General features: G+C 63.6%; 99 protein-coding genes, 1 tRNA gene and 7 pseudogenes (1 of these 107 running past the window's edge). 46 read left to right on the forward strand and 61 right to left on the reverse strand.

Features of this window, described 5'->3' with window-relative positions:
- The first annotated feature begins 361 nt into the window (after window positions 1-361).
- The 4 genes from QE452_RS02725 to QE452_RS02740 all read left to right on the forward strand — a co-directional run bounded on the left by QE452_RS02725 (window position 362) and on the right by QE452_RS02740 (window position 4,948).
- Window positions 362-438 (forward strand) — tRNA-Pro (locus QE452_RS02725).
- A gap of 112 nt (window positions 439-550) precedes the next feature.
- The gene (locus QE452_RS02730; protein ID WP_309729559.1) at window positions 551-2,536 is read left to right on the forward strand and encodes a hypothetical protein; all 1,986 of its coding nucleotides are present in this window, start codon (window positions 551-553) and stop codon (window positions 2,534-2,536) included.
- A 361-nt stretch (window positions 2,537-2,897) separates the two neighbouring features.
- A complete protein-coding gene (locus QE452_RS02735; RefSeq protein ID WP_309658557.1) occupies window positions 2,898-3,899 on the forward strand; it encodes an alpha/beta hydrolase in 1,002 nt (333 codons plus the stop codon).
- 116 nt (window positions 3,900-4,015) lie between these two features.
- Window positions 4,016-4,948, forward strand: coding sequence for a serine hydrolase (locus QE452_RS02740; protein WP_309658558.1), 933 nt, complete (start codon window positions 4,016-4,018; stop codon window positions 4,946-4,948).
- A gap of 13 nt (window positions 4,949-4,961) precedes the next feature.
- Here QE452_RS02740 and QE452_RS02745 read toward each other — a convergent pair whose 3' ends face one another.
- From QE452_RS02745 to QE452_RS02770, 6 genes are all read right to left on the reverse strand, one after another.
- Window positions 4,962-6,134, reverse strand: a complete 1,173-nt coding sequence (locus QE452_RS02745) for a DNA glycosylase AlkZ-like family protein (RefSeq protein WP_309658559.1) — start codon at window positions 6,132-6,134, stop codon at window positions 4,962-4,964.
- A gap of 64 nt (window positions 6,135-6,198) precedes the next feature.
- Window positions 6,199-6,693, reverse strand: coding sequence for a hypothetical protein (locus QE452_RS02750; protein WP_309658560.1), 495 nt, complete (start codon window positions 6,691-6,693; stop codon window positions 6,199-6,201).
- 35 nt (window positions 6,694-6,728) lie between these two features.
- Entirely contained in the window at window positions 6,729-7,082 is a 354-nt protein-coding gene (locus QE452_RS02755) for a hypothetical protein (protein ID WP_309729561.1), read from the reverse strand.
- The gene (locus QE452_RS02760) at window positions 7,079-7,636 is read right to left on the reverse strand and encodes a hypothetical protein (RefSeq protein WP_309658562.1); all 558 of its coding nucleotides are present in this window, start codon (window positions 7,634-7,636) and stop codon (window positions 7,079-7,081) included. The genes QE452_RS02755 and QE452_RS02760 overlap by 4 nt, the downstream gene beginning before the upstream one ends.
- A 46-nt stretch (window positions 7,637-7,682) precedes the next feature.
- Complete coding sequence (locus tag QE452_RS02765) at window positions 7,683-8,342, reverse strand: hypothetical protein (RefSeq protein WP_309658563.1); 660 nt, start codon at window positions 8,340-8,342, stop codon at window positions 7,683-7,685.
- Entirely contained in the window at window positions 8,342-8,863 is a 522-nt protein-coding gene (locus QE452_RS02770) for a hypothetical protein (protein WP_309658564.1), read from the reverse strand. The genes QE452_RS02765 and QE452_RS02770 overlap by 1 nt, the downstream gene beginning before the upstream one ends.
- Window positions 8,864-9,609: 746 nt before the next feature.
- Between QE452_RS02770 and QE452_RS02775 the strand changes: the two genes are divergently transcribed.
- Window positions 9,610-10,470: a hypothetical protein gene (locus tag QE452_RS02775; RefSeq protein WP_309658565.1), complete on the forward strand. Its 861-nt coding sequence runs from the start codon at window positions 9,610-9,612 to the stop codon at window positions 10,468-10,470.
- 277 nt (window positions 10,471-10,747) lie between these two features.
- Here QE452_RS02775 and QE452_RS02780 read toward each other — a convergent pair whose 3' ends face one another.
- From QE452_RS02780 to QE452_RS02790, 3 genes are all read right to left on the reverse strand, one after another.
- On the reverse strand, window positions 10,748-11,422 hold the full coding sequence (locus QE452_RS02780; protein WP_309658566.1) for a hypothetical protein: 675 nt from the start codon (window positions 11,420-11,422) through the stop codon (window positions 10,748-10,750).
- Window positions 11,423-11,505: 83 nt separating this feature from the next.
- Window positions 11,506-12,153, reverse strand: coding sequence for a hypothetical protein (locus QE452_RS02785; protein ID WP_309658567.1), 648 nt, complete (start codon window positions 12,151-12,153; stop codon window positions 11,506-11,508).
- A gap of 31 nt (window positions 12,154-12,184) precedes the next feature.
- Window positions 12,185-14,260, reverse strand: coding sequence for a S8 family serine peptidase (locus QE452_RS02790; RefSeq protein WP_309658568.1), 2,076 nt, complete (start codon window positions 14,258-14,260; stop codon window positions 12,185-12,187).
- A gap of 769 nt (window positions 14,261-15,029) precedes the next feature.
- Between QE452_RS02790 and QE452_RS02795 the strand changes: the two genes are divergently transcribed.
- From QE452_RS02795 to QE452_RS02805, 3 genes are all read left to right on the forward strand, one after another.
- A complete protein-coding gene (locus QE452_RS02795; protein WP_309658569.1) occupies window positions 15,030-15,638 on the forward strand; it encodes a hypothetical protein in 609 nt (202 codons plus the stop codon).
- Window positions 15,635-15,844: a hypothetical protein gene (locus QE452_RS02800; RefSeq protein WP_294239856.1), complete on the forward strand. Its 210-nt coding sequence runs from the start codon at window positions 15,635-15,637 to the stop codon at window positions 15,842-15,844. The genes QE452_RS02795 and QE452_RS02800 overlap by 4 nt, the downstream gene beginning before the upstream one ends.
- A 106-nt stretch (window positions 15,845-15,950) precedes the next feature.
- A complete protein-coding gene (locus tag QE452_RS02805; protein WP_309658570.1) occupies window positions 15,951-16,691 on the forward strand; it encodes a metallophosphoesterase family protein in 741 nt (246 codons plus the stop codon).
- 68 nt (window positions 16,692-16,759) lie between these two features.
- Here QE452_RS02805 and QE452_RS02810 read toward each other — a convergent pair whose 3' ends face one another.
- Complete coding sequence (locus QE452_RS02810; RefSeq protein ID WP_294239850.1) at window positions 16,760-17,776, reverse strand: aldo/keto reductase; 1,017 nt, start codon at window positions 17,774-17,776, stop codon at window positions 16,760-16,762.
- A 149-nt stretch (window positions 17,777-17,925) separates the two neighbouring features.
- On the opposite strand from QE452_RS02810, the gene QE452_RS02815 reads away from it, so the two are divergent.
- The 3 genes from QE452_RS02815 to QE452_RS02825 are packed head-to-tail and all read left to right on the forward strand — an operon-like array spanning window position 17,926 to window position 20,313.
- Window positions 17,926-18,822 (forward strand): AraC family transcriptional regulator, encoded by an 897-nt coding sequence (locus tag QE452_RS02815; RefSeq protein WP_309658571.1) that lies wholly within the window; start codon window positions 17,926-17,928, stop codon window positions 18,820-18,822.
- A 40-nt stretch (window positions 18,823-18,862) separates the two neighbouring features.
- Window positions 18,863-19,780, forward strand: a complete 918-nt coding sequence (locus QE452_RS02820; protein ID WP_309658572.1) for a GNAT family N-acetyltransferase — start codon at window positions 18,863-18,865, stop codon at window positions 19,778-19,780.
- Entirely contained in the window at window positions 19,777-20,313 is a 537-nt protein-coding gene (locus QE452_RS02825; RefSeq protein ID WP_309658573.1) for a GNAT family N-acetyltransferase, read from the forward strand. Before QE452_RS02820 ends, QE452_RS02825 begins: the two co-directional genes overlap by 4 nt.
- Window positions 20,314-20,336: 23 nt before the next feature.
- Here QE452_RS02825 and QE452_RS02830 read toward each other — a convergent pair whose 3' ends face one another.
- Window positions 20,337-21,500: an MFS transporter gene (locus QE452_RS02830; RefSeq protein ID WP_309658574.1), complete on the reverse strand. Its 1,164-nt coding sequence runs from the start codon at window positions 21,498-21,500 to the stop codon at window positions 20,337-20,339.
- A gap of 13 nt (window positions 21,501-21,513) precedes the next feature.
- Complete coding sequence (locus tag QE452_RS02835; protein ID WP_309658575.1) at window positions 21,514-22,548, reverse strand: aldo/keto reductase; 1,035 nt, start codon at window positions 22,546-22,548, stop codon at window positions 21,514-21,516.
- A gap of 91 nt (window positions 22,549-22,639) precedes the next feature.
- Here QE452_RS02835 and QE452_RS02840 point away from each other — a divergent pair, with 91 nt between their 5' ends.
- A complete protein-coding gene (locus tag QE452_RS02840; protein ID WP_309658576.1) occupies window positions 22,640-23,557 on the forward strand; it encodes a LysR family transcriptional regulator in 918 nt (305 codons plus the stop codon).
- Here the strand turns inward: QE452_RS02840 and QE452_RS02845 are convergent.
- A complete protein-coding gene (locus QE452_RS02845) occupies window positions 23,537-24,949 on the reverse strand; it encodes a PLP-dependent aminotransferase family protein (RefSeq protein ID WP_309658577.1) in 1,413 nt (470 codons plus the stop codon). The genes QE452_RS02840 and QE452_RS02845 overlap by 21 nt on opposite strands.
- 106 nt (window positions 24,950-25,055) lie before the next feature.
- On the opposite strand from QE452_RS02845, the gene QE452_RS02850 reads away from it, so the two are divergent.
- On the forward strand, window positions 25,056-25,898 hold the full coding sequence (locus QE452_RS02850) for a PhzF family phenazine biosynthesis protein (protein WP_309658578.1): 843 nt from the start codon (window positions 25,056-25,058) through the stop codon (window positions 25,896-25,898).
- Window positions 25,898-26,503 (forward strand): DJ-1/PfpI family protein, encoded by a 606-nt coding sequence (locus tag QE452_RS02855; protein ID WP_309658579.1) that lies wholly within the window; start codon window positions 25,898-25,900, stop codon window positions 26,501-26,503. The genes QE452_RS02850 and QE452_RS02855 overlap by 1 nt, the downstream gene beginning before the upstream one ends.
- Window positions 26,504-26,543: 40 nt before the next feature.
- On the opposite strand, the gene QE452_RS02860 is transcribed toward QE452_RS02855, so the two are convergent.
- Window positions 26,544-27,575, reverse strand: a complete 1,032-nt coding sequence (locus QE452_RS02860) for a zinc-binding alcohol dehydrogenase family protein (protein WP_309658580.1) — start codon at window positions 27,573-27,575, stop codon at window positions 26,544-26,546.
- A 100-nt stretch (window positions 27,576-27,675) separates the two neighbouring features.
- Between QE452_RS02860 and QE452_RS02865 the strand changes: the two genes are divergently transcribed.
- From QE452_RS02865 to QE452_RS02875, 3 genes are all read left to right on the forward strand, one after another.
- The gene (locus QE452_RS02865) at window positions 27,676-28,023 is read left to right on the forward strand and encodes a helix-turn-helix domain-containing protein (protein ID WP_294200023.1); all 348 of its coding nucleotides are present in this window, start codon (window positions 27,676-27,678) and stop codon (window positions 28,021-28,023) included.
- A 155-nt stretch (window positions 28,024-28,178) separates the two neighbouring features.
- Window positions 28,179-29,261 carry a DNA polymerase IV gene (dinB, locus tag QE452_RS02870; protein WP_309658581.1) on the forward strand — a complete coding sequence of 361 codons (1,083 nt, stop codon included), beginning with the start codon at window positions 28,179-28,181 and terminating at the stop codon, window positions 29,259-29,261.
- Complete coding sequence (locus QE452_RS02875) at window positions 29,261-29,821, forward strand: alpha-ketoglutarate-dependent dioxygenase AlkB (RefSeq protein ID WP_309658582.1); 561 nt, start codon at window positions 29,261-29,263, stop codon at window positions 29,819-29,821. The genes dinB and QE452_RS02875 overlap by 1 nt, the downstream gene beginning before the upstream one ends.
- 352 nt (window positions 29,822-30,173) lie before the next feature.
- Here the strand turns inward: QE452_RS02875 and QE452_RS02880 are convergent, their stop codons facing one another.
- The 8 genes from QE452_RS02880 to glf form a co-directional block, all read right to left on the reverse strand.
- Complete coding sequence (locus tag QE452_RS02880) at window positions 30,174-31,061, reverse strand: NAD(P)H-hydrate dehydratase (RefSeq protein WP_309729564.1); 888 nt, start codon at window positions 31,059-31,061, stop codon at window positions 30,174-30,176.
- Window positions 31,058-31,828, reverse strand: a complete 771-nt coding sequence (locus tag QE452_RS02885) for a histidine phosphatase family protein (RefSeq protein WP_309658584.1) — start codon at window positions 31,826-31,828, stop codon at window positions 31,058-31,060. The genes QE452_RS02880 and QE452_RS02885 overlap by 4 nt, the downstream gene beginning before the upstream one ends.
- Entirely contained in the window at window positions 31,825-32,349 is a 525-nt protein-coding gene (locus QE452_RS02890; protein WP_309658585.1) for a ferritin-like domain-containing protein, read from the reverse strand. The genes QE452_RS02885 and QE452_RS02890 overlap by 4 nt, the downstream gene beginning before the upstream one ends.
- Window positions 32,350-32,375: 26 nt before the next feature.
- Window positions 32,376-33,218, reverse strand: a complete 843-nt coding sequence (locus tag QE452_RS02895; protein ID WP_309729567.1) for an MBL fold metallo-hydrolase — start codon at window positions 33,216-33,218, stop codon at window positions 32,376-32,378.
- A 58-nt stretch (window positions 33,219-33,276) separates the two neighbouring features.
- Window positions 33,277-33,804, reverse strand: coding sequence for a DUF4142 domain-containing protein (locus QE452_RS02900; protein ID WP_309658587.1), 528 nt, complete (start codon window positions 33,802-33,804; stop codon window positions 33,277-33,279).
- 66 nt (window positions 33,805-33,870) lie between these two features.
- A complete protein-coding gene (locus QE452_RS02905) occupies window positions 33,871-34,737 on the reverse strand; it encodes a manganese catalase family protein (protein ID WP_309658588.1) in 867 nt (288 codons plus the stop codon).
- 69 nt (window positions 34,738-34,806) lie between these two features.
- A complete protein-coding gene (locus QE452_RS02910) occupies window positions 34,807-35,178 on the reverse strand; it encodes a hypothetical protein (protein WP_309658589.1) in 372 nt (123 codons plus the stop codon).
- Complete coding sequence (glf, locus tag QE452_RS02915) at window positions 35,175-37,406, reverse strand: UDP-galactopyranose mutase (RefSeq protein ID WP_309658590.1); 2,232 nt, start codon at window positions 37,404-37,406, stop codon at window positions 35,175-35,177. The genes QE452_RS02910 and glf overlap by 4 nt, the downstream gene beginning before the upstream one ends.
- A 272-nt stretch (window positions 37,407-37,678) precedes the next feature.
- Between glf and QE452_RS02920 the strand changes: the two genes are divergently transcribed.
- The 3 genes from QE452_RS02920 to QE452_RS02930 all read left to right on the forward strand — a co-directional run bounded on the left by QE452_RS02920 (window position 37,679) and on the right by QE452_RS02930 (window position 42,411).
- Window positions 37,679-39,844: a family 1 glycosylhydrolase gene (locus QE452_RS02920; protein WP_309658591.1), complete on the forward strand. Its 2,166-nt coding sequence runs from the start codon at window positions 37,679-37,681 to the stop codon at window positions 39,842-39,844.
- A gap of 40 nt (window positions 39,845-39,884) precedes the next feature.
- Window positions 39,885-40,910 carry a patatin-like phospholipase family protein gene (locus tag QE452_RS02925; protein WP_309658592.1) on the forward strand — a complete coding sequence of 342 codons (1,026 nt, stop codon included), beginning with the start codon at window positions 39,885-39,887 and terminating at the stop codon, window positions 40,908-40,910.
- A gap of 946 nt (window positions 40,911-41,856) precedes the next feature.
- The gene (locus QE452_RS02930; protein ID WP_309729570.1) at window positions 41,857-42,411 is read left to right on the forward strand and encodes a hypothetical protein; all 555 of its coding nucleotides are present in this window, start codon (window positions 41,857-41,859) and stop codon (window positions 42,409-42,411) included.
- Between the two features lie 350 nt (window positions 42,412-42,761).
- On the opposite strand, the gene QE452_RS02935 is transcribed toward QE452_RS02930, so the two are convergent.
- Window positions 42,762-43,283 (reverse strand): PEPxxWA-CTERM sorting domain-containing protein, encoded by a 522-nt coding sequence (locus tag QE452_RS02935; RefSeq protein ID WP_309658594.1) that lies wholly within the window; start codon window positions 43,281-43,283, stop codon window positions 42,762-42,764.
- Window positions 43,284-43,424: 141 nt separating this feature from the next.
- Here QE452_RS02935 and QE452_RS02940 point away from each other — a divergent pair, with 141 nt between their 5' ends.
- Window positions 43,425-44,054, forward strand: coding sequence for an energy transducer TonB (locus tag QE452_RS02940; RefSeq protein ID WP_309729572.1), 630 nt, complete (start codon window positions 43,425-43,427; stop codon window positions 44,052-44,054).
- 124 nt (window positions 44,055-44,178) lie between these two features.
- Here the strand turns inward: QE452_RS02940 and QE452_RS02945 are convergent.
- Window positions 44,179-44,947: pseudogene (locus QE452_RS02945) on the reverse strand (DDE-type integrase/transposase/recombinase); the annotation flags it as partial.
- A gap of 140 nt (window positions 44,948-45,087) precedes the next feature.
- Between QE452_RS02945 and QE452_RS02950 the strand changes: the two are divergent.
- The 4 genes from QE452_RS02950 to QE452_RS02965 all read left to right on the forward strand — a co-directional run bounded on the left by QE452_RS02950 (window position 45,088) and on the right by QE452_RS02965 (window position 48,589).
- Window positions 45,088-46,566: a S41 family peptidase gene (locus QE452_RS02950; RefSeq protein WP_309658596.1), complete on the forward strand. Its 1,479-nt coding sequence runs from the start codon at window positions 45,088-45,090 to the stop codon at window positions 46,564-46,566.
- Between the two features lie 703 nt (window positions 46,567-47,269).
- Window positions 47,270-47,500, forward strand: coding sequence for a hypothetical protein (locus QE452_RS02955; protein ID WP_309729575.1), 231 nt, complete (start codon window positions 47,270-47,272; stop codon window positions 47,498-47,500).
- 239 nt (window positions 47,501-47,739) lie between these two features.
- Window positions 47,740-47,961, forward strand: coding sequence for a hypothetical protein (locus QE452_RS02960; RefSeq protein ID WP_309729578.1), 222 nt, complete (start codon window positions 47,740-47,742; stop codon window positions 47,959-47,961).
- 229 nt (window positions 47,962-48,190) lie between these two features.
- Window positions 48,191-48,589, forward strand: coding sequence for a hypothetical protein (locus tag QE452_RS02965; RefSeq protein ID WP_309658598.1), 399 nt, complete (start codon window positions 48,191-48,193; stop codon window positions 48,587-48,589).
- A gap of 1,857 nt (window positions 48,590-50,446) precedes the next feature.
- Here QE452_RS02965 and QE452_RS02970 read toward each other — a convergent pair.
- The 4 genes from QE452_RS02970 to QE452_RS02985 all read right to left on the reverse strand — a co-directional run bounded on the left by QE452_RS02970 (window position 50,447) and on the right by QE452_RS02985 (window position 53,776).
- Complete coding sequence (locus tag QE452_RS02970; RefSeq protein ID WP_309729581.1) at window positions 50,447-51,343, reverse strand: DUF1963 domain-containing protein; 897 nt, start codon at window positions 51,341-51,343, stop codon at window positions 50,447-50,449.
- Window positions 51,344-51,453: 110 nt separating this feature from the next.
- The gene (gene tnpC, locus QE452_RS02975; RefSeq protein ID WP_309658601.1) at window positions 51,454-52,308 is read right to left on the reverse strand and encodes an IS66 family transposase; all 855 of its coding nucleotides are present in this window, start codon (window positions 52,306-52,308) and stop codon (window positions 51,454-51,456) included.
- 152 nt (window positions 52,309-52,460) lie between these two features.
- Window positions 52,461-52,808, reverse strand: coding sequence for a lysozyme inhibitor LprI family protein (locus QE452_RS02980; RefSeq protein WP_309658602.1), 348 nt, complete (start codon window positions 52,806-52,808; stop codon window positions 52,461-52,463).
- A gap of 128 nt (window positions 52,809-52,936) precedes the next feature.
- Window positions 52,937-53,776, reverse strand: a complete 840-nt coding sequence (locus QE452_RS02985; RefSeq protein WP_309658603.1) for a helix-turn-helix transcriptional regulator — start codon at window positions 53,774-53,776, stop codon at window positions 52,937-52,939.
- 95 nt (window positions 53,777-53,871) lie between these two features.
- Here QE452_RS02985 and QE452_RS02990 point away from each other — a divergent pair, with 95 nt between their 5' ends.
- Complete coding sequence (locus tag QE452_RS02990; protein ID WP_309658604.1) at window positions 53,872-54,774, forward strand: SDR family oxidoreductase; 903 nt, start codon at window positions 53,872-53,874, stop codon at window positions 54,772-54,774.
- On the opposite strand, the gene QE452_RS02995 is transcribed toward QE452_RS02990, so the two are convergent.
- Complete coding sequence (locus QE452_RS02995) at window positions 54,750-56,321, reverse strand: FAD-dependent monooxygenase (RefSeq protein ID WP_309658605.1); 1,572 nt, start codon at window positions 56,319-56,321, stop codon at window positions 54,750-54,752. The two genes, QE452_RS02990 and QE452_RS02995, sit on opposite strands and share 25 nt — an antisense overlap.
- Window positions 56,322-56,779: 458 nt before the next feature.
- Here QE452_RS02995 and QE452_RS03000 point away from each other — a divergent pair, with 458 nt between their 5' ends.
- Entirely contained in the window at window positions 56,780-57,145 is a 366-nt protein-coding gene (locus tag QE452_RS03000) for a hypothetical protein (RefSeq protein ID WP_309729583.1), read from the forward strand.
- Between the two features lie 287 nt (window positions 57,146-57,432).
- Window positions 57,433-57,891 carry a T6SS immunity protein Tdi1 domain-containing protein gene (locus QE452_RS03005; RefSeq protein ID WP_309660492.1) on the forward strand — a complete coding sequence of 153 codons (459 nt, stop codon included), beginning with the start codon at window positions 57,433-57,435 and terminating at the stop codon, window positions 57,889-57,891.
- Window positions 57,892-58,584: 693 nt separating this feature from the next.
- Here the strand turns inward: QE452_RS03005 and QE452_RS03010 are convergent.
- The 4 genes and pseudogenes from QE452_RS03010 to QE452_RS03025 all read right to left on the reverse strand — a co-directional run.
- A complete protein-coding gene (locus QE452_RS03010) occupies window positions 58,585-58,950 on the reverse strand; it encodes a hypothetical protein (protein ID WP_309660493.1) in 366 nt (121 codons plus the stop codon).
- Window positions 58,951-59,003: 53 nt separating this feature from the next.
- Window positions 59,004-59,435 (reverse strand): annotated as a pseudogene (locus QE452_RS03015) (IS5 family transposase); the annotation flags it as partial.
- 765 nt (window positions 59,436-60,200) lie between these two features.
- A pseudogene (locus tag QE452_RS03020) lies at window positions 60,201-61,182 on the reverse strand (IS110 family transposase).
- A gap of 247 nt (window positions 61,183-61,429) precedes the next feature.
- A pseudogene (locus QE452_RS03025) lies at window positions 61,430-61,759 on the reverse strand (transposase); the annotation flags it as partial.
- A 250-nt stretch (window positions 61,760-62,009) separates the two neighbouring features.
- Here QE452_RS03025 and QE452_RS19025 point away from each other — a divergent pair.
- Window positions 62,010-62,480: a nucleoside deaminase gene (locus QE452_RS19025; protein WP_405052721.1), complete on the forward strand. Its 471-nt coding sequence runs from the start codon at window positions 62,010-62,012 to the stop codon at window positions 62,478-62,480.
- A 129-nt stretch (window positions 62,481-62,609) separates the two neighbouring features.
- On the opposite strand, the gene QE452_RS03030 is transcribed toward QE452_RS19025, so the two are convergent.
- From QE452_RS03030 to QE452_RS03040, 3 genes are all read right to left on the reverse strand, one after another.
- Complete coding sequence (locus tag QE452_RS03030; protein WP_309660495.1) at window positions 62,610-62,909, reverse strand: hypothetical protein; 300 nt, start codon at window positions 62,907-62,909, stop codon at window positions 62,610-62,612.
- Between the two features lie 571 nt (window positions 62,910-63,480).
- Entirely contained in the window at window positions 63,481-64,647 is a 1,167-nt protein-coding gene (uvsE, locus tag QE452_RS03035; protein ID WP_309660496.1) for a UV DNA damage repair endonuclease UvsE, read from the reverse strand.
- A complete protein-coding gene (locus QE452_RS03040; protein ID WP_309729586.1) occupies window positions 64,644-65,660 on the reverse strand; it encodes a DHH family phosphoesterase in 1,017 nt (338 codons plus the stop codon). The genes uvsE and QE452_RS03040 overlap by 4 nt, the downstream gene beginning before the upstream one ends.
- 573 nt (window positions 65,661-66,233) lie before the next feature.
- Here QE452_RS03040 and QE452_RS03045 point away from each other — a divergent pair.
- Window positions 66,234-66,419 carry a hypothetical protein gene (locus QE452_RS03045; protein WP_309660498.1) on the forward strand — a complete coding sequence of 62 codons (186 nt, stop codon included), beginning with the start codon at window positions 66,234-66,236 and terminating at the stop codon, window positions 66,417-66,419.
- 251 nt (window positions 66,420-66,670) lie between these two features.
- On the opposite strand, the pseudogene QE452_RS03050 reads toward QE452_RS03045, so the two are convergent.
- Both QE452_RS03050 and QE452_RS03055 read right to left on the reverse strand, forming a co-directional pair.
- Window positions 66,671-67,429: pseudogene (locus QE452_RS03050) on the reverse strand (IS5 family transposase).
- A 60-nt stretch (window positions 67,430-67,489) separates the two neighbouring features.
- Window positions 67,490-68,194 (reverse strand): SDR family oxidoreductase, encoded by a 705-nt coding sequence (locus tag QE452_RS03055; protein ID WP_309660499.1) that lies wholly within the window; start codon window positions 68,192-68,194, stop codon window positions 67,490-67,492.
- A gap of 326 nt (window positions 68,195-68,520) precedes the next feature.
- On the opposite strand from QE452_RS03055, the gene QE452_RS03060 reads away from it, so the two are divergent.
- Entirely contained in the window at window positions 68,521-68,895 is a 375-nt protein-coding gene (locus QE452_RS03060; protein ID WP_309729588.1) for a hypothetical protein, read from the forward strand.
- Complete coding sequence (locus QE452_RS03065) at window positions 68,876-69,538, forward strand: family 43 glycosylhydrolase (protein ID WP_309729592.1); 663 nt, start codon at window positions 68,876-68,878, stop codon at window positions 69,536-69,538. Before QE452_RS03060 ends, QE452_RS03065 begins: the two co-directional genes overlap by 20 nt.
- A 210-nt stretch (window positions 69,539-69,748) precedes the next feature.
- On the opposite strand, the gene QE452_RS03070 is transcribed toward QE452_RS03065, so the two are convergent.
- A complete protein-coding gene (locus QE452_RS03070; RefSeq protein WP_309660501.1) occupies window positions 69,749-71,941 on the reverse strand; it encodes a penicillin acylase family protein in 2,193 nt (730 codons plus the stop codon).
- 28 nt (window positions 71,942-71,969) lie between these two features.
- Here QE452_RS03070 and QE452_RS03075 point away from each other — a divergent pair, with 28 nt between their 5' ends.
- The 4 genes from QE452_RS03075 to QE452_RS03090 all read left to right on the forward strand — a co-directional run bounded on the left by QE452_RS03075 (window position 71,970) and on the right by QE452_RS03090 (window position 76,050).
- Complete coding sequence (locus QE452_RS03075) at window positions 71,970-73,382, forward strand: amidohydrolase family protein (protein ID WP_309660502.1); 1,413 nt, start codon at window positions 71,970-71,972, stop codon at window positions 73,380-73,382.
- 120 nt (window positions 73,383-73,502) lie between these two features.
- Window positions 73,503-74,255 (forward strand): SIMPL domain-containing protein, encoded by a 753-nt coding sequence (locus QE452_RS03080; RefSeq protein ID WP_309660503.1) that lies wholly within the window; start codon window positions 73,503-73,505, stop codon window positions 74,253-74,255.
- A gap of 47 nt (window positions 74,256-74,302) precedes the next feature.
- Window positions 74,303-75,223, forward strand: coding sequence for a VOC family protein (locus QE452_RS03085; RefSeq protein ID WP_309660504.1), 921 nt, complete (start codon window positions 74,303-74,305; stop codon window positions 75,221-75,223).
- A 506-nt stretch (window positions 75,224-75,729) separates the two neighbouring features.
- Window positions 75,730-76,050 (forward strand): hypothetical protein, encoded by a 321-nt coding sequence (locus QE452_RS03090; protein WP_309660505.1) that lies wholly within the window; start codon window positions 75,730-75,732, stop codon window positions 76,048-76,050.
- Window positions 76,051-76,384: 334 nt separating this feature from the next.
- Here the strand turns inward: QE452_RS03090 and QE452_RS03095 are convergent, their stop codons facing one another.
- From QE452_RS03095 to QE452_RS03115, 5 genes are all read right to left on the reverse strand, one after another.
- Window positions 76,385-77,008, reverse strand: a complete 624-nt coding sequence (locus tag QE452_RS03095) for a methyltransferase domain-containing protein (protein ID WP_309660506.1) — start codon at window positions 77,006-77,008, stop codon at window positions 76,385-76,387.
- Window positions 77,005-77,985, reverse strand: coding sequence for an aldo/keto reductase (locus QE452_RS03100; RefSeq protein ID WP_309660507.1), 981 nt, complete (start codon window positions 77,983-77,985; stop codon window positions 77,005-77,007). Before QE452_RS03100 ends, QE452_RS03095 begins: the two co-directional genes overlap by 4 nt.
- Window positions 77,986-78,093: 108 nt before the next feature.
- Window positions 78,094-79,011: an NAD(P)-binding protein gene (locus QE452_RS03105; protein ID WP_309660508.1), complete on the reverse strand. Its 918-nt coding sequence runs from the start codon at window positions 79,009-79,011 to the stop codon at window positions 78,094-78,096.
- Window positions 79,012-79,183: 172 nt separating this feature from the next.
- The gene (locus QE452_RS03110) at window positions 79,184-80,722 is read right to left on the reverse strand and encodes a GMC family oxidoreductase (RefSeq protein WP_309660509.1); all 1,539 of its coding nucleotides are present in this window, start codon (window positions 80,720-80,722) and stop codon (window positions 79,184-79,186) included.
- Window positions 80,719-82,071, reverse strand: a complete 1,353-nt coding sequence (locus tag QE452_RS03115; protein ID WP_309660510.1) for an alpha/beta hydrolase — start codon at window positions 82,069-82,071, stop codon at window positions 80,719-80,721. The genes QE452_RS03110 and QE452_RS03115 overlap by 4 nt, the downstream gene beginning before the upstream one ends.
- Window positions 82,072-82,253: 182 nt before the next feature.
- Here QE452_RS03115 and QE452_RS03120 point away from each other — a divergent pair, with 182 nt between their 5' ends.
- Together QE452_RS03120 and QE452_RS03125 are read left to right on the forward strand one after the other, a co-directional pair.
- Entirely contained in the window at window positions 82,254-82,823 is a 570-nt protein-coding gene (locus tag QE452_RS03120; protein WP_309660511.1) for a DNA starvation/stationary phase protection protein, read from the forward strand.
- 29 nt (window positions 82,824-82,852) lie between these two features.
- A complete protein-coding gene (locus QE452_RS03125; protein ID WP_309660512.1) occupies window positions 82,853-84,355 on the forward strand; it encodes an FAD-dependent oxidoreductase in 1,503 nt (500 codons plus the stop codon).
- 143 nt (window positions 84,356-84,498) lie between these two features.
- Here QE452_RS03125 and QE452_RS03130 read toward each other — a convergent pair whose 3' ends face one another.
- A complete protein-coding gene (locus QE452_RS03130; RefSeq protein WP_309660513.1) occupies window positions 84,499-85,440 on the reverse strand; it encodes an SMP-30/gluconolactonase/LRE family protein in 942 nt (313 codons plus the stop codon).
- Window positions 85,437-85,922 carry a hypothetical protein gene (locus QE452_RS03135; protein WP_309660514.1) on the reverse strand — a complete coding sequence of 162 codons (486 nt, stop codon included), beginning with the start codon at window positions 85,920-85,922 and terminating at the stop codon, window positions 85,437-85,439. Before QE452_RS03135 ends, QE452_RS03130 begins: the two co-directional genes overlap by 4 nt.
- 173 nt (window positions 85,923-86,095) lie before the next feature.
- Between QE452_RS03135 and QE452_RS03140 the strand changes: the two genes are divergently transcribed.
- A complete protein-coding gene (locus tag QE452_RS03140) occupies window positions 86,096-87,025 on the forward strand; it encodes an alpha/beta hydrolase (RefSeq protein WP_309660515.1) in 930 nt (309 codons plus the stop codon).
- Window positions 87,026-87,113: 88 nt separating this feature from the next.
- Entirely contained in the window at window positions 87,114-88,163 is a 1,050-nt protein-coding gene (locus QE452_RS03145; protein ID WP_309660516.1) for a PQQ-binding-like beta-propeller repeat protein, read from the forward strand.
- A 592-nt stretch (window positions 88,164-88,755) separates the two neighbouring features.
- On the opposite strand, the gene QE452_RS03150 is transcribed toward QE452_RS03145, so the two are convergent.
- The 3 genes from QE452_RS03150 to QE452_RS03160 all read right to left on the reverse strand — a co-directional run bounded on the left by QE452_RS03150 (window position 88,756) and on the right by QE452_RS03160 (window position 92,673).
- Window positions 88,756-89,652: a DMT family transporter gene (locus QE452_RS03150; RefSeq protein WP_309660517.1), complete on the reverse strand. Its 897-nt coding sequence runs from the start codon at window positions 89,650-89,652 to the stop codon at window positions 88,756-88,758.
- Window positions 89,653-89,758: 106 nt separating this feature from the next.
- Window positions 89,759-90,043 carry a hypothetical protein gene (locus tag QE452_RS03155; protein WP_309660518.1) on the reverse strand — a complete coding sequence of 95 codons (285 nt, stop codon included), beginning with the start codon at window positions 90,041-90,043 and terminating at the stop codon, window positions 89,759-89,761.
- Between the two features lie 26 nt (window positions 90,044-90,069).
- Window positions 90,070-92,673, reverse strand: coding sequence for a prolyl oligopeptidase family serine peptidase (locus QE452_RS03160; protein ID WP_309660519.1), 2,604 nt, complete (start codon window positions 92,671-92,673; stop codon window positions 90,070-90,072).
- A gap of 944 nt (window positions 92,674-93,617) precedes the next feature.
- Between QE452_RS03160 and QE452_RS03165 the strand changes: the two genes are divergently transcribed.
- The 4 genes from QE452_RS03165 to QE452_RS03180 all read left to right on the forward strand — a co-directional run bounded on the left by QE452_RS03165 (window position 93,618) and on the right by QE452_RS03180 (window position 97,999).
- Window positions 93,618-95,438, forward strand: a complete 1,821-nt coding sequence (locus tag QE452_RS03165; protein ID WP_309660520.1) for an FAD-dependent oxidoreductase — start codon at window positions 93,618-93,620, stop codon at window positions 95,436-95,438.
- A 43-nt stretch (window positions 95,439-95,481) separates the two neighbouring features.
- On the forward strand, window positions 95,482-96,486 hold the full coding sequence (locus QE452_RS03170; RefSeq protein WP_309660521.1) for a heme-binding protein: 1,005 nt from the start codon (window positions 95,482-95,484) through the stop codon (window positions 96,484-96,486).
- 205 nt (window positions 96,487-96,691) lie between these two features.
- The gene (locus tag QE452_RS03175) at window positions 96,692-96,868 is read left to right on the forward strand and encodes a hypothetical protein (RefSeq protein ID WP_309660522.1); all 177 of its coding nucleotides are present in this window, start codon (window positions 96,692-96,694) and stop codon (window positions 96,866-96,868) included.
- Window positions 96,869-97,123: 255 nt separating this feature from the next.
- The gene (locus QE452_RS03180; RefSeq protein WP_309729595.1) at window positions 97,124-97,999 is read left to right on the forward strand and encodes a hypothetical protein; all 876 of its coding nucleotides are present in this window, start codon (window positions 97,124-97,126) and stop codon (window positions 97,997-97,999) included.
- Window positions 98,000-98,170: 171 nt separating this feature from the next.
- Here QE452_RS03180 and QE452_RS03185 read toward each other — a convergent pair.
- Window positions 98,171-99,378, reverse strand: a pseudogene (locus tag QE452_RS03185) (IS701 family transposase).
- A gap of 94 nt (window positions 99,379-99,472) precedes the next feature.
- On the opposite strand from QE452_RS03185, the gene QE452_RS03190 reads away from it, so the two are divergent.
- Window positions 99,473-99,802, forward strand: coding sequence for a hypothetical protein (locus tag QE452_RS03190; protein WP_309660375.1), 330 nt, complete (start codon window positions 99,473-99,475; stop codon window positions 99,800-99,802).
- Window positions 99,803-99,903: 101 nt separating this feature from the next.
- Window positions 99,904-102,540, forward strand: a complete 2,637-nt coding sequence (locus QE452_RS03195; RefSeq protein WP_309660376.1) for a M10 family metallopeptidase C-terminal domain-containing protein — start codon at window positions 99,904-99,906, stop codon at window positions 102,538-102,540.
- A gap of 556 nt (window positions 102,541-103,096) precedes the next feature.
- Here QE452_RS03195 and QE452_RS03200 read toward each other — a convergent pair.
- From QE452_RS03200 to QE452_RS03250, 11 genes and pseudogenes are all read right to left on the reverse strand, one after another.
- Entirely contained in the window at window positions 103,097-103,891 is a 795-nt protein-coding gene (locus QE452_RS03200) for a PhnD/SsuA/transferrin family substrate-binding protein (protein ID WP_309660377.1), read from the reverse strand.
- On the reverse strand, window positions 103,888-104,820 hold the full coding sequence (locus tag QE452_RS03205; RefSeq protein WP_309660378.1) for a fatty acid desaturase: 933 nt from the start codon (window positions 104,818-104,820) through the stop codon (window positions 103,888-103,890). The genes QE452_RS03200 and QE452_RS03205 overlap by 4 nt, the downstream gene beginning before the upstream one ends.
- A gap of 100 nt (window positions 104,821-104,920) precedes the next feature.
- A complete protein-coding gene (locus QE452_RS03210; protein WP_309660379.1) occupies window positions 104,921-106,162 on the reverse strand; it encodes a cation:dicarboxylate symporter family transporter in 1,242 nt (413 codons plus the stop codon).
- Window positions 106,159-107,199, reverse strand: a complete 1,041-nt coding sequence (locus QE452_RS03215; RefSeq protein ID WP_309660380.1) for an LLM class flavin-dependent oxidoreductase — start codon at window positions 107,197-107,199, stop codon at window positions 106,159-106,161. The genes QE452_RS03210 and QE452_RS03215 overlap by 4 nt, the downstream gene beginning before the upstream one ends.
- Window positions 107,199-108,107: an alpha-L-glutamate ligase gene (locus QE452_RS03220; protein WP_309660381.1), complete on the reverse strand. Its 909-nt coding sequence runs from the start codon at window positions 108,105-108,107 to the stop codon at window positions 107,199-107,201. Before QE452_RS03220 ends, QE452_RS03215 begins: the two co-directional genes overlap by 1 nt.
- 83 nt (window positions 108,108-108,190) lie before the next feature.
- Window positions 108,191-109,138: a formylglycine-generating enzyme family protein gene (locus tag QE452_RS03225; RefSeq protein ID WP_309660382.1), complete on the reverse strand. Its 948-nt coding sequence runs from the start codon at window positions 109,136-109,138 to the stop codon at window positions 108,191-108,193.
- Complete coding sequence (locus QE452_RS03230) at window positions 109,135-110,796, reverse strand: arylsulfatase (protein WP_405052786.1); 1,662 nt, start codon at window positions 110,794-110,796, stop codon at window positions 109,135-109,137. The genes QE452_RS03225 and QE452_RS03230 overlap by 4 nt, the downstream gene beginning before the upstream one ends.
- Before the next feature lie 106 nt (window positions 110,797-110,902).
- Window positions 110,903-111,838 (reverse strand): TauD/TfdA family dioxygenase, encoded by a 936-nt coding sequence (locus tag QE452_RS03235; RefSeq protein ID WP_309660384.1) that lies wholly within the window; start codon window positions 111,836-111,838, stop codon window positions 110,903-110,905.
- Window positions 111,839-111,851: 13 nt separating this feature from the next.
- Window positions 111,852-113,255, reverse strand: a complete 1,404-nt coding sequence (locus QE452_RS03240; RefSeq protein WP_309660385.1) for an MFS transporter — start codon at window positions 113,253-113,255, stop codon at window positions 111,852-111,854.
- 11 nt (window positions 113,256-113,266) lie between these two features.
- On the reverse strand, window positions 113,267-114,703 hold the full coding sequence (locus QE452_RS03245; protein WP_405052722.1) for a TonB-dependent receptor: 1,437 nt from the start codon (window positions 114,701-114,703) through the stop codon (window positions 113,267-113,269).
- Window positions 114,704-115,223: 520 nt separating this feature from the next.
- Window positions 115,224-115,343 (reverse strand): annotated as a pseudogene (locus tag QE452_RS03250) (TonB-dependent receptor plug domain-containing protein) (its annotated part continues 372 nt past the right edge of the window); the annotation flags it as partial.

A 115,343-nucleotide genomic window follows, 5' to 3' on the forward strand; every position in this document is an offset into this window, starting at 1 on the left:
ACACCCCCCGGCGTTGCCGCGACGGTCGATCGGTTCACCGATCCGACCGAATTCCCTCGCTGCTCCTCCCTGTCATAGCCTCATGGCCTTTCAAAGGCCTAAACAGACGATTTGAGCCGAAAGTAAGCGAAAAACCTCTGTGGTGGAGTAACTTGTGAGATGCTTTCCGGCAGGGGCGCGGTCGGGGGCGTTGTTCCGCATATGGAATTTCCGAGCGGCGGCATCCTGCGTTCATCCGGCGCAATGCTTGCGCAACCGATCGCATGTTCGTCGGGCGGCGATCCCCGTGTCCGGCAAAGCATGGCCCGCGCGATTGGCGCTTGCATCGGATGCCGGCCTGCGCCTAAGGGCACCGACGCGTCGGGGAGTGGCGCAGTCCGGTAGCGCGCCTGCTTTGGGAGCAGGATGTCGCAGGTTCGAATCCTGTCTCCCCGACCATCCGCATCTAAGTCGTTGATTTCGCGTCTTAACGACGGCGATCAGGGACGGTTGTACCCCCGACTGTACCCCTCGCTGTACCCCCTGGGGTGGCGGAATGGGCTTTTCGAACGTGGCACTGCGCGGCAGTCGCTACTGGTGGCGCAAGAAAATGACGGTCGCCGGCGTGCGGTTAACGCTGGCGTTACCCATCGGTGCGATGAGCTTTACGGACGCGCGGGTTATCGCTCTGCGCCTCGGTTCGGCGGCGGAAGCATTGCGCATGGGATATGGCGAACGATCCTCCGGGTTAAGACCCGACCAGCTCAAGAAGGTATTCAGCGACGCGCTACGCTGGCAGTTGCAGCGCATCCTTGAGGATCAGATCGCCAGCAGTACCCCCGCCGTCGATCACGCCAGCCTCAACTCTCGCTATGCCGAGGCATGGACCTTCCTGTCGAAGCGCGGCGTCGATGCAAAATGGTCGCTCGATGACCATGAGCGCCTGATCGACAACGGCTGGGACACGCGCGAGGCGAAGGCTGTCGCCGATACGGTCTTCGATCTCCAGAGCGGTAGCCCGGTCTCCGCACAACAGATCGACAGCTATGTCACCAACTTCGGGATCGCGCCGACGACCACGAACCTCGACAAGCTGCGCGTCACGATCTGCGCCGCTAAAGCGGCGGCGTGCCGCAAGGCGACGGCGAACCTGTCGGCGGACGGAGACGTGCCCGCCGACTGGATCGACGACGCACTGGCGGACGATGCACCATTTGCGTGGGAAGAGGCGTCGGTCGATCCCGAGGGGGCGGTCCCCTCACGACGATCGACTGATTTCACGCCTGAGGCACCAGCAGCGGCGCCAGTGCCAGAGAAGCCGAAGATGCGCCTGCGGGATGCAGCCGACAAATGTATCGACGCCCACAAGAAAGAGAAGGCATGGGATACGGACACCGTCAAACAGGTCCAAACCGCCATTCGCCTGTTCGACTTCGCATGTGGAGAAAATGTCTTCATTGAGGACATTAAGCAGGAACATGTGACCGCCTTCATCGAACTATGCCAAGCCCTTCCCAATCGCTGGGGCCGCACGACCGAGGAACGGGCGGGCGGGATTGCCGCCAGCCTCGAACGGGCCAAGACTATGAAACCGGACATGCTTGGCGTGTCGCAAATGACGATCAACAAACACATCACTTGGGTTACGGCTGTTCTCGATCATGCCGAGGGAGCGAACGCCAAGGTGGGGCATCGTCCCGCTGAGCCGATCACCTTCAGGAAGGCTCGAAAGGGCATCGGCAAAAAGGCACGTCAACAGCGTAAGCGTGACCGTGACAAGCGCGCCAACTGGTCAAAACAAGAACTTCGCCATTTATTGTCCGCGCCCATCTGGACCGGGTCAGCCGGAATTGACCACCGTCTGAAGCCGGGGACAGAGGTTTTGCACGATGCTTGGTATTGGCTACCTCTGATGCTGCCGTTGTATGGCGGTCGCAGCTCGGAGCTGGCCGGGTTGCCGCTCAGCGATGTGCACGAGGATGAGCCGATTCCGTATCTGCAGATTGACTATACCGAAGACCGTGGACTGAAGAACACTCAGTCCGTCCGCAAGCTGCCAATCCATCCTGAACTCATTCGGCTAGGCTTCCTCGACTATATCAGGGAAATCCGTGCGGCGGGTTGTACCATGCTTTTTCCGGAAATGGCCTCGCCAAAAAGCACCAGCTTTGCCAGCACCTTCTACAAAAGCATCTTCAATCCCTGGAGGAAATGGGCTTTCCCTAATGGAACGCCATGGCTGCACCAGGACGGCGGCGCATGGAAGGACAAGGACGTTCACAGCTTCCGGGGCCTTTCCACAACTATGTTGAAGGGTCGCGTGGAGGACAGCGTTCGTTGCGACATCTTCGGCCACGAAGGTGAAACCGAGACGGCGCGAACCTATGACGAGGAGGCGAATCTGTCGATCAAGCTGGAGGCGCTCAAACACCTTACGCCGCTGACCGAGCATATCCCGGCAACCCTGCCAATCCGGATCCGTCCCGCGAACCGGCTGAAGTTCGGGGTACGGACGCCCAGTCGTTTGGGACGGCCAAAGACCACCAAGCCAAAGTGACCCAGGATTTTCAAAGGGCTTCTGCCGTCATAGAGATCGTCGCGCGGACCGATCATTTGCTCCGCTGCCGCGTTTAAAATCGCAGTCACGAGCCAGTTTGACACCATGTTCGTCATCGGGCGCCGCGGGGGGCGATCAGACCATCCGTAGGGCCGGCAGAATTGACATCACCACGTAACCGGGTCTGACTGTCCCGTGCTGTGGAGACGCCGAGCGGTTAGGCGGACTGTTGATCTCCAAGCCATGAGCGGGCGTCGTAACGAAGCTACTCGCTATCTCGTGGGCTCCAGTCGCTACATCCTCGCCTCGATAGAAGAAGCGCTTACGGGGATACCGGCATCACGACCGGTGTTACCCTTTGATGCTTCATCCCTTTCTCGCCGCCGCTGCCTGTTCGGCCCTTCTTTCAACCGTTGCCTCGGCGCAAACCGCGCCGCTCGGTGCCAATCTGGAGCGGTTCGACTATCCTGCCCCCGTGCACTGGTTCGAGGCGACGTCACAGGCCCATCCGGTTCGCATGGCCTTTCTTGACTGGCCGGCAACCGCCACGCCCAACGGCACGACGGTCGTCCTGCTCCACGGCAAGAACTTTTGCGCCGCTACCTGGGGCGACACCGCACGCGGATTGGCGGCGGCGGGCTACCGCGTCATCGCGCCGGACCAGATCGGCTTTTGCAAATCGTCGAAGCCGAGTGGCTATCAGTACAGCTTCCATACCATGGCCGCGCTGACCGCAGCGCTGCTCGACCGGGCCGGAGCCGGCAAGGTCGTGCTGGTCGGCCATTCGACCGGCGGCATTCTCGCGACCCGCTTCGCGCTCCTCTACCCCGAGCGGGTCGCGAAGCTGGTGCTGGTCAACCCGCTCGGCCTCAACGACACGCTGAGCGAGGGCGTGCCCTATACCGACCTCGGCAAGCTGCGCGCCGAGGAGGCGAAGACGGACGCAGCGTCGATCAAGGCCTATCAGCTTCGCAACTATTATCATGGGGTCTGGCGGCCGGACTACGACCGGTGGGTCGGCATGCTGGCCGGGCAATATGCCAGCCCCGACGGCGACACGGTGCGCGACGCACAGGCGCGCCTGTCCGACATGATAGAGACCCAGCCGGTCGCCGCCGAACTGCCGCGCCTGACTGTCCCGACCACGCTCATCATCGGCCAGCGCGACCTGACCGCCTTTCGCGCGAGCAGCGCACCGGAGGATCGGCGGGCGCAAGTCCGCACCGTGCCGCAAGCCGCCGAGGACGCGGTGAAGCGCATCCCAGGCGCCCGCCTGATCCGCCTGGACGATCTCGGCCATTCGCCGCAGGTCGAAGCGCCCGCCGAGTTCCTGCAATCGCTTCGCTCTGCGATGACGCCGTGAAGCGATATGCCTGCGCGCTGGCGCTCCTCCTCGCCAGCGGTTGCGATGCTGCACCTGCGCCACGGCGAGCCGCCATGTCTCGCCCGGTCGAGACGCGCGGTTTGGACGGCGCCATCTTGGCCGACGCCGTTGCCCAAGCCAGCCGTCTTCCCCGGCTCCGCTCGCTGCTGGTCCTCCGCGACGGGCAGGTGCTGGCCGAGCAGCGCTTCAACGGCGGGCCGTCGCTCGACCGGCCGGTCAATATCAAGTCCGCGTCCAAATCGGTCCTGTCCGCGCTGGTCGGAATTGCGATCGCGAAAGGCGCGCTGACCGGCGTCGACCAGCCCGTGCTGGCGGTGCTTGGCAGCGATGCGCCGCCCAATCCCGACCCGCGCCTTGCCCGGTTGACCGTCGAGGACCTGCTGACGATGCGCGCGGGACTGGAGCGGACGTCGGGTGAGAATTACGGGCGCTGGGTGTCCAGTCGCAACTGGGTCCGCTTCGCCCTCGCGCGCCCGTTCGTCGATGAGCCGGGCGGCGCGATGCTCTACTCGACCGGCAACACGCATCTGCTGTCGGCGATGCTGACTCTCGCGTCGGGACGCGACACCCATGCCCTGATGCGCGACTGGCTGGCGGAGCCGCTCGGCATCACCATCCCGCCATGGTCGCGCGATCCGCAGGGCATCTATTTCGGCGGCAACGACATGATGATGTCGCCGCGCAGCCTGGCGCGGTTCGGCGAACTCTATCGCCTGGGTGGGGTGATCGACGGGCGGCGGATCGTCCCAACCCGCTGGATCGCAGACAGCTGGACCCCGCGCACCGTATCGCCGTGGAGCGGCGGACAATATGGCTATGGCTGGTTCGTCGGCGCCAGTCGTGGCCATCCGCTGCGCTTCGCCTGGGGCTATGGCGGGCAGATGCTGTTCATCGTGCCGGACCTGAAGCTGACGGTCGTCATGACCTCCGATTCCAGCGGCGCGCGCGACAATGGCCATATCGCCGCGCTCCATGCGCTGCTCGACGACGGCATCGTGCCCGCCGCCGAGCGGGGTGGAGCAACGTGACGGGCGAAGACGCTCAACCCCGATGCACGACCGCGCCGATACGGACGGCGTCCAAACCAAGCCAGGCCGCCATCCGGTCGAGCTCGGCCTCAAGCCGGGGCAGCGTATCGGCGGGCGCTCCCGGTTCCAGCGTGATGCGGTGCGCGAGCAGCATCCCCGCCTGCCGATCTGCTTTCAGATCTACCCGGGCAACCAGCGCCTCGTCCATCAGGAAGGGCAGCACATAGTAGCCATGCGTGCGCCTATCCTGCGGCACATAAATTTCGATGCGATAGTGGAAGCCGAACAGGCGTTCGGCGCGGGCCCGCTCCCAGATCAACGGATCGAACGGCGCGAGCAAGGCAGCGCTGCGCACCCGGCGTGGCGTGGTCGCGTCGCGATGCATCCATGCCTTCTGGCTCCAGCCCTCGACCCGCACCGGCACGAGCACGCCGTCTTCCGCCAGATCGGCGATGGCGTGATCGGCTTCGACGGGCTTCAACCGGGAATAGTCGCGCAGGTCGCTGGCGGTAGCGACGCCCAGCGCACGGGCGCTGCGTTCGATCAGCGCACGTTGCGCCGCCTCGACCGACGGCGTGGGTAGCACCAGCACCGCCGGCGGAATGGCCCGTTCGGTCAGGTCGTACAGGCGCGCAAAGCTGCCCCGCCGGGTTGCGGTGGTGATCTGGCCGGACCAGAACAGCCATTCAAGCGCGTGTTTGACGTGGCTCCATTCCCACCAGCCGCTGCGGCTGGACCCGTTCTCGAAGTCGGCCGCCGCCAGCGGGCCTTCGGCGGTAATCCGTTCGAGCACGGCGTCAGCCTCGGCCCGGCGCTCGACCGCGAAGCGGCGCAGCGCCTGATAACCGATCTCGCCTCGCTCTGCCCGTGCCATGCGCCAGCGGAGCAGCGGATGCAGGTCGAGCGGCAGCAACGACGCCTCGTGCGCCCAATATTCGAACATGCGTCGCTGCCGTTTCGGCCCCCACGCATCCCCCTCCAGCAAGGCACGGTCATAGCTGCCGAGACGTGAGAATGCGGGCAGATAGTGCGCCCGCGTCAGCACGTTGACGCTATCGATCTGGAAGAGGTTGAGCCGCTCGGCGATGCCGCGCAGGTGGCGAACTGATGGGTACTCTGGCCGAGATCGTCCGAAGCCTTGCGCTGCCAAAGCGATCCGACGCGCTTCGCCTGTTGATATGCTCATGACAGGCGAAGATCACGCCTTACCGCCAAGCGTCAATGCTGGGGGCCGGCGCGATATCCCCTTGTTATGCGGGGACGTGATCACGTAGCGCAACCTGTCCCGCGACGTCGACGCCATCGCGAACCAGCATCGCCAGCTTCGCGGTCGCGCGGTCGCATCCGGCCATCAGCGTCGCCGGCCGCCCCCGCACCTGCACGATCTCGCCCGGCAGCACCTTGAAGTGGGACTGAGCCCCGTCCTGCGGCACGATCACCGCGCGAGCCTTGCCGGGGACGAGCGACAGGCGGCATCCCGTTGAGACGTAGCAGACGGTGTCGCGCGGCAGCATGACGGTGATCCCGGTCATTACGGGGACGTCGTCTTCGCCGACGGCGAATTCGAGATAGACAAGATCAACCTGGGCTTCGACCGCTGTGCGACCGAACGCGATTCGCTGGTGGGGATCGAGCGGATCACCGGCCATGATCATCAGGCCGGGGTTCATGATCTTGTTGCCGAGCAGGAGCTTGGAAACAGCAGCGACATGGGCGCGGACATGGGCGGTCTGGTCGGGGTTCATGGTCTGTCTTCCTTGTTTCATCCCCACCACGGGGATCACATCGACTTGCCCATCCCCCTCATCTTCTCCCCTCCACCGTGATCGCGCCGTCGATCGGCGTGCGCGCTGGGCGGTTCAACCGGGACTGAGCACCTCGGTCCTATGTGAAGCTGCGCCGTGATCCGCCGCAGAACGGCACGGTCGAGCGCGAGCGCCCCATCAGCGACGCGCACCGCCCGGACCGGCTCGACGGCCGCCGGACAGATGACTGCGGCGAGCGCCATCACGCTATGCGTACCCGGCCCCGCTGCCGCGTGCTGCCAGCGCTGGCCGGCCAGCACGAGCAGCGGAAAGGCGATGACGAGCGCCCAACACGCCTGCCGCAGCAGGCGGAGCATCGGCACCGTCATGACCGATCATCCCCGTCCGCAGGGCCGGATGCCGTGCCGCGCTCGCCGTGGACCAGCATGCGGATGGCCCGGACCAACCCGTCGGCGCGTTCGTGGGCCGTTCGCCACGGCACCTCTTCGACACGAAGATGGCGCGCCGTCAGCCGGAAGCCCGAAGCAGCCGTGCCATCCCGCTTGTCCGGTGTCGGCACGAGCCACAGGCCAGCGTCGACACCAACCCAGAGCGTCAGCATCCAGTGCCAGATGACCCGCCCGCTGTGCCACAGGCCCAGTGCGAAGCCAGGCATCCCGTCCTCGGCTGCAGCCCTGACGATCAGCGCGTCCGACCGGGTCGCGAGCAGCGCGCTGTCCATCGCGGCGATGGACGCGGCGAGATTGCCGATTGTCGTCGTGACCAGCAGATGGTTCGCCTCGCTATACAGGCAGCCGGCGAGCGGCAGGCCGAGGTCGGCCGGCATGTCGGTCAGGCGCCACCGCGCCGCATGCGCCAGTGTCCGCACGACGTGCGAGTTCATCGCCTGGCCGATCCGTGGCCAGGGTTCGTTATCGTTCATGATGTTCCCAATGATGGTGTTGGTTCGCCAATGTGCGCCGGCGTGTTCAGGCTTGCCGCCAGTCGGCCTGGAACTGCCGAAAGGCGTTTCCGACCAGCGCATGCGCCTTGTCGGTGGCAAGCGGTGTCACCCATTCACCAAAGCCGAGCGGCGTCAGTCGCCTGGGGCCAGCAAGGAGAACGTGAACATGCGGCGGACTGGCACTTCCGGCTCGGTGGGGCGCATGCTGGACCAGCAGTGCGGCGACCTCGAACGGATCGACGATCAGCCTGCGGGTGAAGTCGCGGACCACTTCATATTGCTCATGCAATCGCGCCGTCGGGAAGGTGAAGGTCAGATAGGCGAGCAGCGCCTTGGCCTTGACCGGCAATTCGGCGTCGACCGTCTCCATCAGGATACGCGGGTCGGACAGCCGGTCGTCGGCCCCCGGCGGCAGCAACACCTCGGCCCGTGCGGCGGTCAACGTCCATGGCGGCGTGTCGGGTGGCGCACCGACAGTCAGTTTGGCGGCGGCAAAGGCCGCCGCGCTGTTCAGGTGTCCGCGAAAGCTGGGTCGCAGGCAGCCATACATGACACGGGTCGCATCACGATCGGCATCGTCGCCGGTCAGCATCAGCCAGCTATGCGGGTTCCCCGGATCCGGCAGGCAGCCCGGATTGACATCGACGCTGGGTGTTGACGCTGCCCGCTTGGCCTTGGTCCGCATCAGAACGCACCTTGCGGGTAGAGGCGTTCGGCCACGTCGGACGCGGCACGGTAGATGCCGTCGGCCCGTTCGGCGAGCGTTGCATAGGGCGGCACCAGATAGAGTTCGAGGCCGTGCGCCTCCAGCCGGATCGCCCCGCCGAACCCGAACGGCACCAGCCACAGGCCGCCATCATCGTGGCGGTAGAGCGCCAGGTCTTCCAGCTTGAAGGGCACGAGCCCGCCGCCCGCCAGCACGACATCGATCGACACCGGTAGCAGGTCGCCGCCGGTCAGGCAGCAGCGGACCAGCATCACGTCGATCGACTGATCCGCAGCGAGCCGTTCGATCTTGCTGCGGAACATGGGGCTGCCGACGCAGGTGAACGACAGGATCACCGACTGCGCGTCGAACAGCAGGGTATCGGCGGGCATACCGCCGCCCGACACCAGGGCAGGCACCTCGGGTCTGCCAAAGCCGGTGGCGAGATAGTGGAGAAGCACGTGCGGCAGCGAATGCACGGGGGTAGTCAGAAAATTCATAACATTACCGAAGCTTAAGGGTCGCGGACCGAGCGGTCCGGACAAGCTCCTCGGATCTTTTTCATCGATCTTCAGGGCTCAAAAGCCCAGCTTCCTAATGTCCTCATCACCACTCAGGCTGGCGGCGCACGCTTCTGGATGCAGCAGAAACACCGACCCAGGTGACACGGCGACCGCTGACTATCTGGCCGCCAGGCTTCAGCGCGTGCGGCCCCTTCCAACTGCGCCGCCACTTCCTTCGACAACTGCACGACGCTCACTTTCGCGCATTCACGCCTGACGTCGTTCGTACCGAACATCTTTGGTCTCGCGCCTTCCGGAACCGTGCTTACGCACGGTGGAGGACCCCGCAGGCCGATGGTCGAGGTATGTCAGATAGCCACTGCATAGCTGACACCACTCCGTCGCAGACGGAGCGCAACGCTCCTCTCCGGCCTTTAGGAAGCCGGGAGGGGCGGTAAAGTTGGGGTGCAGCAACTTTACGGTATTGCGCCCTCAAAATCTGGTGTGTCAAATCAGGGCTCCTGACATACCCAGATTTCTCGATTTCGTCGAAATCGCGTTCGTTCTGACATACCGGCCGCAGGCCGCCCGGGACGCGGCGACAGGTATGTCAGACTTCCTCAACGATGTGCAGGCTATGCTAGCGTCATGGCGGTGCGCGGCGAACGGTCTCGCGCCCCGCGAAGACGCGTCGGTCCCGTCGCTCCACGACGCGACCGTCAGAATGGGAAGGTTGAGCGGGGATGGCCGAGCCAATCGAAGATGGGGATGCGGTACGCTCGACCGGAGCTGTGGTAGAGCCGGAGATCACCGCCAGGGTCCTGGCTCTGGTCCGCAAACTGGCTTCGGATCCCGCAGGTGGTGGAAGCGCTGGCATGCGCGCGGTCGACAATCTGCAGGGCTATGCCGAGCGCGAAGCCTATCTGCGGGAAATGGTCATGAATTTCCGGCCGCCCCAGGCTGACCCGGAACTTTGGCTTCGGTGGCTGTCAGGCGGTCCCGAACCTTTTGCGCCGCGCGTGCCAGAGAAGCCGCACGTCTCACAGGTGAATACCAAGCGGGAGATCGAGCGCGCTTCGAAACGGGTCACCGCAGCGCGGGACCGGATTGCCAAAGCCGAACGTGAACTCTCGGCAGCGCAGTCGATGGCGGCATCAGCCCTCGAATTCGAGTCCTCACTCATCGCATGGGCGCTGATGGAGCAGATCACGTCCCTGGTGACGCCGGTTTTCGCCATGGGGCCGGCGTGGACGTTGATGCGCGTTGTCAGCCCCCATGTCCCAGCCGATGAAATGGAAAACGAGTTGATCCTTGAAGATCACGAACCTAGCCGCAAGGCGCTGGAACAAAAGGTCAGGGAGGAACGCGTCGAGCTGTCGAAGAAGCTGCATGCCGCACTCGATTTCTGGGCAGGTGACAGGGAGTTCGAGGTGGACTTGCGGAACGCGATCAAATCCGTCGTCGACAAACATCAGCCGCGTGAAGCCGCTGCCCGCGCCAAAGGCCGAAAGCTGCGCTCGCAAAACGAGGCCAAGAACTCCGTCAGGCCGGATAGCGCAGCCGCGCGTCACGAAATCCTCGGTCGGTCGGAACACCTGGAGTAATTGTAGATCGCCGTGGCGGCTTACCATCTTCCCAAGCCGATAGCGTCGACTGCAGACGCCTGCTTCTACCCGCAGCCCGCGATCACGAGCAGCCGGTTCCAGCGAATGCTGCCTTCACCACCATCCGCATGGGGCGTGGCGGCAGCATAGCTAGGCCCGTCTGCCGTGCGCGGTGCTACGCCCCTTGGCATGGCAGCTATAATCGGCGCGGTGATCGCCATCGGTAACGTCGCGACCGGAGCCGGCAGCAAGGACGCAAACGTCTTTACAGTCGATTTCAGAAAGCGCCGCGCGCGGCAGCCGGCGCTTCACGGGCCGCTACCGCCTTTACCGCCGCCTCATCGGCAAGACGCGCGTTTCGCCCGCGGGTGCCGAATATCTTGAGGGACCAGGCGTCGGACCTGACGGTGATGCGCGGATTGGGCTCCATCGTCAGATCGCCGCCGCATCGGGTGATGCACCACGATCCGTTCGACGGGATGCCCTCGGTCGGCCGCCCGAACTTGGCCTCGACTTGGGCCAGGAGCGTCGCCGGATCGACGCGGTTGGTCGACACCGTCAGGTCGATCCGGTCGACGATCTCTCCCGCCGGCGTCTGCGCCATGAACAGGCGAAGATGCTCGCCGGCGGGACCCTCGCACGTCAATTCACCAACGGCCGTGCCATCCGGGCCAAAGCCGTCGGGGATGCCTTTGCGCTTGCGGATCTCTCGCTCGACGAGTTGCCGGAACGAGGCCGACTGGTAGGTCGAGCAACGGTAGATCCCCGCCAGCGCTGCCTGCACCGCGGCCAGCGGCATCCCGAGGCGGACGCCGGCGACGTCCATCGCCAACGGTTTAGCGGAAGACGCGGGTTGTGCGGCCAATCGCGTCTTCTGCGCCATGGCGGGAGCGGTGGCGAGCGACAACGCCATCACGGCAACGATGGCAGCAGCCCTGGTCATTTTCTTCATGGTGTTCCTTGACGACCCGGCGCTCGGCGCCCGGGTCATGGTGTCGGTCGAAATGAATGGGATGGTGACAGTCACATCGATCGTCAGCGCGGCATCGGACGCCAGCCGTCACTCTGCAGCTCGAACGCCGTCGTCGCCTCCTTCTGCTCGGCCATCTGCGCCTGTTCTCCCGGCGGCATGACCGGGATCGGATCGACACCGCGATAGGTGTAGGTGACCTGGCTGACCCGATGACCGGCAAAGTCGGTCGGCTCGGTCCAGCGTACCACGTCGACAACCTCGCCTTTCGCGAGGCAGAGCGACGGCACCGAAACCATGGCGTTCGTCGCCTTGCGCTCGACCGCGTGAAGATACGGCGCGCCTTTTGGCGTCGGCGCGTAGGAGATCAGTGGCTGGCGGACGAACGGGTTGGTGGACCCGCTCCACCGCGCCGGCTTCTCGAACGTCGTGCGCGTGACGAGCCCGACATTAGCCACACCATCCAGCATCGCGACCGCCTTTCCATCGGAACCCGGTCCTGCCATCGGCGCCTTCGGTGAGGTGACGATCGGAAACCCCGATCCGGTAGCTTCGCCCTCGACCTCGTACCGCATCACATCGATCGGGTGGCAGAAGATGTCGCGGACGACGGGTTCGAGCGCGGCGGCGAACGCCTCCTTGCTCGGGGCTTTGGATTGGCCGCACCCGCTCAAGCCGGTGGCGGTTGCGAAGATCAGGACAGCGGCGGACATGGATGATCTGGACATGGGCGTTCCTTGCGATTCAGCGGACGACGAGGTTGAAGAAGGCGGCGACGTCTGACCCGCCGCGGACATGACCGGCGTCGAAGGCACGGGCGACGCCGAAACGCAGCGTTGAGGACGGTGCCAGCGCGGTCGACCAGCCGAGCTCGAGATCGAGCTCCCGCGCGGTCGGCGACAGATCGAAGGTCCGGCTTTCTTCAGCGAGTGCACCCGACATCAGATCATAGGCGACCGGCACCAGCAGCGACGCCCGCGCCCGCTCGACGCGCAGCGGCGACGACAGGCCGAGCGTGGCCAGTCCGCCGAACAGCGGACGCGCTCCCTCGACCGCGAAGGCGGTGCTGATGATGCGACCATCGAAACGGACGCCTGCGACCGCGTCGGCGGCGCTGCTGCTGCCGACGGTGGCCCGACCGGACAGCTGCATGCCCGCGAAGTTCCGGCGCAGCGTCGTGGTCGCCAGCAAGGTCCGGGCATCGGCCGCACCGGCCCCCGCATCGTCCCGCAACCCGAGCACCTGACCCCGCTCGACGAGTTCCGATACCTCCAAGCCGACACCGAACGGGGTGAAGATCGCCACTGTGCGCAGGCCGGCTTCGCGGCTCCGCGACCCGCGCCGGAATGACGAGGGCGACGCGGCGATGGAGGAACCTGAGGCGAACGAAGCCGACCAGCCGCCGATGGACCATTCGGAGGACATGCCGATCGGCTGCCCGATGGTGCCGCGCAGATACGAACCGGCGAGCGAGTAGCCGCCACCCGGACCCACGGCGACGTTCGCGCCCAGCGTGACCGTCTGACCTGCAGCCGGCGAGAACGTCACCATCGCTGGTCGGCCGGACGCAGCGGCCTGCCAGGGTCCTGTCGTCGTCGTCGTCGCGATGCCCAGTTTCGCGTCCGACCACGACGAGGACCGAAGGGGATAGGCAGATGCGGATGCGGCGAGCCCTCCCGCGAGCAGGCCGGAGGACCGCGCCCGGATGCTGCTGGGCGCCGTCATCAGGTAGTCCCGGCCGTAGCGGTCGAATACGGTCATGGTCGACGTACGAGAGCCGAGGTCAGCCGCTCCCGCCGCACCGCCGAACGGCGCGGACACGACCAACGATGAATAGCGCGTCAGCACCGTCCGTGCAGCGGCGAACGACATTGCCGGTGCCTGCGCCTGCATCGCCTTCTCGACGTTCAGCAGACCCACGCCGTAGACCTGATCGACCCCGGGCGCGCCGAGATCAGTCGCCGTGTCGAGCATGATGCGGCTGATCTCCTTGCCGCCGAGCTGCGGCCAGTACTGCTTCAGCAAGGCCGCGGCACCCGCTATCCCCGGCGCCGCGAAGCTGTTGCCCGTCACGACGACCTGCTGACCATTCTGGTCCACGGTGGCGACGTTGCTCGCTACGACCGACAGGGTGCGGTCCGCCAATGCGCCTGGCGTGCCGTTGCCGCTGGGCGGCTGCAGGTTCGCATCGACGCGGATGCCGAACAGGAACCAGTCCTTGTTCGACAGGTCCTTGCCGACGAGGTTCTCCGCGACCTTGCCCGAAAAGCTGTCTTCGCCGACGCTGTTCGTCACCGACTCGACGAACAACCGGTTGCCGCCGCGTACCAGATCCATCGCCGACTTCAGATCAGCGGCCATCTGCTCGCCGCCACCCGAGCCGTTGATGCTCATCGAGATCACGAAGGCCCCCTTGTCGACCGCATACCTGATCGCCGGCGCGATCAAGGCGACGTTCGGCGCATCCGATTCGGGTATCGGGCCGGTCGAACCCGCGGTGATGCCCTCGAGGTTCGGACCGCTGATCTTCAGTGCCAGGATGGTGGCGTCATAGGCCACGCCGTGCATGCCATTGCCATCGCGCGCACCGGCTGCGACCGCAGCGGTCTTGCTGCCGTGGCCGTCCTTGTCGTCGAGCTCGAACCGGATCGTCTCGCCCGGACAGGTCGCGCAGCGGGCGACCTTCTGATCGAACCCGGTGCTGTCGGCCGAGATGCGGCCGGCGAATTCCGGGCCATCGCGGTCGATGCCGGTGTCGACGATCGCGATCGTCACGCCCTTGCCCGTGATCCCCCGCGCGTAGGCATAGTCGGCCTTCATACCGACGGCAGCCGCGCTCTTCGCATCCTCGGCGGTCGGCGCAGGCGTAGGGGTGGGTGTCGGAGCCGGGGTCGGCGCAGGCGTCGGACTTGGTGTAGGGGTGACGACCGGCGTCGTTCCGGGGGAGTTGACGCTTCCGCCGCCACCGCAGGCGCCGAGCATCATGGCGGTCGCAACCGCCGCCGAGTTCCTGATGATGGCGAGTCGCCTGCTGCGGCAACCATGATATGCACCCACGCTCGAACCCCCGTTCGCGTCGGTGCCGGCAGGCTGATCCCAGCCGGCGGCACCGCCCCTGTTGAAACGAGGCGGTGCCGGCCCGTGAGCCGGAGATTGGAAACCTGCAGTAAGACAGGCGCGAGCGTCTTTAGGCCTCCGAAGAAGCCCTGGACATACACGCCCGCTCCCCGGCCGAAACTGGTTCGGGCCGGGCATACGGCTACTTACTGACGAGGTTTCCACGCCTCGGTCCGCCTGCTGGCGAACAATCCACCTCTACGCCGGGCGGGTTAACAATCTCAAGTGCTGAACTGCGGCTTTGGCGCTGCCGGGCGTAACATGCTGACGACATTGCGCATAATTCGGCGAGGCGGCATGGCGGGGCAATCTCCCGCTCATAAAAGATGAGAGCCGGCTGCTGAGGCTCTTCGGCGAACGAGCAGGAACAGCATCACTCAATCCATAAAGCGGATGACCAAGAAAATTCGGACAATCGCAGCGATTTTTTCATCCTCCCTGTCCGAATATGCCGGCAGGTCCGCTTTTATGATTGAGAGGCATCGCCATTTTGCCCAACCTTGCTTCAACTGCCGAGGATCGTGCCGCCGACAGCCACTATACGCCGGCCGAGATCGGCGTGATGCTGGGCGCACTCCCCAACTTTGACCGGCAGCGGCTTATCGCCTCCTCTCGCTATCTGGCACGCGACAGGCATATTCTCGCCGCCGACTTGCGTCAGGAAGCCTTCATCCGGGCGCTCGACGGACGGCGCAAATGCCAGCGCAGCTGGAACGTCACCGACTTCCTGGTCGGGATCATGCGCAGCCTGACCTCGGCTGACCGTGAAGCTGACATCGCGGGCCACCGCCCCGTTCTGATCGGTACATTCGGTGAAGGTGGCATCGATCTGGCGTCACCCGCGCCCTCGCCGGAGCAGGTCGGCCATGACGCCATATATTACCGCCGCACGATCACTGCCATCCGCGAGGCGATTGATCGCGACCCACGCCTTGTCGCGTTGATCGATGCGCTACTGGATGGTGCGAAGGGTGCCGATCTTCAGCGGCGGTTGGGGGTCGATGCAACCGAACTTGCGTCGCGCCGAAGGCAGCTTAAGCGCGTGTTGATGAACGCCACGAGAGACAGGAGCCTGCCGTGACGCAAATGGATGCGGATCTCGAGCAATTGCGGCTAATTGACGATTTCCTCGAAGAAGAAATCATCGATCTGTCCGACAGTGACGCGTTTAACGCCGAAATCAGGCAGGCAATCACAGCGGTCAAGGAGGCGGTGTCGCCGGATAGCGAATCCGTTCTTGATCATGCACGAGACTACGCATGGGTAGCATTATTTGACGGCCCCTGACTGCCGGTGGCCGACGGTAACGGCAATTGCTGGTGGGCGTCCGGCGTACATGGTGTTTGGAGGAAGTGCCCGCCATGCTGCTGCGTATCAACCAAAGGGGGAAGTTTTGAAGATCGGGGTCATTGCCGACGCACATGGAAATCTGGCCGCGCTGCAGGCTGTCCGCGACGCAATGACTGCCGCCGCGCCCGACCTGATCATCAATCTGGGTGACCTCGTATCCGGCCCCTTCGATCCTGCGGGAAGCGCCGAGCTTCAGATGCGCTCCCATTATCTGACCATCGCTGGAAACCACGAGCGCCAGTTGCAGGACGGCAGCGACGGCGCCTTCGACGTTCTGGCGCGGCCGCTCCTGACCCAAGAGCATTGGGCCTGGATCGAGGGTCTGCCCGCGACGCTCACCCTCTGCGACGGCGATGTCTTCGCCTGCCATGGCAGCCCGGCGGGCGGGGATCTGGAATATCTGCTCGAGGACGTGACGTCCGGCCGCGCGACACTGGATGCCGACCCTGCCATCCGGCCACGCCTGAAGGGGATCGGGTCGGCCAGTCTGGTGCTGTGCGGGCATACGCACACGCCGCGCATCGTGGCGGTCGATGGTGTGATGATCGTCAATTCCGGTAGCGTCGGGATGCCGTGCTACCGGGATTGGGGCGCGACCCCGCATGTCATGGAGGCGGGTAGCCCGCTGGCGCGCTATGCCATCGTCGAGCGTCGTAATGCCGGATGGGCGGCCCAACTGCACGGCGTACCCTATGACTATGAAATCGCCGCGCGTCAGGCGGAGTCTTTCGGCTTTCCGGCCTTTGCCCACGCCGCCCGGACGGGCCGTCTCCTGCCCGGCTGATCCGCCGCCTGTTCGAACGCTAGATCGGAGTGGCGGGACGAGAAAGCGTCCCGCCGAACCTGCGACCGTCAGGCGCGATAGCCGCCCTGGCGCTCGAGCATCCAGCCGGGATATTCCGCTGGCAGCTTGGTCACCGCATCGAGCGCAGCCAGATCGTCCGCGTCGAGCGACACCTGGGTCGCGGCGATATTGTCGGTGAGCTGATCGACCCGCTTGGCCCCGACGATCACGCTCGTCACCACCGGCTGATGGAGCAGCCAGGCGAGCGCGACCTGCGCGGCGGTGCAGCCCTTCGCTTCGGCAATACGGCGCATCTCGGGGATCACCACCGAACCACGGGTGCGATCGACCGGCGGAAAGTCGAAATTCGCGCGCCGCCCGTCCGCCGCCTGGCCCTCGCCATCATATTTGCCCGACAGATACCCGCCGGCCAGCGGGCTCCACACCATCAGCCCGATCTTCTCGGACCGCAGCATCGGCACGATCTCGCGTTCCAGGTCGCGGCCGACCAGCGTGTAATAGGCTTGGAGCGACAGGATCGGCGCGAGCCGCCGCGCCTCTGTGATGCCGACCGCTTTCACCACCTGCCACGCCGCCCAGTTGGACAGGCCGAGATAGCGAACGTGACCGTGACGGACGAGCGTGTCGAGCGCCTCCAGCGTCTCCTCGATCGGCGTCGCAGGATCAAAGCCATGGATCTGGTAGAGGTCGATATGGTCGAGGCCGAGCCGCTGGAGGCTCTGCTTGCACTGGCTGAGGATGTGGCCGCGCGAGGCGCCGCGCGCATTGGGTCCGTCGCCCATCGGCCCCAGCACCTTGGTCGCGATCACGACATTGTCGCGGGCGACGCCTAGGTTCTTGAGCGACTGGCCGAGGATACGCTCGCTCTCGCCGCCGGCATAGACATTGGCGGTGTCGATGAAGTTGATGCCGGCATCGAGCGCGGTCCGGACCAGCGCATCGGCTTCGTCCTGGCGAAGCTGGCCGATCTGGCCCCAGATGCCCTCGCTGCCGCCGAAGGTCATGGTGCCGAGGCAGAGTTCGGACACAAAAAGGCCGCTATGGCCGAGTTGGCGCATACGCATGGGATGATACTCCTATTGGAATGGACGAGCCGGAGATACGCAGCGAACGTACGGCCGACGACGCCAATCCGATCAATGTCCTGCCCGATCCTATCAAAGTGGAGCTTGCGCCGGTGCATTCGGTGGTCGGCGGAGCTAAGGTGCCTGCCATGACGACGCTGTCCGACCTTGCCCGGCTGATCGAACGCCATTGGTTCGTCCATGGTCGCGAAACGCCGATCCCGGGCCTGCTCATCACCCGTGCGGAGGAACCGACCGGCATCATCCGCACGGTCTATCGGCCGTCCTTCTGCCTCGTCGTGCAGGGCGCGAAGCTGTCGATGCTGGGGCCGACGCCCTATCATTATGCCGAGGGCCAATGCCTGCTCGCCTCGGTCGACCTGCCGGTCACGTCACGCATCGTGCGGGCGAGCGCCGACGCGCCCTATCTGGCGCTGTCGCTGGCGATCGAACCGGTGACCGTGGCCGAACTGGTGGCGGAGCAGGCCAGCGTGCCGGGCCAAGCTGCCGCCTTCAACGCGCTGGCGACCAGCGACCATGACCCGGCGCTGCGCGATCCTCTCAGGCGGCTGCTGGATTTACTCGACCATCCGGCCGATCAGGTGGTGCTCGCCCCGCTGATCCGGCGCGAGATCGTCTGGCGACTGCTCGGCGGCGCGCTCGGGCCGGCGCTGCGCCAGATGGGTCTGGTCGACACCCATGCCGCGCGGATCGGGTGCGCGACGGCGTTCATCCGCGATCATTATGCCGAGACGCTGCGCGTGGCGGACCTCGCCGCGCTGGCGAATATGAGCGTCCCCGGCTTCCACCGCCACTTCAAGGCGGTGACGACGATGACGCCGGTGCAGTTCCAGAAGCAGGTCCGCTTGCAGGAAGCACGTCGTCGCCTAGTCGCTGCCGAGGAGGTCGCGCGGGTTGGCTTCGCGATCGGTTACGAAAGTCTGTCGCAGTTCAGCCGCGACTATCGCCGCCTGTTCGGGGCACCGCCGGGGCGGGATGCGGCAGCGATGCGCGCGCAACTGGTGCCGGAGCCTGCGCTGCCCTGATACTTGACTCTGTCAAGTAAGTTGATCCAGCATGGCGGATATGGAAGATGCAGACGTCACCGCCATCCGCCGGTTCAACCGCTTCTACACCCAGACGATCGGCGCGCTCGACGCCCGGTTCCTGGGCACCGAGGCGAGCCTGCCCGAAGCCCGTTTGCTGTTCGAGATCGCCACGCGCGAGCCGGTCACCGCCAGCGTATTGCAGGACGCGCTGGGCATGGACGCGGGTTATCTCAGCCGCCTGGTCGCACGCTTCGAGAAGCGCGGCTGGATTGTGCGCGTGCGTCGCGACGACGATGCCCGCGCGCGCGACCTGCGGCTGACCGATGCGGGACGTGACGCCTTCGGCACGCTCGACCACCGCCAGAGCCATGCCGTTGGCGATCTGCTCGCGGCAGTCGACGGACAAGCGCGGCGCGATCTGGTCGAGGCCCTGACGCGCGCGCGGCTGCTGCTGGATCCCGCATCGGGAGGCCCGTTCGTGATCCGGCCCTTCCGTACCGGCGAGCCCGCGCTGATCGCCGCACGCCAGTCGCTCCTCTATGCCGAAAGCCATGGTTGGGGTCGCGAACTGGAGGTGATCGAAAGCGAGGTGACCGCGGCGTTCCTTCGCGACTTCGATCCGGCGCGCGAGCAATGCTGGGTCGCCGAGATCGACGGGGTCATGGCGGGTGCGGTGTTCGTCACCGACGAGGGCGACGGCATTGCCCGGCTAAGGCTGCTGCATGTCGAACCCTTCGCCCGCCGCCTGGGCATCGGCGACGCTCTGGTCGGCGCTTGCGTCACCTTCGCACGGGAGAAGGGCTATCGCGCGTTGACGCTGTGGACCCACACCGTGCTGGAGTCCGCGCGCCGCCTCTATGCCGCACATGGTTTCGCATGTGTCGAGACGGCGATGCATGAGCGGTTCGGCGTTCCACTTCAGGGCGAGACCTGGCGGCTGGAACTGGCGGCGTGAGCGGCGACCTGACGATCCGCCTTGCGACGGAAGCCGACCTCGGGACGCTCCGCGATCTGATGGCACTGTCGATCGATCGCGGCCAGTCGGCAGTGCTGACCCCGGCGCAGATCGTCGCCAGTCGCTCGGTGATGGGGCTCGACACGCAATTGGTGCGCGACGGCACGTACTTCGTCGTCGAGGACCATGGCGTGCCGGTCGGCTGCGGCGGATGGAGCCGGCGCGCGACGCTCTATGGCGGCGACCATAGCGCCGAATTGCGCGACCCGGCGCTGCTCGATCCGGCGAAGGACGCCGCCCGCATCCGCGCCATGTACACGCACCCGGATCACGTCCGGCGCGGGATCGGCCGGATGATACTTGACCACTGCGAACAGGCGGCACGGGCGGAAGGGTTCGTCGCCGGAGAACTGATGGGCACGGCCGGCGGCGTGCCGCTCTATGCGGCTTGCGGCTACGAGCCGGTTGAGCGCGCCGATACCCATGTCGATGGCGTCGTCGTACCGCTGACCCGGATGCGGAAGCGGCTGTGATCCAGGGTTGATGTCGCCGCCCGTCAGGCCGGGCAGGCCTTGGCGTTCGGCCGACGCCGGAACGCCAGCAGCATCGCCAGTGCCACCGCCGCCATCATTGCCCCCGCGAGCGACACGGCCGGCAGTCCGAACCCAACCCCGATCACACCCCCGCCCAGCGCTGCGCCAATCGCATTGCCGAGATTGAACGCACCGATGTTCATCGCGGAGGCGAGGTTCGGCGCGTCCGAGGCGGCGTCCATCACCCGCATCTGCAAGGGCGGCACGATCGCGAAGCTGGCGATGCCCCAGATTAGGATGGCGATCGCGGCGGTCACCGGCCATTGCATCAGCATCGTGAACGCTAGCAGCGTCAGCGCCATGATCGCCAGCATTGTCATCAGCGCCCGGTCGACCGAACGGTCGGCCAGCCGCCCGCCGAGGCCGTTGCCGATCGTCGCGCCAACGCCGAACAGCATCAGCATCGCGGTGACATAGCCGGTCGAACCGTGCGTAACATCGCGCAGGATCGGGACGATATAGGTGAACACGGTGAAGACACCGCCGAAGCCGATCGTGGTCAGGGCCAGCGCCATCACCACCGGCCCGCGCGTCAGCACGCGCAGCTCAGCGCGCATGTCGCCGCCCTCGGTCGCGGGGAGCGGCGGCAGCGCGAGACGCAGCGACAGCATCGCGATCGCGCCGACGCCTGCGATCCCGGCAAAGGCGGTGCGCCAACCGATCGCCTCGCTGACCCAGGTCGCCGCCGGCACGCCGCCGATCGTGGCGACGGTCAGCCCGGTGAACATCGCCGCCACCGCGCCCGCGCGCTTGTCCGGCGGCACGAGGCTGGCCGCGACCACCGACCCCACGCCGAAGAAGGCGCCATGGTTGAACGAGGTGACGACCCGCGCCGCCATCAGCATCCAATAGCCGCCCGCCACCGCCGACAGCGCGTTGCCGAGCGTGAAGATGCCCATCAATGCGATCAGCAGCGTCCGTCGGTCGATCCGGCCCGTGGTGAGTGTCATCAGCGGTGCGCCGATCAGCACGCCCATCGCATAGGCGCTGACCAGCAGCCCGGCGGCGGGGATCGACACGTGCAGGTCGGCCGCGATCACCGGCAACATGCCCATCGGCGCGAACTCGGACACGTCGATGCCGAAGGCGCCGACCGCCAGCGCGAGCAATCCGAGGTTGAACTTCATGAGCGTGGCTCCCTCAAATCATCGGCGGCGCGAGGCAGGCAAAACCCTCCTGCTGCCGATAGGGGGTGTGCGGATAGGGCGGCAGCACGTCGCTTGCCGCGTCGAGCGTCGCCACCTGCTCGGGCGTCAGCGCCCAGCCGACCGCGCCGAGATTGTCGCGCAACTGCGCCTCGTCGCGCGCGCCGATGATGACCGACGACACGGTCGGACGTCGCAGCAGCCAGTTGATCGCGACCTGCGGCACGGTCTTGCCCACTTCGGCCGCCACCGCTTCCAGCGCATCGACGACCCGGTAGAGATGCTCGTCCTCGACCGGCGGCGCGAATTGAGCGGTTTCGTGCAACCGGCTCCCGGCCGGGATCGGCCGTCCCCGCCCGATCTTGCCGGTCAGCCGACCCCAGCCGAGCGGGCTCCAGACCAGCCCGCCTACCCCCTGATCCGCTGCCAGCGGCATGAGGGCCCATTCGTACGCCCGGCCGATCAGCGAGTAATAGACCTGATGGGCGACCAGACGCGGCCAGCCATGACGATCGGCCAGCGCTTGCGCCTTCATGATCTGCCAGCCGGGATAGTTGGAGACGCCCGCATAGCGGACCTTGCCGTCCGCGATCAGCCGGTCGAGCGTGCCCATCACCTCCTCCGTTGGGGTCGAGGCGTCAAAGGCGTGAAGCTGGAGCAGGTCGATCCGGTCGGTGCCTAGCCGCCGCAATGCTGCTTCCACCGCGCCGATCAGCCGCGCCCGCGACGCGCCCCAGTCCTGCGGGCCGTCACCCATCGGCAGGCCGGTCTTGGTCGAGATCAGGACGGCGTCGCGACGCCCCTTGATCGCTTCGCCCAGCACCTGTTCCGACGCGCCGTCCGAATAGACGTCGGCGGTGTCGAACAGCGTCACGCCGGCGTCGAGGCAGATGTCGACCAGCCGCCGCGCCTCGCTGGCGTCGCTTGTGCCCCAGGCGCTGAACAGCGGTCCCTTGCCGCCGAAGGTCCCCGCGCCGAACGACAGCGCCGGAACGCGCAGGCCGGATGATCCCAATTGCCGATATTCCATGACACCTCCTTTGCGAATGTCATTGTCAGGCGCATAGATGGACGGTGAAGCAGCGTGGTGGAACCGCCCGCCGGTGCAAAGGATCTATGCCTTGGATGCAAAGATGAGCGGCAATGACGATCGCGCTCGCGCTCTCGCCCTGTTCGCCAGCGTGGTGGAGGAGGGCAGCTTCTCCGCCGCCGGCCGCACGCTCGGGCTGACGCCATCAGCCGTGGCGCGGGCGATCGACCGGATTGAGGCGCGGCTCGGCGTGCGGCTGCTGCTACGCTCCACTCGCGCGTTGACGCTGACCGCCGAGGGGCAAGCCTATCTGCTCGCAGCCCGCCGTATCCTCGCCGATCTCGACGATGCCGAGCAGCAGATCGCCGACCAGGGCGCGCCGCGCGGACGGTTGCGGATCAGTGCGGCGCTGGCGCATGGCCGTTTGTGTGTCGTGCCGCTGCTCGGCGACTTCGCGCGCGCCTATCCGCATATCCTGATCGATATCGCGCTGACGGACACGCTTGTCGATGTCGCGGCGGGTCAGGCCGATGTCGCGATCCGCTTCGGTCCGCTTGCCGACAGCGGACTCACCGCCCGCAGATTGTCCGAGGCGCGGCGGGTGATCGTGGCGTCGCCCGACTATCTGGCGCGAGCCGGCACGCCTATGGTTCCGGAAGACCTGCACGCCCATAACTGCCTCAACTTCAACTTTCGCCGCGCCGAGCCGATCTGGCCGTTCCGCCGCGACGGCCGGGATTTCGCATTGTCTGTGGACGGCGGCATCGTCGCCAACAATGGCGAGACGCTGGGTCATCTCGCCGCTGCCGGGGTTGGCATCACCCGGGTCGGCCGCTTTAGCGTCGCGGCTGAGATCGCGGACGGCCGACTCGTGCCGCTGCTCGAGGACTATAATCCGGGCGACGTCGAGCTGATCCACGCGGTCTTCGTCGGGGGCTCCACCACGCCCGCGCGGGTGCGGGTGTTCGTCGACTTTCTCGTCGAGCGCCTAGCCAGCCGGTTCGAGTAGCGGGTGCGACACGGCCTTTTTCAGGAAAGCGTACAGCCGGTCGTCATCGCTCATCGCGACGTTGAAGCGCATGTGATCGCGCCACCCGCCGCTGATGCTGAACACCGGCCCCGGTGCGAGCACAATGCCTTGGGCGATGGCGCGGCGGGCTAGATCGACGGCATCGACGCCGTCCGGCAGTCGCGCCCAGAGGAAGATGCCCGCCGCCGGGTCGGTCCACGGCTCGATACCAATGGCCCTGAGGCGTTTCGCCACACGCGCCATCGCTCGGGCCAGCCGGGTCCGGACACCGTCGACGTGACGCCGATAGCTGCCATCGGTCAGCACCGCGTGCAGCAGGTTGGCGGCGAGCGGACTGCCCGCCATCGAGGTCGCGATGCGCAGGTCGGCCAGCCCTTCGATCCAGTCGGGCCGTGCCGCGATATGGCCGCAACGCACCGCCGCCGACAGCGACTTGGAGAAGCTGCCGATGCGGATCGTCCGGTCGAGGCCGTCGAAGGCGGCCAATCGTGGCGACGGCGTATGCTCGAAGTCGGCGAAAATATCGTCCTCGACGACGACCATGTCATGCGCCTCCGCGATCTTGAGCAGCCGGTGCGCGGTGGCGGCGGCGAGCGACGCGCCGGTCGGATTATGAACGCCCGAGTTGGTCAGGTAGAAGCGCGGCCGATGCGTCGCGGCGGCCTCGGCGAAGACGGCGACGTCCGGACCGGTGGGTGTCATCGGCACGCCGACTACCTTGGCACGGTGTGCCCGCAGCAGCGCCAGGAAGTTGAAATAGCACGGGTCATCGACCAGCACGGTATCACCCGGCTGAAGCAGGAAGCGGCACACAAGATCGAGCGCATGGGTGCCACTGTCGGTCAGCAGGATCTGGTTGGGGCCGGCTTCGACCCCCTGATCCGCCATCCGCCTCGCCAACAATGCCCTGAGCGGGGGCGAACCCAACGGGGACGCATAACCCGCCAAGGTGCCGTTCTCGCCGGATCGCGCCGCCCCGCGCATTGCCTTGCGGAGTGCGTCGCCCGCCAGCCAATCATCGGGCAGCCAGCCGCATCCCGGCATCAATTCGTGCCGTCGCTCGCCCAGCGACTGGCGCAGCATCCAGAGCGGATCGACCTCGCGTTCTTTCGTGCTGGCCAGCCGATCCAGCGCCAGCGGGGCCAAGGGCGCGGCAACATAAAAGCCGGATCCCGGTCGCGACCGGATCACCCCCTCGGCAGCAAGGCGATCATAGGCCTCGACCACCGTCGAGCGCGCGACGCCGCTCGTCTCGGCCATCGCGCGGATCGACGGCAGCCGTGCGCCCGGCGTCAGCGCGCGGGCATCGATCCGGTCGCGGATCGCACGGACCACCATGCCGGTGCGGGTTTCGTCGGGGGCGCTCGTCATCGTACTGCCGTTCTCACCAATACAGTTCGGCATGATCGTACCAATGTGTATCTGTCAGCGCCAGTTGCCCCGCGATAGGACCAGCCATCATCAACAGGAGATGCCCGTGACCCGCCCGTTCCGCCTCGTTGACGTATTCGGCACCGATCCGCTGACCGGCAACCCGCTGGCCGTCATCGCCGATGCCGATGGCCTGACGACGGACGAGATGCAGGCGATCGCAAGCTGGTTGAACTTCTCGGAGACGACCTTCCTGCTGCCGCCGACCGATCCGGCCGCCGACTATCGCGTGCGCATCTTCACCATGGCGCACGAACTACCCTTCGCCGGTCACCCTACCTTGGGGAGTGCGCATGCGTGGGCGGAAGCGGGCGGACAGCCGAAGCAGGACGGCGTGATCGTGCAGGAATGCGGTGTCGGGCTGGTCACGATCCGGCGCGATGGCGATCGGCTTGCCTTTGCCGCCCCACCGCTGCTGCGCGGCGGCACGCCGACCGAGGCTGAGATCGCTCAGGTCGCCGAACTGCTGCGGATCGACCGCGCGGCAATCGTCGATGCCGCCTGGGCAGACAATGGCCCCGGCTGGATCGCGGTCATGCTGGAGTCGGCGGAGGCGGTGCTGGCGGTCGAGCCGGCGCGGCACCACCCCGAGCATATCGACATCGGCATCGTCGGACCACATGCGCCCGGCAGCGAGGTCGCGTTCGAACTGCGCGCGCTCTTCACCGACGCACACGGCGGGCTGATCGAGGACCCGGTGACCGGCAGCCTCAACGCCTCGGTCGGCCAGTGGCTGTTCGCCAGCGGTCGGGCAAGCGGCAGCTATGTCGCCACTCAGGGCACGCGCCTCGGGCGGAGCGGGCGTATCCATGTCTCGCAGGATGAAACCGGCCAGGTTTGGGTCGCCGGTGCGACGCGGACGCTGTTCTCCGGACGGACGCAAGGGTGATGCAGGTCGCGGTCCTGACCTTCGACGGCTTCAACGAACTGGATTCGTTCGTGGCTGCCGCGATCATCAACCGGCTTCGCCCGCATGGCTGGGCCGCGCACATCACCGCGCCGACCGAGACGGTGACGTCGATGAACGGCGTCGTGGTCCACCGCCAACGGCCGCTCGCATTTCTCGAGGAGGCGGATGCGGTGCTGATTGGCAGCGGAGTCCGCACGCGTGAGATTGCCGCCGATCCGGCAATGCTCGCCTGGCTTCGCCTCGATCCAACGCGGCAGTTGATCGCGGCGCAATGTTCGGGGACGCTGCTGCTGGCCAAGCTCGGCCTGATCGGTGATTTGCCAGCCTGCACCGACCTCGCCACCAAGCCATGGGTAGTGGAGGTCGGTGTCACGGTCATCGGCGCACCGTTCGCCGCTCATGGCAATGTCGCGACGGCGGGCGGTTGTCTTGCTGCGCCCTATCTCGCCGCATGGCTGATCGCCCGCGGAGGCGAGCCCGAACTGGCGCGCGCGGCGCTCCATTACGTCGCGCCGGTCGGCGAGAAGGCGCGCTTCGTCGATCATGCCATGGCGGTCGTCGCGGGCGAGTTGGCATTCGCCTGACCCGCTCGCGCGCTCAGTTCGTTAGGAACCTGCGTCGAGCTTACGCCTGCGGACTGTCCCAGCCTTCCAGGACGATCTTGCCCCGCGTGGTGGCGCTCTCGATCCGGCGGTGCGCCTCGATCAGGTTAGCGGCATTGATCGGCGAGAGCGTGTCGGTCGCCGTGGTGCGAATGCGTCCTTCGTCCACCAGTTCGGCCACCGCGTCCAGCAGTCGACCCTGCTCGCCGACGTCCGGTGTGTCGAAGAGCGATCGGGTGAACATCAATTCCCAATGGACCGACACCGCCTTGCGCTTGAAGGCGACGATGTCGAGGCTGGCGGGATCGTCGATCAGCGCGAAGCGCCCCTGCGGCGCGATCAGCTCGGCGATATCTGCCAGATGGCGGTCGGTGTGGGTGGTCGAGAAGACGAAGGCGGGCGCGCCGATCTCCAACGCGGCGATCTGCGGTGCCATCGGCCGGGAATGATCGATGACATGATGCGCGCCGAGGTCGCGCACCCAGCCTTGCGTCTCGGCGCGCGAGGCAGTGGCGATCACGGTCAGGTCGGTGCGGGCCCGCGCGATCTGGATCGCCGCGGAACCGACACCACCCGCGCCGCCGATGATCAGGATGGCACGGGCGCCGCCAGCCGGCTGGTCGTCGACCTTCAACCGGTCGAACAGGGTTTCCCAGGCCGTGATCGCGGTTAGCGGCAACGCCGCCGCCTCCGCGAAGGCGATGCTGCGGGGGCGATGGCCGACGATCCGCTCGTCGACCAGCTGATATTCCGCATTGCTGCCGTCGCGCATCAGGTCGCCCGCATAGAAGACCTCGTCACCCACCTTGAAGCGGGTGGCCTCCGGGCCGACCGCCTCGACGATGCCCGCCGCATCCCAGCCGAGGATGCGCTCGTCACGCCCGTCGAACGGCGCGGCGCCGGTGCGGACCTTCGCATCGACCGGGTTCACCGAGATAGCTCGGACTGCGACCAGGATGTCACGCCCGGTCGGAATGGGCCGTGGCAGTTCTACGTCGATCAGGGCATCGGCCCGGTCGATCGGGCCGGGCTGGCGATAGGCTATGGCGCGCATGGGTCTTGCTCCTTTTGCTGACGCACGCGAGATAGAGACGGTGTCAGCTTATGTCGTAGGCACAAAAAACGCTCATAGTGTCGAAAAGGATACCGCCCTGATGGCGAAAGCCCGCCACTCCCGCCTCGATTGTACCCCGGGCTGCGCCGTCGAGGCGGCGGTGAGCCTGATCGATGGGAAGTGGAAGGCGGTGATCCTCTACCATCTGCAGGACGGACGCACGCGCTTCAACGAACTGCGCCGCCGTGCCGGGGACGTGACGCCGCGCATGCTGACCAACCAGCTGCGCGAACTGGAGGCCGATGGCCTGATCGAGCGCGAGGTCTTCGCTCAGGTGCCGCCGCGCGTCGAATACAGCCTGTCGGATCGTGGCCGATCCCTGTCGCCGATCATCGCGGCGCTCAAGGATTGGGGCGACGCGAATATGGACCTCTTCGCGCGGCGGTGATCATCCGGCTGATGCGTCGGCGACGTTCACGGCATTGCTCGAACGGCGTCGTGCCCGGATGTAGGGCAAGAGATGGGCATGTGGGATAAGCGACGGGTTTCCGACGTTTCGCACAATATGTTCACATCCTGTTCCGCATGCGTTAAAAGGTGCGCATGGCGGTGCGTAAGATCATTCACGTGGACATGGACGCCTTCTTCGCGTCGGTGGAGCAGCGTGACGATCCGTTGCTGCGTGGCAAGCCGGTTGCGGTCGGTCATGCCGCCGCACGGGGCGTGGTGGCGGCGGCCAGCTATGAGGCGCGCACGTTCGGCGTTCGCTCTGCTTTGCCCTCAGTCACCGCGCTGCGCCGCTGTCCCGACCTGATCTTCGTGCCGCCCCGCTTCGAAGTGTATCGCGACGTCTCGCGCCAGATCCATGACGTGTTCGCGCGCTATACCGACGTGATCCAGCCCTTGTCGCTCGACGAGGCCTATCTCGACGTCACCGCGAACAAGCGCGGCCTGGAAACCGCATGGTTGACCGCCAAGGCGATCCGCGCCGACATTCTGGCGGAGACCGGCCTGACCGCGTCGGCGGGTATTTCGTACAACAAATTCTTGGCCAAGCTCGCCTCCGATCACCGCAAGCCGAATGGCCAGTTCGCGGTCACGCCGGACATGGGTGCCGCTTGGGTCGAGACGCTGCCCGTCAGCCGCTTCCACGGCGTCGGGCCGGTGACGACGGAGAAGATGAAGCGGCTGGGGATCGAGACCGGGGCTGATCTGCGCGCCCGATCGCTGGCGTTCCTGCAGCAGCATTTCGGCAGTTCCGCCGAATGGTATCACGCCATCGCGCGCGGGGAAGACGACCGTCCGGTCAATCCGAACCGCGTGCGCAAGTCGTCGGGGTCGGAAACGACGTTCAACCGCGACCTGACGGACCCCGGGGAGATCGAGGCCGGCGTTCTCAAGATGGCCGACGATGTCTGGGACTGGTGCGAGGGACGGCAAGCCTTCGGCCGCACCGTCACGGTGAAGGTCAAATACGCTGACTTCCATCAGATCACCCGGCGGCGCAGCCAGCCCTTGGCGGTCATCAGTCGCGAAGGCCTGCGCCGCGCAGCGCTCGACCTGATCCGGTCGGTTCTGCCGACCCCGAAGGGGATAAGGCTGGTCGGCGTAACGGTGTCGAATTTCGCCAAAGCCGAGACTCCGGCAGCGACCGAATTGCGGATGTTTGCTGAGGCGGCGGCGTGATGCTCGACCTGTTCGATGCGCCGCTACTGGCCGGACTTGCTACGTGGGCCAACCTGATCACGGCGGACGAGGAGCGCATGCTGATCGAGCGGATCGACGCGACCGACCTCGAGCCGTTCCGCTTTCAGGGCTGGACAGGCAAGCGGCTGACAACGTCTTTCGGATGGAGTTACGACTTCGAGGTCGGGCGCCCGAAGGATGCGCCACCGATGCCGGATTGGCTTCTCCCCATTCGCGACCGGGCGGCCAATTTCGCCGGCCTCGCGCCCGAGGCGCTGATCCAGGCGCTGCTCATCCGCTACGACCCAAGCGCCGGGATTGGCTGGCATCGGGACCGACCCATCTACGGCCATGTCCTCGGCATCTCCCTCGGCGAACCGGCGACGATGCGCTTCCGGCGGCGGCGCGGCGGCGGCTTCGACCGGGTGTCGTTGCCGCTCGAACCGCGGGGCGGCTATCACATGAGCGGACCCGCCCGACACGACTGGGAGCATAGCATCGCTCCAATGGAACGGCCGCGATGGTCAATTACGTTTCGCAGTCTCGTGAAACGGCGGTGACCACTAAGACAGATTGCACCCGAAGGGCGCCAGTTAATCATGTGGCATGCTGTTCGAAAGCAAACCGAATTCGATCATGAGCGTACAGGGTCTTTCCAAAGCCTAGATGATCTACACGGGTGGCGGCAGTTCTTGGTGGAAAGCCGCCGGTCCGCTTTCGACAAGCGACCTTGCTAAGCGGACATCCGTTCATGGTGGGAGAAGGGTCTGGACGTCCGGCGGTGGTCGTGAATACAGATTGTGCAACGGCTCAAAATGGGTCGTTCAAGTCAGGTAATCCTAAGATTAGCAAGTCCGCTTGTTAGATCACCATCGGGTATCCTATTCTAGTAGCTCCCAAACCTACGCGCGGTTACTGCGGCAAAAGTCGAGGAAATTCGTTAGCGATTTCTCGCGCCAGGAACCCGATCGGCCCCCGTGCCGTCGCCACGCGGCGAGCAGCCTGACCATGCAGCCAAACGCCCCACCCGGCGGCGACCAGCGGCGCCGTGCCGCGCGCGAGCAACCCGCCGATGGCGCCTGCTAGAACATCGCCGGATCCGCCTGTGGCAAGCCCGGTGCCGCCTCCTCCGTAATACAGCACCGTTCCATCTGGCGTACCGATCACGGTGTCGGACCCCTTCAGGACTACGACTGCACCGTATTGATCCGCGACATCGGCGACGACAGTCGCGGGGTCGTTGGCGATGTCCTTTTCGCTTCGGCCGGTCAGCACAGCCATTTCCCCATAATGGGGGGTCAGGACAATTCGATCTCGGAACTTAACTGCCTCCGCACTAAGATCGCGCAGACACCCGATAGTCATCGCATCGATGACCAGCAGTGTAGATTCCGCTGCAAGGTCAAGCACGAGCTTGAGGATTCGCCTTGCCCCGTCAGGGTTGCTTACGCCCGGACCCACGACTACCGTGTCGCAAGTATCCATGAGGCCGTCGAGCATGCCACCCGCTTCTTTCGCGTCGATCTCTCCAGCATCGTCCTCGGGGAGTGCTATGACGGCTGCCTCGGGGGTTAACAGTCCCAACGGTAGGGCAATCGATGCGGGCACTGCCATCTGCAGCTTGCCAGCACCGACCCGCAATGCGGCCTCACCGGTCAGACGCAACGCACCGGGCACTTGCCGAGAAGCGCCGATTGCCAACACGCGACCGCGGCTGTTTTTGGTTGTGCCCAGCCCATGCACGGGCAGCGGATTCGCAGCGATCCATTCGCTGTCCAATCGGATAGAGTCGACGCTCATCCCCGCACGCCTGCCGTGCGTTCGGATTCAACCGTTACCGCCGCCGTATCATGCTTGGCCAGATGGGGCACCGCATTGTAACGGACGAGCGCCATCGACCCGTGGCCGCCACCGGCGGGGTCAAACCTATATTCGGTCACGGAGGCATTGGCGACGTCGCCTTCAGCGTCGATCGCAAGTATCTCCGCTTCTGACAGGCGTTCGACGACATAGCGCAGGCACAGTACGACCACTTGATGCGCTACGATCATCACCCGCTGCCCGGCATGATGTAGCGCAATCGTGTCGAGCAGCGACCGTAGCCGAAAGATAACGTCGCACCAGCTCTCGCCGCCCGGCGGACGATGATAGAATTTGCCGACCAGCCGGCGGAATTCCGCCTGTTCGGGATGAATCGACGCTACGCCGCTTGTCGTCAGGCCATCCAGAATGCCGAACTCTTTCTCACGTAGCCGTTCGTCGATGCAAATCGGTTCGTCGCCATCGGCCCCGCCCGCCGCCCGGAACAGCCGCGCGGTTTCCTGTGCACGGAGGTAAGGTGAGGCGAACAGCACGTCGGGACGGTCTGTCACCAGTTGTTCGGCGAACCATTGGCCCAACGCTCGCGCCTGTTCCTCCCCTAGCGCGGACAGGGGAATGTCGACGTCACGGGAAGACAGGTCGATCCGGTCGACGCCAAGCGCATGCGCCCGATCGCGCGCGACATTACCGGCGCTTTCCCCGTGGCGCACGATCCACAGGCGTTCCGGCCAGCGTGCGGCGCTCAAACTTTCGCCTCGCTGCTGCCGGCTTCGGCATACAGGCTGGCATAGCGTCGGGTGACGTCGGGGAGCGACTGGTCGATCCATGCCGCCATCGCCTCTTCCTCCGCCAGCGACTGGCGAAGCGCCTTCGTCGCTTGGGCGAAGCCGGCGTCGTCCGCCAACGTCAGCAGCGATTTGTAGGCCGCGATCTCGAAATGCTCGAAGGCGTAGTTGGCGTAGCTGTTCTTGAGGATTTCGTCTCCGGCGACGCTGTGCACGATCGCTGCCATACCGCCTGACATGCTGAGTGCGGTGTCCTTCAGTGTCGAAGCGGACGTATCGAGGCCGACCAAGATTTCGTCCAATCGCGCAATCTGCCCATGGGTCTCTTCGATGTGCAGCCGCAGCCGGTCGGCGACCTCGGGATAGTTGATGATGCGTTCGACCTGCGGGGTCATGATCGACAGCGCCTGCTTCTCGACCGCATGCGCGTTGCGTAGGCCGGTAACGAATAGTTCGCGAAGGATCTCGGGGCGGGTGGTCATATGAATCTCCTGCAGGATTTTGCGGGTCAAAGGGGATGTCCGGCCTGACAGCGTTCAAGTTCGACCGGATCATGGGAACAAGTGACCGTGACGCTGTGGCGCCGTTCGATCGACAGGCGGCGCAACCGTTCCTGGTTCGTCATGCGACTGGTGGCGTCTACTTCCATCAGCCGTTGATAGGCGCGTAGGCCCGGGGTGCAGTGACGTCGCGCCCGCCGCATTTCGCCACGATAGAAATAGGCGTCGCCGGCATGCAGCAGCCAGCGACCATCATCGCCGCGTATCGCGACGCCGGTATGGCCCCAGGTATGGCCAGGCAGCGGCACGAGCAATATTTCCGGCGGCAGTCCATCGAGATCGCGGACCGCATCGAAACCGAACCACGGATCGCCGCCCGCGCCATAGCGTCGCCAGTCGGTTACGCCGTCCAGTTGGCGTTCCTGCCAGCGATTGCGTGCGACGAAGCCAGTGTGTGGAACGGTGGCGTCGTCATATTCCCGCTGCATGACGTGGACCGTTGCGTGCGGGAAATCTTCCAAACCACCGGCATGATCAAAGTCGAGATGGGTCAGCACGATATGGCGTACGTCCGAGGCGTTGAACCCGAGTGCCCGTATTTGATGGATTGCCGTTTCCTCTTTGCGGAGACGGATGTTCAGCATCAGGCGCCAAGGGAGGGGCAAGCGCGCGCAGGCGTCGGCGACGTCGCGCAGGCCGTAGCCGGTGTCGACCAACACCAGCCCATGGGCATTGGTTTCGATCAACAGGCAATGGCAGACGAGATGACCCAGCGGCCCATGGCTGCGTCCGTCGAACAGCGCGCCGCCCAACGGGCAGTCGGTGCCGCAGTTCAGATGATGGATGCGCATCGAATACCCTCACGGTTCGGGCCGGGGGCGTCCTCGGACGTCCCCGGCCGCGCCAGTCCTACATTGCGCGCATCATCGTCTGCGCCAGCGTCAGATGCTGCTGCACGATCGGCACCGCCTTGCGCGCGGTCGCTTGCAGCTGCGGCTTATCGCCACCAGTGCTATAGCTCTTGTGCAGGTCGAGCGCGGCTTGGTGCGCCGGGACCTGCTGGCCGAGATACAGGCGATCGAAATCCGCTGGGCTGGCCGATTGCAGTTCGGCGATCGACGCGGCGGCACCTGGATCGAGCATCGGCGCCGGCGGCGTCATGCCCGCCTTGCGCGCCGCGGCGACCGTAGCAGCGGTCGTCTTCTGATGATGCTTCACCAGCATGCCGGCGTAGCGACGAACGGCGGCGTTCTGGGACTTCTGCATCGCAATCTGGCTGGAGTTGATTTCGTACAGGTCGCTCTGGCCGGCGGCCATGACATAGGAGGCGGCTTGTACCCGCGCTTCGGCGGGCGGCGGCGGCGGCGGGGTCTGCGCCAGCGCGGGGGTAGTGATGCCGGCAAGCGCCAGCGCGACCATCAGGGTAGGACGGCTCATCGGGGTGTTCCTTGGATAAAGTCGTGGGGACAAAGGGCGGCCGCCATCGGACGACCGCCCGTCCGGTCAGCCGATCTGCTGGTCCTGCGCGCCGCTGTCGGGCCGTGCCGGGCCGAGGATCGGTTCCTGACCCAGCGGCTTGTTCTGGAACACGGTGAACTCGCCGCGTCCGTCGACCGAAGGTCCCTGCGTCCAGCGGCCTTCGGGATACGTGCCGTCGACCGAGGTGGCGTAGAAATTATAGTTGTTCGCCTGATCCTCCATCTCCTGCGGGAAGGAGTTGGGGACGGGAAGATTGGCCGATGCGCCGCCCAGTTCCTCGATCACCGCCAGCCACTGCTGCTGGTGCATGGTGTCGCGGGCGATCATGTAGTGCAGCATTTTCTTCATGCCGTCGTCGTCGGTGGCGTTGAACAGGCGGACCGCGAGCACACGTCCGGTACTTTCCGCCGCGACGTTGCAATACATGTCCGCCGCCACGTTACCGCTGGCATAGATGTGGCTCATGTTGAACGGCACGCCGTCGGAATCGATTGGCATCGCCGCCATTCCTCCCGACAGCAGGTTCTTGTGGATCATGCCCTCGATCGACGCCTTGGCGCTATGGCCGCCCATGACGGCACCGACAATCGAATCCGCAGCACCTTCTTCCTGCAACGACGCCGGTGCCGTTTCGAGGTTCAGCGCGACGGCGGTCGCCAGCATTTCGATGTGCCCGATTTCCTCGGTCGCGGTGTGCAGCAGCATGTCGCGATAGGTCGTCGTCGGCGCGCGATTGCCCCATGCCTGAAAGAAATACTGCATGCAAACGCGGATCTCGCCTTCGACGCCGCCGATTGCCTGTTGCAGCATCCGGGCGAACGCCGGATTGGGCTTGTCGACGGTGACGGGGAACTGCAGTCGCTTGTCGTGATAATACATGAAAGTCTCCATCGTAGATCCCGTGGCCGGAAAGGTCCGAGACGGTGATCGGTCGGTAGTCGGGGGGGCAGCCGGCCCGGATCAGTTGGCGATGACACGGGTGCTCAGCGCGACGCACACCCACTCAGCGACTTGAAAGGCGGCGAATGGGCGCGGCAGATGGGTGTCGAGGACGACCGGGCGGGGTTCGTCGCCAATCGTCAGACAGGGGATCGCCCGTCGGGCCAGTTCATCGGACAGTCGCTGCCGATCCGCCGGCGGGCCAGACCAGGCGACGACGGCAGCATCAGGCGGGACGTTGCCGATCGCCGCGAAACCGGCCCGGCTATCCGCGAACGGGCCGAGCACTTCGATGCCACGCGCCGTCAACACCCCGTGCACGTAGTCGCGTTCGAAACCCGCATCGTCGATCAGCAGGACGAGCGCGTGGGGCGGAGACGGAACATCGTTCACGCTGCGGTCCGTTTCGCCATGCCGGACAACACTGCGTCGGCGCCCGATGCGGCGGCCATCCGACGGTACGTCGCCAGCGCCTGTCCTACCACCTGGTCCATGTTGTAATAACGATAGGTGGCGAGGCGGCCGACGAAGGTGACGTCGGCTTCAGCGAGTGCCAGCGCCTCATAGCGTTTGTACAGCGCCTGGTTTTCCGGGCGCGGGATCGGGTAATAGGGATCGCCGACATCGCTGGGATATTCGATGGTCAAGCTGGTGCGCGGTGCGACCTGTCCGGTCAGATGCTTGTATTCGGTGATCCGGGTATGGGGGACCGCTTCGTCGGGATAGTTCACGACCGCCACCGACTGGTGCCATTCGGCGTCCTCGGTACGATGCTCGAACTTCAGCGAGCGATAGGGTAGCGCGCCGAAGCGATGGCCGAAATATTCGTCGATTGGCCCGGTGAAGACCAGATGATCGTGCGGATACAGGTCGCGGATCGCTGCATAGTCGACGCCGAGCAGCAAATCGATGTTCGGATGGTCAAGCATCCGTTCGAACATCGCAGTGTACCCGTCGCGCGGCATCGCCTGAAACCGGTCGGTGAAGTAGCGATCATCGGTATTGCTGCGGGTCGGCACCCGCGCCGTGACCGATTTGTCCAGCTCCGACGGGTCCATGCCCCATTGTTTGCGAGTGTAGCCGCGAAAGAACGTCTCGTAGAGTTCGCGACCGACCTTCGACACGACGACATCCGCCGAGGTCAGGATCGGGTCGACCGGTTCCGCACGGGACGCGAGGAAGGCGTCAACATCGGCGTCGCTCTGCAGTTCGAGGCCGTAGAGCGTGTTGAGTGTCGTGCGGTTAATCGGCATCGGCACCTGCTGCGCGCCGACCTGGGCCAGCACGCGATGCTCATAGGGACGCCATTCGGTGAAGCGCGACAGATAGTCGACGATCTCGTTCGAATTGGTGTGAAAGATGTGCGGGCCGTATTGATGGATCAGGATGCCGGCGGCATCGGGACGGTCATAGGCATTGCCGCCGACGTGCGGGCGGCGATCGACCAGCAACACGCGCTTTCCGCCGTCATTCGCCAACCGTTCGGCCATCACCGCGCCGGCAAAGCCCGCGCCGACGATCATCACGTCATAGCCGGCGGGCGCTTCGGGCCAGGCCGTGGGCGATACGATCGGTTCGTGGCGGTCGCGTGCCGTCGTCGCGGCATCGACCAGTGCCTGCATCGCCAGCGCGGTCGCGTTCCATGAACCGGTCGCCAGCTGCGCATCGGCGGCATCGCGCCAATCGTTGTCGTTCGCCCGCAATGCCATCGCGCGTTCGCACGCGGCGACGAAGCCGTCGGCGGTATCGGCAATACCGACCGCTTTGAGCTTTCCATATTGTCGCACGACGTCGACGATCGGCGTCGATACCACTGGGCATCCCGCCGCCAAATATTCCGGAGTCTTGGTCGGGCTGATGAAGCGGGTCGCTTCGTTCATCGCGAACGGCATCAGCGCCACGTCCCACCCGGCCATGTACGCGGGTAGTTCGGCGTAGCTCTTGCTGCCGAGATAATGGAGGTTCGCACGTCGGGGCAGGTCAACGGGGTCGATCTTCACGACGGGGCCGATGACGACAAACGACCAGTCGGGCCGGGCGTCGGCGATCGCCGCCAGTAGCGCGACGTCCATCCGTTCATCGATTACGCCTACGAAGCCGAGGCGTGGTCCAGGGATCGACAGCTGATCGGCCGGCATCGTCGTGAGGACACGCGCCTGCGCGAAATGCCGGGCGTCGATGCTGGATGGAAAGGCGTGGACGTTCGAATGACGCCCGCGCTTGGCCTCGTACAAGCTGGCCCCGCCGGTGAAGACGACATCGGCGCGTTCGATCAGCGCCTGTTCGCGCGCCAGCAGCTCGAGCGGCGCGTTCCGGAAGGCAGAGAGTTCGTCCATGCAGTCATAGACGACGCATTCGGCGGCGACATGGTCCGAAAAGGACAGCATCATTGGGGTGTAATACCAGCGGACGACCGGAGCATCCGCATCGCCCAGCACCGCGTCGAGCAACGTCGCCAGTACGGCGTCCTCGCGTCCACGATCGGCTTCCGACAGCTCGGGGGTCAGTACTTCCACCCCACCCTCGGCAACCTGCCGACGCAGGTGCGGCGCGGGGGTGCCGCCATGATATTCCGGCTCTTCCCAGAACAGCACGCGACGGGTCGCGGCGAAGCGCGTCATCAGATGCTGCGGCCGCTGAAAAACGAACGCCCAGCGCACATGACTAAAGCAGATCAACATTGGTTGATCTGCTTTAGTTCGTATATTGGATATGGGCGTGCTGTCCGAAGAAAGTGTTCCGGTCATGCGCATACCCTTTTCAATTATATTTATAATGAACAGGGCGTTCGATGTAATGTTCCTGAAAATTTACGGATACATAATGTGGATCATGACGATATTTGGAACGCCTTGTGCGTTGCCTCTGTTTATTTTTCAGAGGAGCATAGTGCATGGGAATTGAATTGTGGGCGGGGGCCGAGTGCACAGTGAACCGCGTGGGCAACCGCGTTTCCGACCAGATCCGACGCAGCGGGCATCACGACCGGGTCGACGATATCGATCGGTTTGCCGATCTGGGCATAACGGCGCTACGCTTCCCGGTGTTGTGGGAACGGGTGCGAGGCGACAGCAGCACCCCGGACTGGGCGTGGAGCGATCCCCGACTCAACCGGTTGCTTGCGCGGGGCGTGCGGCCGATCGTTGGCCTGATCCATCATGGCAGCGGTCCGGCCCATACCAATTTGCTTGACCCCGGTTTTGCCAACGGTCTTGCCGCCCATGCCAGTGCGGTTGCCGAACGCTATCCGTGGGTGACGGAATGGACGCCGGTCAACGAACCGCTGACTACCGCGCGGTTTTCGGCCCTGTACGGGCACTGGTATCCGCATCGTCGCGACGAAGCATCTTTCTGGCGGGCGCTGCTGACGCAGGTCGATGCGACGCGGGTGGCGATGCGCGCGGTGCGTGCAGTAAACCCTACCGCGCGGCTGATCCAGACCGACGATCTGGGCCGCACCTATGCCACGGTCAAATTGGCGGGACAGGCGTCGTTCGACAATCTGCGGCGATGGGCCGGGTGGGATCTGCTGTTCGGGCGGGTAACGCCGCACCATCCGTTATGGGCACGGCTTGACCAATTCGGGCTTTGCGACCGGTTGCGGGCGATCGCGGACGATCCGTGTCCGCCCGACGTGGTGGGGGTAAACCATTACCTGACCAGCGACCGGTTCCTCGACCACCGCATAGAACGCTATCCGGTAGAAACACATGGCAGCAACGGCCGCATCGCCTATGCTGATGTTGAGGCGGTCCGGGTGCTCGACCCGCCGCCCGCCGGGCTTTCGGGGGTGCTACGCGAGGCGTGGCAGCGTTATGGCACCATGATCGCGCTGACCGAGGTCCATAATGGCTGCACGCGGGAGGAGCAGCTGCGCTGGGTAGCGCAGGCATGGGACACCGCCGTCGATCTGCGCGGCGAGGGGGTTGACATTGCGGCGGTCACGGCATGGGCGTTGCTGGGCAGTCACGACTGGAACACGTTGCTGACAGCACCAGGACGCTATGAATCCGGGGTGTTCGACGTTGCCGCCGGGGTGCCGCGTCCGACGGCGCTGGCGACGTTATGGCGGGGATTGCCGGACGGCGACGCCCGGCATGCCGTGGTCGCGCAACCGGGGTGGTGGCAGCGTTCGGACCGACTGACCCATCGGGCAATTCTGCGCCCCGCGGGATTCCCAAGGACCCCGGTCCGATACGACGACACTTCGCCGCTGTTGATCTGTGGCGCGACCGGCACGCTGGGACGCGGCTTCGCACGGGCCTGCGCCGCGCGTGGCATCGCCTGCGTCGTGACCGACCGGGCAATGCTGGACATGGACCGATCCGAACGGATCGCGGCCGTGCTTGACGAAATACGCCCTTGGGGCGTCGTCAACGCCACGGGGTGGGTCCGCGTCGACGAGGCGGAGGTGAACGAGGCTGCATGCCACCGGATCAACGCGACCGATGCAATTGCCCTAGCGACTGCCAGCGCCGCGCGCGGTATCCGCTGCCTGTCCTTCTCTAGCGACATGGTGTTCGACGGCACCGCCACGCGACCCTATGTTGAATCCGACCCGGTTTTTCCCCTCAACGCCTATGGCCGCAGCAAGGCGGCGATGGAACGGGGTTGCGCGGCGCTACCCGGCGGAATGGTCGTGCGTACTGCCGCATTCTTTTCGCCGTTCGACTCGCACAACTTCGTCCGGGCGGTGCTTGACAGTCTTGTCGCCGGGCGCCGGTTCGCTGCTGCGCGCGATCATATTGTCACGCCGACCTATGTTCCCGCGCTCGTCGATGCCGCGCTCGACCTGTTTATCGATGCGGCGGAGGGGATTTGGCATTTGGCGGGCGATCATGCGCTGAGCTGGGCCGCATTCGCAAGGCGCATTGCCGAGTGCGCGGGTCATGACCCCGATATGGTCCTAGCGGTTTCCGGTGCCCTACCCGAATGGCAGGCGCGGCGCCCCGCCTATGCCGCGCTGGGCAGCGAACGAACCGGTGCGCTGGGCGAGATTGAACAGGATCTTGCGACGCTGGTCGATCGGCACCGCCATCACGCGTCGCGCGCAGCATGATCCCCGATCCGTCGGCAGCGGACATGAAGGAGAGAAGACAATGACCGCCGATCGTCGAGATTTCGACGTGGTCTTGGTGTTGAGTGGCGGCAATGCGCTCGGCGCGTTCGAGGCCGGCGTCTATGAGGCGCTGCACGACAACGGGCTGGAGCCCGACTGGGTGGTCGGTGCGTCCATCGGCGCGATCAACGCGGCACTGATCGCGGGATCCGCGCCGGAGCGCCGTATGGACAGGTTGCGCGCGTTCTGGCGACCGACCATCTCATCGGTCGCGGGCGCCGCGATGCCGTGGCTGGAAACCGGGCGACGCACCAATGCGGTGACATGGACGACGATGACGGGGCGTCCCGGTATCTTCGGTCCGTTGCTGTCGGCACTGTGGCCGTGGACCGACATCCGGCCATCGTTGTTCGAAACCAACCAGCTGGAAACCACACTTGCGGCGATGGTGGACTTCGATCTGCTGAACGACGGGCCGTGCCGCTTTACCGCGACCGCCGTCGACGTGCAGACGGGCGAGGATGTGGTGTTCGACAGTACCACGATGCGGATCGGACCTGCCCATATCCGTGCCAGCGCGGCGTTGCCGGTCGTGTTCCCGCCGGTCGAAGTCGACGGACGCTGGCTGGTCGATGGCGGTCTGTCGGCAAATCTGCCGCTCGACCCGGTTCTCGCCGCATCGCCGAGGCGACCGACACTATGTATCGCGGTCGACCTTCTGCCGCTGACCGGGGCAGTGCCGGCGACACTGGGCGAGGCGGCCGGGCGGATGCAGGACCTGATCTTCGCGGCCCAGTCGCGACGGACGATCGCACGGTGGCAGGCGGCGTATGCCGGCCGTGACGACGTGCAGGTGACACTGCTACGGTTGTCCTATTCGGACCAGCAGGATGAAGTGGCGGGGAAGGCGCTTGATTTCTCAGGCTCGACGGTCGCCCAGCGCTGGTTCTCCGGACATCATGCGGGCAATGCGGTGGCCGCCGGGCTGGCGACTGGATCGTTCGGGTTCGACGAAGCGGGACTGTCGATGCGGACGGTATCGCCGGATGCACCAGACGCCGGTTAGCACTGATACGCCATTTATTGCTGACAGACTTGGCTTGGAGGCTACTATGGACTTGGGAACGTGGGTGATTCATCCCTCGTCCGATGCGTGTCTGCCGCAAGCCGTACCCGTCTGATGTCGGTGACGAGGAATCATCGCTGATCACATCATACTTGTTACTCAAGCGCGAGGATGCGGGTCAGCGGGAACACGAGCCGCGCGATGCGTTCAACGGTCTTTATTCATTACCGAGCGGTCGCAATCCAATTCCAGGAAGAAGGTTCTCGATTGACCGTCTCCGTCAGAGAGGTCGACTAGGGCAGTGGAGCGGTTGATTAACCGGCACCGACTTCGGCCGCCCACATGAACGGGCGGCCGAAGTCGGGATGCCGAAAATAGGTCGGAATGTCGTCTTGTGGGTCTTCGCGGTGAAGGGAAGGGCGGCTGCTTCTACTCAATTCCAGCCATGATCAGTCGTTTTGTCATTGCTCATAAGAGATCGTACGATAGGATCTTTATAGTCACGACTGGTAGGTTGGATGGGGCTCCGAAAGAGCCGCTGGGAGCAGTTACATGAGGTCATTGATCGCGCAAGCATTATGCATATCTGCGCTGCTTTCTGAACTATCAGCTCAATCCGATGCTCACGCTGCCAATCGCCGCTCATCGAAAGTGCAGGTGGAACAGGTGTGCCAGGTTCCCATCGGGTGGGCTGACGTAGCATCTCGCGAGCCGCGATTTGTTGTTTTTGGCGAAATGCACGGAACGCAGCAGGCCCCTGCCTTCATCGGTGACATAGCTTGCGCACTTGCAGCAAGAGGTGAGCGCATCTTGGTTGCGATTGAACATTCGTCAACCGAAAATGACGCCTTTCAAAAAGCCTGGCACCTCTCGAACGCGGAATTCCCTGAGGCACTCAAACGGGGCGGGTTGGGCCGATCGTGATGATGGCGTTGGCAGTGAAGCGATGCTGGCCCTTCTTGTTCGTCTTCACAACTTAGCGCGACTTGGACAATCAATCGATATCGTGGCTTTCAATGGTGCAAAAGACGCGGAGCAGAGCCGTAGGTTCTCCGATCTACCAGGGCAGGGGCCACATGATGCTGCACAGGCGGAAAACATCCGCGTCGCAGCAGCGGCTCATGCTTATGACCACGTTCTTGTTCTTGTCGGCAATGTTCATGCTCGCAAACGCCCAGTCGAGCATTTCCGTGCGCAGTTCGAACCGATGGTGATGCGACTGGGCCCACCGTCGTCTATCATTACGCTGAATATGAAAACGGCAGGTGGAACAGCTTGGAATTGTGAATTGAAACCTGGCGTGACGCCTAAGCCGGGTAAACCAATCACCCAAGATGACATCGCGTGCGGAAGTTACCCAATCAGTGGCGACGCCGACCTGCCACACAGTCCTTTCATTGCGCTGGGAGCGTTACAGGGAATGGCGATTGATCCAGATTACGACGGTGTTTTCTGGCTTGGCAAGGTTAACGCCTCGTCGAAGGCAGTTGTATCACACTAACCAATTTCTCCTGCTGACCTCCAGCCACAGACAAGGCGATTCTGGACGAATAGTACGATCCTTTTTGCGTGCATACACGCCGCTTTCGCCATGTCTCTTTCTAGAAGCAGGTGATCCGCTTCCCTTTTACTGGCAGACACCCGGCCGGCCGGCTCAGCTGACCATGCTCCCCATTGCGAGATGAACGAATGGCAGAAGCTTGGAAGCGCGCGAGACGGACTGAATGACCGCTTCTGGGTCGCCGCGTCCTTAGTGCGGGTGACACCGACCTAGTAAGCCTACGTTTCAAGGATTCGGCTTTTTAAAGAAACGTGAGCAAGTAGGACCGGCTTTCGCTGACCCTGATTAGATCAGATGAACGTAATTAGCGGCAAACGATGACGATAACGGGTTGCACCTGCAACCATGCTAAAACCTAGCAACATCATCACCCATGTTGTAGGTTCAGGAATAGCGCCATCCACTTCAGAAACGATCATCGTACCTGGAAAGCTGGTGGGTTCAACGCTTGTGTAACTACCCACCATCGAGAGTGCACCGTCCTGCAAACGTCGGGTGAGCAATGTGCTGCCGAAACTCGTGTTGACGATTACTTCGACGGCGTCGCAGGCAACGCTGTTGCTGGAGCCGGGCACGATGGTGAAGCACGCGTCCATAAAGTGAACGCGGGCTACGCCAAGCGTGAAGCTCGATAGTGTACTGGCCTGGATAAACGTTTCCATAGGCAGTAGGGTCGCCGAGATCAGGCTGAAGGCGACCCGCCCGCCGGCAAATGGCTCCTGGGTTGAGAAATCGAACATCAGGGTAGCTGCCATACTCGGCGCAAGCATCAAGCCGGCAGATAGCGCTGCAACGGTGAACGACGGTTTCACGCGACCCCCATCCCCTTATTGTGGATTGGCATTCATCGTAGAGCTGATTTTCCGAACCTAAAGCCTCGCTTGCATTTAATCATGGCGCCCGTCACCGTCAGGAAGGCTTAAAGGTGGGGTAGGATTATGCTGGGATTGCTGATGGTTACAACGCTGCTTGCCGCTCAAGAACCGGCAGCACCTTCTATCAGCGGATCACCTCGTCTGCGTAACGCTGAGGCAATAATAACACCCGATGACTATCCCGTTAAGGCATTGCAGCGGCATGAATATGGCATCTCGAGCATAGTCATGCGGGTTTCTGCCGACGGCAAGGTGACTACCTGCGATGTTACAGAGAGTAGCGGTTCAGCCGCACTCGATCTGGCCACCTGCACCCTGTACAAGAGGCGCGCTAAATTCGATCCGGCTAAAAACGATGTTGGTGTACCGGTTGCTGGAGAATACCGGCTGGCAACGAATTGGGGCTTGGATGATCACCAGCCTCAAACGACAATTGAAAGCTTTCTACAGGTGCAGGTCATCCCGGCTGACTACCAATCTCCGGTAAAGGCGCGACTGCTCTTCGATGAAGCCGGTCGCGTTACAGCATGTGAGGTGATGGAAAGCAGTGGGAGCATAGCAGCGGACCATGCAGCATGCTCTTATACGAAGCAGCAGCTTGTCATTGCCGCCCCCCGAAAGGCGTCAAACACCATCCCGCTGGTGGCGATACGCTACCTGACGGCAACCTTGCTGACCCAAGGTACCCAGCAGTCTGCCAAGAGGTAGTCATGTTGTATGAGGCCCGCTCTCACGAGTCTTAAAATCTGAAAACCCGCTGATCAGCCTCGTCTCGGCACCTCCCTTGGCTGAACGACCGTCTGGTTTGCGAATGGACGAGGAGGGCCGTGAACGTCCACTTATGGGTCGTCTTAGCGGTACGGCGGCTTTTCGGCTTGGTGAGCCGATGCTCGATGTCGTTGGCCTCGCAGATCATGTCGAAGCGCATCTGGCGGGACCAGGCGGTGTCGCGGTTGCGTGGCTGCTCGGCGAACTGAATGCCGTTATCGGTCAGGATCGTGTGGATGCGGTAGGGTACGGCTTTCAGCAGGTGTTCGAGGAACTCTCACGCTGTCCGGCGATCGGCCTTGTCGACCAGTTGCGTGACGGCGAACTTGCTAGTGCGGTCAATGCCAACAAACAGATAGAGCTTGCCTTCGGAGGTCTGCTACCCAAGGCGATATCGATGTGGAAGAAACCAATCGGATAACGCTTGAAGCGTTGCCGCTTCGGTTTGTCGCCTTCGACGTCCGGCAGGCGGGAGATCCCATGCCGCTGCAGGCAACGATGCAACGCTGACCGCGTCAGGTGCGGGATCGATGGCTACAGCGCGTAGAGGCAGTCCCCCGCCTACGCGAGGGCAGGCTAGCGGCAACAGGGTGTGGCGTCGGAACGCCACAACCATCGCCTCCTCGGCCTCGGACAGAGTGGTGGAATGAGGGGCCTTTGGCCCGGTCTGCAGGTCTTCGACCGTTGCCCTCTTGGCCACGGTCTTGGGATTGATCCCGAACTCACGGCTCAGCGCCGAGAGCGAAGCTTGCGATCGCTGTATTGCTGCTCGGACGGCGTGCGTGGTCATGTCGAGTGATCGCATGCGATCACTCGTGACGTACCTGTCCCATACGGCCTCCTTCCATTCGAACGAAAGGATCGCACCGTCAAACCGTGGGATCAAACACTTAGCGACAGGTTGGTGAACGCGCCGGTAGCAAGATGACGCCATCCCATTGTCCCCGACGTATCGATTATCTACGATTGACCAATGCGCATCCTCGTCTTGGCCCTAACAATGCTGTTGGCCCAAGCTGACCAGGGCTCGCGTGATTGGACTGCTGCGCTGCGAACCGACGCCATCGCAATGCACGACACCATTGCCGCCAATCATCCCGGCCCGGTCAATCCAGCCGACCCTGGTTTCGAGGCGCGCAACGACGCCCAGCTCGCGCGTGCGCTACAGCGCGCTCCAAAGGCGAAGAGCTTCGCCGACTATTTCTATGCGATGCAGGAGTACACGGCATCCTTCGACGATGGCCATCTTGGTTATGGTGTGTCGGGTGCGTCACCCGATGAAGTGCGGCGCTGGCCTGGATTTCTGACGCGCTACGATGGCAACGGAGAGCAGAGCGTCTTCGTCACAGAGCCCGGGTCGGGCGTTCCCTTGGCTGCCCGCCTTCTCTCATGCGACGGGCGCAACGCGATCGCGCTCGGTCGGGAGCGCCTCGGCTCGCGCTTCGGGCGATGGAACCTTGCCTCGCAGCGCGAGCTCTTCGGGGCGATGATGTTCCTCGATGTTGGCGACACCTATGTAGCGCCCATCAGGCGATGCCGTTTTCGCGCCGGCGGCAGGACCTTGGACGTCAATTTACAATGGCGCCCTCCGACCGAAGACTTGTATGCGCGCTATGTCTTTCCCGTGTCCCGCAAGGCTGAGTTCGACGTGCGGCGACTGAGTGACGGCACGCAATGGTTCAGTATCCCCTCCTTCAACAGCAATCCCGACTCGCCGGCCGGGCAAAAGTTGAGGGAGTTGATCGCTTATTTGGACACCCATGCCGCTGAAGTGCGCGCCGCCCCGGCGATCGTTCTGGACCTGCGCGGCAACGGCGGAGGCTCCTCCGACTGGTCGCGCCAGATCGCCGAGTCTTTGTGGGGAGAGGGTTCGCTCGCCCGGCATCGCGAGGCCCCGATGACAGTCAGTTGGCGGGCATCGCGCGACAATCTCGCAGCTATCCGGGACAGCTCTGCGCAGCAGTCGCAAGGCAGCCATCTCTCGGCGGACATGACTTCCTGGTTTCGGAACACGATCAGCGGTCTGGAAAGAGCTATCGCGTCAGGCGACCCATTGTGGATCGTAAGGCCGGACCACGCTGCTCCGGACGGCAGGACTGCCCAGCTTCCCGCTTACCGCCCCGACGGCCCCGTATTTGTGGTGACCGATCCCGCCTGTATGTCGGCATGCCTCGACGCCGTGGACCTATGGACCCGGCTTGGCGCTATTACTGTCGGACAGGAGACGAGTGCCGACACGCTGTACATGGAAGTCCGCAACGTACCGCTGCCCGCCGGATTGGGCTCGTTCTCGCTGCCGATGAAGGTCTATTCGGGGCGCCTCCGCGGAAGCAATCAACCGCTCCTACCTTGTCACCGCTTCGGTGGAGACATAACCCACACATTGGCGCTCCAGAACTGGGTCCTTACACTTCCGCGGGCAGCGGCTTCCAACAAGCGTTGCGACAATTGAAACGGCGACGAAGGGGCGCTTTCTGTCGATCAAGCCGGCCCGGCCTGTTGATCAAGCCAGCCCGGCCGCCGCAAGGAAAACGAGCGGTTATCTCGCGGTCGCGCGATGCCTCCCGAGGCGGTTCGAAAACGACGAGAAAACCCGTTCTGAAAACCAGTGGCATCTTGCACCATGCTGATGGTCTTTTCTGGCGGGGTACGTGTCCGCAATCGTTCGCTGGTCGACCAACATCTCGCGTCCGTCGCACCCAATGTGATTTGCGTCTCAACGATCGTGCGCCCGCCGATCGCCAGCGTCCATAATGTGAGCCGGAACATGGCCTTTATTGCAGTTCCGAGCGGTCATCATTGCGAGCCGCTACATATAATTGGGGGATGAACGAATGGCCGAAGCTGGGAGTCGGGTCGGGCGTACAGAATGACTGTTTCTGGGGCCAGCATGCGCGAGGCCGTGCAGTGTAGTCGAAAGCACGAACTATCCCAGAGGAACGGCAGCTATCTGACGGCTGGCGCCAAAAGCGGTCCTTCCGGTGTCGCCCACTTGCAGACGTTCAACGCCAGCCTAGCTTCGCCATATTGCGGACGCTCGTCCATCCGGTAAGTTGATCTCGGCCCTGACGCTGTTGGAGCGGGCGTATCGAGCAATCAGAGCGTTTGGCGGGTTCGAGTCCCGCTCATGGGTCCTTCAATATGAAGGATGACGTTTGAGGCTGCCAATCCGAAACAAGAGCGATCAGCTGCTGACGATCTTTATCGAGCCGATCTGCCACCAATTCGAGGTTCCGGTTGGTGGAGAAGCAATCGTGACACTTGAAGATGGATATCCCCACTTGTTTGATTGGTTCGACGATGCTTGGTTATCGATTTGGAACGAGGGGCATCAACCCGCAGCCGTGGAAATCAGACCGACGCACGCCTCGATCAAAGGGGGTTGAACGGCGACTTTCGCCTAGGCGTGTCCGAAAGCTGCCGTTCCGCTTACCTCCCACATCACGACGTTCGAGGCCGCATGTCAGGTGGCAAAATCGGTCATAGCGCGGAGATGAACGAGCGGCCGAAGTTGGGGACCGGGGAAGGGGGCGTGAATGACTGTTTCTGGGTCTCCTCGGCGGCAGAGCAGGGCGGCTGGTCTCGCCCAGTTGCAGACAACCGTTTATCCGTGTAGTCTGAGCTGATGACGTTGAAGCGGCTTGATCTCGCCTTTGTGCTGAGTATCGTTGCCGCTTTCGCAGCTTTCTTCCCGATAAAGGCGGCCCTGACGCTCTGGTACATGCAGCATGCGCCGAATGACGGACAGTCGGCCTTGAAGGTGATCGCGGGCGCGCTGTACTTGACCATAGCTTGCGGTGCGCTGACTTTCGGCATCACCTTACAACGAAACCGAAGGCGACCGTAGCGGCGCGTCCGCTTCCGCCCGATTGTGTTGAAAAACTCCGCTGAGGATCGAACCACGCCGGTGGAGCGCAATTATGTTACATATATCTTCATCATTTAGCAGTTAAGGTACGTTTACAACTGTACCTATAACAGATAGTTTCGTGACGAGGGCTCACTATCGGGGTCGCGAGAGTTTTTCAACACAATCGCCCACTTGCAGACGTTCGCTTTGCCGATAATGTGTGGCAATGATTAGCACGCTATTGGCCGTTAGCGCGCTTGCCGCTTCTGGTGGCGGGACCCAAAAGCCGATCACAATGTGCGAGGTGGCAGCTAATCCTGGCACTTTCATGGGTCGCGAAATTGTCATCCGTACTGAGATTGCAACAGACGGCATGGAACGCAACGTTATCTTCGACCCGTCTTGCAAGGGCCGGCGGGGGATAGGCCTAGGCCAAGCTTTAGATACCAACGCGCTTGAGCCAATTTCATCGCGTCTCGATCCCCAATCATCAGACAATCATGACCAGCTTATCGCCTCCTTCCAAGGCAAGATAGTTCGAGAAAAAGCAAACAAGGCAGCATTCTACAATGACGATGGTTATCGCTTTGCCGTCCGGCGCGTGTTCGACGTGAAGACCAAGTAAAATGGCAGCTAGCCCTCCAATGTCCGCCATGGGGTATTGCTGGGGTATATCAAAGAAAAAGTCGCTTCCGCTAGGACAGGACCTGCCCAGCGCCCCGGACGGTCCGTCCGCCGCGTGTATCAGAGAACAAAACTCAGCTCGGGACTATAGAAGACCTGGCACGGCTGATACTGAAGCCTGCGAGCCAAGCTCGACAGAGATCCATACGGTCATCGCAAAATGGGCAATCCGATCTGCTCGTAGCGGGATCTGCGCCAGCCCGCAGGCCGCACGCATGCACTAGAGCGATCAGATGCGCCGTGTCGCTGGCTTCCATCCCCCCGATACTAATTCGCCCTATTGGCATCACAACAAATTTTATTTCAATAAATCAAACACCTGTTAAGAGAGATTTCGAGTTTCGTTGCGGATTTTTACTACTCGGCTCCGCGTCAAGTGGAGGGGTATCACAGGGGTATGATCCCCCGTTAATCGGCCGCTTTCAGAGAGGGCTGGTTTATCGCAGCGGAGGGGATGTCCGCCGCGTACCATGTCCGCTTGCCGCCCAAATCACGACACTCGAGTGCAAAGATTCATGTATCAGGCGCGGTCATATCGCGAATATGAACAAGTGACCGAAGTTGGGAGTGGAGAAGAGGCCACGAGTGACCGCAACCGGGTCGTCGTGACAAAGGGGAGGGCAGCCCTTATCGCCCATTTGCAGAAGACCGCAATCATCAGTCCCTCGGCGCACCTATCAAAGCGTTGCGGAGACGCACAAGGTCAGCGAATTGACGATCTCCACCCTCGAAGTGTTCGCGCAACCACTCAGCGCGTTGGTGTGCGACTTGCGCCGGGGTAGCTACCGGAGATGGCGCAGCACCCGGAGGCGGCGGGGGAGGTGGTGGTCTCATGCATTCATAGAACGTATTACGATCTTGCTTTGCGCGTGCTGCAACAGCTCGTTTATAATCAGACGCTAGTTTCGTTCCGCGAAGGGACCTTACGAAGGCCTTATCGCGTGCCGATCTTGCGGCGACATACGCTGCAACGTCCTCAGGCGCGCAGTGAGCGACAACGAACATTTGATAATTGTCAACAGCAGTACGGAAATCTGCGCGGCTGACGGTGGCTGGAGCGTGTTGCGCCGGTGATTGAGACGAAAATAGTATTGCACTAATGGCAAATGACAAGGTCAACCTCATCCTTCATCCCCGCGGTGCCGACTGAGCGGGCAAGCTTAGCCGAATGGCTCAAAACCACAAATGTCCGCTTTGCTCCCACATAGCGGCATTCGAACTTAAAGGGTCAGGTGCCAGACGCGGTCATACTGCGAACATGAACGAGTGGCCGGAGTTGGGCTGTGGGGAAGAGGCCATGAGTGACCGCAACTGGGTCGGCGTCACGGTAAGGCGGGGCGGCTGCTACTGCTCAGCTGCAAGCATCTATATTAGGTCAATGGCATTGACCTTCGCTCTCTACAGGGGATAGCCTACTGGCGCGCCCATGTGGAGTAAGGCACGTATGAGCATGACTATGCTGTTTCTGGCAGCGCTCCCGATACAGGTACAAGCCGCGGCTACAGCACCTAATAGTGACAAGCTGGTTGTCCGCGACATGCCCCAAGGCGCCGCGCGTAAGGGAGGCGAGCTGTGCGGCAGCGAAACCGCACCTAACGGAGACAAGCTGTGCGTCCGCGACATGCCACAAGGCACCGCCTCTAAGGAAGGCAAGCTGTGCGGCAGCGGAAACCGCACCTAACGGAGATAAGCTGTGCGTCCGCGATATGCCACAAAGCACTGCAACTGACGGGGACAAAATGGTCGTCGAGTAAGCGTCCGGCCTGACCCGTCCGCGCATTCGTAGGCTGGATTATCTTTAGTCGGATTGACCAATAAGAACTGCATCGTTGAACAGCGCCTCGCCATTCACCATTTTTATCCAGTAAAAGCCCCGCATGAAGCCGTCTGGCTTCTCGACCGCCGCGTCGAGACCGAACTGGCCGATCAGATGCCAAGACTCCAGCTCCCGCATGAAGTCAGGCGCATTCATTGCATCATAGTCGTCCCACGCCAGACGACGGTACCGGCGCTCGCACTCGCGTCGCATGTCGCCTGTTTGCAGGGGTTGCGGCCAACCGCCCACTTGCCACGCTGCCCCCTTAGAGTAGCTCGGACTGATGTCCCAATACCAACTCTCGAATTTGCGACTGTCATCGGCTTGTCCCGCGTCGTCTTCGGGTTGGAGAGCCTCGTAGGTTGCCAGGCGTTCAAAGTGTATCCACTGACGCACCTGCTTTTCGCTAGCCAAGCCAGCGGTTCGCGCGCTGCATGGGACGTAGACCACGCGACCTAGCATCTGATCGAACCCTCCCCACTCGTTCCGGCCGACGAAGAACAGGAGGTGTCCCGATGACGGCAACCATTCGATGTCATCCCGGCCCTCAAGGTCATGAAGCGCGATCTGCGCGACGAAGGTAAGCCGTTCTCCTTGGTGGGTAGGCCATAGGGAGTTGTCGCACTCCGCAGGTTGTCCACCCAGCCAAGAGGAAGTGGGCTCACTGGCAAAGCCGCCGAGGTGGCCCATTTTCCGGGTCTGGAGCTTCGCCAGCTTGAGACGTGCAACGGTGTACGGCGATCGCGGGATGGGTTTCCCGTCTATGTCATGCTCACCTCTCAAGTAGCGAATGGCGAACTCAGGATCAATCGCCCGCCCGCGATCCATCTTCTCGATAAAGAGCCGTAGCCCAGGAATCAGATCGATAAGCCGTGCCATGGTTTCCCAGACATCAGAGCAAACCGCTTGCAACATCAAGGTTGCTGATGAGCCAACTCAATTGAAAAGCGGAAAGTACGGAAACGAGCTGACCGGCCCGGCACCGGCGACTATGGTGCGAAGCGCCAAGGCGTCAGTTCGCCAATGCGATTAATCGGGTGGCCGTCAGCGATACGGGTGAGCACATCGCGCAGCCAGGCTTCGGGGTCGACGAAGTTGAGCCGGGCGGTCTGGATGAGGGTGTAGATCGCTGCGGCCCGCTCACCACCCTTGTCCGAGCCGGCGAACAGGTAGTTCTTGCGGCCGAGCGCCACGGGGCGGAGGCAGTTCTCAGCGCAGTTGTTGTCCGCCTCGAGCCGCGCGTCGTCGCAGAAGGGGGTCAGCGCCTCGCGTCGCTTCACGGCATAGCGGATGGCATCGGCCAGCGCCCCCTTGCCCGAGATGCGCCGCATCGTGTCCTCGGCCCAGTTGAAGAAGCCGTTCACCGCTGCCTTCACGACCTGCCGGCGGTCGTGACGCTCGTCGAGCGGCAGCCCGCGTCCCAACTCCTCCATTTCGTATATCAGGTCGATCATGCTGACGCCGGTGCGGGCCGTGGTCGAGCCGGTCCCCTTCCACACGTCGTAAATCTTGCGCCTGACGTGCGCCCAGCACGCCACCTCGACGATGGGTCCGGGCTGCCGGCGTCCATCGTACAGCTGCTCGTATCCCGCGTAGCCGTCCGCCTGCAGGAAACCGCTGAAGCCGGCGAGATGCGCGCGCGGTCGCTCGCCCTTGCGGTCGGACGTGTAGAAATATGCTGCTGCCGGCGGGCCGATGCCCTGCCATCCCCGGTCGTCGCGAGCATAGACCCAGAGCCTGCCGGTCTTGGTCTTGCCGCTGCCCGGCGCCAGCACGGGGACCGGCGTGTCGTCGGTGTGGATCTTGTCGGCCGCGAATACATGCACGCGAATGTGGTCGACCATCCTTCGACTGCCAGATACCCGATCGGCCGGCTGGGCTGAGCATGCTCCGTATTGCGAGATGAACAAATGGCGGAAGCTGGGGGGCGGACAGGGCATCCGGAATGACCGTTCTTGGGTCATCGAATCTGGCTATAGGTGGGGCCCCTACGAAATTAGCGGAAGCGCGTCAGCCAGCTAGTCCGGCGGGTGGTCTGCTTTGTCAGGCAGGCCGGATGGTTCAACGTCTCGATCGTGCCAGCGCCGACGCGGTCGTCAATCGGACAAGCCGCATCTCGCGTTCTAATCCATGCGCGTTGCGATGCGCGCAGAGCGGCCCGACGAGCAACCGGAATGCGCTTCATCGCCGCATTATATGTGGCGTTCAGTTGCGCGTCGGCGCGCTTATAGTCCGCGACATAACAGGCTGCCATGGCGGGGGTAACGCCACGCGCGGCCTCGCCTTCGTTAAGGCATCGATCGAGTTGAGTGGTGGCGGCAAGGGCAAGTGCGAGGGCTAGCATCGGCAATCTCCGTTGCGCCGAAAACGTCGGGCCGCCGCTACGGTTGCTCCATTGATGGCCGCTCATACGGTGATGTGGGTGAACAGCGCGGGCTTGAGATCGGTTAGCCCAAGCAGCGCTCGTCAGGATCATCCACCTTGGCGCGAGTCCAGCAGTGCGCGCAGACGATCGGCGTCGTCGGGTGAAGCGGGATTATAGATGATCATCCCGAGTTCCGGCCTGCCTTCGACGGCGAAGGAGGAGAATTCCATCGCGAGCAGTCCTGCGTCGGGATGACGGATGCGCTTAACGCCTTCCCCGTGTGCGACGACGTCATTGTCCTGCCACAACGCCTCGAATTCGGCACTGACCCGGCAGAGCTCGGCGACCAGCTTCGCGGCCTCCGCGCTGTTGTTGGCCCCCGCGCGCGCCACGTCGGCGCGGAAGGCGCCAACCACGAAGCGGGCGATGCTGTCCCAATCCTCGTTCCGTGCGCGGACATGATCGCTGCCGAACGTAAGCCGTAGGATGTTGCGCCCCTCGCGTGGCAGCTTGGCATAGTCGGTCAGCAGGATCGCAGCGGCACGGTTCCAGCCGACGACATCCCACATTGCCGTCTTGATGATCGCGGGACTCAGCGCCATCCCGTCGAGAACACGCTGCAGTCGCGGAGTGATACCGTCGACCGGCTGATAGCGCGCCTCGGGCAAACGACCGAGACCGAGCATGTAGAGGTGCTCGCGCTCGGGCTCGGTCAGCATCAGGCCCTTGGCGATGCGATCGAGCACGTCGGCCGATGGGGCGCCGCCGCGTCCCTGTTCCAGCCAGGTGTACCACGTCGGGCTAATGTTCGCCCGGCTCGCCACCTCTTCGCGGCGGAGGCCGGGAGTGCGCCTGCGGCCGCCGCCAAACCCGAACGCTGCCGGATCGAGCCGAATGCGCCGATCGCGCAGATATGTGCCGAGCTGGTTGGTTGCCTTGCTGACCATGATCGATCCTGTTGCAAATTATACCACGATAACGTCACTACTTTAACAGGGTGCACAGGATCGCGAAATAGCCGAGGACAAGAAGGAGACTTTCCATGCGCGTGTTCCTGACCGGTGCGACCGGTTTCATCGGTTCGCATATCATCCCCGAACTGCTCGCCCGCGGCCATGGAGTGCTGGGCCTCACTCGATCCGATGCCGGCGCCCGAAAACTCGAAGCGGCTGGCGTCGAGGTCCATCGCGGGGATCTGGAGAGTCCCGAGACGCTGGCTAGCGGCGCAGCGGCGGCTGATGCCGTGATCCACTGTGCGTTCGACCACAATTTCGAGACCTTCTTCGAAAACACGAAAAAGGACGAGCGCAACATCGCCGCGATCGGCGAGGTTCTGGCGGGGACGCACAAGCCGCTGCTGATTACGTCCGGGGTGGGCATCGGCACGCCGCTCCAGGGCGGACCGGCAATCGAAGATGTGCTCAACCCGCACCACGCCAATCCGCGCATCGCGACCGAACTCGCCGGCGCCGCGCTGATCGGGCAACGGATAGACGTGCGCACCATCCGACTTCCGCAGGTGCACGATACCACGAAGGCCGGGCTGATTACCCCGCTAGTCGCCCAAGCGCGCCGCGCCGGAGCGGTGGCGTACGTGGGTGAAGGGCAGACGTGCTGGTCTGCGGCGCATGTCAGCGACGTGGCAAAGCTTTACGTCCTGGCCCTTGAAAAAGGCGAGCCGGGTGCGCGCTATCATGCTTCGGTCGAGGAGGGCGTCCCCGCACGTGCCATCGCCGAGGCGATCGGAAGGGGAGCCGGGCTCCCCGTCCGCTCGGTCGCGGCAGATGAGGTCGAGCGATACTTCGGTTGGATGGCACCGTTCGCGGCACTCGACATGACCGCGTCCAATGCTTGGACGCGGGCACGATTGGGCTGGGACCCTTCAGGCCCCGATCTGCTCACCGACCTTGCCGCGATGGACTATTCCGCGGGCGGTACGGCCTGATCTTTCTCCGGCCGCTGTCGGGCTGGCTCGCCAAGCCAGCGGTCAATGGCTAGCTGCAACTCGTCGGGATCGGCTTCCCCGCCGGCCCAGGCGACCACGCCGTCGGGCCTCACCAGTATAGCGGCGCAATCCAAGTCCGGCGTCATAGTGCTGGCGAGGTAGCCCAGCTCCCCGGCCCACTCGGCAGCGACCGCGCGCAGCGGCGCGGCGGGGTCAAGATCGAGCAGCCATGCTCGCCCGTCGCGTAGAACGTCGTTCAGCCGCTGGCCGTTCGCGAGCGCAATGTCGGGCACATTCCGGCCGACCAGTGGATGAGCTGCCGCGTAGTCGTCGTCGTATTGCAGCCCGGCGCCCCAGACCCGCCCGGCAAAGTAAGTGGCGCCATCGCGCGTCTCCATGAGCTCCCGGACGATCGACCGCAGTGCGGCGGCTCCCGGATCCGGTCGCAACAGAGAGACTTGTGCGCGCGACCAATCGAGCACCTGCTCGGCCACCGGTCGTCGCTCTTCTTGATAGCTGTTGAGCAGCGCCGGGGGCGCCAGCCCGCAGATCGTCGCAGCGAGCTTCCATCCGAGGTTCATTGCGTCGCCCAGCCCCAGGTTGAGGCCCTGCCCGCCGAGTGGGGCGTGAACGTGCGCGGCGTCGCCGGCGAGCAGCACGCGACCCTTGCGGTACTCGGCCGCGAGGAAGGCCCGGTCGGTCCATGTCGTCGCCAGATCGAGCGCCGTCACGATCACGTCCGTACCCGAGATGCGGCGGAGCACCGCCTCGACATGCTCTCGCGACAGCGGCCCTGCGCGGTGCCGCGTGCCGCCGTCGAAATCCACCATCGTGACCGTGCCGGGCGGGGCAAAAGTGTACATGCCCGTGGCGGTGTGCTGACGGCCCGGCCGCAATGGGTTCGGCTCGGCGAGGCGAAGCGACATCGAATAACCGGTGAACTCCGGCTCGGTGCCGGTAAAGCCGATCCCCGCGGCCTTGCGTACCGTGCTGCGGCCGCCGTCGCAGCCAACCAGCCACCCGGCACGAAGCCGCTCGGTTCCGGTATGGACGACCACGCCGTCCTCGACCTGCTCGAGCCCGTCGACCCCACTGTTGTAGCGGATCGTGACGCCGAGCGCTGTCGCCCGTGCCGCCAGCACCGCTTCGATGTCCGCCAAAGCGACGGCCAGCATCTCGGACGAACCCGCCGGTCGCCACGGCCATGCCGTATCGTCGACCCGATCGCGGAAAAACTGCAAGCCAGCGAAATGGCCGGCGGGACGGCGCGCTCCAGCTGTCCAGGGCGCCGCGGCTGCCGTGCCTCTTGCGCTCATCCGGGCCTTCAGAGGCGCGAGAAGGTCACGGCGGTCGAGGCTGGCGATTGTCGGCAGCGTCAGGCCGCGCAACCCGAACGGCAGCGCTTTCAGCGGAGATTGCGGCCCAGGAGCGCGCTCGAGTACGAGCACCGAGCAGCCAGCGAGCCGCAGCTCGCACGCAAGAAACAGGCCGACGGGGCCAGCGCCAGCAATGATGACGCTGTGTTTGGAATGATGATCGTAAGACATAGCAGGCGCTCCTCAGTCGAGTGTTCGACCGGAGCGTTCCTCGTCTAGGCACCCTCGCAGACGAACTGCCGAACGCCCGTCTTGGACGTCCGCTGTTCGTCGTGGGGATCCCGGCCAAGGCCAAAGACCAGAGCTTCCGTTACCAGAAGGGCTTGGGCTGACCACACCAAGCCTGCCTTTTCCGACATGTCCGGTTTAGCGGGACTGAGGCGACTTTCAATCCCGCGTCGAAAGCCATCGACGACTTTGTGTCTGACACCTGGACAAGGCTGTCCGATGGATCGTCAGCGGATTAACGAGTGACCGAAGTTGGGAGGCCAGTGAGGCAGCCTGAATGGCGGGTTGTGGGTCGTCGTCACGGTAAGGAAGGGCGGCTGGCTCCGCCCAGACTTAGTCATTCCCGCAGCCAAAAGCCGTTCCTGATTGCGGACCCTCGTTCAGCGATGCATCCTATCCCAATGGAGCATGCACACCTCGCTGATTTTCTGGCTGGTGCTCTTTCGCCGGAGGCGTTGATCGATCAGATTACGACTGAAGTGAACGCTTGCAATGTGGCCTTTCGAGCGGGTGAGAGTGGCTACATCATCATTACGGATGGCCCAGCTATCGAGGTGACCAGAGAGGGTGCGCGACGGCTCCTCGCCGCCATAGTTGAGGGGCGGTTGCCGTTCGATCTCGCAAACTACGTCGCGGACTGCCTTATCATGAGCGACAATTTCTATTTCGCGGACGGTGCCGTGCGAGACGCTGTTTATTTCGTCGAAGATAACAGCAGAGCACCGACGCAGGATGAGACGATCGAGGCGCTTGCGATGCTGGGCTGAACGGCAGCCCTCGCCATTTCCTGCTCGAATGCAGACCGTCCGCTTCCCTCCCAAAAGCGGTCATGCCGCTAACGCCCGATTGTGTTGAAAAACTCCGCTGAGGATCGAACCACGCCGGTGGCGCGCAATTATGTTACATATATTTTCATCATTTAGCAGTTAAGGTACTTTTACCATTTGATCTATAATAGATAGTTTCGTGATGAGGGCTCACTATCGGGGTCGCGAGAGTTTTTCAACACAATCGCCCACTAGCAGACATTCGATTTTCACTGCACCATTTCGCTATGAACGTGCTTGATTATCTCCTACCGCGAGCCGCCGACGAGACTGACCTATCGCTATGGTCATCGATCTTGCCGTCGCCAGCTCGCGTTCTTCGCACTAACCTGTTCGGCGACTCCTTCCTTGTGGACGCCGCTGGAACGGTTCACCTCCTCGATCGAGGCGGCTGTTCAACCGAGCGCATCGCTGCTTCTGAACAAGAGTTCTGGCGAGCAATCGAGGGAGATAGCGAGGGCTGGCAGCTACGCCCCTTAGCAGACGAGTGCCGACGTGTGGGAAAGCTGCTGGCAGATGGCGAATGCTACGCGTTCACCATGCCCCCCGTGTTGGGAGGAGAATATGCGGTCGAGAACGTGTGGATTGCCCCATGGCGGGAGTGGTTCTCATTTACTGCCGACCTGTTCCAACAAATCGAGGCATTGCCGGATGGCGCAACCGTGTCGCTAAAGGTGGTGGATTAGCGAACGGCAGCAAACCTCCCACTTCCAGCCATTTGCGCTGAAGCTCAAGAATGAGGGGTACGGCTGGTGTATAGCCGCCCCGGTTTAAGCCTGGCCTATGAGGGAATAGGGTGTGCGCAGCGGAGGAAATGTCCGCCTTCCATCTCAAACAATCGGGGCGGCAGGATAAAAGACAGCATTGCATACGTATCGTTCGCGTTTATCCTCAACCTCCCCAATGGAGTGGTGATGATGATTACAATGTTGCTCCTTATGATGGCTGCGGCTCCACCAACATCGGCACGTTCAACCCCTGATAGCGACAGCCAAGTATGTCGCGAACGGAGTTCTCCAGGATCTCGCATCCCCAAGCAGACATGCCGGACTGAAGCCGAGTGGCTCGCTTTCGACAATGATAAGCGCCAGCGGGATCGATTCTGGGACGATCTACGCAACCGCGCATACCCTGTTTCCAAGCATTGATTAGCAATGTAGCGTCGCCTGAGGTCAACAGCGGCCTTTGTGACGCTACAGCCGCATCCGTTCGACAGCATGAACACCAGCCTTAAACTTAGCCGTTACGTGCCCAATTAGAGGCCGATTTTTACGGGGTTTAATGCTCAGATACACCACACCCGCAGAGGCGCACCGTGGCAGCCACGCGGTTTTTGCGGCGGAGGACTTTTGCGCCGCGGATCGTGTCCGCTCTCGCCTTCAGCCGACGCTGGATCCGCGCCGACGCCACCAGCCAAGCAGCCAATAGACGGCGAAGCCCTCGGCAATGCCAATCGGATATGCGATCGCATGACCTGAGGGGGATTTGCCGGTTATCGGAATAGCCCATATCACGACTATGTTGACGCCTAATATCAGAGCCACAAGCAACCAAAAGCCACGCTGATTACGAACGCCCCAGTGGGACATGACTGCCGTATAAATTGAGAAAAATACGGTCGTCGTCACGAGAGCTTTTTCTGGCGTTGAAATATACGAGACAATGACAAAGACGGGGAGCGTTTGCGCGAAAACGATTACCGCCTCGCGAATTCTACCGCGCACGCCCGACCAATAGCTTGCCATAAGTAGTAACCTATCCCACGCTTCACAGATCGTCTAGGGTCAGGACTCGTTGATCAAAGCCAGAAGATGATGGTTGCGGCGAGAGCGACGGCGGAGAAGAACGCCGTACGGCATCGATCGTAGCGGGTGGCGACGCGGCGCCAGTTCTTGAGGCGTCCGAACATGATCTCGATGCGGCTGCGGCGCCGATAGCGTCGCTTGTCGTATATGATTGGTTCATTGCGAGGTTTTCGGCCTGGGATACAGGGCTGGATGCCTTTGGCGTGCAGGGCGTCCCTGAACCAGTCAGCGTCGTAGCCGCGGTCCTCGAGCAGCCACTGTGCTCTCGGCAGATCATCGAGCAGCGCCGCGGCACCGGTGTAGTCGCTGACCTGGCCAGCGGTCATGAAGAAGCTCAACGGGCGCCCGTTCGCGTCGGCTACGGCATGGAGTTTGGTGTTCATGCCACCTTTCGTGCGCCCGATTAGGCGGCCAAGGCCGCCCTCACATGGGGATTACCGAGTCAAGCGCCTGTGCGGGCTGCCGCGCAGGCGCTTCTCGTATCTCTCGATGTTGCATTGTGCGTCGGCCATAGGGATGCCACAACCGGGGTATGGATGGTGTTGCGGACTTCCACCGACGTGCTCTGCTGTTCGGCGTAATTCTCATTGCAGGGTTTGCCCTGCTCATGATCCTACTTCCCAAACCTCAGCTACCGCCGATCTCCACGCTGAACGGACGGTACGACAATCCCTGCTGCGCTCCAGTCGAGTTGATAAATGGTCGGATCATCGTGAACGGACAGAGTCGCCCGTTCAAAATAGGTTTCGACAAAAGCAGCCTCTATGTCCTTCCTGACAAGTATGTCGGCGTTCAGGACGCGCGGCGTGTGACGGTCGGAGGCGGCTTTCCGCTCAAATTGCGCGTCGATAATGCGCAGCAGCCCTCGTCAATCCAGCTCTGGGACGTGGATCGGTCTACAACGTTTGATTTTGTCAAAGCTGCTCCAGCCAGATCACATGGTGCTCGCTCCTAATCGCGGATCACTGGTCTGAGCCTGCTGCAACAAGCGTCCCGGCAACCGGTCCGCTCTAACCTCACATCCGGTCGCCGCTCGTGCGCGGCCGCACCACAATCCCGCTTGCGTCGGGTCTGGCTCAGGAGACGGGACCAACCTTTTTTCGGCATTTGAAGCCAACAGGGACCTCCGGTCCGTCCACCTGGATCCGGCAGGGGCGATGCCCTGCGGGAACTCGTATCGGGTTACACGCTCATGCGGCCTTTAGCAGCGCGCCTGCGGGGACCACGCCGGCCGAGACGAACTGCCACAGCGCGATCAGCAGCTTACGCGCGACCGCCACGATCATGACCCGCCGCGCGCGACCACCGTTCGCGCCCGCCCGCTCCGCGTACCACTTCGTCAGTTCCGAGTCCGGCTGGTGACGCAGCCACAGCCAGGCGACTTGGATCATGGTCGTGCGCAGCCGCTTGTTGCCGGCCTTCGACACACCCTGTTCCCGATCCATCGACCCGCTCTGCCACGGCGACGGCGCAAGGCCTGCATAGGCCGCGACCTGTCGTCGGTTGCTGAAGCTGCGGAAGAACGCCTCTGCGTGCAGGACGCCCGCGAACTCCGGGCCGATGCCGCGCAACTGGATGAGCCGGGGCCCGGTGTCCGTCCCACCGGCGGCATCCGGCTTCGGCTCGAGCAGCGCGTCGCGCTCGGCTTCGACCTGCTTGATCTGGCTGACGACCATTTCCAGCCGGTCCAGCTCGCGCTCGATCTCGCGGCGAACATGACGGGGCAGCGATCGGCCATCACCGGTCACCAGTTCGTCCAGCCTCGCCAGCCGATTGGCGCGCAGCGGGCTCGTAGTCGCCGACCCCTTGCGCGAACAGCAGGCCCTTGATGCGGTTGACGTGCCGCACCCGTTCCACGACCAAAGCCCGCCGCTCCCGCGAGATGCGTCGCCGGTCTTCGTCCTCGACGCTCGGCACCGTCACTATCGCGCAGAACCGCGGCTCTCCGCGCTTGTAGGCCAGCAGCGTGCGGACCAGCGCCTCACCGTCGAGCTTGTCCGTCTTTGCGCGCCGGCTGCGTCGCGAAGCTGCGATCGAGGCTGCGTCGACGACGTAGCTTTCGATGCCCTCGCGCACCAGGCAGCGGTGTATCCAGAAGCCGTCGAGGCCCGCCTTCTGCATGACGACCAGCGGATACTGCTCGCCAGTCCGCGCCTTAGCCTTTGCCTGCAACTGCGCGAAGCGGTCCATGAGGGCCGGCACGTCGCCGCCCCTCACCTGATGGCGCGAGATGCGCTCGCCGCGCCCCGGCGACAGCGAGCTCACCAACCAAGTGGAGCGGCTCAACTCCAGTGACACGAAGATGGCGTTCAGCTGCGTGCTGACGGCGGCATGGGACGGAACGGACACGGGCGACCTCCTGACAATAAAGCGGGAAGGTCAGTCTGCCTCAACCGGCGCTAGCCCGCGCCCATGGGATCTTTTTTACCCGCAGGCTGGATGCCGTGCGGTGCGCTTTCAAATAGGTCGCGTCGATCATGACCGTCTTCGGCTCGGCATCTGCCGCAGCCATACCCTCCATCATCCGCGTGAACACGCCGGCCTCGCCCCAGCGTTTCCAACAGTTGTACAACGTCTTGTGCGGGCCGTAATCCTTGGGCGCATCTCGCCAACGCAAGCCATTGCGGTTGACGAACACGATGCCGCTCAACACCCGCCGATCGTCGACGCGTGGCTTGCCATGGCTTTTGGGAAAGAACGGCCGCAGGCGTTCCATCTGCTCGTCCGTCAGCCAGAACAGGTCGCTCATTACCAGTCTCCTCACGGAGCCTGAATCAGATCGCGACGCTCACATCAATGGGGCCTGACCCTAAGCAGCCGATCCGCTCATATGAATGAGCGGCGGCTTTTGGGAAGCGAGAAGGCGCGTGCGAACGGCCGTTTCTGGGTCTCAACGGTATGGATAGGAGGGCAAATCACCGCCGCTGCTCACACTATCGACGAGGTCGCGACCTCGGTACACGATTGTTGCATATATACGAACGAGCTGAGAAACGATCATGGACGACCACGATCTCCACCACCTGCGCCGCTGCGTTGATCTTGCTAGGGTGGCAGTCGAGGCGGGTGATCAGCCGTTCGGGTCCATCCTTGTTTCGGCCTCGGGCAAGATACTGTTTGAAGGCCGTAACCGTGTCGGCAGGGGGGACCCGACGCGACATCCCGAGTTCGCAATCGTTCGTTGGGCAGCCAGGAACTTGTCTCCAGACGAGCGGCAAGCGGCCACAGTGTACACGTCGGGTGAGCATTGTGCGATGTGTGCAGCGGCACACGGTCTCGCGGGCATGGGTCGGATCGTCTACGCGACCTCGACAGTCCAATTGGGCGATTGGCTGGAGGAGCTTGGCCGACCCTCACTTGGCATCGCGCCGTTGAGGATCACGGACGTCATTCCAGGTGCGGAGGTCGAAGGGCCGGTGGAGGCCTTTGCCGAGGAGGTCCGCCTACTCCATTCTCAGGCACAGCGGTGAGCGACGATCAAACCTATGCCGACGCGAGCATGAACAAGTGGCAGCTTTCTGCAGGGCGTCCCGAGCTTACGAATGACCGATTCTGGGTTTTAGCTGTAAGGGGCGAAAAGTGCGCCTTCGATGCGACCCTTACGCCTTTACAGCTTTGATAATTTCAAGATCGGTTGCTCTCATCACAATCTGAATAGCTGGATTCGGCGCATTTTTCGGACCAATGTCGGCAATAAGCATATCACCATCTTGGCGCAGGATGTATCTCCAATTCGCATCCGTGTCTCTGCATGCGGGTGCGCCGAAATGATCGACCGCGTAATCAGATGCTATTGTTACGGCTCTTTGAGCTTTAGCGCCAGATAGATCAAAAGTGTCAGGTTTCGTGTAGGAACACGCCGCGACGACTAACCAGATTGATAGTGTTGCCGTTTTCATCGAAGCCGCCCTTCGTGCTTGTATACGCGCACTCTGCGCGAGCCTGCACAAGCGCCAAACTAGAATAATAAAAATGTATAATGCAAATGCTATATCGTAAAAGTGGAGTGGTAAGAGCGAGGTGTACCGTGCGGACTGACGTGTGTTGGCTGTGTATCTAAGGCATGAGCCATAGCAGCACGAGGCGGTCATATGTCGATAATCGTTCATCAGGTTACCACGTCTCATGAGGATGGAGACGGTTCATCATTGTTAGCGATACGGACGCGCATCGTCGGATGCTCGATAATTGCTGATTAGCGACGCCAGCTTGGCTGATCGAACGGCGATCAAATCACGATAAACGAGTGGCCGCTTTTGGATAACGGTCCCGAACCTATTAGCATGGCAGAAACGATCCCGCCCGGTATGGAAGATTGAGGGGGTGCATTCGTGCATAATCGGGCGTGTGCACAGACGACTATGTACAAGCTAGTGCTTTTTAGCGGGAGAACTTGGCGAGCAGATACTGATATCGAGATTTTGCCGTATCCTGAGGTTCGCCACTCAGCCTAAACGTCGCTCACCCAATTTATGCCGCTCCGGCTGGTTCTCCTTCGTCGACATCCGCCTCCGACTCTGCATCGACGCCATCGTCGAGCTTTTCTTCGTCGGCAGCCAAGGCCGAAGCATCTTGGTCCGTGATCCCGAACCTGGCCGCAACATCGGGCGCAAAGCGCAGCAGGTCCGGGCGGAGACGGAGCAGGCTTAGGTCCTTGGATTTGCCCTCCATCATCACGTCGAATGTCAAGCCGTCGGCCATGCGCATGAAGGTCGCAAATTCAAACGGGTTGGTGAAATCGGCATGGCCTGTCCAGATCGGCGGGCGCAGCACGGTCTTTACACGTGCAGACGCCTTGACCGGGGCCTTCAGCAGCTCGCCCTTCTTTGTCTTCGCTGTGCCGGCCTTGGCTGCCGCACGCGCCTTGGGTGTGATCTTTTGTTTGATTTCCCGCAGCTCAGTGCGCGGCGAGGAAAAATGAATCTTGGGGCGGCCGCCCTCGCTAGGCCAGCTTGCGAGAAAGCGTTCCAATGTGTCGCGCATGTCGAGCCGCTCGGGGTTAAGGCACCACATGTGCTGGTAGTCGAAGATCAGCCGTACACCGGTACGCTCGTGGATCCACAGCACGTCAGCGGCCGAGAAGCGGATGTCGTCATTCTCCAGCACCAGCCGGCGCTGCACATGCTCAGGGCACTGCTCCCAACCTTTGATCCAGCGGGCGCGGCTCGCCTCGTGATCGTCGTATACACCGCCTACGTGCGTGATCATCACCGCTTCGTCATTCAATTCCATCCGATCGAGCATCTCGGCTTGGCTTGATAGATCCCAGATGCTCTTCTTCGTCAGTTCCGGGTTGGGCGAGTTGAGCAGCACATATTGAGATGGGTGGAAGGACAGACGAATGTCATACTCCTTCGCCTTGGCCCCGAACGCGCGTAGTTCGGCATCGCTGTCTGCGACCATCGAGTGGAACTGCGGCAGGTCGGGATGGGTCGCATAAGGCGCGATGTCCGACGACAGGCGATACATATCGAGTTTCTTGGACTTAAGATAATCGAGCACTTGGTCGAGCAGTTCGAGCGAGCATTTCAGGTGTGGGTTCTTCTGCCATCGCCGCGTGTCCTGCGACTTGAGGTCAGGCCTGCCCATCACCTTGACGGGAAAGCCGAGACGCAAGGGACGATCGCTGCTAGTCATGCTTCTACCTGTGCCTGAGGCAGGCCGAGGCCCGCGATGAACTCGTTCCACCCTGCGATTGGCAGGGCGCCACCGGTCGCCTGAGCGTGACCGTTGCCGTAGCGTCCGTCAGCACCCGCCGGTCTGTGCCGGGCCAGAAAGGCAATGAGGTCCTGACCGGTGGCCGACCGCGCCGCGAAATGCACCCAGCCGGGCCGATAGCCACGATTGGCCGCGATTACGATCTTGTCCTTGAGGCGGCCACGCCATTGTTGTGCGATCAGAGGATGAATTTGGCAGGGGGAGTTCAGGCTGATGAGAGCCACGTCACCGACGACCAGCGGCGGAATGCGCTTGCCCTCATCCATCGCGGCGCGAACCTCTGCCTTGGCAGCGTGCAGTGCCTGCGCATCGGCGTCGTTACCCTTGGTGATCTGCTTGGGTCCATCCGCATGCAGCAGCAGGCGCAGCGCCGGTCCGGCATCCGCCAGGGCGGTGCGACGCGGTGCGTTGATCAGCGACGTCGCATCTCGAAGTGCCGTCTTGCCCCAGCGCGCCTGCGCTTCCGTCAGTTCTGGAAAGCCCAGCCCGTCCGCCATGTCGCCGATGAGCCCGATGGCTGCCAGCCATTGAAGCGCCGACTGGTCGCCAAGCGCTCCCGCGGCCCACCAAGCCAGCAGTGCTGAGGTTGGCTCAGGATCAAGCCCGTTACCGCTGATCGTGATGGCATCACGCGGCTCGCCGGTAGGGACGTGATGGTCGATAATCAGGGTCGGACAATCGGGGAGCATTGACTCAGCACGAGTGCCGAGGTCTGTGACGATCAGTCCCGCAGGTTCCAGCGCCATAACGCGGTCGCGCGTTTCCGCCTCCCAGGGTGACCCGGTCTTGCCAATTACCAGCGCCTCGGCGATCCGGCCCGCCTGACGAAGCGCACGGACCAGGATCGCTGCGGAGCCTAGGCCATCGGCATCAAAGTGGCAGAGCACGATGATGGGACCCTCATGTCCAAAACAGTCGAGTGCATCGACCATGGCCGCCCGAGCCGCAGCCTGAGCGTCTACTCCTTGAGAAAGCCTGCCAATCATACGGATGCCAACGCGGCAATAGCTGCCCGGCTCCGCTTTATTCTCAGGCGCAAGGATGTCCCTGGTCGGCCTGATGCTCGCAATCACTCGCTTTCGATATGAATTCGGCGTTAAAAGCTTGATGTTGCGAGGCTGAACGAACGGCAGAAAGCGAGGAGACAATTTTGCGCGATGAATGACCGGATGTGGGTCACTCTGCATCGCCTTCGGTTTCCCGCTGCGTGGTTTTCGATCACTTGTATACCTGTACCCCCTGTTGTACCCATCACTGTGCAACTCGCCGACAGACGGGTTGAGCGTCGACGCAAAATCAGTGACTTAGCGCGCGGTAGAATTAGGTCAGGAATCCTGTCTCCTCGACCACTTTGCAAAAATGGCTGTTTTCCGCAGTTTATGCTACTGCTGTAGCAAGTGCTGTAATGAATGCTGTAGCATTCTATGAGCCGGCTGCCGTCGGATTAGCGTTGCACTTCACAGCCCCCCCCGCATAGGCTTTTATCTGACAACGAAGGCTCTTGTATGCGAGAAACTGATGTGTCCAAATTGCGGCGGACGTGGATCGAATACACATTTGTGGCGGTAGCCGCTGGCCTTACGTCCGCGACGTTTGTCATGTTTGTCAACGGATTAGCTGATGTCGGTGATTCGCTGGGGTTCGCCGGCGCATTTGTCGGCGCGGTCATGACAATCGGCGGCGCTATTTGAGTTGAACGGCGTTAATTAACCGACGCTGCGATCAGCAACCACACATATCTAATCGAGTGCCTGCGTCGCGTTGGAAGACTCTCTTCACTTTCAACCAAATGGGTGCGGGGGATTGAGGCCCGGGAGCCAACTTACCTCGAATCAAATGTGATTTTTCCAATTTCAAATTAATGGTGCGTTTTTTTGAATAGAAAACGATTATGACAGCTATAAAGGATGGATCTTTTTATTCTAGGGTCGGGACTCGTTGATCATATCCAGAAGATAAAGGTAGTGGCGAAGGCGACGGCGGAAAAGAAGGCGGTCGGGCAGCGAACGTAGCGGGTGGCGACGCGGCGCCAGTCCTTCAGGCGGCCGAACATAATCTCGATGCGGCTGCGACGCCGGTAGCGGCGCTTGTCGTACCGGACCGGCTCGTTGCGCGACCTGCGACCTGGAATGCAGGGCTGGATGCCTTTAGCCTGGAGGGCGTCCCTGAACCAGTCGGCGTCATAGCCGCGGTCGCCAAGCAGCCACTGCGCCTTGGGCATGTCATTGAGCAGCGCTGCCGCGCCGGTGTAGTCGCTGACCTGGCCAGCCGTCATGAAGAAGCTCAAGGGGCGGGCGTTCGCGTCGGCGATGGCGTGGAGCTTGGTGTTCATGCCGCCTTTGGTGCGGCCGATCAGGCGGCCGAGATCTCCTTTTCAACCCGCAGGCTCGATGCCGTGCGGTGCGCCGTCAGGTATGTCGCGTCGATCATGACGGTCTTTGGTTCGGCATCCCCTGCAGCCAGCCCCTTCATCATCCGTGTGAACACGCCACGCTCGCCCCAACGCTTCCACCAATTGTAGAGCGTCTTGTGAGGACCATAGGCGCTGGGCACATCTCGCCAGCGCAGCCCATTGCGGTTGGCGAAGACGATGCCGCTCAGCACCCGCCGGTCATCCACACGAGGCCTGCCGTGGCTCCTGGGAAAGAAGGGACGGCGGCCGCGCCATTTGATCGCCCGTCCGCCAAAACAGGTGGCTCATCCCGGTCTCCTTGCGGAGCCTGAATCAGGATCGCGACGCCCACATCAATGGGTCCTGACCCTAATGCCCAGCCACTTGGCCGCCATCCACATGAAGGATTTCTCCTGTTATGAAAGACGCGTCTTCCAGGTACAGGACGGCCTGTACGACATCGGCAACCGTCCCCATACGTCCCAAAGGATGGTAGCGACCGAGGCCGGCGCGCGTCTCCGGCGGGTGCATCGGCGTTTCCATAATGCCGGGCGAAACCGCGTTCGCACGGATGCCGCGGGCGGCATATTCGATCGCGAGGCTGCGCGTCGCAGCGGCGAGCCCTCCCTTGGTCAGGGACGCCAGAACCGAGGGGAATTCGGCATTGGCATGCTCCGCCAGCGTGGTTACGATCTGTACGACGTGACCGCAACCGGAAGCCAGCATGACGGGCAGCGCCTGCCGGGTCATGTGGAAGAAGCCATCAAGGTTCGTCGCAATGATGCGCCGATATTGATCTTCGCTGTAATCGGTAAACGCCTCACCGATGAAGACACCCGCATTGTTGACCAGCGTGTCCACGCGGCCAAACCGGCCGACCGCTTGGGCGACGACTGCCTTCGCGGTGGCGGGATCCGCCACATCGCCGGCCACGGTGAACCAATCGGCCTCATCGGCGGGGGCGATGCTGCGCGAAACGCCGACCACGCGCCAGCCGCGGTCACGGTAACCGCGTGCGATTCCCTCGCCCAAACCCTGCGATGCACCGGTGACGATGGCAACCTTGTTCGACATGGCTCTTCCTGTTTTGCGGAAACGTGACAACGAAGCCGCACGCCAGTCGCTCCCGCGCTGATTCAGCCACCAGCGTCGTGAACCTGATGATCGCTCGAGCCTGTGCGGCTCGGCGTTCGATATGGAACGTGGCAGGTCTGCATGCTGGGCCGGGTCGGTGACATGAACAAGTGTCGGTTTTCCGAAAGTGCCGGACGCTAAGCTGAACGTCTGTTTCTGAGGCAAGCTGGCGTCAAAAACTCACGGCTTGGTATCTGTCCATCCAGGGTGTTGATCTGCTAAGACTTCTGGTTAACGCAGCGAGTGCGTCGACGGGAGTGGAAGCTATGGGCTGGCTGCGAGTTTGCGCTCTTGCGCTTGTTTCGACGTTTGCGACGTCCGCGTCGAATGGCATCTGCCAAGAACGCCATGCGCCCGGCTCCAATCCGATCATCCGCGACAAATTCCTTGCCGACCCAGCGCCGCTCGTCGTTGGCGACAGCTTGTATCTCTACGTCGACCACGACGAGGCCAAGGATGGCGAGATGTTCAACATGCGCGAGTGGTTGGTCTATTCGACCACCGACATGAAGACGTGGAAGGCTTATCCGCCGATCCTGAACATCGTCGATTTGAAATGGGACCAAGAAGGACGCTTGGGCACCGCAAGCCATTCGGAAGAATGGCAGGTTCTACCTTTACGTGCCGGCCGAGCACGATGATACGCACCCCGGCAAGGCGATCGGCGTGGCGGTGTCGGACAGCCCGACAGGACCGTTCAAGGATGCGCGCGGATCAGCCCTGATCACCAACGAGATGACGCCCAAGGGTGAGCATAGCTGGGAGGATATCGATCCCACCGTGCTCACCGACCGCGACGGTACGTCTTGGATCGCGTGGGGCAACCGGCAGTGCTACATCGCCAAGCTCAAGCCCAACATGATTGAGCTGGACGGCCCGATCACCGAAATCACGCCACCCCACTATGTCGAGGGGCCGTGGCTGCATCGACGCGGCGACCTGTATTACCTTACCTATGCCTCGATGGACCAGACGGGCAAGGATCGTAACGAGCACGTTGCTTATGCGACCGCACCGAGCATTCAGGGCCCGTGGACATATCGGGGTGAGCTGACCGGATCGGCGACCAATAGCTTTACGATCCACCCCGGCATTGCCGAATTCAAGGGGCAGTCGTACCTGTTCCTGCACAATGCATCGCTGACGATCGGCAATCAGAAAGGGGCTTTGGGGCGGCGGGCGATCACGGTCGAGCATCTCCGCTACAATCCTGATGGTACGATGAAACCCGTGATCCAGACCCAAGCCGGTGTGTCAGTGCCGCCTGCCAAAGGAATGCGGTAAGGACCTCGCGCCAGTCGAAGCCAGGGGCGCAAACACCAGCCCGGGATTTGGCGGCAAGCGAATGACGACCGCCGCTTAGCGCCTCTCGTCCGCCGTTATACCTGCCGATCTGAGATGAACGAATAGCGTGATCTGGGGAGGGGCACAGCGGCTAGGAATGACCACTTCTGGGTCATCTGGTCGTTTGTGCCCTTAGCACAGGGGCAGCGATCATGATGCGTCGCCACCGGGGCGATACACGCGCTTGACATGACCGGCGAGCTCGTCCGGGTAGAAGTAGACCGGCCGAAGGCGGCCGCTGGCGTATCGGTCGACCTGGTCGACGAAGTGAGGTGAGGCCTGATGACTGCTCTGCCCGCCCGCCATCACGGCCATTGCTCTCACGCGCGGACCGAACTCGACCACCGCGACGAAGCTGTTGCCGCTCGTGCCGTAGTAGCGATGCGTTCCCGGCCACGTCTTTGCGCCGAACGAGGCAAGGCTACCCCATTGCGCCGAGGTAAAGGGCACTGGGGTCGACGGCGTCGTGTCGTCGAAATGCGGTTGGATGGCGCCGTCGAGTCTCTGGAAGCGGTTAATCGCCTGCCACGGTGTCCGCCACGTGCCGAAATCTCGCTTCAGTTGCGCGACCGCCGTTTCCAGCGCGGCGAGCTTGGCGGCGGCATCGACGCGGGTGGCGATATAGTCGGGCACGTTGGTCCGCTCCGCCTGTGCGAAGCTGCCGACCTCTCGCCAGAGCTGATCGCCCCAGTAGACAGCCAGGCTGGTCGCGACGGAGTCGTTGCCCCAACAATGATCCCATCGGGCGAGCGTGGCGATCGGCGCGGCCAGTCTGCGCCGGCGCGGGTCATTCGCCGGCAATGCACGCCATGCGGCGACGAGGCCGGGCAGCAGCCGCGCGAAGGCAGGCAGGTAGGGATCGTAAGCGGCGGCGCGTAGCCGCTCGGGCGTCCATCTGCGCTTGCCGGTCAGCAGGAGGTCGGCGTGTTCGCCGCGGGCGTTGCCGCCGACCTGATCCATGTAGCGCGGATAGTCAGCTGCCTTGGGACTATCCGGTCCGGCGGCGCTCCACGGCCAGTCGTTGGTGTTGTGGACCCAGCCAACCCGTGGGTTGGTGACGCTTGGCAGGCTGGCAAGCGGGTGCAGCCCGCGCCAGTCGGTCGCGGGATCACTGCCGTCGACAGGGCGGGTGTAGTCGAATCGATCATCGCGCACTGGCATGAACTGCGGCATCAGGAACGCGATCTCGCCCCTGTCATCGGCGAACAGCGTGTCGTTCGACGAATTCGCCTTCCGCTCGGCCACCGCAACATACGAGGCAAGGTCGGTGGCCTTGGTGCGCAACCAGCTCTGCTCCAGCGCCGGGACGGGCCGCCACATCAGGGCGGTCGCGATCCATCGACCGTTCTTCGCCGCGACGATCGGACCATGATGTGTGCGCCAAGTCGTGAACCGCCGCTCGCCCAGGCTACCGTCGGACTGGCGCAAGCGGATCGTCACCGTGCGCGCCGCGGCCGGGCGCGTCTCGCCACCGTAGCGGTAGGCCCAGCCGCTGCCGCGACGTACCATCGCCTCGGCGAACTGGTCGACATTGTCGACGGTGGAGGAGGTGTGCATCCAGCCGGCGTGCGCGTTGAACCCCTGATAGACGAAGAACTGTCCCCAGGTGCTGGCGCCATAGGCATTCAGCCCGTCGTCGCTCGTCATCTGCGCTTCCGAGCGGAAGTAGAAACTGGTGTGCGGGTTGATGAGGAGGAGCCCCCGGCCTTTGGCGGTCAGCTTCGGCGCGATGGCGATGCCGTTCGACCCCGAAGGTTCGCGCGGGACCGCCCCCAGCTCTTCCGGCGTCGGTAGGGTCGGCTGGCCGTAGAAGCTCTTGAGGTCGGCGAGCGAAATGCGCTCGATATCGCCGCCAATGCTGCCTTCGGTGAAGCTCAGCGCCATCCACGGTTCGAACCGGGTCAACACCCTTGGCTTTACCCGCGGGTGCGTCGTGAGGTAAAAATTCAGCCCGTCCGCCCAAGCGTCCATCAGCGTGCGCAGCCAGGCGGGGCTGGCGACGTATTGGGCCTGAAGTTCAGCCGGATCGACGAACAGTCGCTGGCGCAGGTCGGCCCAGATCGCTTGTTCGCCATCCGCCTCGGCGGTGCGACCGAGCGCGGTCAGATAATTGGCCTCGATCCGTGCGAAGTCGTCCTCTGCCTGCGCATAACTCATGCCGAATACCGCGTCGGCGTCGCTGCGGCCGTGTATGTGGGGGATGCCCCAATCGTCCCGCGTGATCGTCACCCGCGCCGCCTCGGCCTGCCACCGTGCCATGTCGGGAGCGGACGCGGCGGCGGTCGTCGCCAGAAAGGCTGCGAAGATCAGCGGATTGCGCGTGTGCCGCAGGAGGGTAACCATGACGCTAGCGTAGAACGGGGAGTGAGGCATGGCCAAGCACTGGTTGGCGATCGTGATGGCAATGATGCTCGCTGGAGCCAGCGCGCCACCGGTCGACCGCGAGACGGGTACCGCGACGTTACTGCGTCCCGCGGGGGTGTTCGACGGCGTCGACGGGAAGGTGCATGCCAACTGGCAGGTGCTGGTGCGCGGCGATCGGATTGTCGCAGTCGGCCCAAACCTCGCCGTTCCTGCAGGCGCGCAGATCATCGACCTCGCTGGTGACACGCTGATGCCGGGCATGATCGAAGGACATGGTCATCTGTTCCTCCATCCCTATGACGAAGCGAGCTGGGACGACCAAGTGCTGCATGAACCGCTGGCCCTGCGCACGGCTCGCGCAGTGGCGAACGCTCGCGCGACCTTGCGGGCGGGCTTCACCAGCGAGCGCGATCTTGGCACCGAGGGCGCAGGCTATGCCGATGTCGGGCTGAAGGCGGCGATCGATCGGGGAATCGTCGAGGGGCCACGGCTGAGCGTCGCGACGCGCGCGATCGTCGCGCTTGGTGCCTACGGTCCCAAGGGGTTCGAGCCGGGCGTTGCCATCCCGCAAGGTGCGGAGGAGGTCTCAGGCGTGGAGCAAATGATTGCCGCCGTGCGTCGGCAGATCGCGGCCGGAGCGGACTGGGTAAAGCTCTATGCCGACTATCGCTGGCGGCCAGGCGAGGAGAGTCATGCGACGCTCAGTCTTGACGAAATCCGGGCGGCGGTGGTGGCGGCGCATGATGCCGGACGTCCTGTTGCAGTCCACGCATCAACTGTAGAGGGCATGCGCCGAGCGACCGAGGCGGGCGTCGACACGATCGAGCACGGTTATGGAGGCACGCCCGCGATTTTCGCGATGATGGCGGCGAAGAAGATCGCCCTCTGTCCAACGCTCGCTGCCGCCGACGCAAGCGCCCGCTATCGCGGTTGGAACGGCGCAGAGCCGGCGCCCGCCGCCGTGCAGACGAGCCGCGCCAGCCTCCGCTTGGCCCTCGCCGCCGGCGTCCCGATCTGCATGGGTGGCGACGTTGGCGTGTTCGCACACGGCACGAACGCACGCGAAATGGAACTGATGGCAGCGGCCGGGATGACGCCGGCGCAGGTGCTGATCGCCTCCACCTCGGGCAACGCACGCTGGATGCGGATGGGCGATCACCTCGGCGCGGTAAAGCCGGGCCTGCTCGCCGACCTGATCGCCGTTGCCGGAAATCCGACTTTGCAGTTTGCCGCCGTTCGCTCCGTGCGGCTGGTGATCAAGGGCGGCACCATCGTTCGCCTGCAGCAAGATGCAGCCGCTTTAGCCTTCAGGAGCTGGCGGGACGAAAAAGAACGAATGACCGGTACTGGGAGGTCGGCGCGAGGCGTCGAATGGCCGCAACCGGGTCGGCAGGAAGACCCTCTAAATTATCGTTTGTGAGGCGCGTTTGATGCAAGCTGACATGCGCTTCCACTAAAAGGTGGTAATGCCCCATGAGCTTCGCCTTGCCGTTTCCGCCGGTTTGAAGGATGCTGAGCGCAAACAGGAGAGGCTAAGGGCATGATGCGTTTGCTGCTTGCGAGTGCCGCACTGCTCCCCCAGTCCGGGATCGCTCAAAATGCCTCTGAACGCACTGTGCAAGTGACGGGCGTGGGCATTGTTCAAACTGTTCCGGACATCGCGAACCTCGACATCTACCTCCGTGGCGAGGGGCCTACGCCAGACGCGGCCACCGCTGCGCTCTCGGCGAAGCAGAAGGCGGTCAGCACCGGGGTGGCAGATTTGTTGGGGCCGAGCAGCGACTTCACCACCAGCAATGTCACTGTGATCGAAGCCCGGGGCGGTGGGTGCGCAGATGCGCGTGGCTATGGAAGTCAACCCCGTCTCAGCAGTGGCGAGTGCGCAGTAGCCGGCTTCATTGCAACCATGCAGGCCCGTGTTCGAACCCAGGCAGTCGAGAAGGCCGCGACAGCTGCTGGTCTTGCATCCCGTCTCGGTGCCAGTGATGCCCGATTGCAGGGATTTGTACTGTCAGACCCGAAGGCGGCGCAGGGGAGGGCGAGCGCAGCGGCGGTCAGCGATGCGCGGCAACGGGCGGAAGCTCTTGCAACGGGTGCGGGGCTGCGGCTCGGCCCGATCGTTACCGTTCATGATCAGCCCAGCTTCGACCTCACAGTGTCCGCCTCGCGGATAGGGGTGAACGCGCCCGCTGCACCGCCAGCACCGCGCGTTTCACCTGTCGTGCTTGATACGAAGCCCACGCCGGTCGAGACCAGAGCTCAAGTTACCATCACCTACGCGCTCCTACCTTAAGTTGCTGCCGAAGTGACGCAAACTTCCCGTATTTCAGGAGCCTGCCAATGATCGCTCGTGTCGTGCTGGCAACAGCGGCCGCCGTAACGCTGCTCGGTGCAGCAAACGCGCCAGAGCCAAGGCCGCCAATTACAGGCGTATCTCATCTCGCCGTCTATGCTCGTGACATGAGCAAGGCCGATCAATTTTATACGCACGTTCTTGGAGCAAGGAAGGGCGGCGACCCGGAAAACCCAAACGGCGTTCGCTATTATCTCAGTAAGCGCCAGTTCGTCGAAGTTCTGCCCGCCGGAGCAAGGCAGGGTGCCAGTATGCTCGCACATGTCGCCTATACGACCCCCGATGCGCGCGCCTTGCGTACATGGCTGCAGAAGCGCGGGGTAGGAAAGCTCGGCCGTATCCAGCGTAGTCCGGAAGGCGAGTTGTGGTTTGCGACGCTCGACCCGGAAGGCAATGGGGTTCAGTTCGTCCAACCGGCGAGTGACGCCGATACGCCGGTGCCGGGTGCGATCAGCGGACGGATCATCCATGTCGGCTATGCGGTGCACGATCGAGCGAGACAGGACGGTTTCTACCGACAGCTGCTTGGTTTCCGCCCCTACTGGTTTGGCGCGTTCAAGCCCGACAAGGTCGACTGGGTATCGCAACAAACCCCCGATGGTCGTGATTGGCTGGAATATATGATGGTCGGTGCCGGATCGGACGTGACCGATGACAAAGTCGATGCTCGCCAGTTCGGCGTCCTCAACCACCTCTCATTAGGTGTTCCGAACATGCAAGCTGCCGTCACGACGCTTTATCGTGAGGATCGGCTTAGTGCCAAGCACGATGGCCCGCAGATGGGACTGGACGGCAAGTGGCAGGCAAACCTCTATGATCCCGACGGCACGCGCGTGGAGCTTATGGAGTTCCAGCCGGTCATGAAGCCATGCTGCTCCCCCTTCACGGCCGACAGCCCGACACGCTAGTCAGGATCATGGCTCGATTGCCAGCAGTCGAGCTGGTCGGCCAGATCAGTGAAGCTGTTCGCCTTCCGATTCCAATCTTCCCGCTGATGAGGTCACGTCAGCCCATTCGGGCAAGCTGCGGCGTCGGAGCCTTGTAGCAGAAATGCACTATATCATAGGTATATGGGCACGATATGACCGCGGTTTACGCGATGCTAACCTCAAGGCATGAGCAAGCAACCTGATCCATTTTCCGACCCTATCGAACGTGTTGGCGCGGAGGAGCGAGATTACCTGCTTGCTCGTGCCGCGGCCCACCGGGCGATGGCGGAAGGGTCGAACGAGGCAGGACCAAGGCTGATCCATTCCCGCCTGGAAGAGCTCTACCGCGAGAGAGCTACCACGCTCGGCCTGGTAGGTCAGGACTAGCAACTGGTGCAACGATACCAGGAACGCGCATTACTGCCGTGAGTTAGTGCGTCCGGACCGGCCGGTTTTTCGCTGCAGGGGTCCGGGAGGACACACAGATGCGATGGCTGGCCATGGCGCTGATTGGCGCAACCACTTTGACCGCCTGTGCGGCACCTGCCACCCGTATATCTACGGGCCTGCAGCGCTACGGTCTGGATGAGCCCCGCTCGGATTGCGTCGGCGGCCGCCTGCAGAACGACCTGTCACTCGGCCAGTTGCAACAACTCGGGCGCGCAGCGGCCGCCTATCGTCGAGGTGATAGCGATCCAACGAAGCTGACCGTCAGCGACCTTCTGCGCGTAGCGGGTGAGATGAAAGATCCCGCCATTGCATTGGCGGTAGGCAAGGCCGCCGCAGGTTGTGGCGTGCTGCCCTGACCCACCTTGTCTACCTCTAATTTCACAAGGGATACGAAGATGAACAAGGATGAGTTTCAAGGCGGCGCACGCTATGTCGAAGTCAAGGTCGAGAAGGGGATCGGCGATGGCGTCGAAAATAAGAAGAGATAGGTCAAAATATGCGCCTGTGATCACGGGCGCATCCCATATTCTTTAATGTACGACACAGAGCAGGTTGCGCCGCGGCTTTTTGTAACGCAGGGTAACTTTCGCTTTTAACGGTGAGCGGATGTCTGAAGTTGTGCCGCACGTTGAAGGCGTAGAATGTCTGCTACTGGGTCTACGCGGGCGGGAAGTTAACGCATTGGCGTAGTCACTTGGTGCCAGTGACTAGGATCAGCGGATCTCCCGTGCTGCCATCGGCCAGCACCTCGGTTTCCACCGCGGCGAATTTGGACTGCTCCATGTACAGGTGGATCAGGCGCGCCTGTCCGGCCATATCGAGCGCCCGCCAGATACGTACGGCTTTCGTCGGAAAGCAGCGGTTTGAATAGCTGACGGCGAAAAGCCCGCCCGGCCGCAACACGCGGCGAACCTCAGCAAAGACCTCTACCGGTCGCTGGAGATACTGAACTCCGACGCAACACAGAGCTATATCGACGCTACCATCGGGCAGCAGCAGCGCGGGCGTAGCATTTAGATCGGTGATGAACCATTGGTCGAGGCGATCATTGGCCCGCAACTCGGCTGCGTTCATGCCGTGGCCGATGACTTCGGCGGTTGCGAGCGCCGCCGGCAGGTGGCTGATCCAGCTAGACATCAGATCGAGCACGACAGCGTTCGGAGGTATGACGCGGGCGTAATAGGCGGTCAGGGCCGCGACCGCGTCATCGTCGATGTGCGAGACGAGGCGTGGGGGCGCATAGAAGGCGAGATCGTCGCCTTCATCCTGCTTGTCGAACGCGTTCGCCGGCAGCTCGACGCGTAAGCCGCTCACGCGAAGCCGACGACGGCATGCGGAACATAGGGCGCTTCCAGCCGAGCGATCTCTGTCTCGGTAAGCCCGACCGCGAGCGCGGCGATCGCGTCGTCGAGATGTGCGTGTTTGGAAGCGCCGATGATCGGCGCCGATACCTCGGACTTGGCCAACACCCAGGCAAGTGCGATCTGCGCGCGAGGCACGCCACGTTCTGTTGCGACTGTCGCAACCGCTTCCACGACCTTGCGATCCGCCTCAACGGTGTGGGCGTAGAGCGTCTTTCCGAATTCGTCAGTTTTCGACCGCTCCGTCTGATCGTTCCAATCGCGCGTCAAGCGGCCGCGGGCCAGCGGGCTCCACGGAATGACCCCGATTCCCTCCGCCTCGCACAGCGGTAGCATCTCGCGCTCTTCCTCGCGGTAGAGCAGATTGAGATAGTTCTGCATCGTCGCAAAACGGGTCCAGCCATTGGCCTCGGAGACGTGGAGCATGGTCGCGAATTGCCACGCGTACATCGACGAGGCGCCGATGTAGCGCGCCTTGCCTGCCTTCACGACGTCGTGAAGTGCCTCCAGCGTCTCCTCGATCGGTACCTCATGATCGAAGCGGTGTATCTGGTAGAGGTCGATGTAATCGGTGCCGAGCCGCTTCAGGCTAGCGTCGATCTCCGCCATGATCGCTTTGCGGGACAGGCCTGCACCGTTCGGCCCGGGCCGCATGCGACCGTGCACCTTGGTGGCGATCACGACCTCGTCGCGGCGCGCGAACTCCTTGAGCGCGCGGCCGACAATTTCTTCGGACGTCCCATCCGAATAGACATTGGCGGTGTCGAAGAAATTGATCCCGGCCTCGACTGCCTTGCGCAGGAGCGGACGGCTTATCTCTTCATCGAGTGTCCACGCGTGGTTGCCGCGATCCGGTGTACCGTAGGTCATACATCCAAGGCACAAGCGTGACACGTCGAGGCCGGTGCTGCCGAGTTTTGTATATTCCATGTGCCGTCTCACGCTGGGGGTTTGACGAATTGAACGGGCGGGATGACGATGTGCTCCACGTTCTTGATTATGCGTGGAGGTGTATGGATCAGAACGCTGACAGGCTCGTCAGCAGTCCCCGATCTGCATGGCAAGCCTTTGACCCGATAGCCATGCGGCCTCAACCCGAGGTCCCATCAGCCAGTCGCCACAAGCACCAAGCTTGATCTCGGCGTTCCAAATCGCGCCGCGGTCCAAAGCTGTAGCCTTTGCATATCGCCAACGATGGGCACTGGTCGCGATGGCCTTCATCTGGTCGGTGCCGATATGGGCACCCAACGCTGCAAGCAGTGCCTGCTCAATTATCGCTGGTTGATCTTCAAGATGCTCGCGTGACCACTCAGCTGTGGCTTGAAGGACCCAAGCCTCGGGTCCAGTGCGCCCTGGCTTTGTCGAGTTGCGGACGGCCGAGCCGAGGATGCCAAGATTTGTCAGCCGGTCACTGTCGATGGGCAGTGGACTATCGAATGCCGCCATGACCGCCCAACACGGATCGGATACCGCAGAGCGGGCGGCGTCGGCTATCGATGCGTCATGCTCACAAGCCAAGGCTGGAACCTGTTGGGCTGGGATCGACAGAATGACAGCGTCAAATACGTCTCTGTCCAACCGCCATTGACCGTCATGATGAAGCGTGTCGATGCGGGTATTCCATCGGACATCGCACTCATCTGCCATCGCTCGTATTGGCGTGTTCATCGACGGCATACCGACCCAGGCATCATCACCTGCCGACGGCCAGGGGGCGACCTGACCGGCCTCTGCCCAAAGTGCGACCCGTGCAATGAAGGCGGGATCGCGAACCGTGAAGTACTGGGCGCCGTGATCGAACGACGCTTCACCGAGCGGCGTGCCCATCCGGCGCGTCGACATCCTCCCGCCAGGACCACGCCCTTTATCAAACAGCACCGAAGAGTGACCCTGCTCGTGTAGCTTCTGCGCACAGGATAGTCCTGCCATCCCCGCTCCGACGATACCTATCCGCATCCTGCTCCCATCCGACTATATGGCAGCCGACTTCTTGGCGGCCTCGGTGGTGATGAAACGACGGGGCGGGTCAATGGAGCCGACTGGTGGACGATGTCATGATAGCCGCGTGTCGAGCTTCGATATCTCACGAACCGCCGGATTGAACATCCTTATAAGCAACACCGTTTGCCTACCGTGATGCCTGAAGAAACCGGTCCGCCGTTCTGAGCGACAAGGCCATGATGGTCAGTGCCGGATTAGCGGCCAGTGCGCTGGGGAATACGGAATTGTCGCAGATCAACAGATTGGGAATGTCGAAGCTGCGTCCGTCGCGGTCGACCACCGCCTGGTCGCCGGAGTCGCCCATTCGACAGGTGCCGATCGTATGCGCGGAACGATCGACCGCGAAGATGTCGTGGGCGCCCGCCGCTTCCCAGATCGCGGTCATTGCCCGGCGCGCATGACGATCGATCGCGCGTTCGTTGGCGTGATAGCTGAAGTCGATGCGCGCTTTACGATGCCCGAAGCTATCGACTTCGTCCGACAGCGTCAGGCGATTGTCGGGGTGCGGCAGGCAGTCGCCGTTGATCCCGATCCCGGCCATGCTGTTGTAGCCGCGCAGCAATTCTTGCAGTCGCGGACCCCACATGCCCGCACCGCGCGCCAGTCCGTTGGCGAGGTTGACCGGGAGTACGCCGAGGCTCTGGATCAGGTAGCCGCCGACGAAATCGGCATCGGCGGGGCGTATCCTATCCTCGGTGATCAGCGAAGAGGGATAGCCGCGATTCATCCGCATCGTGGCGTCGAAGCTGCCCCAAACCTGCGTCGCGACATGGGCCATGAAGTTGCGCCCGATCTGCCCGCTGGAATTGGCCAGGCCAAGATTCAAGAGAAGGCGCGGCGTCTCCACACCGCCAGCACACAGGAATACCGCGCGACAGCGCTGACGGCAGTTTTCACCATTATGGTGATAAACTACCCCGGAGATCTGGCCGGCATCGTCGAACTCGAAAGACAGGACGCGCGCCTGGGCGCGTACCTCTGCGCCGTGTGCCATCGCGCGCGGCAAGTAGGTGGTATCCATGCTGGTCTTGGCGGCATTACGACATCCTTGATGGCAAGTGCCGCAATTGACGCACGCCTGCCGCTGTCCCCAGTGCGGCTGATCGCGGTCGCGTGAAACCAACGCTGCGGGCGCATCGGTGACGGTGATGCCGATTGCTTCGCAACCACGTGCCATAGCATCGGCCGAGGCGTTGCGCGCGACCGGCGGATAGGCATAGCGACGCGCATCGTCCCAAGGATAATGTGCTGGGCCTGACACGCCGGTGTCCGCCTCGACACGGGCGATATAGTTGATCAGCTCGCCATGCGCGACCGGCCAGTCGGCACCTTCGCCGGTCAGTGTCTTGAGTTGAAGGTCGCGAGGGTCAGGACGCGGGCAGAATGCGCCCCAGTGTAGCATCGACCCGCCGACGCCCATGCCGGAATTATTTGAACCAAAGGCGGTCGGATCGTCCCCTCCGCTCAGCCGCTCTTCCATCCAATAAATGTCTGCGGCGAGTTCGTCGGCGACATGCTCATGCGGCTGGAAAGCGCGGCCTGCCTCGAGCGCCACGACCGACAGCCCCGCCTCGGCAAGGCTGGCGAGCAGCGGCGCGCCACCAGCACCGGTGCCGATGACGACCGCGTCGACCGTATCATTGCCGGAATAGGGAGCGCGACTCATGCATTCACCTCCGCGGCGATCTGCCAATGTTCGAGGTCGTTTGCGGCGGTACGGCTATAGCCCTGCTTGCGAGGGCCATCGCCACCAACCGCAAAACCATCATAGCCAATCGCGGCCATGGCTGCGGGGGTGGCTATCCATTGTCGCGCGATCTCGGCCCGAACATCCTGAAACCACAAGGTCATCTGAGTGGGCGAGAGGCAATCGGCGGTGGCGACGACGCCAACCTCACCGCCATCGATGCGGGTCAGCCAATCATGCTGCTCCGCAAACGACAGTGCGGCGAACCCCCCGGTCAGTGCATCCAGTGTCGCCAGCCCGTACGCCCAGGCCTGTGGATCAGCGGGCAGAGCGGCGAAGCGCCAGCCATCACCTTCGCCGTGAACCGCTACCCCAACGCGACGCGCAAGCGCACGGTCGGCACCCGCATCGGGTAGCACCTGCGCAATGAGCGCGGCTACCGTATCGAGTTGTGCCGCCGACCAGCCCGAGACGTCGTCAGACAAAGGGCGGGTACGCTCCAGCATCACTGCGCGCGCGCGGGCGCTGACGCGTTCCGAGCCGAGCAGCTGCACAAAGCCGTCGGGCAAAGCCGCCCCGGCAATCGCATCGACATGTTGGGCTATGACCGCGGCGAGCGCGCCGGGCTGTTCGTAGGGGATCAGGTGCGCAGCATTTAAGACGACGTGGACCGTGGCATTTGGGTAATGCGGCAGGTTCAATCGTCGCTGTGCCTCCTCACCAAGGTCGCTGTCCTCGCCCCCCGCGACGATCAACGTCGGAATCGTTATCTGCCCTACATGCGCGCGCCAATCCTCGTTCGCGCCGCGCTCCAGCCAGGCGAGCCAAGCCTCGCGGCTCGAGCGCATGACATCGGCGATCGCGCGGTCGCGCAGGGAAGGGGGAAGCGGTCGCGCGGTGTTGGCGTCGACAAATGCTTCCGCATCATCGTGCGCGACTGCGCCACCGGCGACCCAACCGATCATCTCGGCGCGACGCTGCTCATTGATCGGCTCGGGTGCGGGCGGGGAGGCGGCGACCAGAACGACCCCCAATATTCCCGCCAGTCCTACTTCGCCTGCAACGGCGCGCGCGGCTACCAGCGTGGCGATCTTACCGCCCATGCTGTGCCCAACGAGCACGCATGCGGTCAGGCGGTGCGCGCGAACCATGTCCGCCAAATCGTCCGCCATCGCGGCGACATCGGCATAGCCGTCGTCGGCGCGAGCGCCGAATCCGGAGAGATCGAGGGCGAGGCAGGACCGGTCGGGCAGGTGGCTGCGAACCAGATCCCACTCGGCGGCACTGGTTCCAAGTGCATGTAGAAAAACTAAAGTCGGTTGGGTCACGCGGTCTTATCCAGCTGAAGCCCGTGCTGGACGCTACAGATGCCTACCCGTTCCCGTTTGATGTCGCAGCTGCGAAATTAATTCGAACCCAGGTGGCGGTCACCAAATATTGGGCGGCGCTTGGGAACCCCCGACGGCAGTGAGCGCTTCGGCAGCACGTCCTATCAAATCGGAGTAAGTACGTGGCCAAGACGGATCAGGCACAGCCGCAGTACAAGATCGAGTATCGCGAAATCCAGCCATTCGGCACGTTGAAGGATCTGCCGCTGGGCCTGTCGGACAATGCCCGCAAGCAGAGTATCGCGATCCTGAATCAGGTCCTCGCCGACACGATGATGTTGCGCGACCTGTACAAAAAGCATCACTGGCAGATGTCGGGCGCAACCTTTTACCAGCTGCACCTTCTGCTCGATACGCATTATGAGAAGCAGGCCGAGTTGGTCGACATGGTCGCCGAGCGCATCCAGTCGTTGGGCGGGATCAGCATCGCGACGCCGCACGACGTTGCGGAGATGACGAAAATCCCGCGTCCGCCCAAGGGCCGCGAGGATGTGCCAACGATGCTCGCACGATTGCTGGACGCACACCGCATCGTTCTGGAGCAGGCGCATGAGGGGGCGAAGGCCGCCGATGAATCCGGTGACGACGGTACCAATGATCTTCTGGTCAGCGACATCATCCGCACCGGTGAGCCGCAAGTCTGGTTCATCGGCGAGCATTTGGCTGCGACCGACCTGCAGCGGGCAGGCTGACAGAGCGTAACAACGGAAAGGCGGCGGCGGTGGCGACACGAGACCTATCAAGCGGCATCGCTTCCGCCGATCTTGGGGAAGGACAAATCATCGCGGGCCAGGCGGACGGCATCGACATGGTGCTGGTCCGACACGATGGGCGTGTATGCGCGCTGTCTGCCCTGTGCACGCATCTGAAAGCCCCACTGGCTGACGGGATCGTTGCCGATGGCACGATCCGTTGCCCGTGGCATCATGCTCGATTCGACATCAAGACCGGTGAGGCAGTCGATGCGCCGGCTTTCGAGTCACTCAACAGTTTCGAAGTGGTCGAGGAGGATGGACGAGTGCGCGTCAAAACGACGCCCAAACCAACCGATGCAACTTCAGATACGCCCATACCCGATATTGGTAACGTCGTGATCGTCGGCGCGGGCGGGGCAGGCTATGCCTGTGCCGAGATGCTGGCGCGGCATGGCGTGGGCTCATCAGTCACGCTGATCGAAGATGAGGGCGAGGAACCTTACGACCGCACCTTCTGTTCCAAGCAATATCTGGCCGGCAAGGCAGATCGCGACGCGATGGCATTATCGGTGCCAGACGGCGTGGCGATGCGTGTTCGCGCCCATGTCACCGCGATCAACCGTGAGGACAAGACGGTCGTGTTTGAGGACAGCACGACCTTGCCCTACGATACGCTGGTGCTGGCGACCGGCGCGGCACCGATCGCGCCTGAATTTTACGGCGCAGATCGCGACGATGTGCATGTCCTGCGAACGGTGGTGGACGCCGATCGCCTGATCGCCGCCAGCATGCAGGCGAAGCGCGCGATTATAGTCGGATCAAGCTATGTTGGGCTGGAAGTCGCTGCGTCGTTAATCGGGCGAGGGTTGGAGGTGGCGGTCATCTCCGACAGCGACATACCGCTGAAGAAAACGGCCGGCGCGGAGGTCGGCGCAATGGTCCGCGACCTGCACGAAGCGAACGGCGTCACCTTTCATGATGCCCGCCGTATTGCGCGGTGGGACGGCAAAACTGCGGTACTCAACGACGGAACACGCATTGATGCCGACTTGGTCGTCGCTGGAATCGGCGCCAAGCCGCGTGTCGATTTAGCTGCGCTCGCCGGACTTGTGCTTGCGGACAAGGCCGAGGGTGGGGGCGTACGGGTCGACGACCATCTGCGCACATCCGATCGTGCGATTCATGCGATCGGTGACATTGCGAGCGTGCCGGACCGTCGGCTGGGGCATTCGATCCGCGTCGAGCATTGGGTGGTCGCGCAGCGCATGGGTCAATGGCTCGCGCGCTACCTGCTAGGGCAGGCGACGCATGGATATGACGCCGTGCCATTCTTCTGGTCGGGGCATTACGATCTCAGCCTTCGCTATGTCGGGCACGTCGCCTCGCCCGATAGCCGCACCATCGACGGTGACGTGGCGGCGCAGGATATGGCAGTGCACTTTATGGAAGCTGGGCACGAGCAGGCGCTGCTGACTGCCGGGCGCGACAAGCTGTCGTTGAAGCGCGAGCATGACTGGGAGCGGCGGTAAACCGGCGCTTCCGGGAAACGCGTCCCACGTCCAATGCCGTCATTTCGGCGAGAATTGGAATCTCCTGTCGCACCATATAGGCAAGAGCAGCCGAACGTCCCGGCGTTGGTACGAACGACCCATATGCGCGGGCGGATCACGCGCTATGTGAGCGCCAGCATCCACAGATGCGCGCCACCAGTGATAAACAGTCGGGCCTGATCACCGTCGAAGGTGCAGTTGCTGCATATGGATGGCGTCGGAACGGTAGCAAGGTGGTTGGCGGCGTCATCGAAAACCTCGATCCCGGCGTTCGAGCTGCTCCACAGCCAGCCGCGGCGGTCGACGGTGAAGCCATCGGGGATTCCGTCAGGCACGGTCGCGAAGCGACGCTTGTTCGACAGTGTCGCGCCATCCCAGTCGAAGGTGAAGATGGCGACGTCACCCTCACCATATTCGGGCGTCTGCGAAGCGTAGAGGGTCCGGCCGTCGGGCGAAAAGGCAAGGCCGTTGGGCTGCATCATATCCGCCATCCGTCGCACTGCGCCATCCATGCCGATGCGACAGAGCGCGGTACGACCACTCTCGCTATGGCCCGGTATGCCTTGTTTTGGGTTCTCTAGTCCGAAAGTCGGGTCACTGAACCAGATCGTGCCGTCCGCCGCTACGATGAGGTCGTTGGGCGCATTGAGTCGGCTGCCTTCCGCACTGGTGGCGATCGGGGTCGCAATCCCCTTGCCTTCCGAGCGGCTGATCGCACGGCGTCCATGTTCGCAATGCACGAGTGCACCGTCCGGCAGTATGGCATTGCCGTTGGTGAACGGCGTCGCATCGAGCAGCACGTCAACCGCGCCGTTCACGCGCCAGCCGAGTACGCGGCGTCCAACGATATCGCTCCAGACCAACGTCTGCTCCTGCGGCCACCATGCAGGCCCCTCACTCCAGCTCGCCTGATCGTACAGGGTGAAAAGCCGCGCGTTGCCTAGCACTGCGCGTGCTTCGGGGCGGTGGATGCGCGGCGGGGCAACATCCGTCGGGACAGGTGCTCCGGGCGGACGGAGCCGCGCCGGGATCAGCACGGGCGCGAGCTGGAGCGCGGAGTTCATGCCCCGAATGGATCGCGCGTCTGTGCCGCAGGGGAGGTGGCGAACTGGATGATGATCTGGAAACACGGTTCGTCACCGATTTGACCGGATCGGTGCCCCTTGCCGTTGGTCGTTTCCTGATCCTGGCCAAAGTGGATGTCGCCCGGCCCCATTTCGACGCGATTGCCGTCCATCGTCTCGATGAACCAGCGGCCGCGCAGCGGAATTACCCATTGCGGTTTGGGGCTTTCATGCCAGTCGCCAACCCAACCCAGCGGCAGGATCGCAAAATCGACCGCGCTCACCTCGCCAGGGAATGGTCGCATCCATTGTGGGGCCGCACCGCCGCCAACGCTCTTTTGGCCAAAGCCGGTCATCCTCGACAGGTCGATCCGGCTGCCGCCATCTGCCGCGGTCCACATATGCAGAAAGGGCATAAGCGGTGGCCGATCGGCGTCGGTGCCGTCATTGTCGAGCGTCACCTGGGTCGGCAGATCGGTCATCCTCATCTTCTCCAGCATCACGAACGGTCAGGGCTACAACGCGATGACCCAACGGCGAGTAGGCACGGAGGTTTCGTGGATCTTAGAACGTCGCGGACTCCGGGAACCAGTGATGCGGTGCGGTGATTTAGCGCGATCATCGCACAGCATGGAAAGCGGTAGAAAGGTCTGACATGGTTTCCGATATCTCATCGACCCAAACCGGTGATCGCGCGGAGGCCATGACGCTGACCATCGCCACCGACCGGCCCCGCATCGACGAGGTAGGGGAGGTCATCTATCGCCAGGTGAAGCAGATCGATGCCGTTCGCGGGCTCCGAATGACGCTGCTGGTCCCGCGGACTTCCAATCCGAAGCCTGCGATCCTCTATGTGCCTGGCGGCGGCTTCACGACGGCCGCACACCGCAAGTTCATCGAGATGCGCCTCGCCCTCGCGCAGGCAGGGTTCGTTGTCGCCGCGGCCGAATATCGTGTCGTGCCCGATGTGTTTCCGGCACCGCTCGAGGATGGCAAGGCTGCGGTCCGCTATTTGCGAACGCACGCCAATGATTATGGCATCGATCGCGACCGCATCGGCGTGATCGGCGACAGTGCCGGCGGCTGGCTGGCGCAGATGCTGGCGATGACCGGTGACTCTGCCGACTTTGACCGGGCTGATGGGCTTGACACGTCGTCCTCGGTACAAGCGGCAGTGTCGCTTTATGGCATATCCGACCTGCGTAACATTGGAGCAGGATTTTCCGACGAAATAGGCGAGGTCCATGCCTCGACCGCCTCGACCGAAGCATTGCTAGTCCATGGCGTGGCATTTGGCGATTTCCCCGGAGCGACGATCGGCAGCGATCCGGCCAAGGCCCTGGCGGCCAGCCCACTCGGCCATCTGGAAGGGACGAAGCCCCCGCTGCTGCTGATGCATGGCCGTGACGACGATCTCGTCTCACCATTGCAGAGCCAACAGATGGCAACGGCATTACGTAAACGCGGGGCGGCGGTGGATTATGTGGTGGTGGATGGGGCCGGGCATGGGGACGATCCATGGTTTCAGCCGGCGCTGATCGATCATGTCGTCACGTGGTTCGTCGACAAGTTCATCACACGCTGACCTTCGAAATTCCTTTCGCGGAGGCCGAAGGCAACACGCAGGCTATTGCCAACAGCGCCTGCGGGGCGAAACGCGTGATCGAGTGCCTATGGAGACCAAGCAGATGTCGCGTATTGATCGTCGCCAGGGTTTGTGGATGCTCGCAGGGGGCCTCGTCGCAGCCACGGCGCTCGGTGCGCGCGCGGTAGCTAGAACCGTATCATCGATCTCGACTGGCAACACGCTTGCGCTCGTGGAGAAAGGCGCGGGTCGCGTCGCCTTCTACGCGCTACCTGGCGGCACTCGCATCGGTGCGGTGGAACTTGGCACGCAGCCGCACGAGATCGTCACAGATCGCACCGGGCGCTACGCTTTCGTCGGCCATTACGGCGTAGAGAGCTGGAAGGCACCAGGCGCCGGTGGCAGCGAGCTGTGGATCATTGATCTCGTACGGCGGACGCTTGTCAGAACGATAGACCTCGCGCCGTTCGGACGCCTGCATGCGGTGCGCGTCGATGATCGCGGCCGGCTGTACGTCTTGTCGGAAAAGGACAGCGTGCTGATCCGCTTCGACGATCCGGTCCGAGACAAGGCGCCCTCGCGGCTGATCCCGGTCGGCGGTGTGCGCAGCCACTATCTGGTCGTGCGTCGCGATGGAGCGCGCGCCTATGTCGCTGATACGCTGAGCGGCGCGGTAATCATGATCGATCCCGACAACATGGAGGTTATGCCGGTGCGCAAGCGGATCGGCTCTGCGCCCGAGGGGATGGCTCTCAGCACCGACGAGCGGACGCTCTATGTGATCGACCGACCGAGCGGGACGATCCACGCGCTCGACGCCACTACGCTGAAGGAACGCGCGCGGCGGACGATGCGCGGCGAAGCGGTTCGTGTCGTGACGCAGGCGGATGGCCGGCTGATCGTTTCGAACGTTGCCGACAAAAGCTTATCGCGGCTCGATCCCGTCACGCTCTCCGAGGAGGCGCGGCTGCCACTCGGCACGGGTGCGCCCGGCCTGAACCTTGCCCGCAACACGCTCTACGTCTCGCTCGAAGATAATCATGTGGCGATCGTCGACCTCCAAGCCTGGAAGGTCACCGAGCGTTTCGCCACCGGGGCGGCACCGGACGCCGCGGTCGTTATCGAACCGGTGGAATAAAGCAATAACTGGCAAACCCGAAGCGGACTGCGCCGAGATCGATCACGGGATAGCGCGATCGCCCACCCGAGCAGGGTCATACCAAGGCCAACACCCCTCGATCTTGCCTTCAGGCGAGAAGCTGGAGCGGTTTCCGCCCCTTCTGGATCGTTAAGGAGTCACACGGGGGCGGTTTTCCGATTCAGGTTTCGAGCCGGGTCAGGAGGCCGGCACGGATACTGCGGGTGCTGTCACAGGATCTTCGGGAGCGGGTGGTGGGCGCGATTGATGGCGGGATGTCATGCCGGTCGGGTCAGATGCGGTGAACGCTGCATGATCGATAGGCCCGAAGACGGGATCGAATCCTTCCGCCATCAGATCGGCAAGTCCGACGGTCTGTCCGAGCGCTGCTCCTGAATCGACGATTGCAGACGCACCGGAGCGGGTGAGCGACGGCCGGGCAGGATGCGCAAGGACGGCGAGGATGCCGGATCAATTCGTTTGCACAATCATTCGCAGTGGAAGCATCGGAAGGGTGCAGCATAATGACGAAAACGGCCGAAGCTGGGAAGCCGAAGAGTGGCCACGAATGGCCGGATATGGATTACAGGACCTAGTCCATTGACAGACCATGCGTAGCGTCCGCTGCATGACTAGCGTTGGGGCGCTCGCCGCGAACGACGACAATGCTGCCGACCACAATTAGCATTCCGCCCAGCATGACAGGCCACCCCACCGGATCACCGAACAGGCCGATGCCAAGCGCGGCACCGATCAAGGGCTCAATGTTTATAAACACGCCTGCACTGGCGCTATCCACGCGGGCCGCGCCATACTGCCACGCGGCGGTGGCAAGGAAGGTGGAGAGGAGACCCTGCCCGATGATCCCGCTCCAGGCGGCTGGGCTCAGCGCGAGTGGGGGAGCACCATGTAGCAGAAGCGCAATCGGCAGCACGGTGAGCGTCGCCACAATCAATGTGACGGCAGGTACAGACATCGCTGATCGCGTCGCAGGCACGCGCTTTAGCGCCATCAGCCACGCCAGGAAGATCAGTAGCGATGCCAATGAGAGTGCGATGCCGATCACCGTGCCGGCACCACCCGGCTTGCCGGCGATCAAAGCCGCGCCACCAGTGGCTGCAACGACGCCGATCCACGAGGCGCGCGTGACACGTTCGCCGATCAGATACGCAGAAATTGCGATCAGCGCGGGCATTGCTCCGACCAGCAGGGCAGCAAGAGTGACGGTGACCCCGGCCAGCCCCTCAAACTGGATCACGAAGGCCAATCCATAAAGCGCACCCGCCAGCAGCACTGGCGGCGAACGAAACAGCGCACGGGCCTCCTGCGTGGCAAAGGCGAACGGAAAGGCGACGATGCTGGCCACGATGAAGCGGAGCAGCACCATATGCGCCGGATCGAGTTCGCGCAGTGCTACCTTGCCGAGCGGAAAGCCCAGCCCCCAGGCAAGTCCCGCCAAAGCAAGGGCAAGAAAGGCGAGACGGTTCATGCCGTCTCGTTGCCTTATTCTGCGGCCTTTGGCGATAGATGGTGCCCGATGAACCAACGTCCGCTGTTGCAGAACCTGAAATGGGCAGCGAATGGCCGCAACCGGGTCAGGCCGCGCGTGGCGGTATCCGCCTCACTCTGTTAAGACCGCCCACCGATGTAAACGCACGGGGCGGGAGCGAGTGGCGCACGTTTTCGATGAGGTCGCGTTCGAACGGCAGCAGGTCGATGCCGTCCAGCGGGATCAAGACCTTACCGATAAAGTAGCGGTTCATCCGGCCCGCGCCGCCTGCGATGTTCCTGAAGGTGAAGTCATCGATCGTCTTGTTGTTGCCCCGGCGTCGATCGAAGATGACGACATTCTCAGCGACCGTGTTGATGTCCTCGATCATCGTCGACGTGCATACTAGGAACCCTCCTACTTTGGAGTCAGACCGGAGGTCTCGGTGGGCGTATCAGTCAAGAATCGATCGAACCACGAGATCGTGCGGGTGACGATGTCGCGTACGTTCGCGGGGGATTGGGCAAGGCTGTGGCTTTCCCCGCCATAGCGGACATATTGCGCGGTCTTGCCCTGTTCGTAGAGGGCGCTGAAGAGTTGTTCAGCCTGATGCGGGTTGCCGCGGATATCCGCCTCGCCATGCACGATTAGGAGCGGGGTCTTCAGCTTGTCGACATAGCTGAGCGGGGAGTTGCGTGCAAAGCCGGCAGCATCCTTTGACGGCGGCATGAACCGGCCGAATTGTTCGTGGATTGCCCGATTGACGCTTTTCTGATGGCCGATGCCCGGCCACCCATAGCCGGCAGGATCGACGGTACGATAATCCGATGCAAGGTCGTAGAGGCCGGCCAGCGCAACTCCGGCCTTGAAACGATCGGTCTGGGTCAGGATGGCCGCGACCGTATACCCGCCGCGACTCTGTCCGAACACGCCCAATCGGTCCGGATCGGTGATGCCGAGTTTGATCAGATGGTCGATGGCCGGAAGGATCGGCTTACTCGCCAGGGCATAGGGTTCATCGCGCACTGGTGACGGCGGTAGCGGCATGGAGGGAACGACGACGACATAGCCATGCGCGGCATAGAGCCGCAGATTGTATAGTCCCGGCATATACGGATCGAGGAAGTAATCCGCTTCGAGCGAATGCACCTGATAGCCTTGATATACCCAAACCAGGGTCGGGTAACGTTTCGTCGGGTCATAGCCGGGGGGCAGGAGAACGCCGGCCTTGAGCGGAGCACCGTCAGCATCCTGATATTCGACGAGCTTCTCTTCGCCCCAATCGACAGAACGCAGATGTTGGTTGAGCGTCATCAGGTCGCGCTGTTGCCCCGCCGCGAGGTCGATGCCGCGCAGAACAAGACCATCACGCGCCTCCTCCTTCATCAACATGCTGGCATTGGCAAACGACACATCCAGCGTTTCGCCGACGACCCCGCGCGGTGGTGCAGTTCCTGCACCCGATACGGCATCGACAATGCGCAACCCGCCGCCATTCCCGCCGCGCTGGTTCACCAGCAGCTTCGTGGTCGGAACCGCCGGATCGCGGGGCCAGACAAGCTGTGCGTCATCGGCAAGGCGCGCGACGGGCGTGAAGGCGGCACGCGAAGGATCGAGCGTAACGATCTGCCCTTGCTGGACAGCGATGACCGCCCCGCGCGCGTTGCGGCGCAGTACATCCGGCACCGGGCCGGCACCCTGCGCAACCCGCTTCTCGCCATGCCGGCCGATCAGCCACCATGCCGAACCGCTCTTGTCGTCGCGCATCCGCACCAGCAATCGGTCGGCATCGACCCAGACGACCGGGCTTTCCTCGGTCAGCCGGGTACGGACGCTATCCACGGCAACCGGGCGGCTGCCGATCCGGCGCACATCTTTACCGGACGCCGGCACCAAATAGAGTTGGGTTTGATCCGCGAACGGGTCGGACCGTGCGCGCAGGACGATCCGCTTGCTGTCGGGCGACCAGTGATAGAGTTCGAGCGGATAGCGGGCATCGGGGGGCAGCGAGACCCAATCCAGCGCGCCTTGACCGCGCAGGTCGACGAATGCCAACCGGCGTTGCACGGCCCACATGTCGTCATAGGCAAACGGCCGTCGTTTGCCGTCGGCCGGAGGCAAGGCCGCCGTCGTGGCCAGGATGGCGAGACGATGTCCGTCCGGCGATACCGCGACGCTCGTGGTGCCGAAGAACGGAAAGACAGGCACCTTCGCAACGTCGCGTTCGGCGCCGGCGGCAACGTCGATGATACGTAGAACAGCGTGATTGTCAGGGTCGCCGGGAACCGTCGCAGCCCCGCTGCCAAAGGCGACGCCGGTCGGCACCCGACCTTCACGGACCCGAGCCGCATCTCGGGCGACGATGCGCGGCGCACGCCCGAACTGGTCGATCAGGCCGGAGAACTGCCACACGGGCAAGGTTGCCGCAAGTAGACGGTCATTGTCGAGCCAGAGGAAAGGGGCGTTCTCATCCTGGCTACAGGCATGCGGCAGCGTGCCCCGATCGGCACCGCCGCGCATGTCGGGCACCGTCATCGGACTGCCGTAATGCGTCTGCGTCATCATCGCGCCAATGTCTTGCCGGCGGAGGCGCCCGCTATCCCGATCCCAGACGTACAGGTGAACATTGTCGCCGCCGCGCGGTTCGGAGCCCTCCGGCTGCGTCGACAGCATCGCGAGGCGGCGGCCATCGGGTGACCATGTCGCACACCAATAGCCGGCTGCCATGCTCTTCCCATCGGTAATCTGTCGGCGCTCACCCGTCCTGTTGGAAACCAGCCAGACGTCGCTGCGTCCCGGATCGGTTTCGAAGGCGGTACGACCATAGACTTCGTCGGCAGCGGCGGCACGGCGCACGACGACCGCAGCCCATTCGGTATCAGGCGAAAAGCTTGCACTTTCCACGTGTTCCATGGCCAGAACATCATCGATGGTGACGGGGTGCTGGGCAGGAGCGGCCGATGCACCCGACGGTAGGACCGACAAGGCGAGTACCAACAGAAACCCATCGAAACGTCGCATAACTCTTCCCCTCTCGGCATGGGGTGAGCATCGACGAGGATTACGGCGCAAACACGGCCTGTACATCTAGGCTTGGAATTCTCGCAAACCGTCCGCGAAAGACAGATTTTAGGAAGTCACCATGTTTCTCGGTTCCGGACCGAGAAATTGGAATTGTATACGCTGTTCTCCCGACTCCCCGGATATTCGATACCGGCTTTCGACGGTGCATTATTCATGATTGGGTGGAAAGATGCGTTGTAGGCCAAGTGCTTGATGGGATCGCCACGATGACTCCGGTGGTCCGTAGCGCGATCCGGCATGGTCAAGACAGGTGAGCAGTCTCGCCTCGCGGCACGAATCCAACCAAAACCGCTGCCAAGGGGAAGAAGCGAATTTCGACAATGGACCGGGCAACCGGACCGGATTGAACGCAATCCTCCGGGCTGAGGGGCGAGCGGGAGGCGATCACCGTCGCCGTTCTCCGCAACACGCTGCTGCCGCTGACGATCGCCGAAACAGGTGGCATGCGATCATTGCCTTGGATAAACTTGATCAATAATGGATATATTACATATCATCAATAATATGTAAATGAGTTCAACTTGGCATGTCTAATTAAGCAGATAGAATGCTTTAAAAATATGATATCGCCATTTTGGATGATATAATCAAATTGTGAATCGCCGGGTCATGGGAATCCATATTGATTTGGAAGACGCGTTACGCAAGATGAGTGCGAGGGGCGAATCGTGAAAGGCGAGTAGTCAAGCGGGTGGCGAAGCTGTGTAATGACGGCCATGCCACCGTATCGTCATAATAATCTGCCGATCATCGAGACTGCCTGACTTCTGTCGTCGGAGAACATGATGTCGACCAAGATCAGTCGCGCGGAATATTTGCGGTCTCACCCCCGGGCATCGGCTTGGGCGGAACTGGCGATGGCGACCGACCAGCAAAGGTTGATGACCCCAGGCCCGGTCAAGCTGGAGGCGGAGAGTTTCACGGGCAAGCGCGCGCTGGTTCTGGGGGCGGGTGTCGGCGGGCTGACCACGGCCTATGAACTGCTGGTCCACGGCACCGGCATGGCGGTGACCGTCCTCGAGGCGCAGAACCGTACCGGCGGCCGCTGCCTGACGCTACGCACCGGTGACACGCTGACCGAGGATGTCGACGACGAACTGTTCGGGTCGACGCCCGGTGAGACGCAGGTCGTGCGGTTCGAATGGCCGGTGGGCGACTCGCAGCCGTATCTGAATGCGGGACCGGGGCGAATCCCTTCGTCGCACAAACGCTTGCTCAACTATCTGCGCGAGTTCGGCGTCGACGTCGAAGTCTATGTGATGAACTCGATGTCGAACCTGGTCCATATGGGCGAGGGGCCCCTGAAGGATCAGCCGCAGGTTTATCGGCAGATCGACCATAATCTGCGCGGCTGGATCGCGCAGATGGTCTACGGCCATGCCGAGGCACTGCTCGCCGCGCCCGAAATGGGGATTCCCGTGCAGGACCGCGGGGCGCTCACCGACAAGCTGCGTAGCCTGATGGTGACGTTCGGCGAACTGAACGCGGACGGGCTCTATGCACCGACGGCGGGGCAGGAGGGGTTCGAGAATGCGATTTCGCGCGCCGGCTTCGACGAACTGCCGGGCGTGTCGGTGGGCGAGATCGCCAAGGCGATTCGACTGCAGGATCTGCTCGATTCGGAATATTGGGCGCAGACCCGTTTCTACCAGCCGAACGATTTCCTGTGGCAGCAGACGATCTTTCAGCCGGTGGGCGGCATGGACAACGTCCAGCGCGCCTTTGCGCGACAGGTCGCCGAGCTGGGCGGGACGATCCATCTGAACAGCCCGGTGACCGCGATCGACTGGGACGCCGAGACGCAAGAGTTCGTCGTCCAGGTCGCCCGTATCGGGACGACGGAGACGACCGAATATCGGGCGGATTACTGCTTCTCCAACATCGCCATGCCATTCTTGGAGAAGCTGCTGTCGCCCACCCTGCGTCAGGGGAAGACGGGCGGCCTCGAGGCACCGTTTCAGCAGGGGCTTGCCGCGGTCTTCGCCGCGCAGGCGCGCCCGCGCGTCGTGGAGAATAAGGGCAAGGACGAGTATCAGGACAAGTTCCTGGCGACGACGACCAAGGTCGGCTGGCAGGGGGACCGGACGCTGTGGCAGGGCAGGCTCATCACGCACGAGCATGATGCCGAGCGGGGGCTGACCACCATGGTCGCGCCCGCCAGCGAAGAGGGCGTCGTGCCGATCTTCGGCGGGATCAGCTGGACGTCGCACGAGATCGTACAGATCTGGTATCCCTCGACCGGCTATCACGATCGCAAGGGAACGCTGACCGGGGCCTATAATTTCGGTGAGGTCGCCTGTCGCTGGGGCAAGACGCCGGTGGCCGAGCGGCTCCGGATGGCGCGGGAGGGCGCGCGGCAGCTCAATGCGCCCTTCGGCGACGGCCTGGGGCGCGGTGTCGCGATCGCGTGGCAGAACATGCCCTATATCAAGGGCGGCTGGGCCTATTGGCAGGCGGTCGGTGAGGACGCGACCACCCATTTCAACGCGCTGAGCCAGGGGTCGGGCATCGTCGGACAGACCGGAAAGGCCTCGCCCCCGGTGTTCTTCGTCATCGGCGACCAGATCAGCTCGCTGCCCGGCTGGCAGGAGGGGGCGATCGCCTCGGCGCTCAACGCGCTGACCCGGATGGCGCATCCCGAATTGGCGATCCCGCGGCTCAAGACGTTGCCCGACACGCGGCTGCTGGTCGAGGGCATCTGACGCCGCACGGTTTTTCGCACATCGACAAGGACGGGAGTTGAGGATGATACTCGCGAAGGACGCGCTGATGGCGCTGAAGGACGGCGCACGCCTGCTGCAAACGGCGACGCCGGGGGACGAATTGCTGGGGCCGCTCGCTTTGTTGCCCGGCATTTGGACGAACGACGACGGGTTGGAGGGCCGCGGGTGGAACATGATCGCGGTGCCATTTGCGAGCCCGCCCAACAACTACCGGTTGCTGCTCAACCAATATGACGAGACGCTGGCATTCACGCTGGTCGACAAGGGCGTCCCCAATCGCGGCATCGATGCCCAGGGCAAGGACGCCGACCAGTCGGTGGTCGCGCTGGATTACCAGCAGGTTACCCGCCAGATCGCCACCGATGATTTCCCGCACAGCGGCAAGCTCGGCCCTGTCCTGCCGAACCCCGGGAGCACGATCCACCACGAACCGGGCCTGTGGCTCAACATGCTCGACCAAATCCACGACGGGCTCGATATAGCGCGGCTCGGGACTATCCCGCACGGCGACTCGCTGACGGCATTGGGCAGCAGCAAGGTGATCGAGGGCGCGCCCGTCATTCCCGACATCAACGGTCTGCCGTTCAAGGTCCAGCCGTTGTCCAACGCACAGGTCGATGCGGCGCTGGAAGCTCCTTATCTGGAGCCCTATAAGCATTTCCACGATCATCCGTTCAGGGAGCTGTTCGATCCGACCCGACCGGCGGAACTGTTGCGGGAGGCCAACACGGGCGTGGAGATCGTCCGTACCACCGTCCTAGACGTCGATACCGCGACCGCCACTGGCGGCATCCGCAACATCCCCTTCATCGTCGACCATGCCGACGCCACGGCGATGCGCTCGATCTTCTGGCTGCAGGAACTCGCCGAGACGGATGCGAACGGGAATCCCAAGTTGCGGCTCCAATATCTCCAGATCGTCATGCTCGATTTCGCAGGCCTGAAATGGCCGCACATCTCGATCAATACGATGCACAAGGCCGGGGATGTGCCGTCGTCGACGAACGATCTGCTATTGCGGGCGTAGATTGCGATCCTCGCACGGGCCCGATCGACTGATCGCTCTAGGTGTCTGATCCCCGCACGATCAATCGCTGGGATCAAACACTTCCGCGACCCGGCAGGTCATATCGGCCTCGGTACGATGAGCAGTCGATGCGGCATCGACGCTTCGCGCGCAAAGCAGTGCAGCGGCGCTCGGTCGCTTCGGCCTGGAAGGCAGCGCCTTCACCATGGCTACCGGCCATTTCAAGATGACCGGCTTCACATTGGGCAGGATCGCCGGGGGCTATTCGATGCCGTTCGACCCTGAAACCTCCACCTTCGCGGTGGTGCGGCAGGGCGAGGACATCACCGCCGCGATCTTCAACGGGACTGCCTTCCGCCCGGAAGCGGATCGCAACCGCTAAGCACATGGCGATAATGTCCAAAACGGATCATAGTAACGGGGCTGAATATCCGGGCATGTCCTTTGGATAGAATTGGTGGTCAGGCCATTTTATATTCAGCATTTCCCGTGACATGAAAGATAAGGACGGCCGCATAGGCCGAACAATCGTGAATTGATGTGTGTATAAATACAATTCTGCAAAATTTTGGTCTATATAGTCCGTGACCGCCACGATCATGCATCGTGGAACCCTGAGGCATAAGGCCAAGGCTGTTTGGACCTCCAGACGATCGCCTTGCCGATGATTGAGGACAAGGCGATGACATCGATGACGGCCATTTCCCATGACGCGGGAACACCTTCCACGGCGGTCGGTGCCACCTCCGCGACCCGGCAAGCTGCATCGGCCTCGGCGCAAGGCACGAGCGATGGCGCGGCTCAGGGCGATACGTTCGGGCCAGCCGTTGTGGTCGAGCTTTCCGACGAAGCCAAAGAGATAGAGCGCACTCGATCGTTCACGTTGGAAGAGCGTATCGAGTACCATCGGAGTCAATATATTCCGTGGGCAAAAAAACACGGTAAAAGCGAAGAAGAGCAGAGAATCTGGCTTGAACGGCTAAAAAGAGATTTGCCTGCCGCGGATGCCCGCATGCTGGAAAGTCGCGCCCAGTACGAAAAATCCCAGAAGATCCTGGCAACGCAACAGGGCAACATGGAGGAGGCGCTCGACCGGGCGGGGGGCGCGCCACAGTCGCTGATCGATGCCGTGCGGACCATCAACGACTTTCGGTATGATGCCGGCGGTGCCGGTTCGTCGGTCGTCTATGACGACCCGAAAGTCCGGCAGCAGCTTCGCCGGGACCATGGCGAGGAGGCGCTTCAACAAATCACCGCGAACATGAAGGCGTATGACGCGGCGGCGACGCGTCGCGCGCAGAACAGCGCAGCGTCGCTTGATCGCTTCGGCCTGGAAGGCAGCGCCTTCACCATGGCTACCGGCCATTTCAAGATGACCGGCTTCACATTGGGCAGGATCGCGGGGGGCTATTCGATGTCGTTCGACCCTGAAACCTCCACCTTCGCGGTGATGCGGCAGGGCGAGGACATCACCGCCGCAATCTTCAACGGGACCGCGTTCCGCTCAAATTAGGCGCGCGGGTCGCCTAGCATTACAGTTGCGTTCTTGATCGGACATGTGACCGTTGAGCGGCGGCTTGGTGGGCGCGTCGCCAGCATGACCAAGCGATAACGCGACGAGGCTCGATGCGCCGCTGGGCCAGCCGGATGACGATACGGCGGATTTCCTGGACGGACCAGCGGATCAGTTCCGTGGTTTCGTCCAAGGTCTTTTTGGGGGCGCGGCATTGGCGCGGGTACGGATGGCCGCCAGCATCGCGAAGGCGAGCATGACGAGCGAGACGTGCCGGTGCCAGCCATGCCAGGAGCGGGTCTCGTTATGGTCGAGGCCCAGTTCGTTCTTGGCGGTCTCGAAACTGTCCTCGATGGCCCAGCGATGCCCTTCCACGCCGACGAGGGTTTCGATGGTCGTGCCGGCCGGGCACCAAGTGGTGAAGAAGGCAAGGTCATCACTGGCAATGTGGCGCCGTATCAACAGGCCCCTGGTCCATGTCCCGATTGCACCATCGACGTACTCGTCGGCTGCGAGGTCGGCGAGTTCGAAGTAGGTCCAGTCATGGACGCGCTCGCCCTTGGTGCCTTGGCCCGCCGACAGACGTTGCCATGCAGTCGGATCGAGGTCATCTGCGATCTGCGCGGCGGTGCCCGCGACGACCGGCTTGTGGCCCCACGAGCCGAAGCGATGGTCGCCCTTCACGCCCAGCACATAGCCCTTGCCGGCACGGCGCAGCACCTGCTCGATGTCGCCGACGCCGTAGACCGCATCCGCCGCGACCCAGGCGAACGGCATGCTGGCCGCAATCGCCCGTTCGATCATCTTCACCGCCAGCGCCGGCTTGGTCGCGAAAGCCGTGCCCTCCGGCACATGCGCGGCCGCCAGGCGCACCGGGTCAGCGGTCCAGCTCTTCGGCAGATAGAGCGCACGGTCGACGAAAGCATGGCCCTTGGCCGAGACATAAGCGGCGAACACGCCGATCTGGCAGTTGGTCACCTTGCCGGCCGACCCAGTGTACTGGCGCCCCACGCCGCACGACGCCTTGCCCTGCTTCAGGAATCCGGTTTCGTCGATGACCAGCACCGCATCATCGGTGCCAAGATGTTCGACGGCATAATCGCGCACGATGTCGCGCAGCGCATCCGCATCCCACCGCCCGCGCCCCAGGATTGCCTGCTGCCGCCATGGCCCGGCATCGCCCGCCGCCTCGGCGCGCATCCACCCGGTCTTGCGGCGCTCGTCGCCCAGCAAGCCATCCAGAAAACTGTTCGCCGATGCCGCAACACGCGCCTGGCTGAACAATGGCTGCATCCGCGCCTTCACCTCGCGCAGCGACGATGCCCAAAGCTCCAGCGTCGCCTCGATCGATGCTCCCGTCACCACGACCTCCTTGTCATGGTGACCCATTGATTCAGAACATCATCAAGAGCGCAACTGTAATGCTAACCTCAACAGTCATTCCGAACGTCAATTTCAACCGGGGGAAGAGATATGGCCAGAATCAACGGCACGAGCGGTAACGATAGTCTGTGGGGGGACCCCGATGGCCGGTCCAACGACGTCCTGAACGGCTATGGCGGTGACGATGATCTCCATGGTGGAGATTGGAACGATACGCTGTTCGGCGGCGACGGGAACGACCATCTCTATGGCGGCAAGGGGGTCGACCAGCTTTATGGCGGATCCGGCGACGACACGTTCTGGGTCGAGTTCTGGGCCGACAATTATTACGACAATTACTATGGCGGGTCGGGATATGACATTATCGAGGTGGAATCGAGGCGGACCGAAGCTCGGTCGACATCGTCGTCGGCGAGCTGAACTCGATCGAGGAAATCTACTCGCCGCTGGCCGGAGGGGTATCCACCGCGCGGATCATCGGCAATGAGGGCGCGCACACGATCGACCTGCGTCCGATCAAGGTGACGGGGATCTATGCGGTCCGAGGCGCGGGTGGCGATGACGTCATCTATGACAACGACACCGGCCGAACCGTGGAAGGCAATGCAGGCAACGACACGCTATACGGCATGGGCGGAAAAGACGTGCTTCGGGGCGGGACCGGCAACGATCTACTGGATGGCGGAGACGGCGACGACACTTTCGAGGTGGGGAAGTCGGAGGGGATGGACACATTTGTCGGTGGTGCCGGGATCGATCATATCGTGGCGCAAGAGAATAACGTCCAGATCGGTATCGCCGGTATCCAGGGGGTCGAGGAAATCAGCGGCGGTACGTTCACCGGCGTCGGTATCACCGGCGATTCCGGATTGAACATCATCGATCTGACGGGGGTGACCCTGACCAACATCACCGCCATCAGGGGTGGCGATGGCTTCGATGATATCACCGGCACGTCCGGCGTCGACAACATTTATGGCGATGCCGGAAACGATACGATCCGACATACCGGAGGGGATGATAGCTTTGATGGCGGCGCAGGGACCGACACGGCTATATTTTCGGGGTATCGTGACGATTACATTGTCGAGAGCGGAAGCATTCGCAGCAAAATAAACGGAGAAACGGTCAGCTTTACCTCGATCGAACGCCTGAAGTTCGCCGATCAGACCGTCAACCTGGTCGCCTTGTCGAACATCGCGCCTTTCGCCCCGACCGATGGGTCCAGTTCGACCAACACGATCTCCGAAGGGGCCGCCACCGGCAGCCTGGTCGGCGTCACCGCGCGATCGACCGACTCCAACTCCGGTGACAGCGTCATCTATCGGCTGACCGACAATGCGGGCGGGCGTTTCGCGATCAACCAGACGACCGGGGTGGTCTCGGTCGCCAATGGCAGCCTGATCGACTATGAAGCCGCCGCCAGCCATGTCATCCAGGTCCAGGCCTTTGACGGGCTGGATTACAGCGCCACGTCGACGTTCACGATCCAGGTCACCAACGTCGCGCCTACCGCGCCGCGCGACGGGGACGGCAATGCCGCCAACAACATCATCAGCGAGAATGTGGCGGCGGGCACGGCGAACGCCGACTCCTTCGTCGCGGTGTCCGACGACAACTGGACCGCATGGGGACTGGCCGGCAACGATGTCATCACGACGCGGGCCGGTGCGGATATCATCCATGGCGGCCTGGGCAATGATACCATCTCCGCCGGTGCGGGGAATGACCTGATCCTGGTCGGTGCCGGGGAAGGCGGCGATTGGGTGGATGGCGGCGCGGGCAACGACACGCTGGCGGCGACCGCCGACGATGTGGTGATCGGCCTGTCCTACTTCGCCAATGTCGAGACCGTGACGGCCGGGGGCTTCAACGGGGTGACGCTGGCCGGCACCGCCGGTAGCGACAATCTCGATTTCAGTGCGACCACGCTGGTCGGCATAACCGGGCCGATCGATGGTGGCGCGGGCTGGGATACCATCAGGGGAACGGACTCCGGCGATAGGCTGATCGGAAGTACCGGCATCGACTTTCTATATGGCAATGCCGGCGACGACCAGTTCCTGTTCGGGGCGGGACTGACAGCGGCCGATGCGGATTATATCTATGGCGGCGCAGGCTATGACCAGCTCGTGGCCAATGCCGACAATGCCGTCATCGCCGTGCAGTCTTTGAGCGAGATCGAAGCCATTAGCGGCGGCGGTTACGCGAACGTCTCGATCCAGACGGGCAATTTCGGGGTCTATTTCGATTTCACCTCCTATACGCTGACCGGAATCGCGGAGATCAAGGGCGGCATCGGCTCCGACACCATCACCGGGACCACGGGCAATGATGTCATCAACGGTGGCAACGGGGACGATACGCTCAATGGTGGCGCCGGCGACGACATCCTCTTCGGCGGATTTGGCGGCAATAGCGGAAACGATGTCCTGAATGGCGGCGACGGCAACGATATCCTTCTCTTCCAATCCCAGGGCCAGGTCGATCGGATGAATGGCGGTGCCGGCTATGACATCGTCCAAGCGGCGGAAAACAACGCGCGGCTGACCTTGGGCACGGGCAACACGCTGAGCAGCTATCTGGTCGGCATCGAGGAGATCAATGCAGGCGGGTTCACCGGCGTCGTCGTCGAAGCCCAGTCCCAGGCGCTGAGCTATGGCTGGAACAGTCAGACCTTGAACCTGAGCGCCGTGAAGCTTGTCGGCGATATCACGATCCGCGGCTCCTACGGGAGCGACATGATCACCGGCACCACCGGGGACGATCGGATCGACGGCTGGAACGGGAATGACACGATCCGGGGCGGCAGCGGCAAGGATACGCTATGGGGCGCAGCCGGCGCGGACATATTCGATTTCGACCTGCTGACGGACAGCACCGTCACCAACCCGGATCTCATCATGGATTTTGTGTCTGGTACGGACAAGATCGATCTGTCCACGCTTGATGCAAATCTGATTTCATCGGGCGATCAGGCATTCTCGTTTATCGGCAATAAAGACTTCTCCGGCGAGATCGGCCAGTTGCGATATGATTCCACGACAGCGCCGGGGGTTACATCGCTCTATAGCGACGTTGATGGTGATATGATCGCCGATTTCCGGATCGATATTTTCGGAACAATCAACTTGGTGTCGAGTGACCTATTCATGTAATTGATGTGTAATTGTCCGCGCTGGATCGGAATGATTTGCGGAAAGCCTGAAATAGCCGTGCTGGGACAAAGCCAGAAGGCGTTCTCGATCAGGTGGCCGCCGCAGTACCTGTCCTTGTCGTAGCGGACGGTGCGTTTGCGGTTTCGCCGTCCGGGAATGACGGAACTGGCTCCAGTGTCACGGAGCGAACGGCGCAGTCGGTCGGCATCGGAGCCTCTGTCAGCAAGGAGGTGCCGCATGCCGGCCGCCTGTTCGGGCGTCGCGGGCGCTGCCGTCACGTCGCCGACTTGGCGGCCGTCAGCATCAGCGCATGGGGACGGCCGGCGACATCGCTGGGCGCGCGCACTTTGGCCGTCCAGCCACCGCGTGAACGGCCGATCGCTTCGGCTCATGGGGCGATAAGCAGGTGATCGCAGAAACGGCTGCTACGTGGCACCGTCTGTCGGCCTGAGTGGCGGCAATAGGGCTGTGGCTGATTCATCGGCATCGATCGCGGCCATCCGCTGCGCTTCGCCCGGGGTTGTGGCGGGCAGGTGCTCTTCCACCGCGCCCGACCTCAAGCTGACGGTCGTCCCGAGCGCCCGATCCGACGCAGCATATGGTAACGATAGATGGAGGCCGGCACGACGTCGGTCAGGAACAGCGCGGCGCGGGCTGTCGCCAGCTCAGGTGCACGCATGGCGGCGTGCAGCGCATCCCGCAGGGCGGCGACGACCGCGGGCGGTGTCGTGCGGGCGGTGACGAAGGGTAGGTTGGGCGCTTGGGGGGTCGTCGCCAACTCCCGTAAAGCCAGGAGGGCGGTCGGTGCGTCCCGTGCGATCACCGCATGGGTGACGGCATCGATCGCGGCGATGTCCGCGCGGCCGCTGGCGACCGCATCGATGCTCGCGCGGTGCGACCCGGTGGTGATCGTCGTGCCGAAGAAGCCGTCGGGCGACGCTACCTGCGCCACCGCGGCCCGTAACAGGTTCGCGCCGGTGTTGGACAGCGGCGCATTGATCGCCACCCTGCGCCCCGTGAAATCGGCGAGCGTCTTCGCCGGATCATCGGCACGGACGAGGATGCGGCTGTAATGGCGCCCCGGTGGGCAGTCGGGCAGCGTATAATGCGGCATCGCGATCACGCGCAGCGCGAGGTCGGGATCGGCGACCAGCGGATAGCCGCAGCATTGCGCAAGCAACAGGTCGGGATCGCGCCAGATCGCCTCGACCGGCCGGTCGCGGTCGAGGGCGTCCGGCGCGGCGATGCCATGCCCGCGCAGATGCCGGGCGACTTCGGCCCAAAGCGCGTCGTTGGCGGCGCGCTGGCCGGGATGGTCGTACATGCCGAGCGATGCGACGGGCCCGCTCACCGTCGCGTCTGCCGGTCGGGGTGGACCAGTACGTCGTGCGGCGTCAGCGCGAAGCGGCTGACGATCTCGCCGTAGCTGCGATAGACGCGTCCCGCCTGGGCGGAGAGGCGCGCATGGTGACGCCGCTGATGCGCCGGCAGGCGATACCAGGCGAGGTCCGGGCGATCGTGATGCGCAGCATGCAGATGGTTGTTGAGATACAGCAGGCCGAGCGGCCCGGCATGTTCGACCGTCGCGGCCCGGCTCGGACCCGGCAGATCGGCGCGATGTTCGGCGAAGGAGCGCAGCAGCGTCAGCGACAGTCCCGGATACACCACCAGCAGTATATAGCGCAGCAGGCCGAACCCCGTCCATTCGAGCCACACGACGATCGGCACGACGAGCGCGAGATGGGGCAGCCAGTCGCGGGCGACCCGGGCCGGCCGGTGCCGCAACCGTCGCCCTTCGTCGGCGGCCAGTGCCAGGACGGCGATGACCGGCCCGATCAGCAATCGCCCGAGCAGCGTCGCCTGGACCCGCGCCACGGCATGGCGCAGGCCGCGTCCGGTCGCGACATAGCGCGACTCCGGATCGTCGAGCGGGTCGGTGATGTGCGGGCTGCGATGATGCGCGACATGGCTGTCGCGATACAGGCCATAGGGCAGCCAGAGCGACAGCGGGACCGCGCCGATCGCCTCGTTCACGGCACGCCAGCGCGTGGGGTGCCCGTGGATCGTCTCATGCTGGAGCGAGCCGTGCCAGGCGATAAGCCAACCGCCCGCGACGACGATCGCCGCTGTCGGCAGCGCCGCATGCCACCAGGTGAGCGCCAGCCAGCCGCCATAGATCAGCGCGGCGATCGCCAATGTCGGCCAATCGGTCGCTCCCGTGTCGCCCGGCGTCCCTTTACGGGACGGCCGCGGCACCGTGTCGCCGAGTGTGCATGTCATGGCGGACCTCCTCCGATGAAGATCATCCACCAATATAGTAGGAATTAAACGCTAGCAAACATCGTCGGCGGCATAGCTGGCCTTTCGGCCGCCCGCGCGGTCATGGAGACGATCGGTTCGCCACCAATGCCTCGCCCGCCTCCTCCGTCGCGCCTTCGGTCAGGATCAGGGTGACGGCGACGTCGGCGGTGACGTTGGCCGCCGTGGCGAACATGTCGGGGATGGTGTCGACGGCGAGGAACAGCGGCAGCAGTTCGATGGGCACGCCGACGGCGAGCGCGACGGGGGCATAGGCGGCGAAGAAGCTGATCTGGTTCGGCAGTCCCGCGATCACGAGATTGTTGAGCACCGCGAGCAGCGCCACCAGGCCGAGCTGGCCCAAGCCGAGCTCGATGCCGTTGAGCCGCGCCAGCGCGAGCGTCGCGAGGCCGATGGCAGTAGGGGCGCTGATCCGGAACAGCGCCACGGCGAGCGGCAGCACCGTCCCCACCGGCCGCGCGGGCAGGCCAAGCGTGCGCGTCGCCTCAAGCATGGCCGGCAGCGATGCGAGCGAGGATTGCGTGCTGAAGGCGACCGATTGCGCGGGCAGCACCGCGCGCAGGAAGGTCGGCAGCCGCGTGCGCGCGACGACCGCGACGAGCAGGACGAACCCCGCCAGGAGGACGATACCCCCGACGATGCGGGCGACGACGTACCAGAGGAGGAGGGCACCCACCGCGAAGCCACTCCGCGCCGCGACGTCGAAGGCGAGCGCGAAGACTCCGAGGGGCGCGACGAGCAGCACCCAGCCGATGATGACGAGCAAGGCATCGGCGATGCCCTGACAGCCATTGGCGATCGCGGCGGCGCGCGACCGGTCGATATGGCGGAGCGCGATGGCGAAGAGCAGGGCGAACAGCACGACGGGCACGATCGCGCCTTGCGCCGCCGACGCGATCGGGTTCACCGGCACCAAGGCGCGCAGCGTCTCGCCGAGCGGCGGCAGGTCGGGCAGCGTGCCGCCCGTCCCCCGTACGGCGTCCAGGCCCGTCACCTGCCATCCGCTGAACATCGCCGAACCCAGCGCGACGCCGAATATGGCGGAGGCGGAGAGGAAGAGGACGAACGCACCGATCGCGCGGCGCGCGACCCGGCTCGATCCCCCCGCACCCGATCCGCTGCCGAGGCCGGTCACCACCAGCGCGAACACCAGGGGGATGATCGGCATGCGCAGCGCGTCGAGCCAGACCCCGCCGATCGTCTGCAAGGCGGGCAGCGCGACGCTGTCCGGTCCCGCCAGATAACCCAGGCCCAAGCCGGCGATCAGGCCCGCCAATATCCGGCCGACGGCAGGGACCCTCATGCCGCGGCGGTGGCCCGCAGGGCGGTCGTACCCATCACCTGCGCGGCGAAACGCTCCATTTCCTCCGCCTGCGGGCTCATCTGCAACAGCAGCAGGTCGAGGCCCGCCGCCTCATATTCGGCGATCCGTTCCTTCAACTGCTCGGGCGTGCCGACCAGATTGGGGCGCAGGCCCCGGTTGGACACGGAATATTCCTGGAGCTTCAGTTCGCGCTCCAGCTGCGTGCCCGACAGCCACTGGTCGAAATTGGCATAGCCCGCGGGCAGGTCGGTGACGGTGGTGATCCGCTCCAGCTCGCGCCTCGCCTCCGCTTCGCTGTCGCGCACGATCGCATAGGCGGCCATGCCATATTGCATCGGCGGACCGCCGGCGGCGCGACGACGGCCGGCCATGTCCGCGATCTTCGGCGCGATCGCGGAGACGGGATCGCCATGCATGACATAGGCGTCGCATCGCGCCGCGATCATCGTCTTGGCGGCCTCGCTTTCGCCACCGGCATAGACAATCGGCCGCTTGACGGGCTTGGGCGCGCAGATCGCCGCGTCGGTCGTGTAGAACTGGCCCGCGAAGCTGAACCGCTCCTGCGTCCACAGGCCGTCGACGACGCTCAGCCATTCCGCGGTGCGCGCATAGCGATCGTCATGCTGGTCGAATTGCAGCCCATATTGGCGCGCCTCGTCGGCCCACCAGCTCGACACGACGTTGAGGGACAGGCGGCCCCCGGCGATCCGGTCGATATTGGCCGCCGCCTTGGCGAACAGCGCGGGATGGTGGAAATTCGGACGTACCGCGACCATCAGCTCCAGCCGCTCGGTCACCGCGGCGAGCGCGGCGGCGGTCGACCAGGCGTCGAGCGCGGGCTGCTCGATCCCCTTGATGTCGTTGAGGTTGAGTTCCGCGATCAGCGTCAGGTCATATCCCCAGCGCTCGGCATTCTGCGTGAGTGCCTTGGCATAGGCCCAGCTCGCGTCCATGCCCTCGTCGGGAATGTTGCGCAGCCAGCCGCCGAACACCGGCATCCAGAATCCGTAGCGCATCAGCGTGCCTCCTCGATCCAGCCGACGATCCGGTCGACCAGCCGATCGTGCGGGTCCCAGCCCAGCACGTCGAGGGGCCTGGCGACGAAGTTCGACAGCGCGTTGACGTCGTAGAAGCGGGGCGTGCCGTCGCGATCGTCGATCATCACCTCGACCCCGCCCAGGTCGAGCGAGGCGGCGCGGGCGATCCGCTCCGCCGCATCGCGCAAGGGCGCGGCCGGCTCGGTCGCGGTCATGGTGATCGCGCTGCCGGGGACCTGGCAGGCATCGGCCGGGCACAGGTCGAACGCGCCACCCCCGGCGACGTCGATGGCGTAGAGATAGGCGCGGTCGAGCGTCTCGATCCGCGTGATCGTGCCGTCACGGGCGGGCACATAGTCCTGGACCAGCAGGACGCCGTCGATGCTGGTCGGCAGCGTGCCGTCGGCGACGGCGGCCCGCAGCGCGTCCATGTCGTCGAAGCGGGTGATGCCCGCACCCGCGCCGCCGATATTGGCCTTCACCACCAGCGGGAAGCCGATCATGGCCGCCGCCGCGGGGACGTCGGCGGCGCGGTGGACGACGCGGGTCGCGGGGATGGCGAGCCCCAGCGAGGCGATCAGCGCGAGTTGCCGCGCCTTGGACGTGTCGATCGCGAGCGCCGGGGTGCCGTTGAGCACGCGCGCGCCGGACAATTCCCAGCGTGCGAGCAGCGCCTGGGCCCAGAAGATCGGATGCTCCGCCTCGCGCAGGAACGCCGACATCGCTAGCCTGCTGAGGATGACGGGGGCGGGCGGGGCGGGATCGGCGGGGTCGAAGGCGGTACGCGGGGTCCGCGCCTCATAGCCGACGCCGCGCCGGTCGAGCGCGGCGAACAGCGGCGTAAACCATTGCGGATGTTCGTAGAGAATGGCGAGATCGATGGTCATGGCGACATGCCATGCCGGACCATGGGAGCAATGCAAAACGCTGTGGCCTTGGTCGGCCCCAAGAAGGGCTTTGCGCCAATGCCTTATCGGGGGGCTGCCAGGCTGACGGTGCGGAAGCCCAGATGCGAGGCGGCGAGCGTCTCGTCCTGCGCGTGGCGGGCGGCGGGGCGATAGCGGGCGCAGTAGTTGGCGGCGCACAGGAACGAGCCGCCCTTGATGACGCGGGCACGGGCTTGCGGCTGGTGGGGGTCGAAGCTGGGATTGCCCGGCGTCCCGTCGCCGGTGACGAAGGCGCCGTGCCCGGGCAGATACCAGCTGCGCGTCCATTCCCAGACGTTGCCGATCAGGTCGTAGGTCCCGATCGGACTGCGCGTGAAGCAGCCCGCCGGGGCGGGGCCGATCCATCCGTCGGCACCGGTGTCGTGCAGGGGAAAATGCCCCTGCCAGTAATTGGCGGCGTGGCGTTCGGGCGCGGCGTCGGGATCGCGGACGCCGATCCGGGCGGCGGCTTCGGACTGTTCCTCGGTCGGCAGCGCGCGGCTGGCCCAGCGCGCATAGGCGCTGGCATCGGCGAAGGTCACGTTGACCACGGGATCGTTGGCATGACCGGCGATGTCGCTGCCCGGTCCATGCGGATGGCGCCAGTCCGCCCCGCGCACGAAACGCCACCAGGTTGCCGGATCGGGTGCGAGAAACGGCCGATCGGCCGGCGGCGGCGAGAAGACGAACGCGCCCCCGCCGGGCCGTTCGGCATCCGTCCGATAGCCGGTGGCGGCGACGAAGGCGGCGAACTGGCGATTGGTCACCTCATGCGCGTCGATGCCGAAGGCGGGGACGGTGACGGCGACGCGCGGCCGTTCCTCCGGATAGAAGGCGTCGCTGCCCATCAGGAAGCGCGTGGCGGGCACAGGGACGCTGCCATCCGCGAAGCTGCCGGCGCAGGACGGCGAGGTCCTGGTGGCGGCGACGGGCGCGGCATCGGCGTGCAGGCCGCTTGCGACCAGCACGGCGATCAAGGCCACCCGGATCATGGATAGCGGCTCGGGACGGAGGGCATGATGACGCCGGTTTCCTGGCCATAGGCCTCCCAGGCGGCGATCAGCGTCCTGAGCCGCGCCGGCTCTTGCGTGGCGAGGTCGTTCGTTTCGCCCGGGTCGTCGGCGATGTTGAACAGTCGCCACGCATCGCCGAGGTTCACCGCCTTCCAGTCCCCCTGGCGCACCGCCCGCCGCCCGAACAATTCGCTGCCGATCGCCTCGCCGGGCGCGTGTACCCGGTCGGTCGCACCGGTCAGATAGGGGCGCCAGCTTCGCCCGCGCACCGGCTGGACCGGGCGTCCGGCATAGTGCGCGCCCTGCCACGTCCCACCCGCCGCCTCGACCAGCGTCGGCACCACGTCCATCACCGTGCCAAAGGTCGTGCTGACGCCGGTCCGCCGCGCGCCCGGCCAGTCGATAAAGGCGGCGACGCGGGTGCCGCCCTCTGTGGTATAGCCCTTGTACAGCCATGACGGCGCCGTCGCCGCCTGTGCCCAGCCGGGGCCGTAGCCGGCATAGGAGGTCGGCTTGCCGAGATTGTCGAAGCGATTGTCCGCCTTGGCCACGCGGGCGCGGAATTCCGGGAGTTCGGAGCGCGCGATGTCGATCCCCTCCGCGCCATTGTCGGCGGTGAACAGGATGATCGTATTGTCGTACCGGCCCGTCGCCTTGAGGTGCGCGATGACCCGGCCGACATTCTGGTCCATCCGGTCGACCATGGCGGCGTAGATCTCCATCAGTCGCGCCTGTTCCCGGCGTTCGGCCGGCGACAGGTCGGCCCAGCGGCGGCCGGGCGGCAGGACGAGATCGTGCGGGGTGACATTGGCACCGACCAGGCCAAGCGCCTTCAGCCTGGCGAGGCGGCGGGCGCGCAGCACTTCGAACCCCGCATCGTAGCGGCCATGGTAGCGCGCCACGTCTTCGTCGGGCGCCTGGAGCGGCCAATGGGGCGCGGTGAAGGTCAGATAGGCGAAGAAGGGCTTGGCCGGGTCGGTGCGACGAAGCTGCTCGATCAGCTTCGTCGCATAGGTGTCGGAGGAGTAGAAACCCGGCGGCAGGCTGGTGAGCCGGCGCCCGTTTTCCCAATAGGTGGTGCCCGGCTTGCCGTCTTTGGCCAGGTCGAGCCCATAATGATTGCCGCCGCCCTGCGCGAGGTCGAAGCTCTGGTCGAAGCCGTGGCGGGCGGGGCTGTCTTCCGCGCGGGTGCCGAGATGCCATTTGCCCGCCATCAGCGTCGCATAGCCAAGGTCGTGCAGCCGGTCGGCCAGGGTGACGACATCGTCGGGCAGATGGCCTTCATAGCCGGGCCGGCCGACCTGGTTGGGCGTCAGCATCTCCCCCATGTTGCCCAGCCCGGCGAGATGGTTGTCGGTGCCCGACAGCAGCATCGACCGTGTCGGTGAGCAGGTCGGCGCGGAATGGAAGCCGGTCAGCTTCAGTCCGCGTGCCGCCAGCGCATCCAGATTGGGCGTCCGGATCTCGCCACCGAATGCGCCGAGGTCGGAATAGCCGAGATCGTCGGCGACGATGATGAGGATGTTCGGTTTCGCAAAGGCAGGGGCAGGGGCAGGGGCAGGGGCAGGGGCGGCCGCGACCGGCGTGTCCGGCGTCTGGATACGGGGCGCGGCGGTGATCGTGGCCGCGCCGGTCATGGTGGTGGCGAGCAGGGCGATGGTCAGCGCGGTCATTCGCACGAGGCGGGTCTCCGGGATCGAGAGAGCGCCGGCATTCCGTCAGGTAGAACGCCGGCGCGATACATCACTCTGCGGCTTCGAGCAGCGGTTCGGGCTTCAGCGCGCGGCTCGATCCGCCGCCAAGCGCCACCGGCACCGATCCCGCGATCGTCGCGCGGCGCAAATGGCGCTTCTGCCTGCCGAAGTCCGCGATCGCGCGGTGCTGAGTCACGCGATTGTCCCAGATCGCCACGTCGCCGACTTGCCAGCGCCACCGCACCGTATTTTCGGGCTTGGTGATCTGGTCCTGCAGGATCTGGAAGACGCGGTTGGAATCGTCGCGATTGAGGCCGACGAAGCTCTTGACGAAATTGCCGAGCAGCAACGCCTTCTCGCCCGTCACCGGGTGGACATGCACCACCGGATGCTCGGTCTCGTAGACGGTCGAGGCGAATATCTCGCGATGACGGCGGATCGCGTCCTCCGAGGCTTCGGGGCGCGCGGTGGCATAGTCATAGGCGTTGGTGTGGACCGCGCGTAGGTCGCCGACCAGCGCCTTCAACGCCGCGGGCAGCCCTTCATAGGCGGTGACGGCATTGGCCCAGAGCGTGTCGCCGCCCGCCGGGGGGATCACCAGCGCGCGCAGGATCGATGCGGCGGGGAAGGCGGGCAGGAAGGTGATGTCGGTATGCCATTGCGACGCCGCTTCGCCCTCGCGCGAGTTGAGTTCGAGCAGGAAGCGCGATCCCTCCGCCACCGGCACGGTGGGGTGCGCGAGCGGCTCGCCCAGTCGCGCGGCAAAGGCCTCGTGCGTCGCGTCGTCGAGATGCGTCTGGCCGCGAAAGAAGATCACCTTGTGGCGGCCCAGTGCCCGCTTGATCGCGGCGATGGTCAGGTCGTCGAGGTCACCCGACAGGGCGACGCCCCTGATCTCCGCGCCGATCCGCCCGGCGACGGGGACGATGTCGAGCGGGCTGTCGCCATCGGCGGCATTGTCGAACTGGTGTTGGATCACGGTCATGTCACATTCTCCTTCAGGCTTCGACGGGAATTGCGGCCGCGCGCGCATCGAGCGCGCGGCGGATCGCGGCGTGGCGGGTCTGGTCGAGCGGGAAGTGCCAGATCAGCGCAGCCGAGATGATGTGCGCGGCGGCGGGGCCGAGCGCGAAGACGTATTTGAGCGCCTCGATCGCGCCGGGCTCGCTCTGCCCCTTGGGCTGGAAACCCAGCCAGGCGAGCAGCGGGAGCGCCAGGCCGATGCCGATCGCCGGGCCGGCCTTGCTCGCGAGGCTGAAGACCGAGAAGAACAGGCCGGTTCGGTTGTGCCCGGTCGCCAGTTCGTGCGCGTCGGCGACATCGCCCACCATCGCGCGGAGCATCAGATTGCCGGAGCCTTGCGTCAGCCCCTGCGCCACCGCCAGCGCGATCAGCAGCCACAGCGTGTCGGGGAAGACCGCCAGCAGACCGATGTTGATCGCCGCCTGCACCAGTTCGCAGGCGATCCCGGTCTGCCGCTTGCCCAGCCGCCGTCCGATCGCGAGCCATAGCGGCCCGGCGGCGACGCCGAACACGAATTGCAGCAGGTACAGGCCGCTCGCCCATTGCGGCAGGCCCATGTAGCTGACGCAGAAGAAGGCGAGCAGTCCGGCGCGGATCGACTGGCCGGCCGTCACCGCCACGTCGGACGCGAGGATGCGCAGCAGCAGGCGATCGCCGAACACCAAAGCGGCGCTGCGCCAGAAGCCGACACGGCGCGCCTGCCGGGCCGGAACGGGCGGCTCGGCAATGGCGGTCAGGCTCAGGACCAGCGTGATCGCCAGCGCGATCAGGATGAACAGGCCGGTGACGTGCAGCTTCAGCACGCCATCGGTGGGCCGCCATTGTTCGATCAGCGTCGGCAGGATCAGCACCAGCAACAGGCCGAGGGCGCGCATCGTATGCTGGTAGGTCGCGATGCGCGTGCGCTCGTGATACCGGCCCGACAATTCCCCCGCCCAGGCGGAGAAGGGGATCTCGATCATCGTCCAGCCGGTGTAGAAGACGAACAGCGCGATCCCGAGATAGAGCGGCGCGATGACCATGGGCGGAAAGAACAGCAGTGCCGATCCGACGCCGAACAACAGGCCTCCCGCGGCGATCCATGGCCGCCGACGCCCGAAGCGCGTGCGGGTCCGATCGGACAGCGTGCCGACGATCGGGTCCGATGCCACGTCCCAGAACCGCCCCAGGAAAAAGATGAACCCGATCGTCGCCAGCGACAGGCCGAAATGGCTGGCATAAAGTTGCGGTATGAACAGGACCAGCGGCAGTCCCGCCCCGGCCAGCGGGATCGCGAGCGAGCCGAAGCCGAGCAGCCTGCCCGCCGCGATCCCGTTGCCACGCTCGGCCGGGGCGTCGTCGCGCGAGGACTGTGCGCCGTCGAAGGGAATGCTGGCCATCGCCGTCTCCGTCAGAAACGGACCTTGAGCGTCGCGCCATACGTGCCGGGATCACCGAGGATGGCGGTGACGAGGCCGTAATTCTGGACGTTCAGGGTCTGAAAATAGTCCTTGTCGAACAGGTTGCGCGCCCAGATCGACAGATCGTAGCGGCCGCCATCGCCCAGTCGGATGCCGGCGCGCGCATTGACCAGGCCATAGCCTGGCACCAGCCCGTAGCGGCTGTTGCTGGCGACCGTGTAATAGGATGAGCGGTACGACCAGTCGCCGTGCAGATACGCCTCGGCCCCGCCACCAACCGCATGGGTCACGTCGCCGCCCACGGACGCCGCCCATTTGGGCACGCCCGCCAGCCGCTGGCCCGTGAAGTTGCGCACCGGCGATCCGCCCGGATTGGCGGCCGTGGGATTGAGCGCCTCCACCGGTGTCGGTCCGTTGGGATAGTCGCGATAGGTCGCATCGGTATAGGCGATCGAGCCGGTCAGGCTCAGCCAGTCGGCAGGGCGGACCGCCAGATCGCCCTCGAACCCGCGCGAGCGGACCTGGGGGATGTTGGCGATATAGTTGAGGTACCTGTTGGTGCCGACCACCTGCTGGACGATCGTCGTCTGATAATCATGCACGTCGGTCTGATAGGCGGCCAGGTTCAGCGTCACGCGCCGGTCCAGCAACTGCGACTTGAGGCCGATCTCGTAGCTATCGACGGTTTCCGGACGGACGACCGGGTCGACATCGGCGGGCAGGGCGGTCAGGTTCAATCCCGGCGACTTGGCCCCGCGCGAATAGGTCGCATAGACCAGGGTGTCGTCGCTCGGCTTCCAACCCAGCGTCACCAGCCCGGAGACATTGTCGTCCTTCGTGTCCACCGAGAAGGACTGGATCGGTGCCAGTGCGTTGCGGATCGCGGTGACGCGCGCGACCTGCGCGGCCGTCAGCCCGGTGGTGGGCTGCGCGAAGAGCCGCTCACTGGCATAGCCGCCCCATTTGTCTTCATGCGTATAGCGCAGCCCGGCGGTCAGGTTGAGCGCGGGGGTGAGGTGCCACGTCCCCTGGCCGAAGATCGCGGCGCTCCGGGTATGCGGGTCCGACCGCCCGGCCGACAGCAGGTCGTCGGTGGCGATGCCGGCGACCCTCGGGTCGTCCGACGGATAGAGCGCGAGCGCGGCGTCCGGCCCGAATTCCGCGCGGCTATATCCGCGTACCACCTGCCGGAAATAATAGGCGCCGATCAGCCAGTCGATCGTCCGCGTGCCGGTGGAGGCGAGCCGCACCTCCTGGCTGACCTGGCGCTGGAAGTTGAGGATGTGGTTCTGCGTGTTGATCGACAGGGCGGTCATGTCGCTGTCGTTGCGCGGGAACCAATTCCACTGGCGCACCGCGGTGATCGACGTCAGCGCCGCGCCGCCCAGATCGTAATCGACCTGGCCCGAGACGCCCCAATTGTCCATGTTCGCCTGGAACGGCGAGTTGGCGTCGGTGGTCCTTGCGAAGGGATCGATCGGCAGCGGCGTGTAGTTCGGGAAGCGCGCGAGGCGCTGGACGAAGCTGTTCGCGATGGCCGCCGCCATTGTCGTAGGTCGCGAATGTCCGGACCGGCAGGTTGATGCAGCAGGCCTGGTCCTGCTGCCCCCAGTCGCCGATGAGGCGGATCGTCAGCGCGGGCGCAGGCGTCAGCAGCAACTGGCCGCGCACCGTCGCATTCTCATAGTTATGGACGCGGCGGCGCGTCGTCGTATCGTAGAGGAAGCCGTCGCGCTTGGTATAGGCGGCACTGAGGCGGAAGGCGGCGAGGCCGTCGATCAGCGGGCCGGTGAGCGATCCGCGCCCCTGCCGGTACTCGTAGTTGCCGATATCGACCTGCCCGTCGGCGTGCCACTCGAACTGCGGCAGGCGGCTGGTGATGTTGATCGCGCCGGCGGTGGTGTTCTTGCCGAACAGCGTGCCCTGCGGTCCTCGCAGCACCTCGACGCGGTCGAGATCGACCAGGTCGAACTGGCTCTGTCCGACCCGACCATAATAGACATTATCGATATAGACGCCGACGCCATTCTCCAGCCCGTCATTGGTCAGCGCGACGTTGGAGCCGAG

The sequence above is a fragment of the Sphingomonas sp. SORGH_AS_0438 genome (assembly GCF_031453475.1).
Taxonomy (GTDB): domain Bacteria; phylum Pseudomonadota; class Alphaproteobacteria; order Sphingomonadales; family Sphingomonadaceae; genus Sphingomonas.

What these genes read in the sequence shown, in the direction of transcription:
- QE452_RS02970 (WP_309729581.1), bottom strand. Translation starts at nt 51,343, where the DNA reads ATGGCACGGCTTATCGATCTGATTCCTGGGCTACGGCTCTTTATCGAG.
- QE452_RS02895 (WP_309729567.1), bottom strand. Translation starts at nt 33,218, where the DNA reads ATGCGCATCCATCATCTGAACTGCGGCACCGACTGCCCGTTGGGCGGC.
- QE452_RS03000 (WP_309729583.1), top strand. Translation starts at nt 56,780, where the DNA reads ATGGAGCATGCACACCTCGCTGATTTTCTGGCTGGTGCTCTTTCGCCG.
- QE452_RS03245 (WP_405052722.1), bottom strand. Translation starts at nt 114,703, where the DNA reads ATGGACAATTGGGGCGTCTCGGGCCAGGTCGATTACGATCTGGGCGGC.
- QE452_RS02930 (WP_309729570.1), top strand. Translation starts at nt 41,857, where the DNA reads ATGCTGGCCCTTCTTGTTCGTCTTCACAACTTAGCGCGACTTGGACAA.
- QE452_RS03145 (WP_309660516.1), top strand. Translation starts at nt 87,114, where the DNA reads ATGGAGACCAAGCAGATGTCGCGTATTGATCGTCGCCAGGGTTTGTGG.
- QE452_RS02790 (WP_309658568.1), bottom strand. Translation starts at nt 14,260, where the DNA reads ATGAAGGCCGACTATGCCTACGCGCGGGGGATCACGGGCAAGGGCGTG.
- QE452_RS03100 (WP_309660507.1), bottom strand. Translation starts at nt 77,985, where the DNA reads ATGGAATATACAAAACTCGGCAGCACCGGCCTCGACGTGTCACGCTTG.
- QE452_RS03150 (WP_309660517.1), bottom strand. Translation starts at nt 89,652, where the DNA reads ATGAACCGTCTCGCCTTTCTTGCCCTTGCTTTGGCGGGACTTGCCTGG.
- QE452_RS02780 (WP_309658566.1), bottom strand. Translation starts at nt 11,422, where the DNA reads ATGAAGAAAATGACCAGGGCTGCTGCCATCGTTGCCGTGATGGCGTTG.
- QE452_RS03040 (WP_309729586.1), bottom strand. Translation starts at nt 65,660, where the DNA reads ATGGTCGATGCACTCGACTGTTTTGGACATGAGGGTCCCATCATCGTG.
- QE452_RS03010 (WP_309660493.1), bottom strand. Translation starts at nt 58,950, where the DNA reads ATGGCAAGCTATTGGTCGGGCGTGCGCGGTAGAATTCGCGAGGCGGTA.
- QE452_RS03225 (WP_309660382.1), bottom strand. Translation starts at nt 109,138, where the DNA reads ATGATCCGGGTGGCCTTGATCGCCGTGCTGGTCGCAAGCGGCCTGCAC.
- QE452_RS03110 (WP_309660509.1), bottom strand. Translation starts at nt 80,722, where the DNA reads ATGAGTCGCGCTCCCTATTCCGGCAATGATACGGTCGACGCGGTCGTC.
- QE452_RS03060 (WP_309729588.1), top strand. Translation starts at nt 68,521, where the DNA reads ATGGGCTGGCTGCGAGTTTGCGCTCTTGCGCTTGTTTCGACGTTTGCG.
- QE452_RS03165 (WP_309660520.1), top strand. Translation starts at nt 93,618, where the DNA reads ATGACCCCAGGCCCGGTCAAGCTGGAGGCGGAGAGTTTCACGGGCAAG.
- QE452_RS02830 (WP_309658574.1), bottom strand. Translation starts at nt 21,500, where the DNA reads ATGAAGTTCAACCTCGGATTGCTCGCGCTGGCGGTCGGCGCCTTCGGC.
- QE452_RS03190 (WP_309660375.1), top strand. Translation starts at nt 99,473, where the DNA reads ATGGCCAGAATCAACGGCACGAGCGGTAACGATAGTCTGTGGGGGGAC.
- QE452_RS02905 (WP_309658588.1), bottom strand. Translation starts at nt 34,737, where the DNA reads ATGGAGACTTTCATGTATTATCACGACAAGCGACTGCAGTTCCCCGTC.
- QE452_RS03140 (WP_309660515.1), top strand. Translation starts at nt 86,096, where the DNA reads ATGGTTTCCGATATCTCATCGACCCAAACCGGTGATCGCGCGGAGGCC.
- QE452_RS03080 (WP_309660503.1), top strand. Translation starts at nt 73,503, where the DNA reads ATGATGCGTTTGCTGCTTGCGAGTGCCGCACTGCTCCCCCAGTCCGGG.
- QE452_RS03220 (WP_309660381.1), bottom strand. Translation starts at nt 108,107, where the DNA reads ATGACCATCGATCTCGCCATTCTCTACGAACATCCGCAATGGTTTACG.
- QE452_RS03230 (WP_405052786.1), bottom strand. Translation starts at nt 110,796, where the DNA reads ATGACCGGCGCGGCCACGATCACCGCCGCGCCCCGTATCCAGACGCCG.
- QE452_RS02865 (WP_294200023.1), top strand. Translation starts at nt 27,676, where the DNA reads ATGGCGAAAGCCCGCCACTCCCGCCTCGATTGTACCCCGGGCTGCGCC.
- QE452_RS02845 (WP_309658577.1), bottom strand. Translation starts at nt 24,949, where the DNA reads ATGACGAGCGCCCCCGACGAAACCCGCACCGGCATGGTGGTCCGTGCG.
- QE452_RS02750 (WP_309658560.1), bottom strand. Translation starts at nt 6,693, where the DNA reads ATGAACCCCGACCAGACCGCCCATGTCCGCGCCCATGTCGCTGCTGTT.
- QE452_RS02810 (WP_294239850.1), bottom strand. Translation starts at nt 17,776, where the DNA reads ATGCGTATGCGCCAACTCGGCCATAGCGGCCTTTTTGTGTCCGAACTC.
- QE452_RS03205 (WP_309660378.1), bottom strand. Translation starts at nt 104,820, where the DNA reads ATGACATGCACACTCGGCGACACGGTGCCGCGGCCGTCCCGTAAAGGG.
- QE452_RS02900 (WP_309658587.1), bottom strand. Translation starts at nt 33,804, where the DNA reads ATGAGCCGTCCTACCCTGATGGTCGCGCTGGCGCTTGCCGGCATCACT.
- QE452_RS02835 (WP_309658575.1), bottom strand. Translation starts at nt 22,548, where the DNA reads ATGGAATATCGGCAATTGGGATCATCCGGCCTGCGCGTTCCGGCGCTG.
- QE452_RS03030 (WP_309660495.1), bottom strand. Translation starts at nt 62,909, where the DNA reads ATGAAAACGGCAACACTATCAATCTGGTTAGTCGTCGCGGCGTGTTCC.
- QE452_RS03085 (WP_309660504.1), top strand. Translation starts at nt 74,303, where the DNA reads ATGATCGCTCGTGTCGTGCTGGCAACAGCGGCCGCCGTAACGCTGCTC.
- QE452_RS03170 (WP_309660521.1), top strand. Translation starts at nt 95,482, where the DNA reads ATGATACTCGCGAAGGACGCGCTGATGGCGCTGAAGGACGGCGCACGC.
- uvsE (WP_309660496.1), bottom strand. Translation starts at nt 64,647, where the DNA reads ATGACTAGCAGCGATCGTCCCTTGCGTCTCGGCTTTCCCGTCAAGGTG.
- QE452_RS03175 (WP_309660522.1), top strand. Translation starts at nt 96,692, where the DNA reads ATGGCTACCGGCCATTTCAAGATGACCGGCTTCACATTGGGCAGGATC.
- QE452_RS02785 (WP_309658567.1), bottom strand. Translation starts at nt 12,153, where the DNA reads ATGTCCGCCGCTGTCCTGATCTTCGCAACCGCCACCGGCTTGAGCGGG.
- QE452_RS03210 (WP_309660379.1), bottom strand. Translation starts at nt 106,162, where the DNA reads ATGAGGGTCCCTGCCGTCGGCCGGATATTGGCGGGCCTGATCGCCGGC.
- QE452_RS03130 (WP_309660513.1), bottom strand. Translation starts at nt 85,440, where the DNA reads ATGAACTCCGCGCTCCAGCTCGCGCCCGTGCTGATCCCGGCGCGGCTC.
- QE452_RS03160 (WP_309660519.1), bottom strand. Translation starts at nt 92,673, where the DNA reads ATGCGACGTTTCGATGGGTTTCTGTTGGTACTCGCCTTGTCGGTCCTA.
- QE452_RS02735 (WP_309658557.1), top strand. Translation starts at nt 2,898, where the DNA reads ATGCTTCATCCCTTTCTCGCCGCCGCTGCCTGTTCGGCCCTTCTTTCA.
- QE452_RS03105 (WP_309660508.1), bottom strand. Translation starts at nt 79,011, where the DNA reads ATGCGGATAGGTATCGTCGGAGCGGGGATGGCAGGACTATCCTGTGCG.
- tnpC (WP_309658601.1), bottom strand. Translation starts at nt 52,308, where the DNA reads ATGGTCGACCACATTCGCGTGCATGTATTCGCGGCCGACAAGATCCAC.
- QE452_RS02980 (WP_309658602.1), bottom strand. Translation starts at nt 52,808, where the DNA reads ATGCTAGCCCTCGCACTTGCCCTTGCCGCCACCACTCAACTCGATCGA.
- QE452_RS02820 (WP_309658572.1), top strand. Translation starts at nt 18,863, where the DNA reads ATGGAAGATGCAGACGTCACCGCCATCCGCCGGTTCAACCGCTTCTAC.
- QE452_RS02760 (WP_309658562.1), bottom strand. Translation starts at nt 7,636, where the DNA reads ATGAACGATAACGAACCCTGGCCACGGATCGGCCAGGCGATGAACTCG.
- QE452_RS03090 (WP_309660505.1), top strand. Translation starts at nt 75,730, where the DNA reads ATGCGATGGCTGGCCATGGCGCTGATTGGCGCAACCACTTTGACCGCC.
- QE452_RS02960 (WP_309729578.1), top strand. Translation starts at nt 47,740, where the DNA reads ATGACGTTGAAGCGGCTTGATCTCGCCTTTGTGCTGAGTATCGTTGCC.
- QE452_RS02875 (WP_309658582.1), top strand. Translation starts at nt 29,261, where the DNA reads ATGCTCGACCTGTTCGATGCGCCGCTACTGGCCGGACTTGCTACGTGG.
- QE452_RS02995 (WP_309658605.1), bottom strand. Translation starts at nt 56,321, where the DNA reads ATGTCTTACGATCATCATTCCAAACACAGCGTCATCATTGCTGGCGCT.
- QE452_RS03045 (WP_309660498.1), top strand. Translation starts at nt 66,234, where the DNA reads ATGCGAGAAACTGATGTGTCCAAATTGCGGCGGACGTGGATCGAATAC.
- QE452_RS03070 (WP_309660501.1), bottom strand. Translation starts at nt 71,941, where the DNA reads ATGGTTACCCTCCTGCGGCACACGCGCAATCCGCTGATCTTCGCAGCC.
- QE452_RS02755 (WP_309729561.1), bottom strand. Translation starts at nt 7,082, where the DNA reads ATGACGGTGCCGATGCTCCGCCTGCTGCGGCAGGCGTGTTGGGCGCTC.
- QE452_RS02880 (WP_309729564.1), bottom strand. Translation starts at nt 31,061, where the DNA reads ATGAGCGTCGACTCTATCCGATTGGACAGCGAATGGATCGCTGCGAAT.
- QE452_RS02940 (WP_309729572.1), top strand. Translation starts at nt 43,425, where the DNA reads ATGGTTACAACGCTGCTTGCCGCTCAAGAACCGGCAGCACCTTCTATC.
- QE452_RS02855 (WP_309658579.1), top strand. Translation starts at nt 25,898, where the DNA reads ATGCAGGTCGCGGTCCTGACCTTCGACGGCTTCAACGAACTGGATTCG.
- QE452_RS03235 (WP_309660384.1), bottom strand. Translation starts at nt 111,838, where the DNA reads ATGACCGTGATCCAACACCAGTTCGACAATGCCGCCGATGGCGACAGC.
- QE452_RS02815 (WP_309658571.1), top strand. Translation starts at nt 17,926, where the DNA reads ATGACGACGCTGTCCGACCTTGCCCGGCTGATCGAACGCCATTGGTTC.
- QE452_RS03155 (WP_309660518.1), bottom strand. Translation starts at nt 90,043, where the DNA reads ATGATCGAGGACATCAACACGGTCGCTGAGAATGTCGTCATCTTCGAT.
- QE452_RS03055 (WP_309660499.1), bottom strand. Translation starts at nt 68,194, where the DNA reads ATGTCGAACAAGGTTGCCATCGTCACCGGTGCATCGCAGGGTTTGGGC.
- QE452_RS03075 (WP_309660502.1), top strand. Translation starts at nt 71,970, where the DNA reads ATGGCCAAGCACTGGTTGGCGATCGTGATGGCAATGATGCTCGCTGGA.
- QE452_RS03135 (WP_309660514.1), bottom strand. Translation starts at nt 85,922, where the DNA reads ATGACCGATCTGCCGACCCAGGTGACGCTCGACAATGACGGCACCGAC.
- QE452_RS02775 (WP_309658565.1), top strand. Translation starts at nt 9,610, where the DNA reads ATGGCCGAGCCAATCGAAGATGGGGATGCGGTACGCTCGACCGGAGCT.
- QE452_RS03005 (WP_309660492.1), top strand. Translation starts at nt 57,433, where the DNA reads ATGAACGTGCTTGATTATCTCCTACCGCGAGCCGCCGACGAGACTGAC.
- QE452_RS02770 (WP_309658564.1), bottom strand. Translation starts at nt 8,863, where the DNA reads ATGAATTTTCTGACTACCCCCGTGCATTCGCTGCCGCACGTGCTTCTC.
- QE452_RS03215 (WP_309660380.1), bottom strand. Translation starts at nt 107,199, where the DNA reads ATGCGCTACGGATTCTGGATGCCGGTGTTCGGCGGCTGGCTGCGCAAC.
- QE452_RS02745 (WP_309658559.1), bottom strand. Translation starts at nt 6,134, where the DNA reads ATGAGCATATCAACAGGCGAAGCGCGTCGGATCGCTTTGGCAGCGCAA.
- QE452_RS03240 (WP_309660385.1), bottom strand. Translation starts at nt 113,255, where the DNA reads ATGGCCAGCATTCCCTTCGACGGCGCACAGTCCTCGCGCGACGACGCC.
- dinB (WP_309658581.1), top strand. Translation starts at nt 28,179, where the DNA reads ATGGCGGTGCGTAAGATCATTCACGTGGACATGGACGCCTTCTTCGCG.
- QE452_RS02860 (WP_309658580.1), bottom strand. Translation starts at nt 27,575, where the DNA reads ATGCGCGCCATAGCCTATCGCCAGCCCGGCCCGATCGACCGGGCCGAT.
- QE452_RS02950 (WP_309658596.1), top strand. Translation starts at nt 45,088, where the DNA reads ATGCGCATCCTCGTCTTGGCCCTAACAATGCTGTTGGCCCAAGCTGAC.
- QE452_RS02985 (WP_309658603.1), bottom strand. Translation starts at nt 53,776, where the DNA reads ATGGTCAGCAAGGCAACCAACCAGCTCGGCACATATCTGCGCGATCGG.
- QE452_RS19025 (WP_405052721.1), top strand. Translation starts at nt 62,010, where the DNA reads ATGGACGACCACGATCTCCACCACCTGCGCCGCTGCGTTGATCTTGCT.
- QE452_RS02965 (WP_309658598.1), top strand. Translation starts at nt 48,191, where the DNA reads ATGATTAGCACGCTATTGGCCGTTAGCGCGCTTGCCGCTTCTGGTGGC.
- QE452_RS02925 (WP_309658592.1), top strand. Translation starts at nt 39,885, where the DNA reads ATGACCGCCGATCGTCGAGATTTCGACGTGGTCTTGGTGTTGAGTGGC.
- QE452_RS02890 (WP_309658585.1), bottom strand. Translation starts at nt 32,349, where the DNA reads ATGACCACCCGCCCCGAGATCCTTCGCGAACTATTCGTTACCGGCCTA.
- glf (WP_309658590.1), bottom strand. Translation starts at nt 37,406, where the DNA reads ATGACGCGCTTCGCCGCGACCCGTCGCGTGCTGTTCTGGGAAGAGCCG.
- QE452_RS02990 (WP_309658604.1), top strand. Translation starts at nt 53,872, where the DNA reads ATGCGCGTGTTCCTGACCGGTGCGACCGGTTTCATCGGTTCGCATATC.
- QE452_RS02920 (WP_309658591.1), top strand. Translation starts at nt 37,679, where the DNA reads ATGGGAATTGAATTGTGGGCGGGGGCCGAGTGCACAGTGAACCGCGTG.
- QE452_RS02765 (WP_309658563.1), bottom strand. Translation starts at nt 8,342, where the DNA reads ATGCGGACCAAGGCCAAGCGGGCAGCGTCAACACCCAGCGTCGATGTC.